This window comes from Halobiforma lacisalsi AJ5, assembly GCF_000226975.2.
Classification (GTDB): Archaea; Halobacteriota; Halobacteria; order Halobacteriales; family Natrialbaceae; genus Natronobacterium; species Natronobacterium lacisalsi.
Genome location: NZ_CP019285.1, coordinates 2218937 through 2330153, shown reverse-complemented (window position 1 = coordinate 2330153; position 111217 = coordinate 2218937). Strand labels below are relative to the sequence as shown.

Annotated in this window: 113 protein-coding genes and 1 tRNA gene (2 of these 114 cut by a window edge); 57 read left to right on the top strand and 57 right to left on the bottom strand. The window is 65.6% G+C overall.

Going from position 1 to position 111217, the window contains the following annotated elements:
* On the top strand, window positions 1-105 hold the final stretch of the coding sequence (locus CHINAEXTREME_RS11190) for a Cdc6/Cdc18 family protein (RefSeq protein WP_007143636.1). 1248 nt of this gene lie to the left of the window's left edge; only the last 105 of its 1353 coding nucleotides appear in the window; its start codon lies off the left edge, out of view; its stop codon occupies window positions 103-105.
* A gap of 33 nt (window positions 106-138) precedes the next feature.
* Here the strand turns inward: CHINAEXTREME_RS11190 and CHINAEXTREME_RS11185 are convergent, their stop codons facing one another.
* Window positions 139-1650, bottom strand: a complete 1512-nt coding sequence (locus CHINAEXTREME_RS11185; RefSeq protein WP_007143635.1) for an RtcB family protein — start codon at window positions 1648-1650, stop codon at window positions 139-141.
* Window positions 1651-1815: 165 nt separating this feature from the next.
* Here CHINAEXTREME_RS11185 and CHINAEXTREME_RS11180 point away from each other — a divergent pair, with 165 nt between their 5' ends.
* A complete protein-coding gene (locus tag CHINAEXTREME_RS11180) occupies window positions 1816-2262 on the top strand; it encodes a hypothetical protein (protein WP_238593254.1) in 447 nt (148 codons plus the stop codon).
* A gap of 22 nt (window positions 2263-2284) precedes the next feature.
* Here CHINAEXTREME_RS11180 and CHINAEXTREME_RS11175 read toward each other — a convergent pair whose 3' ends face one another.
* Entirely contained in the window at window positions 2285-3412 is a 1128-nt protein-coding gene (locus CHINAEXTREME_RS11175) for a DoxX family protein (RefSeq protein WP_007143633.1), read from the bottom strand.
* Between the two features lie 104 nt (window positions 3413-3516).
* Window positions 3517-3993, bottom strand: a complete 477-nt coding sequence (locus CHINAEXTREME_RS11170) for an archease (RefSeq protein ID WP_007143632.1) — start codon at window positions 3991-3993, stop codon at window positions 3517-3519.
* Window positions 3994-4234: 241 nt separating this feature from the next.
* On the opposite strand from CHINAEXTREME_RS11170, the gene CHINAEXTREME_RS11165 reads away from it, so the two are divergent.
* Window positions 4235-4711, top strand: a complete 477-nt coding sequence (locus CHINAEXTREME_RS11165; RefSeq protein WP_007143631.1) for a GNAT family N-acetyltransferase — start codon at window positions 4235-4237, stop codon at window positions 4709-4711.
* Window positions 4712-4763: 52 nt separating this feature from the next.
* Here CHINAEXTREME_RS11165 and CHINAEXTREME_RS11160 read toward each other — a convergent pair whose 3' ends face one another.
* Window positions 4764-5321 carry an ArsR/SmtB family transcription factor gene (locus CHINAEXTREME_RS11160; RefSeq protein ID WP_007143630.1) on the bottom strand — a complete coding sequence of 186 codons (558 nt, stop codon included), beginning with the start codon at window positions 5319-5321 and terminating at the stop codon, window positions 4764-4766.
* 151 nt (window positions 5322-5472) lie between these two features.
* On the opposite strand from CHINAEXTREME_RS11160, the gene CHINAEXTREME_RS11155 reads away from it, so the two are divergent.
* From CHINAEXTREME_RS11155 to CHINAEXTREME_RS11145, 3 genes are read left to right on the top strand one after another with little or no spacing between them, the layout of a single operon-like run.
* The gene (locus tag CHINAEXTREME_RS11155; protein WP_007143629.1) at window positions 5473-5688 is read left to right on the top strand and encodes a heavy-metal-associated domain-containing protein; all 216 of its coding nucleotides are present in this window, start codon (window positions 5473-5475) and stop codon (window positions 5686-5688) included.
* On the top strand, window positions 5685-7625 hold the full coding sequence (locus tag CHINAEXTREME_RS11150; protein ID WP_007143628.1) for a heavy metal translocating P-type ATPase: 1941 nt from the start codon (window positions 5685-5687) through the stop codon (window positions 7623-7625). The genes CHINAEXTREME_RS11155 and CHINAEXTREME_RS11150 overlap by 4 nt, the downstream gene beginning before the upstream one ends.
* A gap of 2 nt (window positions 7626-7627) precedes the next feature.
* Window positions 7628-8326: a hypothetical protein gene (locus tag CHINAEXTREME_RS11145; protein ID WP_007143627.1), complete on the top strand. Its 699-nt coding sequence runs from the start codon at window positions 7628-7630 to the stop codon at window positions 8324-8326.
* A 39-nt stretch (window positions 8327-8365) separates the two neighbouring features.
* Here CHINAEXTREME_RS11145 and CHINAEXTREME_RS11140 read toward each other — a convergent pair whose 3' ends face one another.
* The 3 genes from CHINAEXTREME_RS11140 to CHINAEXTREME_RS11130 form a co-directional block, all read right to left on the bottom strand.
* Window positions 8366-8548, bottom strand: coding sequence for a DUF7836 family putative zinc-binding protein (locus CHINAEXTREME_RS11140; protein ID WP_007143626.1), 183 nt, complete (start codon window positions 8546-8548; stop codon window positions 8366-8368).
* 405 nt (window positions 8549-8953) lie between these two features.
* The gene (locus CHINAEXTREME_RS11135) at window positions 8954-10306 is read right to left on the bottom strand and encodes an LLM class flavin-dependent oxidoreductase (RefSeq protein ID WP_007143625.1); all 1353 of its coding nucleotides are present in this window, start codon (window positions 10304-10306) and stop codon (window positions 8954-8956) included.
* Between the two features lie 107 nt (window positions 10307-10413).
* Window positions 10414-11652 carry a carboxylate--amine ligase gene (locus tag CHINAEXTREME_RS11130; protein ID WP_007143624.1) on the bottom strand — a complete coding sequence of 413 codons (1239 nt, stop codon included), beginning with the start codon at window positions 11650-11652 and terminating at the stop codon, window positions 10414-10416.
* A 156-nt stretch (window positions 11653-11808) separates the two neighbouring features.
* Here CHINAEXTREME_RS11130 and priS point away from each other — a divergent pair, with 156 nt between their 5' ends.
* From priS to CHINAEXTREME_RS11110, 4 genes are all read left to right on the top strand, one after another.
* A complete protein-coding gene (gene priS / locus CHINAEXTREME_RS11125; RefSeq protein WP_007143623.1) occupies window positions 11809-12984 on the top strand; it encodes a DNA primase small subunit PriS in 1176 nt (391 codons plus the stop codon).
* A complete protein-coding gene (locus CHINAEXTREME_RS11120) occupies window positions 12981-14003 on the top strand; it encodes a DNA replication complex subunit Gins51 (RefSeq protein WP_007143622.1) in 1023 nt (340 codons plus the stop codon). The genes priS and CHINAEXTREME_RS11120 overlap by 4 nt, the downstream gene beginning before the upstream one ends.
* A gap of 51 nt (window positions 14004-14054) precedes the next feature.
* Window positions 14055-14633 (top strand): thioredoxin-dependent thiol peroxidase, encoded by a 579-nt coding sequence (gene bcp, locus CHINAEXTREME_RS11115; protein WP_007143621.1) that lies wholly within the window; start codon window positions 14055-14057, stop codon window positions 14631-14633.
* Between the two features lie 124 nt (window positions 14634-14757).
* Entirely contained in the window at window positions 14758-15204 is a 447-nt protein-coding gene (locus CHINAEXTREME_RS11110) for a pyridoxamine 5'-phosphate oxidase family protein (RefSeq protein WP_007143620.1), read from the top strand.
* A gap of 179 nt (window positions 15205-15383) precedes the next feature.
* On the opposite strand, the gene CHINAEXTREME_RS11105 is transcribed toward CHINAEXTREME_RS11110, so the two are convergent.
* Together CHINAEXTREME_RS11105 and CHINAEXTREME_RS11100 are read right to left on the bottom strand one after the other, a co-directional pair.
* Window positions 15384-17651, bottom strand: coding sequence for a CDC48 family AAA ATPase (locus CHINAEXTREME_RS11105; RefSeq protein WP_007143619.1), 2268 nt, complete (start codon window positions 17649-17651; stop codon window positions 15384-15386).
* A complete protein-coding gene (locus tag CHINAEXTREME_RS11100) occupies window positions 17648-17896 on the bottom strand; it encodes a DUF7127 family protein (RefSeq protein WP_007143618.1) in 249 nt (82 codons plus the stop codon). Before CHINAEXTREME_RS11100 ends, CHINAEXTREME_RS11105 begins: the two co-directional genes overlap by 4 nt.
* Before the next feature lie 224 nt (window positions 17897-18120).
* Between CHINAEXTREME_RS11100 and CHINAEXTREME_RS11095 the strand changes: the two genes are divergently transcribed.
* The 4 genes from CHINAEXTREME_RS11095 (at window position 18121) to hmgB (ending at window position 23665) form a co-directional block, all read left to right on the top strand.
* Window positions 18121-18963 carry a TatD family hydrolase gene (locus CHINAEXTREME_RS11095; protein WP_007143617.1) on the top strand — a complete coding sequence of 281 codons (843 nt, stop codon included), beginning with the start codon at window positions 18121-18123 and terminating at the stop codon, window positions 18961-18963.
* Between the two features lie 258 nt (window positions 18964-19221).
* Window positions 19222-19803, top strand: coding sequence for a DUF2150 family protein (locus tag CHINAEXTREME_RS11090; protein WP_007143616.1), 582 nt, complete (start codon window positions 19222-19224; stop codon window positions 19801-19803).
* 105 nt (window positions 19804-19908) lie between these two features.
* Window positions 19909-22176, top strand: a complete 2268-nt coding sequence (locus tag CHINAEXTREME_RS11085) for a COG1361 family protein (RefSeq protein WP_238593253.1) — start codon at window positions 19909-19911, stop codon at window positions 22174-22176.
* A 151-nt stretch (window positions 22177-22327) separates the two neighbouring features.
* Window positions 22328-23665 (top strand): hydroxymethylglutaryl-CoA synthase, encoded by a 1338-nt coding sequence (hmgB, locus tag CHINAEXTREME_RS11080; RefSeq protein ID WP_007143614.1) that lies wholly within the window; start codon window positions 22328-22330, stop codon window positions 23663-23665.
* A gap of 240 nt (window positions 23666-23905) precedes the next feature.
* Here the strand turns inward: hmgB and CHINAEXTREME_RS11075 are convergent, their stop codons facing one another.
* Window positions 23906-24955: an RNA-guided endonuclease TnpB family protein gene (locus CHINAEXTREME_RS11075; protein WP_007143613.1), complete on the bottom strand. Its 1050-nt coding sequence runs from the start codon at window positions 24953-24955 to the stop codon at window positions 23906-23908.
* Window positions 24956-25425: 470 nt separating this feature from the next.
* Here CHINAEXTREME_RS11075 and CHINAEXTREME_RS11065 point away from each other — a divergent pair, with 470 nt between their 5' ends.
* The 5 genes from CHINAEXTREME_RS11065 (at window position 25426) to gcvPB (ending at window position 33225) form a co-directional block, all read left to right on the top strand.
* Complete coding sequence (locus CHINAEXTREME_RS11065) at window positions 25426-26286, top strand: sulfite exporter TauE/SafE family protein (protein WP_007143612.1); 861 nt, start codon at window positions 25426-25428, stop codon at window positions 26284-26286.
* Between the two features lie 16 nt (window positions 26287-26302).
* Window positions 26303-28831 carry a heavy metal translocating P-type ATPase gene (locus CHINAEXTREME_RS11060; protein ID WP_007143611.1) on the top strand — a complete coding sequence of 843 codons (2529 nt, stop codon included), beginning with the start codon at window positions 26303-26305 and terminating at the stop codon, window positions 28829-28831.
* A gap of 90 nt (window positions 28832-28921) precedes the next feature.
* Window positions 28922-30121, top strand: coding sequence for an AI-2E family transporter (locus CHINAEXTREME_RS11055; RefSeq protein WP_007143610.1), 1200 nt, complete (start codon window positions 28922-28924; stop codon window positions 30119-30121).
* A 297-nt stretch (window positions 30122-30418) separates the two neighbouring features.
* Complete coding sequence (gcvPA, locus tag CHINAEXTREME_RS11045) at window positions 30419-31762, top strand: aminomethyl-transferring glycine dehydrogenase subunit GcvPA (RefSeq protein WP_029601567.1); 1344 nt, start codon at window positions 30419-30421, stop codon at window positions 31760-31762.
* The gene (gcvPB, locus tag CHINAEXTREME_RS11040; protein ID WP_007143608.1) at window positions 31759-33225 is read left to right on the top strand and encodes an aminomethyl-transferring glycine dehydrogenase subunit GcvPB; all 1467 of its coding nucleotides are present in this window, start codon (window positions 31759-31761) and stop codon (window positions 33223-33225) included. Before gcvPA ends, gcvPB begins: the two co-directional genes overlap by 4 nt.
* Before the next feature lie 72 nt (window positions 33226-33297).
* Here gcvPB and CHINAEXTREME_RS11035 read toward each other — a convergent pair whose 3' ends face one another.
* Window positions 33298-35217 (bottom strand): inositol monophosphatase family protein, encoded by a 1920-nt coding sequence (locus tag CHINAEXTREME_RS11035; protein WP_007143607.1) that lies wholly within the window; start codon window positions 35215-35217, stop codon window positions 33298-33300.
* 182 nt (window positions 35218-35399) lie between these two features.
* The gene (locus CHINAEXTREME_RS21465; RefSeq protein WP_029601566.1) at window positions 35400-35579 is read right to left on the bottom strand and encodes a DUF7838 family putative zinc beta-ribbon protein; all 180 of its coding nucleotides are present in this window, start codon (window positions 35577-35579) and stop codon (window positions 35400-35402) included.
* Between the two features lie 131 nt (window positions 35580-35710).
* Between CHINAEXTREME_RS21465 and CHINAEXTREME_RS11030 the strand changes: the two genes are divergently transcribed.
* From CHINAEXTREME_RS11030 to CHINAEXTREME_RS11005, 6 genes are all read left to right on the top strand, one after another.
* Window positions 35711-36244, top strand: a complete 534-nt coding sequence (locus tag CHINAEXTREME_RS11030) for a cob(I)yrinic acid a,c-diamide adenosyltransferase (RefSeq protein ID WP_007143605.1) — start codon at window positions 35711-35713, stop codon at window positions 36242-36244.
* A 119-nt stretch (window positions 36245-36363) separates the two neighbouring features.
* A tRNA-Val gene (locus tag CHINAEXTREME_RS11025) sits at window positions 36364-36438 on the top strand.
* A gap of 627 nt (window positions 36439-37065) precedes the next feature.
* Window positions 37066-38493 carry a sodium-dependent transporter gene (locus CHINAEXTREME_RS11020; protein WP_007143604.1) on the top strand — a complete coding sequence of 476 codons (1428 nt, stop codon included), beginning with the start codon at window positions 37066-37068 and terminating at the stop codon, window positions 38491-38493.
* Between the two features lie 502 nt (window positions 38494-38995).
* A complete protein-coding gene (locus CHINAEXTREME_RS11015; protein ID WP_007143603.1) occupies window positions 38996-39265 on the top strand; it encodes a hypothetical protein in 270 nt (89 codons plus the stop codon).
* Window positions 39265-40767, top strand: a complete 1503-nt coding sequence (locus CHINAEXTREME_RS11010; protein WP_007143602.1) for an MATE family efflux transporter — start codon at window positions 39265-39267, stop codon at window positions 40765-40767. Before CHINAEXTREME_RS11015 ends, CHINAEXTREME_RS11010 begins: the two co-directional genes overlap by 1 nt.
* A gap of 90 nt (window positions 40768-40857) precedes the next feature.
* On the top strand, window positions 40858-41895 hold the full coding sequence (locus tag CHINAEXTREME_RS11005) for a Gfo/Idh/MocA family protein (RefSeq protein WP_007143601.1): 1038 nt from the start codon (window positions 40858-40860) through the stop codon (window positions 41893-41895).
* Window positions 41896-41990: 95 nt separating this feature from the next.
* Here the strand turns inward: CHINAEXTREME_RS11005 and CHINAEXTREME_RS11000 are convergent, their stop codons facing one another.
* The 4 genes from CHINAEXTREME_RS11000 to CHINAEXTREME_RS10985 all read right to left on the bottom strand — a co-directional run bounded on the left by CHINAEXTREME_RS11000 (window position 41991) and on the right by CHINAEXTREME_RS10985 (window position 45710).
* Window positions 41991-43565 carry a globin-coupled sensor protein gene (locus CHINAEXTREME_RS11000; RefSeq protein ID WP_007143600.1) on the bottom strand — a complete coding sequence of 525 codons (1575 nt, stop codon included), beginning with the start codon at window positions 43563-43565 and terminating at the stop codon, window positions 41991-41993.
* A gap of 54 nt (window positions 43566-43619) precedes the next feature.
* On the bottom strand, window positions 43620-44048 hold the full coding sequence (locus tag CHINAEXTREME_RS10995; protein ID WP_007143599.1) for a bacteriohemerythrin: 429 nt from the start codon (window positions 44046-44048) through the stop codon (window positions 43620-43622).
* A gap of 164 nt (window positions 44049-44212) precedes the next feature.
* Window positions 44213-45184 (bottom strand): radical SAM protein, encoded by a 972-nt coding sequence (locus CHINAEXTREME_RS10990; protein ID WP_007143598.1) that lies wholly within the window; start codon window positions 45182-45184, stop codon window positions 44213-44215.
* 124 nt (window positions 45185-45308) lie between these two features.
* Complete coding sequence (locus CHINAEXTREME_RS10985) at window positions 45309-45710, bottom strand: hypothetical protein (protein WP_007143597.1); 402 nt, start codon at window positions 45708-45710, stop codon at window positions 45309-45311.
* A 115-nt stretch (window positions 45711-45825) separates the two neighbouring features.
* Between CHINAEXTREME_RS10985 and CHINAEXTREME_RS10980 the strand changes: the two genes are divergently transcribed.
* Both CHINAEXTREME_RS10980 and CHINAEXTREME_RS10975 read left to right on the top strand, forming a co-directional pair.
* On the top strand, window positions 45826-46887 hold the full coding sequence (locus CHINAEXTREME_RS10980) for a zinc-dependent alcohol dehydrogenase family protein (protein ID WP_007143596.1): 1062 nt from the start codon (window positions 45826-45828) through the stop codon (window positions 46885-46887).
* 756 nt (window positions 46888-47643) lie between these two features.
* Window positions 47644-47859: a hypothetical protein gene (locus CHINAEXTREME_RS10975; protein WP_007143595.1), complete on the top strand. Its 216-nt coding sequence runs from the start codon at window positions 47644-47646 to the stop codon at window positions 47857-47859.
* 150 nt (window positions 47860-48009) lie between these two features.
* On the opposite strand, the gene gvpM is transcribed toward CHINAEXTREME_RS10975, so the two are convergent.
* From gvpM to CHINAEXTREME_RS10935, 8 genes are all read right to left on the bottom strand, one after another.
* Window positions 48010-48354, bottom strand: a complete 345-nt coding sequence (gvpM, locus tag CHINAEXTREME_RS10970) for a gas vesicle protein GvpM (protein ID WP_007143594.1) — start codon at window positions 48352-48354, stop codon at window positions 48010-48012.
* Window positions 48351-49337 carry a gas vesicle protein GvpL gene (gene gvpL, locus CHINAEXTREME_RS10965; protein ID WP_007143593.1) on the bottom strand — a complete coding sequence of 329 codons (987 nt, stop codon included), beginning with the start codon at window positions 49335-49337 and terminating at the stop codon, window positions 48351-48353. Before gvpL ends, gvpM begins: the two co-directional genes overlap by 4 nt.
* Entirely contained in the window at window positions 49334-49699 is a 366-nt protein-coding gene (locus CHINAEXTREME_RS10960; protein ID WP_007143592.1) for a gas vesicle protein K, read from the bottom strand. The genes gvpL and CHINAEXTREME_RS10960 overlap by 4 nt, the downstream gene beginning before the upstream one ends.
* Before the next feature lies 1 nt (window position 49700).
* The gene (gene gvpJ / locus CHINAEXTREME_RS10955; protein ID WP_007143591.1) at window positions 49701-50330 is read right to left on the bottom strand and encodes a gas vesicle protein GvpJ; all 630 of its coding nucleotides are present in this window, start codon (window positions 50328-50330) and stop codon (window positions 49701-49703) included.
* A gap of 74 nt (window positions 50331-50404) precedes the next feature.
* Complete coding sequence (locus CHINAEXTREME_RS10950; protein WP_007143590.1) at window positions 50405-51442, bottom strand: hypothetical protein; 1038 nt, start codon at window positions 51440-51442, stop codon at window positions 50405-50407.
* The gene (locus tag CHINAEXTREME_RS10945; RefSeq protein WP_007143589.1) at window positions 51435-52181 is read right to left on the bottom strand and encodes a hypothetical protein; all 747 of its coding nucleotides are present in this window, start codon (window positions 52179-52181) and stop codon (window positions 51435-51437) included. Before CHINAEXTREME_RS10945 ends, CHINAEXTREME_RS10950 begins: the two co-directional genes overlap by 8 nt.
* A gap of 110 nt (window positions 52182-52291) precedes the next feature.
* Complete coding sequence (gene gvpF / locus CHINAEXTREME_RS10940) at window positions 52292-52546, bottom strand: gas vesicle protein GvpF (protein ID WP_007143588.1); 255 nt, start codon at window positions 52544-52546, stop codon at window positions 52292-52294.
* Window positions 52547-52554: 8 nt separating this feature from the next.
* Window positions 52555-53211, bottom strand: coding sequence for a GvpL/GvpF family gas vesicle protein (locus CHINAEXTREME_RS10935; protein WP_007143587.1), 657 nt, complete (start codon window positions 53209-53211; stop codon window positions 52555-52557).
* A 352-nt stretch (window positions 53212-53563) separates the two neighbouring features.
* Here CHINAEXTREME_RS10935 and gvpA point away from each other — a divergent pair, with 352 nt between their 5' ends.
* The 5 genes from gvpA to CHINAEXTREME_RS10910 all read left to right on the top strand — a co-directional run bounded on the left by gvpA (window position 53564) and on the right by CHINAEXTREME_RS10910 (window position 56749).
* Window positions 53564-53851 (top strand): gas vesicle protein GvpA, encoded by a 288-nt coding sequence (gene gvpA / locus CHINAEXTREME_RS10930; RefSeq protein WP_007143586.1) that lies wholly within the window; start codon window positions 53564-53566, stop codon window positions 53849-53851.
* A gap of 5 nt (window positions 53852-53856) precedes the next feature.
* Complete coding sequence (gene gvpN / locus CHINAEXTREME_RS10925) at window positions 53857-54930, top strand: gas vesicle protein GvpN (protein ID WP_007143585.1); 1074 nt, start codon at window positions 53857-53859, stop codon at window positions 54928-54930.
* 100 nt (window positions 54931-55030) lie between these two features.
* Window positions 55031-55594, top strand: a complete 564-nt coding sequence (gene gvpO, locus CHINAEXTREME_RS10920) for a gas vesicle protein GvpO, halophile-type (protein WP_007143584.1) — start codon at window positions 55031-55033, stop codon at window positions 55592-55594.
* A gap of 155 nt (window positions 55595-55749) precedes the next feature.
* Entirely contained in the window at window positions 55750-56346 is a 597-nt protein-coding gene (locus CHINAEXTREME_RS10915) for a hypothetical protein (RefSeq protein WP_010546625.1), read from the top strand.
* Window positions 56347-56416: 70 nt separating this feature from the next.
* Window positions 56417-56749 (top strand): CHY zinc finger protein, encoded by a 333-nt coding sequence (locus tag CHINAEXTREME_RS10910; RefSeq protein WP_029601565.1) that lies wholly within the window; start codon window positions 56417-56419, stop codon window positions 56747-56749.
* A 243-nt stretch (window positions 56750-56992) separates the two neighbouring features.
* Here the strand turns inward: CHINAEXTREME_RS10910 and CHINAEXTREME_RS10905 are convergent, their stop codons facing one another.
* The gene (locus CHINAEXTREME_RS10905) at window positions 56993-58321 is read right to left on the bottom strand and encodes an outer membrane protein assembly factor BamB family protein (RefSeq protein ID WP_238593252.1); all 1329 of its coding nucleotides are present in this window, start codon (window positions 58319-58321) and stop codon (window positions 56993-56995) included.
* A 257-nt stretch (window positions 58322-58578) separates the two neighbouring features.
* Window positions 58579-59544, bottom strand: coding sequence for an alpha/beta hydrolase (locus CHINAEXTREME_RS10900; RefSeq protein ID WP_007143580.1), 966 nt, complete (start codon window positions 59542-59544; stop codon window positions 58579-58581).
* A 138-nt stretch (window positions 59545-59682) separates the two neighbouring features.
* Here CHINAEXTREME_RS10900 and kynU point away from each other — a divergent pair, with 138 nt between their 5' ends.
* Together kynU and mutS are read left to right on the top strand one after the other, a co-directional pair.
* On the top strand, window positions 59683-60990 hold the full coding sequence (gene kynU, locus CHINAEXTREME_RS10895; RefSeq protein ID WP_007143579.1) for a kynureninase: 1308 nt from the start codon (window positions 59683-59685) through the stop codon (window positions 60988-60990).
* 135 nt (window positions 60991-61125) lie between these two features.
* Complete coding sequence (gene mutS, locus CHINAEXTREME_RS10890; RefSeq protein ID WP_007143578.1) at window positions 61126-64020, top strand: DNA mismatch repair protein MutS; 2895 nt, start codon at window positions 61126-61128, stop codon at window positions 64018-64020.
* Between the two features lie 57 nt (window positions 64021-64077).
* On the opposite strand, the gene CHINAEXTREME_RS10885 is transcribed toward mutS, so the two are convergent.
* Window positions 64078-64323 (bottom strand): hypothetical protein, encoded by a 246-nt coding sequence (locus tag CHINAEXTREME_RS10885; protein ID WP_076738726.1) that lies wholly within the window; start codon window positions 64321-64323, stop codon window positions 64078-64080.
* A gap of 97 nt (window positions 64324-64420) precedes the next feature.
* A complete protein-coding gene (gene nucS, locus CHINAEXTREME_RS10880) occupies window positions 64421-65245 on the bottom strand; it encodes an endonuclease NucS (protein ID WP_007143577.1) in 825 nt (274 codons plus the stop codon).
* Between the two features lie 122 nt (window positions 65246-65367).
* Here nucS and CHINAEXTREME_RS10875 point away from each other — a divergent pair, with 122 nt between their 5' ends.
* Window positions 65368-65976 carry a hypothetical protein gene (locus tag CHINAEXTREME_RS10875; protein ID WP_010546624.1) on the top strand — a complete coding sequence of 203 codons (609 nt, stop codon included), beginning with the start codon at window positions 65368-65370 and terminating at the stop codon, window positions 65974-65976.
* 26 nt (window positions 65977-66002) lie between these two features.
* Here the strand turns inward: CHINAEXTREME_RS10875 and CHINAEXTREME_RS10870 are convergent, their stop codons facing one another.
* The gene (locus CHINAEXTREME_RS10870) at window positions 66003-66485 is read right to left on the bottom strand and encodes a hypothetical protein (protein ID WP_010546623.1); all 483 of its coding nucleotides are present in this window, start codon (window positions 66483-66485) and stop codon (window positions 66003-66005) included.
* A 344-nt stretch (window positions 66486-66829) separates the two neighbouring features.
* On the opposite strand from CHINAEXTREME_RS10870, the gene CHINAEXTREME_RS10865 reads away from it, so the two are divergent.
* Window positions 66830-68764 carry a beta-CASP ribonuclease aCPSF1 gene (locus CHINAEXTREME_RS10865; RefSeq protein ID WP_007143574.1) on the top strand — a complete coding sequence of 645 codons (1935 nt, stop codon included), beginning with the start codon at window positions 66830-66832 and terminating at the stop codon, window positions 68762-68764.
* 210 nt (window positions 68765-68974) lie between these two features.
* On the opposite strand, the gene CHINAEXTREME_RS10860 is transcribed toward CHINAEXTREME_RS10865, so the two are convergent.
* The 10 genes from CHINAEXTREME_RS10860 to CHINAEXTREME_RS10820 all read right to left on the bottom strand — a co-directional run bounded on the left by CHINAEXTREME_RS10860 (window position 68975) and on the right by CHINAEXTREME_RS10820 (window position 77242).
* The gene (locus CHINAEXTREME_RS10860; RefSeq protein WP_007143573.1) at window positions 68975-69790 is read right to left on the bottom strand and encodes an ABC transporter permease; all 816 of its coding nucleotides are present in this window, start codon (window positions 69788-69790) and stop codon (window positions 68975-68977) included.
* Entirely contained in the window at window positions 69783-70715 is a 933-nt protein-coding gene (locus CHINAEXTREME_RS10855; RefSeq protein ID WP_010546622.1) for an ABC transporter permease, read from the bottom strand. Before CHINAEXTREME_RS10855 ends, CHINAEXTREME_RS10860 begins: the two co-directional genes overlap by 8 nt.
* 4 nt (window positions 70716-70719) lie before the next feature.
* Window positions 70720-71871: an ABC transporter ATP-binding protein gene (locus tag CHINAEXTREME_RS10850; protein ID WP_007143571.1), complete on the bottom strand. Its 1152-nt coding sequence runs from the start codon at window positions 71869-71871 to the stop codon at window positions 70720-70722.
* Between the two features lie 5 nt (window positions 71872-71876).
* The gene (locus CHINAEXTREME_RS10845) at window positions 71877-73067 is read right to left on the bottom strand and encodes an ABC transporter substrate-binding protein (protein WP_076738725.1); all 1191 of its coding nucleotides are present in this window, start codon (window positions 73065-73067) and stop codon (window positions 71877-71879) included.
* Between the two features lie 176 nt (window positions 73068-73243).
* Complete coding sequence (locus tag CHINAEXTREME_RS10840) at window positions 73244-74050, bottom strand: endonuclease III domain-containing protein (protein ID WP_007143569.1); 807 nt, start codon at window positions 74048-74050, stop codon at window positions 73244-73246.
* A gap of 108 nt (window positions 74051-74158) precedes the next feature.
* Window positions 74159-74344, bottom strand: a complete 186-nt coding sequence (locus CHINAEXTREME_RS10835; protein WP_010546620.1) for a hypothetical protein — start codon at window positions 74342-74344, stop codon at window positions 74159-74161.
* Window positions 74345-74436: 92 nt separating this feature from the next.
* Entirely contained in the window at window positions 74437-74850 is a 414-nt protein-coding gene (locus tag CHINAEXTREME_RS10830; protein WP_007143567.1) for a DUF371 domain-containing protein, read from the bottom strand.
* Between the two features lie 95 nt (window positions 74851-74945).
* Complete coding sequence (locus CHINAEXTREME_RS10825) at window positions 74946-76289, bottom strand: alkaline phosphatase family protein (protein WP_007143566.1); 1344 nt, start codon at window positions 76287-76289, stop codon at window positions 74946-74948.
* Window positions 76290-76424: 135 nt separating this feature from the next.
* Entirely contained in the window at window positions 76425-76562 is a 138-nt protein-coding gene (locus CHINAEXTREME_RS21855; protein ID WP_007143565.1) for a hypothetical protein, read from the bottom strand.
* Window positions 76563-76708: 146 nt separating this feature from the next.
* Entirely contained in the window at window positions 76709-77242 is a 534-nt protein-coding gene (locus CHINAEXTREME_RS10820) for an inorganic diphosphatase (RefSeq protein WP_007143564.1), read from the bottom strand.
* 194 nt (window positions 77243-77436) lie between these two features.
* Here CHINAEXTREME_RS10820 and CHINAEXTREME_RS10815 point away from each other — a divergent pair, with 194 nt between their 5' ends.
* Window positions 77437-77796, top strand: coding sequence for a PadR family transcriptional regulator (locus tag CHINAEXTREME_RS10815; RefSeq protein ID WP_007143563.1), 360 nt, complete (start codon window positions 77437-77439; stop codon window positions 77794-77796).
* Between the two features lie 10 nt (window positions 77797-77806).
* Here the strand turns inward: CHINAEXTREME_RS10815 and CHINAEXTREME_RS10810 are convergent, their stop codons facing one another.
* Together CHINAEXTREME_RS10810 and rnhA are read right to left on the bottom strand one after the other, a co-directional pair.
* Window positions 77807-78445, bottom strand: coding sequence for a DUF7108 family protein (locus tag CHINAEXTREME_RS10810; protein WP_007143562.1), 639 nt, complete (start codon window positions 78443-78445; stop codon window positions 77807-77809).
* A gap of 62 nt (window positions 78446-78507) precedes the next feature.
* On the bottom strand, window positions 78508-79098 hold the full coding sequence (rnhA, locus tag CHINAEXTREME_RS10805) for a ribonuclease HI (protein WP_007143561.1): 591 nt from the start codon (window positions 79096-79098) through the stop codon (window positions 78508-78510).
* Window positions 79099-79260: 162 nt separating this feature from the next.
* Between rnhA and CHINAEXTREME_RS10800 the strand changes: the two genes are divergently transcribed.
* A complete protein-coding gene (locus CHINAEXTREME_RS10800; protein ID WP_007143560.1) occupies window positions 79261-80223 on the top strand; it encodes a transcription initiation factor IIB in 963 nt (320 codons plus the stop codon).
* 108 nt (window positions 80224-80331) lie between these two features.
* On the opposite strand, the gene CHINAEXTREME_RS10795 is transcribed toward CHINAEXTREME_RS10800, so the two are convergent.
* Window positions 80332-80934 carry a DUF4399 domain-containing protein gene (locus CHINAEXTREME_RS10795; RefSeq protein WP_238593251.1) on the bottom strand — a complete coding sequence of 201 codons (603 nt, stop codon included), beginning with the start codon at window positions 80932-80934 and terminating at the stop codon, window positions 80332-80334.
* Window positions 80935-81121: 187 nt separating this feature from the next.
* Window positions 81122-81778 (bottom strand): transcriptional regulator GfcR, encoded by a 657-nt coding sequence (gene gfcR, locus CHINAEXTREME_RS10790; RefSeq protein WP_007143558.1) that lies wholly within the window; start codon window positions 81776-81778, stop codon window positions 81122-81124.
* Between the two features lie 135 nt (window positions 81779-81913).
* Here gfcR and CHINAEXTREME_RS10785 point away from each other — a divergent pair, with 135 nt between their 5' ends.
* From CHINAEXTREME_RS10785 to CHINAEXTREME_RS10775, 3 genes are all read left to right on the top strand, one after another.
* Window positions 81914-83200 carry an HAD family hydrolase gene (locus CHINAEXTREME_RS10785; RefSeq protein WP_007143557.1) on the top strand — a complete coding sequence of 429 codons (1287 nt, stop codon included), beginning with the start codon at window positions 81914-81916 and terminating at the stop codon, window positions 83198-83200.
* Window positions 83201-83556: 356 nt separating this feature from the next.
* The gene (locus CHINAEXTREME_RS10780) at window positions 83557-84240 is read left to right on the top strand and encodes a helix-turn-helix domain-containing protein (RefSeq protein ID WP_007143556.1); all 684 of its coding nucleotides are present in this window, start codon (window positions 83557-83559) and stop codon (window positions 84238-84240) included.
* Window positions 84241-84460: 220 nt separating this feature from the next.
* The gene (locus CHINAEXTREME_RS10775) at window positions 84461-84994 is read left to right on the top strand and encodes an HAD family hydrolase (protein ID WP_007143555.1); all 534 of its coding nucleotides are present in this window, start codon (window positions 84461-84463) and stop codon (window positions 84992-84994) included.
* Window positions 84995-85003: 9 nt separating this feature from the next.
* Here CHINAEXTREME_RS10775 and CHINAEXTREME_RS10770 read toward each other — a convergent pair whose 3' ends face one another.
* Window positions 85004-85237, bottom strand: a complete 234-nt coding sequence (locus tag CHINAEXTREME_RS10770; RefSeq protein ID WP_007143554.1) for a DUF5822 domain-containing protein — start codon at window positions 85235-85237, stop codon at window positions 85004-85006.
* A 112-nt stretch (window positions 85238-85349) separates the two neighbouring features.
* Here CHINAEXTREME_RS10770 and panB point away from each other — a divergent pair, with 112 nt between their 5' ends.
* Window positions 85350-86162, top strand: a complete 813-nt coding sequence (panB, locus tag CHINAEXTREME_RS10765) for a 3-methyl-2-oxobutanoate hydroxymethyltransferase (RefSeq protein WP_007143553.1) — start codon at window positions 85350-85352, stop codon at window positions 86160-86162.
* Here panB and CHINAEXTREME_RS10760 read toward each other — a convergent pair.
* Together CHINAEXTREME_RS10760 and CHINAEXTREME_RS10755 are read right to left on the bottom strand one after the other, a co-directional pair.
* Window positions 86159-86941: an alpha/beta fold hydrolase gene (locus CHINAEXTREME_RS10760; protein ID WP_007143552.1), complete on the bottom strand. Its 783-nt coding sequence runs from the start codon at window positions 86939-86941 to the stop codon at window positions 86159-86161. The genes panB and CHINAEXTREME_RS10760 overlap by 4 nt on opposite strands.
* A gap of 87 nt (window positions 86942-87028) precedes the next feature.
* The gene (locus tag CHINAEXTREME_RS10755; protein WP_007143551.1) at window positions 87029-87514 is read right to left on the bottom strand and encodes an NYN domain-containing protein; all 486 of its coding nucleotides are present in this window, start codon (window positions 87512-87514) and stop codon (window positions 87029-87031) included.
* Between the two features lie 252 nt (window positions 87515-87766).
* On the opposite strand from CHINAEXTREME_RS10755, the gene CHINAEXTREME_RS10750 reads away from it, so the two are divergent.
* From CHINAEXTREME_RS10750 to CHINAEXTREME_RS10730, 5 genes are all read left to right on the top strand, one after another.
* Window positions 87767-89728 (top strand): S8 family serine peptidase, encoded by a 1962-nt coding sequence (locus CHINAEXTREME_RS10750; protein WP_007143550.1) that lies wholly within the window; start codon window positions 87767-87769, stop codon window positions 89726-89728.
* Between the two features lie 270 nt (window positions 89729-89998).
* Complete coding sequence (locus CHINAEXTREME_RS10745; RefSeq protein ID WP_007143549.1) at window positions 89999-91585, top strand: S8 family peptidase; 1587 nt, start codon at window positions 89999-90001, stop codon at window positions 91583-91585.
* Between the two features lie 175 nt (window positions 91586-91760).
* Window positions 91761-92858 (top strand): glycine cleavage system aminomethyltransferase GcvT, encoded by a 1098-nt coding sequence (gene gcvT, locus CHINAEXTREME_RS10740; RefSeq protein WP_007143548.1) that lies wholly within the window; start codon window positions 91761-91763, stop codon window positions 92856-92858.
* Between the two features lie 5 nt (window positions 92859-92863).
* The gene (gene gcvH / locus CHINAEXTREME_RS10735) at window positions 92864-93247 is read left to right on the top strand and encodes a glycine cleavage system protein GcvH (protein WP_007143547.1); all 384 of its coding nucleotides are present in this window, start codon (window positions 92864-92866) and stop codon (window positions 93245-93247) included.
* Window positions 93248-93294: 47 nt separating this feature from the next.
* Window positions 93295-94413 carry an E3 ubiquitin ligase family protein gene (locus tag CHINAEXTREME_RS10730; protein ID WP_238593250.1) on the top strand — a complete coding sequence of 373 codons (1119 nt, stop codon included), beginning with the start codon at window positions 93295-93297 and terminating at the stop codon, window positions 94411-94413.
* 6 nt (window positions 94414-94419) lie between these two features.
* On the opposite strand, the gene CHINAEXTREME_RS10725 is transcribed toward CHINAEXTREME_RS10730, so the two are convergent.
* From CHINAEXTREME_RS10725 to CHINAEXTREME_RS10715, 3 genes are all read right to left on the bottom strand, one after another.
* Window positions 94420-94731, bottom strand: a complete 312-nt coding sequence (locus CHINAEXTREME_RS10725; protein WP_007143545.1) for a hypothetical protein — start codon at window positions 94729-94731, stop codon at window positions 94420-94422.
* Window positions 94732-94824: 93 nt separating this feature from the next.
* On the bottom strand, window positions 94825-95535 hold the full coding sequence (locus CHINAEXTREME_RS10720; RefSeq protein WP_007143544.1) for a helix-turn-helix domain-containing protein: 711 nt from the start codon (window positions 95533-95535) through the stop codon (window positions 94825-94827).
* Window positions 95536-95780: 245 nt separating this feature from the next.
* Window positions 95781-95981 (bottom strand): DUF7835 family putative zinc beta-ribbon protein, encoded by a 201-nt coding sequence (locus CHINAEXTREME_RS10715; protein ID WP_076738724.1) that lies wholly within the window; start codon window positions 95979-95981, stop codon window positions 95781-95783.
* Between the two features lie 211 nt (window positions 95982-96192).
* Here CHINAEXTREME_RS10715 and CHINAEXTREME_RS10710 point away from each other — a divergent pair, with 211 nt between their 5' ends.
* Together CHINAEXTREME_RS10710 and CHINAEXTREME_RS10705 are read left to right on the top strand one after the other, a co-directional pair.
* A complete protein-coding gene (locus CHINAEXTREME_RS10710) occupies window positions 96193-96543 on the top strand; it encodes an ArsR/SmtB family transcription factor (protein WP_007143543.1) in 351 nt (116 codons plus the stop codon).
* A gap of 58 nt (window positions 96544-96601) precedes the next feature.
* Window positions 96602-96874, top strand: a complete 273-nt coding sequence (locus tag CHINAEXTREME_RS10705) for a DUF7521 family protein (protein ID WP_007143542.1) — start codon at window positions 96602-96604, stop codon at window positions 96872-96874.
* Between the two features lie 54 nt (window positions 96875-96928).
* Here CHINAEXTREME_RS10705 and CHINAEXTREME_RS10700 read toward each other — a convergent pair whose 3' ends face one another.
* Entirely contained in the window at window positions 96929-98029 is a 1101-nt protein-coding gene (locus tag CHINAEXTREME_RS10700; protein WP_007143541.1) for a M48 family metalloprotease, read from the bottom strand.
* Between the two features lie 323 nt (window positions 98030-98352).
* Here CHINAEXTREME_RS10700 and CHINAEXTREME_RS10695 point away from each other — a divergent pair, with 323 nt between their 5' ends.
* From CHINAEXTREME_RS10695 to CHINAEXTREME_RS10685, 3 genes are read left to right on the top strand one after another with little or no spacing between them, the layout of a single operon-like run.
* On the top strand, window positions 98353-98583 hold the full coding sequence (locus CHINAEXTREME_RS10695) for an AbrB/MazE/SpoVT family DNA-binding domain-containing protein (protein ID WP_007143540.1): 231 nt from the start codon (window positions 98353-98355) through the stop codon (window positions 98581-98583).
* Window positions 98584-98964, top strand: coding sequence for a type II toxin-antitoxin system VapC family toxin (locus CHINAEXTREME_RS10690; RefSeq protein ID WP_007143539.1), 381 nt, complete (start codon window positions 98584-98586; stop codon window positions 98962-98964).
* Between the two features lie 43 nt (window positions 98965-99007).
* Window positions 99008-100528 carry a replication factor C large subunit gene (locus tag CHINAEXTREME_RS10685; RefSeq protein ID WP_007143538.1) on the top strand — a complete coding sequence of 507 codons (1521 nt, stop codon included), beginning with the start codon at window positions 99008-99010 and terminating at the stop codon, window positions 100526-100528.
* Between the two features lie 101 nt (window positions 100529-100629).
* On the opposite strand, the gene tnpA is transcribed toward CHINAEXTREME_RS10685, so the two are convergent.
* The gene (gene tnpA / locus CHINAEXTREME_RS10680) at window positions 100630-101037 is read right to left on the bottom strand and encodes an IS200/IS605 family transposase (RefSeq protein ID WP_044961696.1); all 408 of its coding nucleotides are present in this window, start codon (window positions 101035-101037) and stop codon (window positions 100630-100632) included.
* A 44-nt stretch (window positions 101038-101081) separates the two neighbouring features.
* Here tnpA and CHINAEXTREME_RS10675 point away from each other — a divergent pair, with 44 nt between their 5' ends.
* Together CHINAEXTREME_RS10675 and CHINAEXTREME_RS10670 are read left to right on the top strand one after the other, a co-directional pair.
* The gene (locus tag CHINAEXTREME_RS10675; protein ID WP_007143536.1) at window positions 101082-102386 is read left to right on the top strand and encodes an RNA-guided endonuclease InsQ/TnpB family protein; all 1305 of its coding nucleotides are present in this window, start codon (window positions 101082-101084) and stop codon (window positions 102384-102386) included.
* A gap of 120 nt (window positions 102387-102506) precedes the next feature.
* Window positions 102507-102719 carry a hypothetical protein gene (locus CHINAEXTREME_RS10670; RefSeq protein ID WP_007143535.1) on the top strand — a complete coding sequence of 71 codons (213 nt, stop codon included), beginning with the start codon at window positions 102507-102509 and terminating at the stop codon, window positions 102717-102719.
* A 58-nt stretch (window positions 102720-102777) separates the two neighbouring features.
* Here CHINAEXTREME_RS10670 and CHINAEXTREME_RS10665 read toward each other — a convergent pair whose 3' ends face one another.
* Together CHINAEXTREME_RS10665 and CHINAEXTREME_RS21460 are read right to left on the bottom strand one after the other, a co-directional pair.
* Window positions 102778-104004 carry an aminotransferase class I/II-fold pyridoxal phosphate-dependent enzyme gene (locus tag CHINAEXTREME_RS10665; RefSeq protein WP_049918421.1) on the bottom strand — a complete coding sequence of 409 codons (1227 nt, stop codon included), beginning with the start codon at window positions 104002-104004 and terminating at the stop codon, window positions 102778-102780.
* Between the two features lie 196 nt (window positions 104005-104200).
* Window positions 104201-105016 carry a hypothetical protein gene (locus tag CHINAEXTREME_RS21460; protein ID WP_152423913.1) on the bottom strand — a complete coding sequence of 272 codons (816 nt, stop codon included), beginning with the start codon at window positions 105014-105016 and terminating at the stop codon, window positions 104201-104203.
* A 467-nt stretch (window positions 105017-105483) separates the two neighbouring features.
* Between CHINAEXTREME_RS21460 and CHINAEXTREME_RS10655 the strand changes: the two genes are divergently transcribed.
* The gene (locus CHINAEXTREME_RS10655) at window positions 105484-106479 is read left to right on the top strand and encodes a hypothetical protein (protein ID WP_007143533.1); all 996 of its coding nucleotides are present in this window, start codon (window positions 105484-105486) and stop codon (window positions 106477-106479) included.
* A gap of 295 nt (window positions 106480-106774) precedes the next feature.
* On the opposite strand, the gene CHINAEXTREME_RS10650 is transcribed toward CHINAEXTREME_RS10655, so the two are convergent.
* The 3 genes from CHINAEXTREME_RS10650 to sucC form a co-directional block, all read right to left on the bottom strand.
* Window positions 106775-107224, bottom strand: coding sequence for a universal stress protein (locus CHINAEXTREME_RS10650; RefSeq protein ID WP_007143531.1), 450 nt, complete (start codon window positions 107222-107224; stop codon window positions 106775-106777).
* Between the two features lie 186 nt (window positions 107225-107410).
* Complete coding sequence (gene sucD / locus CHINAEXTREME_RS10645) at window positions 107411-108283, bottom strand: succinate--CoA ligase subunit alpha (RefSeq protein WP_007143530.1); 873 nt, start codon at window positions 108281-108283, stop codon at window positions 107411-107413.
* The gene (sucC, locus tag CHINAEXTREME_RS10640; protein ID WP_007143529.1) at window positions 108280-109431 is read right to left on the bottom strand and encodes an ADP-forming succinate--CoA ligase subunit beta; all 1152 of its coding nucleotides are present in this window, start codon (window positions 109429-109431) and stop codon (window positions 108280-108282) included. The genes sucD and sucC overlap by 4 nt, the downstream gene beginning before the upstream one ends.
* A gap of 300 nt (window positions 109432-109731) precedes the next feature.
* On the opposite strand from sucC, the gene CHINAEXTREME_RS10635 reads away from it, so the two are divergent.
* Window positions 109732-110604: a UbiA family prenyltransferase gene (locus CHINAEXTREME_RS10635; RefSeq protein ID WP_007143528.1), complete on the top strand. Its 873-nt coding sequence runs from the start codon at window positions 109732-109734 to the stop codon at window positions 110602-110604.
* Between the two features lie 9 nt (window positions 110605-110613).
* Here CHINAEXTREME_RS10635 and CHINAEXTREME_RS10630 read toward each other — a convergent pair whose 3' ends face one another.
* Window positions 110614-110841, bottom strand: a complete 228-nt coding sequence (locus CHINAEXTREME_RS10630) for a DUF5795 family protein (protein WP_007143527.1) — start codon at window positions 110839-110841, stop codon at window positions 110614-110616.
* Window positions 110842-111016: 175 nt separating this feature from the next.
* On the opposite strand from CHINAEXTREME_RS10630, the gene CHINAEXTREME_RS10625 reads away from it, so the two are divergent.
* On the top strand, window positions 111017-111217 hold the 5' portion of the coding sequence (locus tag CHINAEXTREME_RS10625; protein ID WP_007143526.1) for a hypothetical protein. Its footprint extends 117 nt past the window's final position; the window shows 201 of its 318 coding nt (coding positions 1-201); the start codon lies at window positions 111017-111019; its stop codon lies off the right edge, out of view.

Below are 111217 nucleotides of genomic sequence, written 5' to 3'. Positions count from 1 at the left end.
CCGGTCGAGGCCGTCCTCGAGACGCTCGAGGAAGACGAGACGTTCGACGAACTCGACGCCTCGACGGCACGCACGATCGCACGCCAGTCGCTTCGTGACTCGTGAGCCGATCGTTCGGCGACGACTCACGTCACCACATCAGCCTTTGATGTTACAGACCGGGAACGTCCGTGCGACCTTGTCCCCGATGCCCAGCGCGTCCGAGACGCGCACGACCTCGTCGACGTCCTTGTAGACGCCCGGAGCCTCCTCGGCGACCGTCGCGCCCGACTGGGCCTTGACGTAGATCTGCTCCTGTTGCTCGAGTTCGTCCTGGACGTCGCCGCCCCAGTACTCGTTTTTCGCCTGGGTGCGGCTCATCAGTCGGCCCGCGCCGTGGGCGGTCGAGCCGAACGTGAGGTCCATCGAGTTCTCGCCGCCCCGCAGGACGTAGCTGCCCGCGCCCATGCTGCCGGGAATGATGACCGGCTGGCCGACGTCGCGGTACGCTTTCGGCACCTCGGGGTGGCCCGCGGGGAACGCTCGAGTCGCGCCCTTGCGGTGGACGTAGAGTTCGCGTTCCTCGTGCTCGACGGCGTCGCCGTCTCGCACCGGTCGGCCCTCCGGCCCGACCCCGACGGCGTGGGTTTCTTTCTTCGCGATGTTGTGAGCAACGTCGTACAGCAGGTGCATGTCCATCTCCTCCCACGAGCGGTCGAAGACCCGCTCGAACACCTGCCGCGTACGGTGCATGATCAGCTGGCGGTTGACCCACGCGAAGTTGATCGCGGCGTTCATCGCCTTGTAGTAGTCCTCCGCGAGTTGCGAGCCCGCGGGTGCCGCGGCCAGTTCCTTGTCCGGCAGTTGGTTCAACAGCCCCTGGTGTTGCTGTTCGATCTTCCGCAGGTAGTCGTTACAGGTCTGGTGACCCAGCCCGCGCGAGCCACAGTGGATGAGGACGACGATCTGGTCCTCCTCGAGGCCGTAGGCGTCGCCGACTGCGTCGTCGAAGACGTCGGTCACGCGCTGGACCTCGAGGAAGTGGTTGCCCGAACCAAGCGAGCCGATCTGGTTCTTCCCGCGGTCTTTGGCTTTCTGGGAGATCTTCGAGGCGTCGGCCTCGGTGCGGACCCCCTCGTCCTCGCAGTGCAGCAGGTCCTCCTCGACCGCGTGGCCGTTCTCGAGGGCCCAGTCGACCCCGCGCTCCAGGATTTCCTCGACGGTGTCGACGCCGGCCTTGACGATGCCGCCGCCGCCCAGCCCCGATGGAACGTTGGCGAACAGCGAGTCGACGAGTTCCTCCTCGCGACCCTGGAGGTCGTCGTAGGTGAGGTTCGTCCGCATCATCCGGACACCGCAGTTGATGTCGTAGCCGACCGCTCCCGGTGAAATACAGCCGTTTTCGGCGTCGAGTGCGCCGACCCCGCCGACGGGGAAGCCGTAGCCCTGGTGGCCGTCGGGCATACAGATCGCGTGGTTGGTGATCCCCGGCAGGTGGGTCGTGTTCTTGATCTGTTCGAGGGTCTTGTCCTCCTTGATCTCCTCGAGGAGGGCTTCGCTCGCGAGCACCCGCGCGGGGGTCCGCATGTCTCCCTCCTGGGGGACCTCCCAGACGTACTCACGCACTTTCTCGAGCGTGATGCCGTCGGCGTCGAACGTGGTATCAGTCATACGTGAGACTCCGACCGCGACGATGAAAGATGTTCGTCTCTTCAGTCGAGGAACGGAGACCGGGAAACGGGATCCGAAGACAGTGAAACCGGAGGTTGTGGTTGTGCTACCGGTAGACGTTAGAAAAGGTCTCGAGTATCGTGGGCTATGCACCCCGAAAAGCGCGTGTACCGCAGACGTTTCCTCGCCGGCACCGCCGCGCTCGGAGCTGTCGGGACCGCGGGCTGTCTCTCCGGATCCGACCTTCCCGTCGTCGGCTCGAGCGTCGACACCGAGTTCGAGCGGACCGACGCCGAACTCGCTGCCCACGAACCGCCCGAGGTGACCGTCGACGGCAACACCGTCGCCGTCCGGGGAACGATCGAATTCGGCTCGAGCGAGTGTGGAACCGTCGACCTGGCTTACACCGAGTACGAGTACTCCCAGGAACGGCTGGATCTGCTCGTCGTCGCGGCCGACGATTCGGGGGTCCGGACGGGTTGTTCGGACGACCTCGTCGAGGCCGGGTACCGTCTCGAAGCGACCGTGAACGAGGGGGTCCGCCGCGTCTCGGCGACGGAACACCACGTCTTCGGCGAGACGTACTCGACGACGGTCGAGGGGGTGGACTGATCACCCGGTCGGCCGGTCGGGCTCAGTCCGAACCGATCTCCGCCGCTGCTTCGGACAGTCGTTCTTCGTCGGTCGTGACGCGCTCGAGTCGCCCGTCGAGGGCGTACGGGCCGGCGCCGGTGATCAGCAGGGTCGAGGCCATCCCGAACAGCCCGACGTGTGCGAGGACCGGATCGTCGGGGAGCGCGAACAGCGTGAGGCTGAACATCGCGATGGCGGTCGCGGCCGTCGCACGGGTGAAGAACCCGGCGAGCAGCGCGAGGCCGAGCGCCATCTCGGCCAGTCCGGCCCCGAGTACCCACAGTTCCGGCGCGACGGGGAGGGCCGTAGTGAGGTCATAGCGATCGACCACCGCGAGCGCGAGCCCCGGACGGAGGAGCTTCTGGGTCAGGCCGAGGTAGATGAACGACACCCCCAGACCCGCCCGGACGACCGTCGGCAGGAACCGTTCGTAGTCCGCCACCCACTCCTGAAAGCGCCTGGAGACGTCGTGGACCGGGTCGAACCGGCGGTAGACGGTCCCCGGCGAGCCCGCGACCCGCTGGAGGACGTGGTCGCCGCTGGGGCGGCCGCTCCCGATCAGTGCGATGGCGGCGAGTCCGCCGGCGTACTCGAGTTGCAACAGTAACTCGGGCCGAACGGCGACGCCGACGAGGTAGGTGGCGAGCGCGACGAGGGCGACGACCCGGGTCGCGAGCCCGAAAAGCAGGAAGAACCCGAGCGCGACCTGAAGGAGCCGCAACTCGACGTCTACGGCAGGGCTGATGAAGTAGCCGCTGAACCCGGCCCCGATAAACGGGATGCCAAAGGAGATCCGCAACAGCCAGGGGACGAATCCGTTGTACTCCCCCATCGCGTGCCGAAAGGCCGCGATGTCCCGCTGGACGGGCTGGACGAGCAGGTATCCCACGACTGCGCCCAGGGCGAGGGCCCCACCGGCAAGCAGCGGTCCGACGACGAACGGATCGGTGAGCGCCTCGATCAGGAACTCGATGACGCCGGTCTCGCGCTCCCCGTCCACGACGTACTCCTCGTGGGCGCGTGCACGGGGAACCGCGGTGATCGCGAGGACGACGAGCGCGACGGCGGTCGCCGCCGGGCGTCCGGCCGCGACCCACCCGTCCCCGTCGGTGCTGGATTCAGGAGCCACCGTCGTGTGCGGGCTACGAGGACGGCCGGCAAATAAGCACGGCCGGCGTTACGCGGACACAGAGCGCAGGCCGCGTGCCCGACAGTCACGGCGCTTGGCGGGGGTCAGACGTCGAAAACGACGTACGCCTCCCACCCGTCGTCGGTTCGCTCGAGTCGCATCTCCGAGTAGGTCACGGCCTTCACCTCGCGGGCGTCGATTTCGGAGAGAGGAACGCCGCGAGTGGTCGCCTCGAGAGTCCAGGACTCGTGCTCGCCGTCCCTGTTCCCGTCTCCGTCTCCGTCCTCGTCCCCGTCTCCTTCTCCGTTTCCGCCCCTCTCGATCGACTCGACCCGGTGGTCGACCGGCAGCGCCGCACGGACGTCCCGGCGGTAAATCAACTCGTCCAGATAGTCGAACAGCAGCGCTTCGCGGCTCTCGGCCGTCACCGACACCCGGAACCGCTCGCCGGTCCCTTCGGGTACCTCGTCCGTCGACGCGGCCGCGAGGCCGTCGGCGACGGCGGCAAAAACTTCTTCCAGCGTCCCGCCGGTAGCCGCGACGGCGACGTCCGCCGTATGGTCTCGCAGTTCGAAGGCCATCCGTCGGCAGTACGTCGGCCCGGGTGGTATGCCCGTCGCTTTCGCGCAGTCGCGGGTCACGGGGTCGGGACCGTCGCGGCCTCGAGCGAGGATCGCATGGATGGGATGCCGACCGCCGTCGGGGGGTCGTTGCCGACAGGCGACGATGGACGGAAATCGATGGAAGCCGACGCTCCGGGACCGTCACTCCGCGGAACCGGTGCCGGAGGAATTATATTGGCGACGATGTAAGGGTGTGGTAGTGAGCGTCAACATCGACAGCCGCGTCGTCGCCCCGGGGAGCGACGACTACGTCGACGAGGCCTGGCGGCTCAAAGAGGAGATCAGCCGCCAGGAGGGCGTCCTCAAACAGCGCCACGATTTCTTTACTGACGCCTATCGCCGCTCGAAGGTCCACTGCTACGTCCGCGACGAGGAACTCATCGGATTCGCCGCCGTCCGCCGCGACGGCTACATTCTCTTTCTCGCGGTCGCCCCTGAGTGTCGAGGCGAAGGGATCGGCAAACGACTGGTCGCCCGCGTCGCCGACGACCACGATTCGATCACCTGCCACGCCCGGACGAGCAACGAGAACGCCCTCCAGTTCTACGAACACCTCGGGTTCGAGATCAATCGACGGATCGACGACTACTACGAGGACGGCGGCGACGCCTACTACCTGAAACTCGGCAGCGACGTCGGGATCGCCGACAAGATTTCCGAACTGATGCGCCGATAGCGGTCGCCGCGTCCCGTCACTGGCTGACTGATCCGCAACGGCCAGCGGGGCGTCAGTTGCGATCCTCGAGTTCGCCGGACTCGTCGTGATCCTGAACGACGCCATCGACGAACCCGCGCCGCAGGATCGTCAACAGCAGGTACGTCTCGTATTTCTGGCTCCGGCAGTGTTCGCAGGGGGCCATCTCGTCGGCGATCGACTCGATCGTCTCCCGATGCTCGTCCTCGAGATTCGCGACGATCTCCGAGATGTCGGGCGCGATCTCGGCAGCCATCGCCGCGACGTCCTCGCGGCGGTCGTCGGGAACGGCATAGGAGAGCACGATCGTGTTCGCGCGGTAGTACTTCGTCGTGCCGCCGCCACGTTCCTCGAGGCGGGCGACCTCGACGAGACCTGCATCTCGAAGTTCGTTGACGTGATGGCGGATCGTGTTTCGCGTGCGGTCGTAGCCCCGCTGCTCGAGCGCGGCCTCGAGGTCGGTGACGCTGCGTTCGGCGTCAGCGAGCATGTCGAGGATCATCGCCCGGACGGGTTCGTCGACGGCGTCCGAGACGTTCGTGTCCCGGACGACGACGTCCTCGACCGTCACGTCCGACGTGAATTCGGCCATTTGTCGACCGTTGGTGGTCGACCCGTATAAGTCGTTCAACCGAGTCGGCCGCCTAGACGACTCGTTTCACCGGTCGGAACGATCGTCTCTGTGCTAAAACAAATCATTTGAGTGATACTTTTGTGGTCGGGGCGTCTACGCTTACTCGAGCATGACCGAAACCATCGAATACCGAGTCACGGATTTCGATTGCCCGACGTGTGCGAGCAATCTCGAGCGAGCGCTGAAACGCGCCGAGGGTGTCGAGGACGCGGAAGTCCACTACACGACTGGCCGCGTCGAACTGGGGTACGACGACGGAGTCACCGGTCCCGAGTCGTTCGAGCGGACGATCTCGAACCAGGGGTACACGGCCCGCCCACGGTGAACACAGTGAACGTCGAACGTTTCCTCCGGAAACACCGACAGCCGGCCGTCGTCGTCGCGAGCGGACTGCTGTTCGCCGTCGGTTGGGTCGTCGGCTACTTCCACGACCTCCCACGGGCGAGCGCGGCGCTGATGATTCTCGCGGCCGCCGTCGGCGGCTACGACGTCGCGAAGAAGGCCTACTACACGCTGCGGTCGCGGACCGTCGGCATCAGCACCCTCGTGACGCTGGCCGCGATCGGCGCGATCGTCATCGGGGAGTACTGGGAGGCCGCCGCCGTCGTCTTCCTGTTCGCGCTGGGGAACTACCTCGAGGCCCGGACGATGGGCAAGACCCGTTCGGCGCTGGAGGAATTGCTCGAGATGACGCCGGACACGGCCCTCGTCCGGCGTGACGGCGAAACGGTCGAGGTCCCGGCTCGAGCGGTCGAGGAGGGCGAGACGGTCGTCGTCAAGCCCGGCGCGAAGGTCCCCGTCGACGGCGAGGTCGTCGACGGCGAAAGTGCGATCGACCAGGCCCCCGTCACGGGGGAGAGCGCGCCCGTCCACAAGGCGACCGGCGACGAGGTCTACGCCGGGACGATCAACCAGGAGGGCGCGCTCGAGGTCGTCGCGACCGGCACTGGCCGGGACACTACCCTCGAGCGGATCATCCGCCGGGTCGAGGAGGCCCAGGAGGCCCAGGCCCCGACAGAGACGATCATCGAGCGGTTCGCGGCGTACTACACGCCCGCGATCGTCGTCCTGGCGGCTGGGGCCTACGCCGTCACCGGGGACGCCGTCATGGCGTTGACCCTGCTGGTCATCGGCTGTCCTGGCGCGCTGGTGATCGGGCCGCCGGTGAGCATCGTCAGCGCGATCGGTTCCGCGGCCCGCTCCGGCGTGCTCATGAAAGGCGGCGAGCACCTCGAGACCGCGGGGAAGATCGACCTCGTCGCGTTCGACAAGACCGGGACGCTGACGAGAGGCGAGCCGACCGTCACCCACGTCGACGGCTTCGGCCTCGACGAGGTGTCGGTCCTCCGGTATGCGGCGATCGCCGAGAAGAAGAGCGAACACCACCTCGCGGACGCGATCCTCGAGGCGGCGCGCGAGGGCGTCCCCGGGGATACCGACGCCGACACTGGCCTCGCGGCCGACGGCGGCACGGCCCTCGAGCACCCCTCGAGCGCGGCCGATGGGCCGACGATCCCGGATCCCGACGAGTTCGACGTCGTCGCGGGGAAAGGGGTCGTCGCCCGCCACGGCGACCGGCGGATCGTCGTCGGCAACCGTGCCCTCCTCGACGACCGCGGGATCGAGGTTCCGGATCCCGTCCGGAATCGGGTCCGCGACCGCGAGGAGGACGGCGAGACGGCGGTCCACGTCGCTCTCGACGGCGAGGTCGTCGGCGTCGTTTCGCTCGGGGACGAACTCCGACCCGCCGCGGCCGAGGTCGTTCGGGCGCTGCAGGACGCCGGCGTCCGCACGGTGATGCTGACCGGCGACAACGAGCGTACCGCGCGCTCGGTCGCCGAACGGCTCGAGATCGACGACTACCGCGCCGAGTTGCTCCCCGAGGAGAAGCAGGCGGCGATCCAGTCGTTCCGCGAGGACGGTCACGTCGTCGCGATGGTCGGCGACGGCATCAACGACGCACCGTCGCTGGCGACCGCCGACGTCGGCATCGCGATGGGGGCCGCCGGCACCGACACCGCGATCGAGACCGCCGACATGGCGCTGATGGCCGACGACCTGGAACGGATCCCCTACGCCGTGACCCTCAGCAAGGCGACCCGGTGGAACATCGGCGAGAACGTCGCGATCGCCGTCGGGACGGTCGTCCTACTGCTCTCGGGGGTCTTCGCCGGCTACGTCCACATGGCAAGCGGGATGCTCGTCCACATCGGGAGCGTCCTGCTCGTCATCCTGAACGGAATGCGACTGCTACGATACTGAACATGGAATCCGAACCGACAGACACCGACCGGACGAATCGGGAACGAACGAACTGGAACGTCGACTACGACGTCGACCCGATCCGGCTGCGCGACCCCGCCGCCGAGGCGCTGGCCGTCCTCGAGCCGGGCGACCCCTTCGTGATCACCTACGAGGACATCGTGACGGCCGCGGGCCACTCGTGTCCCACGACCGCCGGCGCGTACCGCATCTCGAAAGCGGGACTCGAGGCGCTCTACCCGGACCCCGACTCGCTGCCGGTCCGGGGCGACGTCGAGGTGCTCGCCGGCGGCCCGCGGGACGACCCGGCCTACGGGGTGACCGCCCGGCTGGTCTCCTACGTGACCGGCGCGGCGGGCGAGGACGGCTTCGGCGGCCTGGCCGGCGGCCACGGCGACCGGCGGAACACGCTCGAGTACGGCGCGATCGGCACGGACGGAATCAGCTTCGAGTTCACGCGGACGGACGTCGCGAGCGACGGTGCGGACGGGGACCCGGAAACGAACGGGCCCCCCGAAACCGCACGCGTCACCTACCACGTCGAGTCGATTCCCGAGGGCGGCCCGGCGATCGGCGACCTCCCGAAACTGATCGACGACACCGCGAGCCCCGAGGAACGGGACGCCTTCGCCGCCGACTGGCACGGGCGGGTTCGCGAGGTCCTCGAGGGCGAGCGCTACGTCTCAGTCGACCGGCTGTGACGACCGGTCAAAAAAGGTCCCGGAACCCCAACTCCGACGCTACGCGTGGAAGTTCTCGTGGATCTCGAGCCCTTCCGGCGTTTTGACGAACTCCGATACGGGCCGTTCGTCGTCGCAGTGTTCACACGTGAACTCGTTGCCCGGCGCCGGCAGATCGGCCGGGTCGTCTTCCCACTGTTCGCGACAGGACGGACACTCGAGGTCGATCCAGGGAGTGCTCATGATTGTAGGGATGGAGATGGACGCCGCTCGGAGACGGGTAGCCGACCCACTCGGCCGCGGGGTCGTCGACCCCGACCTCAAGGCGGTCACGCTCCGCCGGCACCGTCTCGACGCAGTCGGTCGGACGGCCGATGTGCGAGGCCGGGTCCGACGGCGACAGCTCCGGATTGATCCGCTTCATCGCCGGGACGGCGTCCTCGACGGGGTCGCGTCCGCTCGAATCATCGGCGACCACCGGTCGGAGCTACGGCCGCACCCGTTGAGAAAGTTACGCCCCATCCCGTTATCGTCGTGCGGTTTCGTCGCCGGAACCGCACGGAAACCACCGTCGAATGACGGTGCGATCTCGCCGAGACTCGAGTCGGCGCCGGTGGGGGCGAGGGAATGGCGACCCGCCGGACAGTGCTACGCATCCCCTCCAGGATGCCCCTCGGGGAGTCCGCGTCGTCCGAACAGGTTCTCCCGGAGCGTCTCGCCCTCGTACGACTCGCGGATCAGCCCGCGCTCGCGCAGGACCGGAACGACGTACTCCACGAAGTCCGCCAGACTTCCGGGGCGGGTGACCTCCTTGAGGTTGAAGCCGTCGACGCCGATCTCGTCGCGCCAGGACTCGAGTTCGTCGGCTACCGTCTCGGGGCCGCCGACGATCACCGGGGAGGTCGTGCCGAGCCCGGCGAACTGCGCGACCTCCGCGACGGTCCACTCGCGGTCGGGGTCGTTCTTCGTGAAGGCGTTGATCGTCCCCCGGATCGCGTCGGTCTCGATGTGTTCGACCACCTGGTCGGGCTCGAGTTCCGAGAGGTCCATGTCGATGAAGCCCGACAGCAGCGAGAGGGTCCCCTCGACGCTGATGTGTTCCGTGTAGGTCTCGTGTTTCTCCCGGGCGACCTCGTCGGTTTCGCCCGTGATCACGACGATTCCCGGGAAGAACTTCAGCGAGTCGGGGTCGCGGCCGTGGGACGCGACGCGCTCGCGCATGTCCTCGATGTAGTCGCGGGTCGCCGCCTTCGTCGGCTGGGAGACGAACACGCCCTCGGCGTTCGTTGCCGCGAACTCGCGGCCGCGGTCCGACGAACCCGCCTGGTAGATGACCGGCGTCCGCTGGGGCGAGGGCTCGCAGCCGTGCGGGCCGGGGATCGAGAAGTAGTCGCCCTCGTAGTCGATCGCGTGGACCTTTTCGGGGTCGGTGTAGGTCCCAGAGTCGGCGTCGCGGACGACCGCATCGTCCTCCCAGGAGTCCTCCCAGAGGCGGTAGCAGACGTCCATGAACTCGTCGGCGCGGTCGTAGCGCTCGTCGTGGTCCATCCGGTCGCCCAGCCCCAGGTTCTCGGCCGCGCTCTCGAGGTAGGAGGTGACGACGTTGAACGCGATCCGGCCGTCGGTGACGTGGTCGAGCGTCGAGAGTTCGCGGGCGAGCTGGTAGGGGTGGACGTAGCTCGTCGAGCGCGTGATCGCGAACCCGATGTCGTCGGTCACCTCGGCCATCGCAGGGACGAGCGCCTGCGGGGCGTTCGAGGGCGTCTGGATCGCCCGCCGGATCGCGGGGTCGCGGTCGTCGTCGTAGACGTCGTAGATCCCCCGCACGTCGGCGAAGAAGATCGCGTCGAAGCCGGCCCGTTCGGCGGTTCGGGCGACATCGGTCCAGTACTCGCGGTCGGTGTACCGGTGGGACTGATCCCCCGGAATCGTCCAAGTCCCCGGCGAGACGTGCTCGACGGAGTTCATCGTAAAGAGGTTGAAGCGTAAGGGGTCGCTCATCGTCCGACGGTCCGTCGCTCGAGAAAAAAGGGATCCGACACCGGAGAAATTCGGGTGGGATCGACGACGCGCGGGTTACCTCGAGACCACCCTGCTCGAGACCGCCGTCAGCAGGAACAGTAGTAGTCCGGCCCGCCGAACTTCGTCTCGAGTACCTGCAGCGCAGGCCCCGGATCGGACGGCCGGTAGACGCCCGTCGTTAGCCCGCGGTCCGACTCGAACTCGCCCGATAGCAAGGCGGTCCATTCGTCGTTCGAGAGCACGTCAGGGAACGACGGCGACTCCGCGAGCAGTGAGAGGTAGTCGGGGAGGTAGAGCCAGCGGGCGTCGGCGGATTCGCCCGCCTCGTACTCGAGATCCGCGTCGACGGCGTCCGTGTAGGCGGCGTACGGCAGGTTCGCGCCCGCCTCGACGGGCATCGAGATCCACTTCCAGGGACGGGTGTTCACGTCGAGCAGGACGTAGTCCTCGCGGTCGCGGTCGTAGACGAACTCGGCCTCGCTGATCCCGTAGTAGCCGCTCTCCTCGAGCACCGAGCGGGCACGAGCCTCGAGTTCGGGGTCGTCGACCGCGTCGACGACGCAGGAGGTGCCGTACCCCTGCGGGTAGCGGACCCGGGCGTTGCCGACGACGCTGGTGACGTCGCCGTCCGGCGAGACGTAGGAGGCGAAGGATCGGTCCTCGCCCGTCTCGACGGGGACCTTCTCCTGTGCCATGACGCGGACGCCGGCATCGTCCGCCTCCGCGACGACGTCGTGGAACTCCTCGCGGTCCGCGACTTCGACGACGTTCGTCCCGAGCAGTTCCTCGAACTCCCGCTTGCGCGCGGGCTTGACGACCAGCGGGAAGCCGAGCCGGTCCGCCGCCTGGTCGGGGTCGACGTCGGAGAGGCGGTACGTCTCGGGGAAGGGAACGTCGAGTTCCTCGGCGGTCGCGTACAGCGACTCCTTGTCGAGCACGTCGGCGATCACGTCCCGTTCGGCGAAGGGAAGCCGGACGCCTTCGGGTTCCGTCTCCGCGAACGCGTGGACCCACTCGTCCATGCAGGGGAAGGCGACGGGCTCGTGATCCAGTACCTCGGCGACCGACTCGACGTCCTCTCGGAAGCCCTCGGGATCGTCCAGCGGGAAGGTTACCTCCCCGGCCGCGACGATGGCCTCGGAGGGCGGCGCGACGCCGTCCCCGACGCGGTCGAGCGCGATGACGGGAACGTCGCGGGCGGCGAGCGCCCGCGCAACGCTTACCCCCGTGATGTGGGCGTTGGCGACGATCGCCGGCGGCCGGTCGAACGAGTGGTTCGCGAGCGTCTCGCGGAGCTCCGCGAGCGACGTGAACTGGCGGGTCATGGTCGACCCAGCCGTTCCGATGGGCTAAACCCTGCGATACCGGCGGCACTGACCGCCGTCACTGACGGTCCGACATCCGCGATCCGTTCCCACTCCCCACCCGGACCGCGACTTTCGGCAGGATTATACTCCCCCATCCACGACTACCCGAGGCGCATGGAGGAGCGAACGAGGGCCTATCTTCGCGGGCGGTTCCGGGATCACTACCGACGAACGGAGATCACGCCACCGCCGGCGGCCAACGAACGCGAGTGGGGGTACATTCCCTGGACCGAAGGACCCGATACCACCATGGTTCGCCATCGTTCGCTCCTCGAGTTGGGGAACCTCTCCGAGTTTCTCGTCCGGAAGCGGCCACGCCACGTCTACTTCTCGGCCGGCCGCTTTCGCGACCCCGGCGCGGGGTCGATGAACGAGAAGGACTGGCAGTCCGCCGACCTCGTCTTCGACCTGGACGCCGACCACCTCCCGACCGTCACGCTGGGCGAGGACTCCTACGCCGAGATGCTCTCGAAGTGTAAGGACGCTCTCTTCCGGCTACTGGACTTCCTCGAGGACGACTTCGCCTTCGAGGACACCGAGATCGTCTTCTCCGGCGGCCGGGGGTACCACGTCCACGTCCGCGACGAGAACGTCCTGGACCTGGAACGGGAACACCGCCGCGAGATCGTCGACTACGTACGGGGCATCGGCCTCGAGTTCGAGGAACTGATCGAGACCGAGACCGTCGCCGGCCTCGGTCGGAAGACGCCGACCGAACGCCGGACCCTGCGGGTCGAAGGCGGCTGGGGACGGCGCATCCACCGCCACTTCATGGAGTTCGTCGACGAGTTGCTCGCGATGGAGGAATCGGCCGCCCTCGAGCGCCTCCAGGAGTTCGACGGCATCGGCGAGGGGAAAGCGAAGGCGACGCTGAACGCCGCCCGGAACAACCGCGAGGGGCTCGAGGCGGGCAACGTCACGGTCCATACCGCCGTCGCCCAGTTGGCCGAGCGGTTCGCCGAGACGGCCGTCGAACGGGACAACGCACCGATCGACGAACCCGTCACCACGGACACCAACCGCCTCATCCGGCTGCCCGGCAGCCTCCACGGCGGCAGCGGGCTCGAGACGGTCCGCCTCGAGCGCGACGAACTCGAGGACTTCGACCCGCTCGTCGACGCCGTCCCCGACACGTTCCGCGGACAGGAGATCGCGGTCGACGTCACCGACGGCGGCGAGGTCGAACTCGGAGGAGATAGCTTTACAATCTCGGACGGCGATCAGTCACTTCCGGAGTACGTTGCGGTCTTCCTGATGACCCGCGGCAGGGCAGAAAAGGAGAAAGAATGAACTTGGACGAACTGCGCTCGGTCCAGAGCAAGGAGCGCCAGAAGGACAGCCTCCAGAACCTCCGCCCCTCGTTCTACCAGGAGGTCGGCGAGTACATCGCCGACCTCGAGGAGGAGCGAGACCGCGCGGCCGAGCGCGCCGAGGATCCGTTCTCCTCGCCCGAAGTGAGCCGCCTCACCGACGAGATCGAGACCGCCAAGGACGTCGTCGAGGCCATCTACGAGCGCCGAATGGGGAAACTCGTCAAGCAGGCCAGCCTCGCCGCGGCCGGCATGGCGGCCGACGACGAGGGCCTCACCGCGGAGGAGGCCGACCTCTTCGACGATCTGGTCGACCGTATCGAATCGAACAAATCGCGTGTGCTCGACGTGCTCGAGGGGGAAGCCGAAGCGGACCCACAGCCGGAGCCGGAGCCGTCGACCGGCGACCGATCGGACTCGAGCGCCGGTCCAACCGGCGTCGAACCGGGCACGGCCCCCGAACGGGATCTCGATTCCGATCCCCCGACCGAGGTCCCGCCCGACGCCGCGCCCGAACCCGGTCTCGAATCGGAGTCCGAGCGCGCGGACGGGGCGGACGACGCGCCGCCGGTCCCTCCACAGGAACCGCCGGCCGAATCCGAACCCGAGGCTGGAACCGGGACCGGGACCGGGGCAGACCGGCCGGACGAGCCCTCGAGTGGCGTCACGGCTGCGGACGTCATGGGCGGGGACGGGCCGCCGATCGACGACGGTCCCGATTCCACCGCCGACCCGGAGCCGCCGGAAACCGGCGGTCCGAGAGGAGCGACCGATCCCGCCGACTCCGACGGCGAGAACGGGGACGCGACGGGCGACCGCGATACCGCCACCCGCTCGGACGACGTCGACCGCGTCACCGTCAGGATCACCCAGGACGTCGGCTCGATCCTCGGCGTCGACGACCGCGAGTACACGCTCTCGACGGACGACGTCGTCACGCTCCCCGAGCAGAACGCGACGCCGCTGGTCGACCGCGACGCCGCCGAACCGCTCGAGTGAGCACATAGACGGGGTAGAGACGGGGACAGAGGAGCGGAAGGAGGCCTGGTTTTGATCGCGAGCGTCGAACAGGGGAAGGCGAACCGGGAGACGAGGGTGGGCGAAGAACGGACGGGAACGAAACGCAACGCATACAACGACCGTCGCGAACGCATCCCCATGCTCGACGTCGGCGATACCGCACCAGCGTTCGAACTACAGAACCAGCACGGCGAGACGGTCCAGCGATCCGATTTCGACGGCCAGCGCCTCGTCCTCTACTTCTATCCGCGTGCGAACACCGACGGCTGTACGACGGAGGCCCGCGAGTTCGAGGACGCGCTCGAGGCCTTCGAAGAGCGCGATACCGCGGTCGTCGGGATCAGTGACGACCCCGTCTCGGACCTCGAGACGTTCGCCGACGACCACGACCTCACCTTCGACCTGCTCTCGGACGAAAACGGCGAGGTCGCGACGCTGTACGAGTCCTACGGCGAAAAGCGGATGTTCGGCAATACGTTCGACGGCGTCTTCCGCAACACCTACGTCGTCGATCCCGACGGCCGAATCGAGGCGGTCTACGAGGGCGTCTCGCCCGACGGTCACGCCGAAGCAGTGCTGGACGACTTTCCGGCGTTCGCCGAGCCCTGACTCCGATCCTACCCCTACCCCTGCCCCTGATCCGTCGCTTTCGGGGACACGATCGTTCGCGATCGTGCATACCCGGCTCTACGCTGACGGATCGTTATTTCTCCCTGGGCGGTGCCGTTCCCTCATGGACGACGTCGAATACGTGTACACGACGGGTGTTCCCGAGGACGAACTCGAGGAGCTACTGGACGAGCAGGGTCACGGGACGCTGGCGCTTGCGGACGGCAACGATGCGTACGCGGTCCCGTTGAACTACCACTACGACGGTTCGCGGTTCGTCATTCGGATGAGCGACGAGCCGGGAAGTACGAAAGTCGAGTACGCCGAAACGACCGACACCGCGACGTTCGTCGTCTACGAGTTCGACGAGGAGACGACGTCCTCCTGGAGCGTCGTGATTCGGGGACGGATCGATTGCCTCCCGCAGGAGGAACAGGACGAGTACACCGACACACGGCTCAACGAACTGTTCCCGCCGTTCCGACTCTTCGACGAAGCCGTTCCCGAGGTCGAGATGGTGCTGTACGAACTCGAGCCGATCGAAATCACGGGACGACGGACGGTCGAGTGAGACGGACCGTCGTCCGTCAGGCACGAGCAACCGCGACTGCCCCCGATTGCATCATCGGACTCGGGACGACGGACCGCACGGGGGACTCCCGACCGAGTCGAACTACTGAAAGGCAAACCCTGGAACCGAAACGAAAGGAAGCAGAGCGGAGCCGAGCGGAGCGGAGCCGACGACGGACGTTACTGGAACGTCCGGCCGAGCTGATCCTCTTCCTGGGCCGGTTCGGCCGTATCGAACTCCTCTTCGATCTCCTCGTAGCGCTCGCGCGTCTCGGGGGTCACGCTCGGGTTGACCTCCTCGAGGGCGTGCTCGAAGTGTTCCTTGCTGATACGGACGTTTCCGACGGTGTCGGCCATCTCCTCGGGGTCGACCGAGTTGATGAACTCGCGGCTGGCGGCCATCGATGCCTCGCGACAGACCGCTTCGATGTCGGCGCCGACGTAGCCCTCGGTCTCCGCGGCCAGCCAGTCGAGGTCGACCGCATCCGCGAGCGGCTTGTCCCGGGTGTGGACCTCGAAGATCTTCTTCCGGCCCTCCTCGTCGGGGACGGGGACGTGGACGTGGCGATCCAGCCGGCCCGGACGCAGGAGCGCGCTGTCGATCAGGTCCGGCCGGTTCGTCGTCGCGATGACGACGACGTCCTCGAGTTCCTCGAGGCCGTCCAGCTCGGTCAGGAGTTGCGAGACGACCCGTTCACCGACGCCGGAGTCGGCCTGGCGCTGGCCGCGTTCGCCCGCGATGGAGTCGATCTCGTCGAAGAAGATCACGGTCGGGGCGTTCGAGCGGGCCTTCTCGAAGACCTCGCGGACGCCCTTCTCGGATTCCCCGACGTACTTGTTCAGCAGTTCGGGGCCTTTGATCGAGATGAAGTTAGACTCCGCCTCGTTGGCGACCGCCTTCGCGAGCAGGGTCTTCCCCGTCCCGGGGGGTCCGTACATGAGGACGCCCTTGGCGGCCTCCATGTCCATCTGCTCGAAGACCTCGGGGTAGTCGAGCGGCCACTGGATCGTCTCGCGGAGTCGCTCTTTGGTGTCCTCGAGGCCGCCGACGTCGTTCCAGGTGATGTCGGGAACCTCGACGAAGACTTCGCGCATCGCGGATGGCTGGATGCCCTTGAGCGCCTCCTTGAAGTCGTCCTCGGTGACCTGCAGGGACTCGAGGACGTCGGCGTCGATCTCCTCGCTCTCGAGGTCGAGGTCCGGACGAATGCGCCGGAGGGCGTTCATCGCCCCCTCGCGAGCGAGACTCTCGAGGTCGGCGCCGACGAACCCGTGGGTGTTCGCGGCGTAGTGCTCGAGGTCGACGTCCTCCTCCAGGGGCATCCCGCGGGTGTGGACCTGCAGGATCTCCTTGCGGCCTTCCTTGTCCGGAACGCCGATCTCGATCTCGCGGTCGAACCGACCGCCCCTGCGGAGCGCGGGATCGATGTCGTCGATGCGGTTCGTCGCGGCGATAACCGTGACGCGGCCGCGTTCCTCGAGGCCGTCCATCAGCGAGAGCAGTTGCGCGACCACGCGACGTTCGACGTCGCCGCCGGCTTCCTCACGCTTGGCGGCGATGGAGTCGAGTTCGTCGATGAAGATGATCGCGGGGGCGTTCTCCTCGGCCTCTTCGAAGACCTCGCGGAGTTGCTCCTCGCTCTCGCCGTAGTACTTCGACATGATCTCCGGGCCGGAGATCGTCTCGAAGTGGGCGTCGATCTCGTTGGCGACGGCCTTGGCCATGAGCGTCTTCCCGGTGCCCGGCGGGCCGTGCAGGAGGACGCCCTTTGGCGGCTCGATGCCGAGCTGCTGGAACAGCTCGGGGTGGCGCATCGGCAACTCGATCATCTCGCGGACCTGGTCGAGTTCGTCGTCCAGGCCGCCGATGTCCTCGTAGGTGACTTCCGGGACGCCCTCCGGCGACGCGCCCGCGCCGCCGGCGCTGACCTGCTCGGCCGGCGTCTCGGAGATCTCGATGCTCGTCGAGTCCGTGATGACCACGGTGCCGGACGGCGAGGTACTCGCGATCTTCAGCGGCACCGACTGGCCGGAGCTGGCCATCGGGCCGAACGACAGCGAGAACGGGACCGTCTGGCCCTCCGTGACGGCCTGGCCCGAGAGCTTGTCACGGACGAGCGGGCCGATGTCCCCGCGGATACGGAGGTTCTGGGGGAGCGCAACCGTGACCGACTTCGCGGGTTTGACGTCCGCCGGTTCGACGGTGACGCTGTCGTCGATGCCGACGTCGGCCTCCTGGCGGAGACGGCCGTCGATGCGGACGATCCCGCGGCCCTCGTCTTCGGGATACCCCGGCCAAACGCGGGCGACGGCCTGGCCGTCGCCTCCCCCGTCGATCACGACGTAGTCGCCGTTCTCGAGATCGAGCTCGCGCATCGAGACGCGGTCGATCGCGGCCAGTCCGCGGCCTGCGTCCTTCTGTTTCAGTGGTTTAACGGTAAGTTTCATAGCTCGCCCTCCAGTTCGACAGTGAGCACGCCGTTTTTGATAAACGTATGCGCGTCGTCTGCACCGTCGGGAAGCTCGAATTCGTACTGCTCTTCCTCGACGACGACGATGACGGTGTCGTCGACGAGATCGATCGCCGCATCCCCGAATTCGGGGCCGAAGTCGACGGCGAAGACCACGCCGTCGTCGTACTCGTACCGGCGGGCCGGTTGCCCGTCACTCCCGGTGAATTGTTCGAGATTCATGTTGATACTAACTCAACGTAAGTACTTCTAATATATAAATCTTGTTCCAACAAACCCCCGTACGGCGAAGGGGTATCGGAATAGTCCGCTGTTCGTAGTTCACATCGCCTGTTGGGCTACCCTGCCGTCCGTCGATCCAGGCGATCCGAACGTCGAAGCACCTCGGCGTGTGGCGTCGACGGCGAAACGGTGGCTTTTCGGCTCGCCGCCTCCCACCGACGGACATGATCGACGAGACCCCGGTCCTGGACAACCACCTCCACCTCGATCCGGACAACCACCGCGGGATCGACGCCGTCGAGGACTTCGCCCGGCTCGGCGGGACTCACCTGCTCGTGGTCAACAAACCGTCCTGGCACCTCGGCGTGGAGGCCGACGCGGGCGAGGACTTCCGACCGGTCTTCGAGCGGACGATCGATATCGTCGAGGAGGCCTCGGAGGTCCTCGAGGGACGAGCCTGGCCCGTCCTCGGCGTGCACCCGGGGCTGATCTCGCGGCTGGTCGACGAGCGTGGGTACAGCCCGGACGAGGCCCGCGAGATCATGCACGCCGGGATCGACGTCGCGGCGGAGTACGTCGCCGACGGCGAGGCACTGGCGCTGAAGTCCGGCCGGCCTCACTACGACGTCGACGACGCCGTCTGGGAAGCGTCCAACGCCGTCATGCGCCACGCGTTCGAACACGGTGGCGACCTGGGCTGTGCGGTACAACTGCATACGGAGGCCAGCGAGGACCTCACCGAGGTCGCCGAGTGGGCGGAGGAGGCCGGGATGGAGCGCCAACGGGTCGTCAAACACTACGCCGCCGGCCGACTCGAGGGCCCGACCCCGAGCGTCATGAGCGACAAGGAGCGCCTCGAGCGGGCGGCCGAGCGCAGCGAGCCGTTCCTGATGGAGACCGACTACGTGGACGATCCCGACCGACCGGGGGCCGTCCTGGGCCCGAAGACCGTTCCTCGACGGGTCCGGTGGCTGCTCGAGGAGGGACACGACGCGGCCGTCCGGAACGCCCACGTCGAGACGCCCGCACGCGTCTATGGGATCGATACCGAGGCGACGCTCGAGTAGTCCACGGAGACGTCTGCTGGGTGTTTTTCGTTGCCGACTCGGTCGGAACTGGCCTGGAGTCGTTCGCGAGTCGACTGCGAAGGGACAACTGACCGGCACCGAAGCGGCACCGAAGCGGCACCGAAGCGGCACCGAAGCGGCACCGAAGCAACGACGAATCGGGAATCGCACGACGGCGAATCCATTGTGAACCGTGATAGTCACCGCGAGCGCCCGATGTAGAGAAAGGCATTTCAAGCGGCCGGTGTAGGTGTCTGTATGAGCAATCCCCCGACCGAGTTCTACTCGGAGGAACGCTGGCAGAACTGGATCGACCGCATCAAAGACGAAGACATCGATCCGGAGGACGAAGACTCGGCCCGACTCCTGCTGAACCTGCAGGACGACACCGCGATCGCGATCGCGAAGATCGTCGCCGCGTACGACGACGGGGAACTCGATCAGGAGGAAGCGCTCGAGGAGATCGACGACGTCCGCGAGATCGTCCTCGACGAGATCGACATCGAGGACGAGGAGAAGCTCATTCTCGTCGACGGCGTCCAGACGAGTCTCGTCTGCGTCTTCTTCGCCGCCGAGGAGTACGTCGCGAACGGCCCCGCCGACGAGGGCACGGTCGGGGAATACCTGAGCGCCGCCGCCGACGCTGAGGCGGAAGAGGATCTCGACGCCGCGCTCGGCTTCGCCGCGCAGGCAGGGACGCTCATCATCGACGGCGAGGAACTCGACATGGAGATGGCCGAAGACCTCGAGTACGGCCTCGTCACGGAGTGGATCAACGGGCTGGACTCGCTCCAGAGCGCGATGAGCGATCCGGAAGTGGTCGAAGAAGAAGACGAATAACGGCCTGTTTCTCTCGGATTCGGCGGTTTCGATCGGTGTCGATTCTCCTTCCCGTCGAACTCGAGCCAACAAGCGTTTACGTAGTTACGACTATCTTCTCGCATGATGCGTCGGGGGGACGACCGGGCCGTCACGGTCCAGATTGGGGCAGTACTACTGCTCGCGATCCTCATGACCGCGCTCGCGATGTATCAGTTGAACGTCGTTCCCGCGGAAAACCAGCAGGTAGAGTACGATCACAACCAGCAGATCCAAAACGAGTTACAGGAACTGCGAAACGGGCTTGTCAACACCGCCGAACGCGAGAACGGGTTTCACTCGAGCGCGGTGACACTGGGGACGCGGTATCCGACTCGCACGTTCACGATGAACCCGTCGAATCCGAGTGGGACACTCGGGACTTCAAAGACCGGATCGATCAGTTTTGAGAACATTGGGGACGACGATATCGTAGGCTCGTACGACGGAAACCCAGGCGACCTGATCGACGAAGATCACGAGACGAGGACGATTCTGTACGAACCGAGCTATAACGAGTACACTCAACCGCCCGTGACGCGGATCGAGCATGGGTTCGCCTTCAACGAATTCGATGGCACCGGTGTCGGCCTCACGTCCCAACCCGTCGTCGACGGCACTGACCTGACTATCATACAGGTCGACGGTGATCTGTCTACATCCTCGAGCAGTGCCGTCAGCGTAGACGTAAGACTGGAGAGTGGGCCGACCGATCCGATAATGATCGAGTCAAACGGTGATGAGGAGATCGAGATTCCGACGCAAACGCCGGATGCGTGGAACAAGAGCATCGACGAGTCGAACGTGACGATTGGTGACTACTCGGAGGAGAGGGGGACTTTGAGCATCGAACTTGATGAAGACGAGAAGTACGAACTCCGGATGGCGTGTGTCGTCGTCGACGGTACCGGTGACCGCTGTGGTGATTTTGATATCACGAAAGAGACGGGAGAAACACCAGGAGATGGGAACGGGACGGTGCTTCCCGGTCCCAGAGTAACCGAACTCGAACTTGATCCCGATTCGGTAACCCAAGGAGATAATGTCGAAATCGACGCAGCGTTTTCGAACCTGGGAACGACCCACGAGCAGCGCGGTGGTACACCTATCGTCGACGCTGAGTGGATAATCGAAAAAGACGATCCGGAGTTAGGTGATGGCGAAGATCTGGAACCGGCAACGGGTAACGAGTTCAGCGAACGAGTGGAAGAAGCGGAGGGAACGATTGAAACCGAAAATCTTGACCCGGGTGAGTACAATGTAAGCGTCCGCGCCCAGGACACACGCGGTGTCTGGACAAACGAAAGTGCTGACGGACTGATGAAAACCTTCACCGTTGAAGAAGACGACGGTGATGATGATCCAGCCAGATTTCAGGTTGAGATAACTGATACCAACAGCCCAATAAATAGCGGTGAGACTTTCGAGGTGGATGCTACCGTTTCGAACGTCGGGGACGAAGACGGAACGCAGGATATCGTCCTCGAAATCGATGGTGAACAGGAAGACGTTGCTGAAGATATTGAAATTGACGCGAATAATGAAGAGGATCTCACGCTCCAGTGGCAGACAGAATCGGGTGACGCTGGCGAAAATATCGACGCTGTCGTCTCGAGCGACGACGATTCCGAAGTTCTGGATATAACCATAGAAGACGATGTCGGTGATCCATCCTTCGGGGTAACGGATATAGAACCTGCTGACGATGTTCAAGAGTTTACTTTCACTGCCAACAATCTTGGTAACGCTGACACAGTAACTATTGATATCTCAGATGCCGAAAATGGGGTTGAATATGGCGATGAGCTCGAGATATACGAGTTAGAGGAGCAAGATATTGATACTCTTGAATACCAAGATGGGTCGATTACATTTACACCACAAGGGAATCCGAACGAAGACACATTGACGATTGCAATTAGTATCGAAGAGAGAATCGAATTCGACTCGTATACCGTCGGATACATAGACGAAACAGGCAGAGCGGCGAGTGACTCGTTCGATGTTATTGAGTCGGATGTCCCCGATTTCGCAACGCTTGAGGCAACGGCGAACGATAATTGGTTCTTTGTCACCTTTACCAATTCCGTCGAATTCAACTACGAGATTGCGGAATTGGAGACGTTCGAAGAAGTCGAATTCGTCGTCTCTGATGGGGACGGAACTGAGGTGGACTCAGTCACGAGCGACGACACGACCGGTGAGGTTAGCGCGGAGTTCGATCCACAGACCGATCCCGTCACGGCTGAGGCGACGATCCGCTCTACAGCCGGAAATCGATGCCTCGAGACCGATATCGATATCGGTGAAACCGTCACATTAGACGACTGGGAGGAACTCGAGCAGTGCGACTGACGGGACAGTACCACGGCAGGAATTGATACTCTCCACACCACGCCTTTCCGAAAAACTCTCATGGATTAGCGTAGCGACCGGTACCAGAGGTACGACAACCGTCGAAACTTCGAACGACAATACCATATATCTCCTCCAACATAATTCAGGTATGACCGCAGTCGGTATCGACGCCATCGAGATCTGGACCGGGAATCTCAAACTCGACCTGCCCGGCACGTTCGCCCCGCAGAAGGGCGAAGACCCCGAAAAGTACACGAAAGGTCTCGGCCTCCACGCCAGTTCCTTCCCCGATAGCTACGAGGACATCGTCACGATGGGCGCGAACGCCGCCCACCGGCTGATGGAACGGAAGGGCCTCGAGCCCGACGATATCGGCCGCATCGACGTCGCGACCGAGAGCGCCTTCGACAACTCGAAGCCGGTTTCGACGTACGTCGCTGGCTGCCTCGAGCAGGTCTTCGAGGGTGACTTCCATCACGCGAACAAGGGCGAGCGGAAGTTCGCCTGTATCGCGGGGACCCAGAGCTTGGACGACGCGTACAACTGGATCAAGGCCGGCCGGAACCGGGGCCGCGGTGCCCTGGTGATCGCCACCGACACGGCCCTGTACGCCCGCGGCGACGCGGGCGAGGCGACCCAGGGTGCCGGAGCCGTCGCGATGTACATCGACGAGGATCCGGACCTGGTCGAGCTCTCCGCCGAGCAGGGGTACGGCTCCGCCGACGAGACCGACTTCCTCAAGCCCAACCAGCAGTTCCCCTCGGTGGACGGCAAGCGTTCGGTGCAGGTGTACCTCGCACGCATGCGCGAGGCGCTCGAGGACTACGAACAGGTTGCGGGCGACGTCCACCCGGACGACTTCGCGTACGCGCCGTTCCACACGCCGTTCCCCGGAATGGTCCGGAAGGCCGCGTTGCTCGCCTATCGACACGTCATCCGTGACACGAGCATCGAGGACGAACTCGCCGACGAGATCGGTCGCCAACCCCGTCCCGAGGCGTTCGACGACGACGAGGCGTACCACGACGCACTGCGGGACTACATGGACTCGCTCAAGGAGACCGACCGCTACCAGGAGTGGTACGACGCCACGATCGATCCGACGCTGTCGATCTCCCGGAACGTCGGGAACTGGTACACCGGCTCCGTCCACGTCGCCCGCATCAGCGCCCTCAAGCAGGCACTCGAGGACGGCCGTGACATGACCGGCGAGACGCTGCTGGTCGGCTCCTACGGGAGCGGCGCGCAGGCGGAGATCCACGCGGAGACGGTCCAGAGCGGCTGGGAAGACGAGATCGAGGCCCTGAACGTCGACGAACAGCTCGAGGAACGGTACGACCTCGAGTGGGCGGATTACGAGGAGATCCACGACGCCCACAACCACGACGTCGACTCCGACGTCGAGGAGTTCACGACGCCCGAGTCGGAGTTCGTCTTCGACGGCTGGGGTCGAATGGGCGAACGGAAGTATCGATACGTCGATTGACATCCTCCCGCGCCTAAAGACGCGGGAATCCACGAAGTGGATATTCAGGTTGCGCGTTTCCTTGGGGTTCAAGTACGCTTTCGCGTGACCCGTCAACGGTCGCCGTCCAGTTGTGACCAAGGACGTGCTTTGCAGCGCGTACAGCCCTGTCAATGGGGCCTTCCTCCCTGTCAACTACAGGCGTCAAAGACGGCTGGCTGTTCAACCAGCGAGGTAGCACGGTTCGCCTCACCCGAAGTGTTAGGCCGTGCATGGTTCACCCTCCCGTTGTGCGATATTCTCCGAAGCGTTCAGGTCGGCGTGGCGTCCTCGGCCGCACTCCGAACACGAAAAGTGGTCGCCATCACGGGTTCCCATCGAACCACACGCCGAACACTGCCGACTGGTATGGTACGCATCGACCTTTTCGACGCGGATACCAGCACGTTCAGCCTTGTACGTGATGAATTGTTGGAGTTGATGGAAGTGCCACGTGTGAACACCTGACCACGGATTATTCTCACGGATACCTTCGAGGTCTTCCATCCGAATGACGGGGTTCTCGAACTGTTCCGCGAATGTGATGAGGCGACGGGAGAGTTTGTGGTTCAAGTCCTTGATTCGACGCTGTTCTTTGTCACCCACACGGTTACGTGCGCGAAGCGCACCCGCTTCCGAAAGCGAATCACGTAGGGAACGATATTTGCGTCGAACGTACTTCGCCTCACCACCAGACACCAACATCGACTCGTCTTCACCGTAGGCAGTCACAGCGAGGATGTGCCGTTCGCCAATATCGACACCGATGGGCGTCTCGCCCGACGTCTCGGCGTCGTATTTAATGTTGAACGTACAGTACCAGTCGTCACTACGGCGGTACACCTGTAGCCGTGTCTTCTTTGCATCATCTTCAACCAGTCGGCCTACAGGGTCGGCAATGTCATCATACACTTCGATAGGCGTGTACCACCATTGAGAGACGCACGGGAAGCCGACGACGACCGTGCCGTTCTCGGTCGTGTCAAGTTCCCAGTTCTGGTTGTTGACGGCGAATGGCTGACTCTCTCGGTAGCGAACCTCTCCGTCCTTGTTGTGGTCGGATTTCGCCTCTCGGATGGCTTGGTTCTGGATGGCCGAATAGAGATCGTTGTCGATGCTGGCCGTGGTCACGGACTTGCCGAAGTCGCCGTTTTCCCATCCGTTGATGCAGAACTGCTTGGTATCACGGTAGAGTCGAGAGGCGCGTTGCCACTCTTTCCGCCGTGAGAGGGATGGGTTGTGGAACTTCGTGGTGACAGTCACCGTGACCATTACAAATGTAATTGGTGAGATTTCTTAAATGTCTGTTGGAATATCTGACTGTGCTATCGTCGGTGGGTTGCGTCACTAAGTGACGGCGCGTATCCACGGCCTAAAGGCCGTGGCATTGCGCCTGTTCAACCTGTAACGGAGCTCGCGGTTCGGTCGTCCTGTTCGGTGTTTCTCCCGTTTTTCTCTCTCTCTCTCGAGACTCTCGTTCGGTGTCTCCCCTCGAAGCCGTGACTGGGGGTCCGGAGCTCTCGAACCCCCCGATCCCGGACTCGAGCGATGCGAAACCCATTACCCCTTCCGGTGGAAAGGGCAACTGATAACGACCGAGACCGAGACCGAGATCGAGATCGGAACCGGAACCGAGACCGGGTACGGAGCCGACCGGAGTCGGAACCGGTATCGAAATCGGACGGATTCAGATTCAGAATCCGAACGGACTCGGAGCCAGACCCTCTCGAGGTCGATCACGCATGGACCCACTCACCTTCCTCGGCATCGACGTGGCGCTGTTTTTCGTCATCGGGCTACTGGCCGGCGCACACTGTATCGGCATGTGTGGCCCGCTCGTGACCGTGTATGCAAGCCACATGGACGGCGGGTCGGCGCGGGCCGACGGTGCCGGTCGAGGGACGGGGGCCGGGGCGGCCTCGAACCGCGGCCGGGCCGGCCACCTCACGACTTACGAGGTCCGACAGCACGCCCTGTTCAACCTCGGCCGGACCGCGAGTTACACGCTGCTTGGCGCGCTCTTCGGAACGCTCGGGAGCCTCGTCTACCTGACGACGGCCGAACTCACCTCGATCGTCGACCTCGCGCGGGGCGCCATTGGCCTCGTCGTCGGTGCGTTCGTGATCGCGACCGGCGTCTACTACCTGCTGGGTCGGACGACCGGCGGCATCCAGGTACCTGGCCTCGAGCGCGTGACCGGCTGGCTCACGGCTCGCGTCGAACGGCTCGCGAACGGACCCGGGATCGTCGGCCTGGGGGCGATGCACGGGCTGCTCCCCTGTCCGGTGCTGTACCCCGCGTTCCTCTATGCCTTTGCGACCGGCTCGACGGTCGGTGGCGCGCTCGCGCTGGCCGCGCTGGGGCTCGGGACGGTGCCGGCGGTGTTCGCCTACGGGACCGTCATCGACGCGGTCGACGTCGCACACCGCCGGCGCGTCCACCGACTGCTCGGCGTGGCGTTCGTCGCCCTCGGCTACGTCCTGTTCGCTCACGGACTGATGGCGCTGGGCATCCACGTTCCGCACCCACAACTGCCGTTCTACGACGGAATCGAGGCGGCCGGGACCGGACTCGAGGGGGCGGGCGGCCACGACGGACACTGACCGAAACTCACCGAAGATGACCGACGAATCGACCGACGCGGCCGGCGGCTGTACGCTCTGTGACCTCCCGGTAGAGGGGAGCGGCCCGGTCACGGACGGCGAGGGCAACGCCTTCTGCTGTGTCGGCTGTCGCGACGTCTACGACGCGCTCGGCGACGTCGACGACGTCAGCGCCGCGGACGTTCGCCGGCGGCGTGATACGGAGACGGAGAACGAGACAGACGAACCGTCGAGCGAGGAGCCGGACGTCCCTGACGACCACGAGGCGACCTACCTCGAGGTCGACGGGATGTACTGTGCGACCTGCGAGGCGTTCATCGAGTCCGTCGCCGCCGAAACCGAGGGTGTCAGCGACGCGAACTCGAGTTACGTCACGGAGACGGTTCGGATCGACCACGACCCCGAAACCGTTTCGGTCGACGAGATTCGAGAGATCATCAGCGGCCTGGGCTACAGCGCCTACGACCGCGAGGACGCGTTCAGCCGCCGCCGGGCCGACGACTGGGAGGCGGCCCGGATCGGGGTCGGCGTCCTGATGGGGATGATGGTGATGCTCCAGTATCTCGTCATCATCTATCCGACCTACTTCGGCGGCCTGTTCTACGACGAACGGACGACGACGTTCTTCGAGGAGACGCTCGCGAGCGGCCTCGCGACGCCCTTCTACGTCGTCATCGCCGCGCTGACGACGGTCGTCCTCCTGGTTACCGGCGGGCCGATCCTCCAGGGGGCGTACGTCGCCGTCCGGACGCGGACGCCGAACATGGACCTGCTGGTAGCGATCGCAGCCGTCAGCGCCTACCTCTACAGCACGCTTTCTATCGTCGTGGGCGGCCCACACATCTACTACGACGTGACCGTCGCCATCGTCGTCATCGTCTCGGTCGGCGGCTACTACGAGTCGACGATCAAACGCGAGGCCACCGAACGGCTCTCGGACCTGACGACCGTCCAGGTCGACGAGGCCCGCCGGGTTCGCGACGACGGTGAGCACGAGTCCGTCGCCCTCGAGGCCCTCTCGGCCGGCGACCGGGTGCTCGTCCGGGCCGGCGAGCGGATCCCGGTCGACGGGGAGGTCGCCGACGGCGAAGCCGCGGTCGACGAGGCGGTCGTCACCGGGGAGTCGCTGCCCGTCACCAAGGCGACCGGCGACGAGGTCGTCGGCGGGTCGATGGTCTCCGACGGCGCGCTAACGATCCGCGTCGGGGAGAACGCCACGAGTACGCTCGACCGGATCACCGAACTCGTCTGGGATCTCCAGAGCGGTACCAGCGGCATCCAGAAACTCGCGGACAAACTCGCGACGATCTTCGTCCCGGTCGTGCTCGCCCTCGCGGCCGTCGTCACCGCGCTCTACCTCGTCAGCGGGGCGGGGATCGCCGAGTCGTTGCTGATCGGACTCACCGTCCTGATCGTCTCCTGTCCGTGCGCGCTCGGGCTCGCGACGCCGCTCGCCGTCGCTGCCGGCATCCGCGACGCCCTGCGGAACTCGATCGTCGTCTTCGACGACAGCGTCTTCGAACGGATCCGCGACGCCGATACCGTCGTCTTCGACAAGACCGGCACGCTGACCACCGGCGAGATGACCGTCGTCGACGCCGACTGCGACGACGACCTGCTCGAGCGGGCGGCCCTGCTCGAGGATCGATCCGCGCACCCGGTGGGGACGGCGATCGCGGCGGCGCGCCCGGTCGCGGACGGCGGCACCGTCGAGGCGAACGCGGCGGCCGAGGGGGGAGAGGACGGGGTGGCCGCGGACCCGGATCCCGACCCGGACCCGGACCGGGAACGGGAACTGGAACGGGACCGCGTCGACTCCTTCGAGAGCCACCGTAACGGCGTCTCGGGCGTCGTCGACGGCCAGGCGGTCGTCGTCGGCCACCCCGACCTGTTCCGGGACCGGGGCTGGGACGTGCCCGACGCCGTCGCGGATCGGATCGACGACGCACGCGAGACCGGGCGAGTGCCGGTCGCGGTCGGCCAGGATGGCCGCGCCGAGGGCGTGATCGTCGTCGGCGACGACCTCCGCGAGGAGTGGAGCGAGACGGTGTCGGCCATCTCCGACGACGGCGTCGAGGTCGTCGTCCTCACGGGCGACGACCCGCGGGCGGCCGACCGCTTCCGGGAGTACGACGCCGTCGACCGCGTCTTCGCGGGCGTCCCGCCGGAGGGAAAAGCCGAAACCGTCGAGCGGCTCAAGGGGCGGGGACCGACGGTTATGGTCGGCGACGGCACCAACGACGCTCCCGCGCTCGCGGCCGCCGACCTGGGAATCGCGCTGGGCGGCGGCACCGCGATGGCCGCCGACGCCGCCGACGTCGCGCTGGTCGACGACGACCTCACCTCGGTCGAGACCGTCTTCGACCTCGCACGGGCGACCGACCGCCGCGTGAAAGGCAACATCGCCTGGGCGTTCTGTTACAACGCCGTTGCGATCCCGCTTGCCGTGACCGGGCTTCTCAACCCGCTTTTCGCCGCGCTCGCGATGGGTGCGAGCAGCCTGCTGGTCGTCACGAACTCCTCGAGGACGCTGCTCGAGGACTGACGTCGACGTGCGGACGGGCGTGAGACGAGGGCGGCAACCGCACGCGGAGAACCACCGGGACTCATTGTACCCAATGTCGTACCCCAACCCATGGGAGAGAGTTCCGCGGGTCCCACGCGGGCGCTCGAGCGGCCCGCCCTCGCGGCCGTCGCCGCCGTCGCCGTCCTCCTCGCGGCGCTGGTCGTGTTGCCGTACGTCCAGTACGTCCTGCTGGGGATCGTGCTCGCGTACGTGCTCGCGCCGGCCCAGCGGCAACTCGATCGGTATCTCCGACCGCTGTACGCCGCGATCGTCCTCGTCGGCGTCGCGATCCTCGCGATTCTATTGCCGACCGCGTACGTGCTTGCCATCGCTTTCCGCGAGGCGCTCGAGGTGGTGTCGGCCGTCCAGAACGGCAGTCTCGACGTCGAAGCGATCGAGGCGCAACTCGAGGCGACGGGGTACACGATCGATCTCGTCGAGATGTACGGCACCTATCAGGAGCCGATCGCGACCGGGCTCCAGGGGCTGGCCACGAGCGGCCTCGAGATCGTCGGCGGCCTGCCGAGCATCCTGATCGGGGTCACGGTAACGCTGTTCGTCCTGTTCGCACTGTTACGGGATGGCGGCCGATTGATCGCGTGGCTGCGGGGGGTTCTGCCGATCGAGGACCGCCTTCAGCGGGAGTTGCTGGCGGAACTGGACCAGCTGATGTGGGCCTCGGTCGTCGGCAACGTGGCCGTAGCGGCGATTCAGGCGGCCGTACTCGGAGCTGGCCTCGTGGTACTCGGAGTCCCGGCGGTTGTCTTCTTGACGGTCGCGACCTTCGTCCTCGCGCTGTTGCCGCTCGTGGGTGCGTTCGGCGTCTGGCTCCCGATCTCGGTGTACCTGGTGGCGACCGGTCAGTTGCTCGCGGCGGCGGCCCTCGTCGTCTACGGCTCGATCGTCAGCGCCTCGGACACCTACCTGCGACCGGCGCTGATCGGTCGAACGAGCGCGTTCAACTCGGCGATCGTGGTCGTCGGCATCTTCGGCGGGATCGTCGTCTTCGGCGCGGTGGGGCTGTTCGTCGGCCCCGTGATCCTCGGCGGCGCGAAGATCGCGGTCGACGTCTACGCTCGGGAGCGACGACGGGACTCCGAAACGGGAGCCGGCCGGCCGCCGATGCCCCCGGTCGGGGTCAGAGATTCCGGAACCGCCGAGAGGACGACCACTGGAACCGAAGCGGAGTCGGAAGCCGCGACGGAGACCGATCAGGAGACCGAAACCCCCACCAATCCGAACACCGACGCTCGAGGGAGCCGCGACTGACCCGTCGACTCCGGGAGCGATCCCCGAATCGTCGGCCGGAACGGGTGCGTTAATTACCCCCTGGCCGTTAGCAACGCATATCGTGTCTCGAATCGATACCCGCGTTTCGTGCGGGCGGGGACGACCGGCGGTCGGCGACGACGTCGACCCGGTAGCCGACGTCGAAGCGGAACGGACGACAGACCCCGCGCGAAAGCGAACGGCAACGGAAACGGCTTCCGTTCGCGAGCGGGCGTTCGCGGACGTTTGTGGACAGCAGGACCATCACTACGCTCACGCTCACGCTCACGCTCACCCATGACCGGATCACACTCACACGCAACGGGGAGCCCGTACGCTCCCCACACGGAGGACGAACGGGCGGCGATGCTCGAGGCCGTCGGCGTCGAGGCCGTCGAGGAACTGTTCGACATCCCGGAGGCAGTCGAGTTCGACGGCGAGTTCGGCATCGATGCACGGACCGAACGCGAGACGAGGGAACTGGTGCGTTCGCTCCTCGAGCGAAACGACGACCTCACGGAGCTGCTGGGTCGGGGCCACTACGGCTACTACGTCCCCTCGCTGGTCGACCACCTCGCGGACCGCTCGGAGTTTCTCACCTCCTACACGCAGTACCAGCCCGAGGTGTCCCAGGGGTTCCTGCAGGCGCTGTTCGAGTACCAGTCGCTTCTGGTCGAGTTGACCGGGCTCGAGATCGCCAACTGTTCGATGTACGACGCGGCGACGGCGCTCGGCGAAGCCGCGACGCTCGCCGATCGGGTCCGCTCGACCGGCGGCACGCGGGTGCTCGTCCCCGACCTCCTTCGCGAGGGGCGTCGCAGCACGCTCGAGAACTACGTCGCCGGTACGGACCTGGTCGTCGAGGAGTACCCGACCGAAGACGGCGGCGTCGACCTCGCCGCCCTCGAGGACGGCGTCGACGAGGATGTCGTCATGATCTACGCCGAGAACCCGACGGTCCGGGGGACGATCGAGGAACGGCTCGCCGAGATCGGCGACCTCGCGGACGACGCTGGGGCGCTGTTCACCCTCGGCTCGGACCCGATCGCGCTGTCGCTGCTCGAGCGGCCGGTCGACGTCGGCGCGGACGTCGTCGTCGGCGACGCGAGCGTGCTCGGCCTGCCGACGAGCTACGGGATGGGCCTCGGTCTCTTTGCCTGTCGCGAGGACTACCTCCGGCAGGTCCCCGGTCGACTCGTCGGGGCCAGCGAGGACGCGACCGACCGCCGAGCCTACACGCTGACGCTGCAGACCCGCGAACAGCACATCCGACGCGAGCGGGCAACGAGTAACATCTGTACGAACCAGGCGTGGGTCGCCCTGCGGACCGCGATGCACGCCGCAACGCTTGGCCCGAGCGGTATGGTCGACCTCGCGAAACGCGGCGTTGAACGGGCCGAGGGCCTCGCCGAGCGCGTCGACGACCTCGTCGGCATCAAAGCGCCGGTCCACGACCGCCACCACCTCCGGGAGTTCGTCGCCCGCGTCGATCAGCCAGCGAGGGCGATCGCGGCCGATCTCGAGGACCGGGGGTACGCGGTCCACGTCGTCGGCGACCACGAACTGCAGATCTGCGTCGCCGGCGCGACCGACGAGCAGATCGACGGCTTCGTCGAGGCGCTCTCGGAGGTGGTACGATGACTGATGCTGACGACAACGTACGATACGATCAGGCGCGCTACGTCGAGAACGGCCAGTACGAACCCCTGCTCTCGGAGAAGGACCTGACGCGGGTCGAGATCGACGAGGGGGACGACGGGGACGACTCCCCGCTCCCCGACGACCTCACCCGCGACTCCCTCGAGTTGCCGGAACTCTCCGAACCCGAACTGGTCCGCCACTACACGCGGCTCTCCCAGATGATCTACGGGATCGACAGCGGGCCCTACCCGCTCGGGTCGTGCACGATGAAGTACAACCCCAAGTTCACCGAGGACGTCGCGGCCGTCCCCGACGGGGCGGTCCACCCCGACCGCTCCGAGGAGTCCGTCCAGGGCACTCTCGAGCTGCTGTACCGGCTGCAGGACTATCTGGGCCGGATCGGCGGGATGGACGCGGTCACGCTCCAGCCGCCCGCGGGCGCGGCCGGCGAGTTCGTCGGGATCCGCGTCGCTGCGGCCTACCACGAGCACAACGGCGAGGGCCACCGCGACGAGGTCATCGTCCCCGAGAGCGCCCACGGGACCAACTTCGCCAGCGCCGCGCTGGGCGGCTACGAGGTCGTCTCCCTGCCCAGCGACGACGAGGGGCGGGTCGACCTCGAGGCACTCGAGGCCGCCCTCTCGGAGAACACGGCGGCCCTGATGCTGACGAACCCGAACACGCTCGGGTTGTTCGAGCGCGACATCGAGGAGATCGCGGAGATGGTCCACGACGTCGGGGGGCTGCTCTACTACGACGGGGCGAACCTGAACGCCCTGCTCGGACGCGCCCGACCCGGCGACATGGGCTTCGACGTGATGCACTACAACGTCCACAAGACGTTCGCGACCCCCCACGGCGGCGGCGGGCCCGGCGCCGGTCCCGTCGGCGTCGTCGACGAACTCGCGCCGTTCCTCCCCTCGCCGCGGGTCCGGACCGACGGCGACGCGAGCTACGAACTGTTCGAACCCGAACACACCATCGGCAAGGTCCACGGCTTCCACGGCAACTGGCTCGTCCTCGTCAAGACCTTCGCCTACATCGCCCGCCTGGGCGACGAGGGGCTGACGGACGCCAGTGCCAAGGCCGTGCTCAACGCGAACTACCTCGCGAGTCGGATCGAGTACGACGTCCCCTACGAGCCGTTCCACCACGAGTTCGTCGCCAGCGCGGGCGACCAGGACGCCGCCGACGTCGCAAAGCGGATGCTCGACTACGGCGTCCATCCACCGACGACCAAGTGGCCCGAGATCGTCCCCGAGGCGCTGATGACCGAGCCGACCGAGGTCGAGAGCAAGGACACGCTCGACCGCCTCGCGGCGGCGTTCAACGCCGTCGCCGCGGAGGAGGACGCGACGCTCGAGGACGCCCCGGAACGGACGACCGCGCGTCGGATCGACCAGACCAGCGCGGCCCGGAGTCCGCGGCTGTCCTGGCAGACGCTCTCGGACGAAGAGGAGTGACGTAGAACGTCCCGCGTCCCCAGTCCCGAGTCCCGCGTCCCGCTCGTTCTCGAAATTCGGCGCTCGCGACGATCAGTCGCCGCCGTCGGCGTTCGTCTCCGCGCCCGTCCGTCCCGCCTCGAGGTGCTCGAGCAGCGACGGGTGCAACGGCCCGTTCGAGCCCAACAGCGCCGCGCGGCCGTCGTCCTCGAGCGTGAGGTCGAACGGTTCCCCGCGCTCGTCGGTGATCGTCGCGCCGGCGGCACGGGCGATCACCAGGCCCGCGGCGACGTCCCACGGGTGGGTGTCGTGTTCCCAGGTGGCGTCGGCGCTGCCGCTCGCGAGGTAACAGAGGTTGAGCGCCGCCGATCCCAGCCGGCGCACGCCCCGTGACTCCTGGTAGAAGTGCGAGAGGAAGGAGCCGTCCGGGTCGTACCCCGAGATGAGCATGCTCTCGTCGAGGCGGTCCCGGTCGGTCGTCTCGATCCGGTCGCCGTTGCGCCGGGCCTCGCGACCCGCGATCGCGCTGAACAGTTCGTCGGTTTCGGGGACGTAGACGACGCCGACGACGGGGTCGCCGTCCTCGAGCAGTGCGATCGAGACCGAGTAGTTCGGGTTGCCGTGGGCGAAGTTGCCGGTCCCGTCGAGGGGGTCGACGACCCAGGTGTAGCCCGTAGGAGACGCCCCCGTGGCGTCGTCGATGTCGGCGGGATCCCGGTCACGGGTTGGTGGTTCGTTGCCGTCCCGCTCCCAGGAGGGCCCCTCCTCCGAGAGAATTCTGTGTTCGGGGAACTCGTTGCGGATCACGGCCGTGATGATCCGGTCGGCCTGGTGGTCGGCCTCGGTGACGACGTCCGATTTGTCGCTTTTGACGGTGATCGTCTCGACCTGGCCGTGCAGTTCGCGAAGCGGTTCGCCGGCGGCCTCCGCCGCCTCGGTCGCGATCCGCAGCGCGCGCTCGTGGACGTCGGTTTCGTCCGTCTCCGCTGACCCGTCGTCCGTGCTCGTCGCGGTCCCAACGCTGCGCTGCGAGGCGAACGACTCGTCCGGTGCGGGCCCCGATCCGGCGGCGACCTCGAGGCGTCGGTCGAGTTCGGCGTCGACTGCGCCGGCGGGGCCCGGGTCCGTATCGGAGTCGGGGTCGGGGTCGGGGTCGGGCTTTCGGATGTCCCAGCCGAGCTTCTTCGAGATCGCCGAGAAGAAGTGGTCGTCGTAGCTCGTCCGGACGACGTGAGCCAGTTGGTCGGCCCCCGTCACGAGCACCTCGCTGCCGGCCTCGAGGGTCGCGTGCGAGCGGCCCCCGTCGACCAGCAGGCTCGCCTCCCCGCGGGTGACCAGCCGCAGTTCCGTCGAGGGCGAGACGACGACCGGCCGCACCCCGAGCTGGTGGGTGTGCAACGGCACCAGCTGCAGGGTGTGGTTGTTCACCGGGTAGTGGATCGGCCCGTTCGCCGACAGCGAGATACCGGTCGATCCCGTCGGCGTCGAGACCGCCACGCCCGTCCCCTCGAACTCGCCGACGTATTCGTCGTCCGCGTAGACGTCGAGCGTGGTGATCTTCCGGTCGATGGGGTCCTCCGGCGGCACGTGTTCGAGCATGACGTCGTTGATCCCGGTCGCCTCGAGTCCGGGAGCCTCGACGGCCACCTGCTGGCGGCTGTCGACCTCGGCCCGGCCTCGGATGACCTCGTCGAGCGCTGCCTCGAGGTTCTCCGGTTCGACTCGCGAGAGGAACGCCAGCGTGCCGGTGTTGATCCCCAGTTGCGGAACGTTCCGTGGCGCGAACGTCTTGATCCCCTCGAGGAAGGTGCCGTCCCCGCCGATCGTCACCCCCAGCGTCGCCCGGTTCTCGTCGTAGACGTCGCCGATGTCCTCGCCGACGTCGACCGTCGCGAGGTCGATCCCCCGGTCGGTCGTCCAGGCCTCGAGCCTGGCGAGGGCTGCCTCGCTGTCCTCGCCCGGGCTGACGATCGCGACGATCGCATCCGTCGTCGCGAGTCTCCGTCCTTGCATCGGTTCTCGTGTCGCCGTAGGAACGCCCGAAACAAGGGTGTTGGTATTCACCACGCCGGTCACGTCGGTCGTCGCCGTCGGCTCGAGAGGAGAAAGCTGGTCGAGGAGGGGGTGATCGGAGTCGTTGGTGGCTGGTCCGCTATCGGTTGCCGCCTATCGCCGCCCGTCGATTCACGGACGGATCAGGCGTCGGCGCTCGAGTCGACCGCCGTCCCGTTGTCGCCGATCCGGACGAAGCCGTACGAGCACTCGGGGCAATGCCACTTGATCTTCTCGCCCAGGTGCAGGGTCGTACTCGCCGCGCGGTAGAACGTGCGATCCTCCCCGCACTCGGGACAGTACTGGTCGAGTTCCATGGACATACGGGCCCGTTTCGGGCCGAGCGATTTTACGTTTTCGTCATCGAGCGCCGGCCATCGTCGCGACTCGAGTCCGACGCTCCGACGGAGCGTTCCCGACAGGGATTAAGTGAGTTCCCCCCGTCGCTCCGGACATGTCGATCTATACGGGTCGCGGCGACGACGGCGAGACGGATCTCCGGGACATGAGTCGCGTCTCGAAGACGGATCCCCGAATCGAAGCCTACGGCACGGTCGACGAACTCAACGCACTGCTCGGCACCGTTCGCCCGACCGAGTACGACGACGTCGACGAGCGGCTCCGGACGGTCCAGAACCACCTCCACGTCGTCCAGGCCGAGTTCGCCGACCCGGATCCCGACGAGGACGCCCCGGAGATCGAAGCCCACCACGTCGAGACCGTCGAGGAGTGGATCGACGACTGCGACGAGGAACTCGAGCCGCTGACCTCCTTCATCCTGCCGACGGGGAGCGAACGCGGCGCACGACTCCACCACGCGCGGGCGGTCTGTCGACGCGCCGAGCGCCGGGCGGTCGCCCTCGCCGAGAACGAGGAGATCAACGAACTTGCCGTCCAGTACCTCAACCGGCTCTCCGACGGGCTCTTTACGTTCGCCCGCCTGGTCAACCAGCGCGACGGGGAGACGGAGGAGGAGCCGACGTACTGACTCCTGATCGGGTTCGGATCGAGCCCTCGAGGGCTCGGAGGCTCGAGGGCTCGAGGTTCCCACCTGTTGCGGTCGATGAAAGGAAGCCTTAAGTCGAACGCGCGGGTACGACGGACTGCGGGTTGGTGATCTAGTCCGGTTATGATACCTCCTTCACACGGAGGAAGTCGGCAGTTCAAATCTGCCCCAACCCACTACTTCTGTCGCGAGCAAATTCACGAGCGACAGTATCGTGATGTTGGGCAGATTTGAATCAGGGAGTGGAGCGAAGCGGAACGACCGTGGTTCAAATCTGCCCCAACCCACGACTTCCATGGAGAGCAAATTCGCGAGCGACAGTATCGTGACTACCCCGCCCCACTAGTTTTGCGTCGAGCAACCCGTGAGGCGTAATTTCGTACGTCGGGCAGTTTGAACCAGGCGAGTCGCGACTCGCGCAGCGACCGCAGGGTGCGAGCAAGGTCGTTTCGGCGGGGTTCAAATTCCCCCACTACTCACACGAACTCCGCGTCCAGTATCGTTCCCTGCCGTAGACAGGCGCGTCGAGTGTAACGCCTGTTCCCGACGTCTCGAGGACGCCGCCAACCGAGTCGGATCAGGCCAGACAGACACATAATAATACTGAAATTAATGGGTAGATCACGGATCTCGAGATGCTCAAGCGCAGTTTGCTGGGGCCTAATACGCCCTTCGAGAACATATGAAACGAACTCCATAGTGTCAATATATCTTTACTATCTCCCTGCATCCACCCAACTGCGAGTGCGCTGAGCCACTGAGTAACAATTCTTATGCGCGCCGAGTTGGTTCGCTGAGACAGAATGGTACGCGAGAGTTGGGCGAGTCGCGCCGGATTTATTCTGGCCGCGGTCGGAAGCGCGATCGGGTTGGGAAACCTCTGGCGGTTCCCATGGATGACCGCGGAGAACGGCGGAAGTGCCTTTCTGCTACTGTATCTGCTTACCGTCCTCGTCGTTGGGGTGCCGGGGTTACTGGCTGCGTTCGTGATCGGTCGACGGTCGAATCGGAACCCGGTCGGAGCGTTCAAATCCCTCTCCGGATCGCGTTTCTGGACGGCGTTGGGCGGGCTCTGTGTCGTCACGTCGATCATGCTACTGTCGTTCTACAGCGTCGTCGGCGGGTGGATTCTCCGCTACTTCCTCGAGAGTGCGACGGGTGCCTATTTCGCGGCTCCCGAGACCCATTTCGCGACGATCAGCTACGGTGTCGAAGCGTTCGGATACCAACTCGCCGTCCTCGCGGCCACGTCTCTGATCGTCGGCGCGGGGATCAGGCGCGGCATCGAGGCGACGACGAAAGTGATGATGCCCGGCATCGTCGTGTTGCTCGTCGGACTCGCGATCTGGGCGGCCGGACAGCCCGACGCTGCGCAGGGGTACGAGTTCTACCTCGGATTCGACGGGGCCTACCTCGCCGAGAACTTCCTGTCGGTGCTGGGATCGGCCGCCGGCCAGGCGCTTTTCACCCTCTCGATCGGTGGCGGGACGATGATAACCTACGCGTCCTACGTCGACGATGACCGCTCGCTGCCCCTCGACGCCTCAGTTATCGCCGTGTTCAATCTCGGCATCGGTGTTCTGGCCGGACTGGTGGTCTTCCCGTTGTTGTTCTCGTTCGCGCCAGGACCGACCGAGGGCGGCCCCGGCGCCCTGTTCGTCGGTATCGCCAGCGCGTTCGCGAACCTGCCCGGCGGACGACTCCTCGGCGCGGTCTTCTTCCTGGTCGTCTTCCTCGCAGCCCTCACGAGCCTGATCAGCATTCTCGAGATTCCGGTCTCGTTCCTGGTCGACGAGTTCGACCTCGAGCGGTCGACTGCGACCCGTGGATTGTTCGCGCTGGTCGCAGTTACCGGCGGCGTGAACGCGTTCAGCCCTGCGGTGTTTACGCTGTTTGCGGACCATCTCGTCGATCTGCTGTTGGTGCTCGGACTGACCGGGTTCATGGTGTATACGGCCTGGGTGCTCGGCCCGGCCGCGATCGAGGAGTACCTCGAAGGGTCGGGAGCGATCTCGCGTCCCCTGGTGATCCCGTGGCGGTACGCGATCGGGACCGTCTTCCCGGCGTTCCTCCTCTTTACGTTTTACGCCGACGTCACGGCCCTGGTCGGGCTCTCGGTCGGGAGAGGGCTGTTGTCGGTCGGGACGCTGCTGACAATGGTGGTGCTCGTGTCGATTGCTCGCCGTACCGTCTCCGAAACCGGACCACAACCGGGGAAGAGCCGGGACTGACTGGACCGAGTCACTCGGTTGGCTCGAATATTCATCGCGCAGTTCGTCAGGCCGTTGTCTTTCGTTCGAGGTTGCGGAGTTGCTCGAGTCGGTTCTCCGTCGGCGGGTGCGTACTGGCGAGGCGAGCCCTACTGATCGGGACGATAACGAACGCGTTCACTCCGACGGTTCCCGAAGGTCCTCCTTCGGCGTTCCGTCCATCTGACCGGAAATATTCATAACGCGAACACAAGAGTCCCGGGTGTCCCGTGATCACCGCTAGAAGTCGCTCTCGAGTGGCCTGCTCGAGAATAGCGCCGATCCGCCCGTTCTAGCGATTGGAGAAGCCACCGTGGCGAAACCGCTGTTCGAGGGCCAGTAGAGTCCCACGGGCCACGTCGCGACTCCGTTCGAGAAGATGCCGTGTGACGAAACCTACCGGAGTGGGCACGGATGAGGGTCTCGCAGGGAGTAGCCGGCTCCCTAAGGTTTTTGACTGACTAGTCAGTAAGTACCGTACTCGATGGACGACACGGAACGAGCGGTCCTCGAAGAGACCTATCGTACTCTCTGCGAATACGGCTCCGCGGACCCGACGATACAGCGGATCGCGGACGAATCGGAACTGAGCGAGGCGGCCATTCACCACTCCGACGACAGCAGGGAACGACTCGAGGAGGTACTCCTCGATTACCGCTACGAGCGCTCACCGGAACGGCAGGAGGGGGTATCGGGCGAAAGCGAACGCGATCGACTCGACGCGTTGCTCACCCCGTCAGCGGTGATCGCCTGATGGGGATCAAAGGCGCTATCGACTCCCTGTTCAGAGGGCCAGAAGCGTTGGATCTCACCTCGGGAGATATCGGCTGGCCGCTGTTTTACCTCTCGTTGCCGATCGTCGTCCAGAACCTCTTTCAGGTGCTGTACAACCTGGCCGACACCTTCTGGCTCGGGCGTCACAGCACCGAGGCGCTGTCTGCGATTACGTTCGCGTTCCCGATCGTCTTCCTGATGATCTCGCTCGCCCTGGGCGTCTCGGTCGCGGGGAGCGTCCTCGTCGCTCAGCACACCGGAGCCGGCAACGAGGAGCGTGCCGCGTACGCCGCGTCGCAGACCATGGCCTACGCGGCGGTCATCTCCATCGTTCTGGGTGTTCTGGGGTATGTCTTCGTCGACGATATCACTGCACTCCTCGGAGTGAACGAGACCGTGGCACCGCTGGTCGTCGAGTACATGCGCGTCTACGCCGTCGGCCTGTTCGCCGTCTTCGGCTTCGCAGTCTTTCTGGCGCTCATGCGCGGTTACGGCGACACCGTGACGCCGATGTACGTCATGGCCGGTTCGGTGATTCTCAATATCGTCCTCGATCCGATCCTCATCTTCGGGTTCGACGCGAATCCGCTGCTCGGCGTTCTCGGACTGGGTGGACTGGAAACCGCGGCACTCGAGGCGACGGGATTCACCGGCTGGGGGATCGGCGGCGCTGCGATCGCGACCGTGGGGTCCCGGGCGCTTGCCCTCGCCGTCGGGTTGGCGATCATGTTCCGCGGGAAACGCGGCGTCCGGATCCGCCTCTCCGAGATGGTCCCGGACCTCCTGTTCGGGCGAACGATCCTTACCATCGGACTACCGGCCTCCGTCGAAGGTGCCGCTCGATCGCTCTCTATCACCATGCTTCTCGTCGTCGTAGCGACCTTCCCGAACGCGGTCAGCGGGGCGTACGGAATCGGAACCCGAGTCTTTTCGGTGATCTTCCTGCCGGCGCTCGCCGTCTCCCAGGGGATCGAGACGATGACCGGCCAGAACATCGGGGCCGGGAAAGTCGGCCGTGCCGCCGAGACGAACCACTTCGGTGCACGCGCTATGCTCGGACTCCTCACGGTAGGTGGTGGCCTCATCGTGCTCGCTGCGGGACCGATCGCCAGCGTCTTCTCTCCCGATCCGGCAGTGGTCGATCACGCCACGACTTTCCTTCGCGTGACCGGACTCACCTTCGGGTTTATCGGCGTCATGCGCGCCTACACCGGGGGCTTCCGGGGGTCCGGTCACACGATGATCGCGGCCGCTATCTCCCTCGTGACGCTCGGGTTCGTTCGGCTTCCAGTCGCCTGGATCGCCTCGAGCACGTTCGACGTGATGGGACTCTGGATCGCCTTCCCGATCTCGAACGTCGTCGGCGGGATCGTCGCGTATCTCTGGTTCGAGCGCGGCACCTGGCGGGATGGCAACCTGACCGCGGACGATCCGTCACTCGAGGGGGTCGGATCGAACGTCGTCTCGACTAACGACGATTGAGGACGACCGACCCGAGTGCCGGAGGCCGGTTGCAGCAACATCCCGAACCGAATGCGCACCTTCTTGAGAGGAGCGGTTCACCGTCCGTGCATGCACCAGGTCGGAATCGTCGGCTGTGGCGTTATCGGCTCGCGGCTCGCGGAGGCGTTCGACGAACACGAACGGACTGCGATCCGGGCCGTCTGCGATCGGCTCCCCGAGAAGGCGGAGTCGATGGCGACGACGTACGACTGCGAGGCGGTCACCGAGGTCGAGGACCTCGTCGGGATCGACGCGGTCGACATCGTCTACGTGGGCGTCCCCCCGAAGCACCACGCGGCCGTCGTCCGCGCCGCACTCGAGGCGGAAACACACGTCATCTGCGAGAAGCCCATCGCGGAGAACGCGGCCGTCGGTCGCGAGTTGACCGAGCGTGCCCGGCAGAGCGACTGTACGACCGCGATCAACTTCCCGTTTCGCTACACGCCGGGGTTCGTCGAGATGCGCGAGCGGATCGCGGCCGGCGAGATCGGCACGCCGAAACGCGTTACTCTCCGGTTTCGCTTTCCACAGTGGCCCCGCGAGTGGCAGGACGTCGACTGGCTCGCCGGCCGCGAACAGGGCGGCCCGCTCCGGGAGGTCGGAAGCCACTTCGTGTTCGGCACCCGGGAACTGTTCGGCGACGTCGCCGACGTCACCGCGGACGTTCGGTACACGGCCCCGGAGAAGTACGAGGAGTCCATCGTCGGAACCTTCCTCGCCGGCGGCAATCTCGAGCACGCCGACGCGAGCGGGGCGGGCCGAACGGCCGTCGAAACAGCCGCCGAGACCGGCGGCGCCGTCGAACTCGAGGACAGCGTCCACGGGACGATCGACCTCCTCTGTGACTGTGCCGGCAGCGAGGAGAACAGCATCACGGTCGAAGGGACCGAGGGATCGCTGTCGCTACGGGCGTGGCGTCGACTCGTCGCTGACCCCGGCGAGGAAAACGAACGCGTGATCACCGAGGAACCGGGGGAGACGACGCTGTCGCTGGTCGACGAGTTCGTAACCGAGCTCGAGGACGGGAACGGCGACCTCGTCTCCTTCGCGGCGGCGACGCGCGTCCAGGCCGTCGTCGATGCGGTCCTCGGCGTCGATCCCACCTGAGCGGCCCGCGTTCTCTCCGTCTCACAATTCGAGGCCCCTCCCGGAGCACGAAACGCGTCCTCGAAACCCGTTGTACGGCGCTGCCGTCGCCGCGTTCACTGGGTGTCGGTCAGCTGTTTGAGATCCGAGGTGACCTTGAAGACCTTGGCCGTCTGCTGTTCGTTGGCCCGGGCTACCTCGTCGATCTCCTCGTTGATCTCGCGGATGCGTTCGGCCGCGTCGTCGAGGTTGGTAGCGATCTCCTCCGCGGCGTGTGCCTGATCGTCCGTCGCGACCGAGACCTGCGAGACGCCGTCCGCGGCCGCTTCGACGGTTTCGACGATCTCGTCCAGTTGGGCCATGGCGTCCTCGACCGCCTCGATACCCAAGTCGATGTCAGCGGCCGCCGACTCCGTATTCTCGACCGTCCGTTCGATCTCCTCTCGGACACCGTCGATCGTTTCCTCGATGCGGCCGGCCTGCGTCTGGGCCTCCTCCGCGAGGGTCTTGACTTCGTCCGCGACGACGGCGAACCCGTCGCCGGCCTCGCCGGCCCGCGCGGCCTCGATGGAGGCGTTCAGCGCGAGCAGGTTCGTCTGGTCGGCGATGTCGTTGATCACCCCCACGATGTCGTCGATCTCCCTGGTCTTGGCCTCCAGATCGTGTGCGCTGGTGCCGATGTCCTCCGCCGACGCCTGGATGTCGGCCATCAGGTCCAGCGCCGAGGTCGCCGACTCCTGGCCTGTCTTCGCCGTTTCGACCGCCTGCTCGCTCGTCCGCTCGACTTCCTTCGCCGTCGCCGCGACCTCCTCGATCGTCGCGCTCAGGTTCGACATCTCCTGACGGATCTCGTCGACGTTCCCGGCTTCCGTGTCCGTGAGTTCGCTGATCCGTTTCGAACTCTTCGAGACGTCGCTGGCGAAGTCTTTGAGTTCCGTGACGGCGTCCTGCGTTCCCGCCGCGATCTCCCGCCGACGGTCCATCTCCTCACGGAGGTCGGACTCCCGTGCGCTCACGTACGTCTCCATCGCCACCTGCATGTCGAGCATCAGCAGTTTGAGCACGGAGAGCGTCTCCTCGCTGGTGGTTTCGACCTGGGACCGGACCTCCGCGATCGTCTCGTCCTCGACGCCCGACTCCTCGAGCGTCGCCGCGATCCGGTCCGCTCGACGCTCCCGCATGACCTCGAACAGGAGTTCGAAGTAGAAGCCGTACTGCCCGACGTACTGCGCGACGGGCATCTCGAGGAGTTCGTGGAGTTTCCCGATTCGCGCCCGGTTCCGGAAGTAGTCGGTCCCGTACGTCCCCTCCGTGAGCGTCCGCACGTAGGCTTGCTGTGTCCGCTCGAGTTCGTCGATCCCTTTCGGCGACCGGTCGATGACCGACTGGGTCCGCTCGTGTTCGGTCAGGTTCCCGTAGAACCGACTCGCGATTTCGTCCGCGTTGTCGGCGAATAGCCCCTCGAGCGCCTCTACGCGCTCGGCGTCCTGCTGGTCGAAGCCGACCAGTTCCTTCCGCCAGGCGATCTCCTCGGGGTCGAGGCTAACCAGTTCCGACTCGTCGATCTCCGGGTTGAGCCCTCCCTCCCCGAAGGCTGCCCAGGGGTCGGAATCACGATCCGCCGCCGTCGCGTCGCCGTCGGAGTCGGATCCCTCGGTCCTGGACCTGGATGCTGAGTTTCTCGAATTCATGGGTTCGCTCTCTCGGGCAACTGTCTCGGACGCTCCCGGCCAGCCACCCGAACGCTAGTTATCGACTTCCTGCGCGTAGTACTCCCCATAGCTCTGATCTTGATCTTCGCCGGCGATGTGAGAATCGAGCCAGTCCCGCGCGAACTCGAGTACTTCCATCGTGATGTACTCGCCGTTCTCGTGTTTCTTGCGGAGTTCGGTCACCTTCTGTGCGAACTCGTCGTGCATCTCCTGGTGGTTGTGGAAGCAGTTCGCACAGTCCTGTGCGTAGCCGCAGTCGTTCATGAACTCCTCCTCGTCGTTGAAGTGGTACTCCGTGTACTCCTCGAGTTCCCGCAGGGTGTCTCCGAGTTTCTCCTCGGCGTGACCCTCCTCCATCGCCTGGTGTAACTCGTTGAGTATTTCGAACAGGTTCTGATGTTGCTCGTCGAACCGATCGATCTCGGTACTGTACCGCCTCTCGTCCCACTCGATGAGTGCCATGGTTCCCTCAACTACGACTCGGCGATGAAGGGTGTAAGATCACGCCCCCATTCTAACCTCCTGGATACTTCCCCTAATTTGATGTATCACGGGTTCGAAAGGCGCGGATAGAATCCCCCCGAACCCGTCGTTGAGGTCGTCGTGCGGACGATCGTACGGAGTGCTCAAAACAGGCCGAACGAGCCACCGCGCTCTAACATCGACCGATCCAGATAGAGGTTCTCGAGGCCGACCTCGCGCGCGTGGTCGACGACCTCTCGATACTCGGCCTCGGTGATCGGGCGGTCGATCTCCGCGTAGAACTCCTCCTCCGTGGCCTTGTAGTAGGGCCGGTACTGGGCCATCACGTCGACGAACGTCCCCCTCGAGATCTCCTCGGAGACGAACTCGAGCACCCGCTTCGCGCTCTCGACGTGGTTGGGCATGACCAGGTGACGGACGAGCAGTCCCTCGGTCGCGAGTCCGGTGTCGTCGACGGCGAGGTCGCCGACCTGGCGGTGCATCTCCCGCAGCGAGTCCGTAACGTTCGACCAGTAGCCGGGTGCCTTCGAGTATTTCGCCGCGGCCGCGTCGTCGCCCCACTTCACGTCGGGCATGTAGATGTCGATGACCCCCTCCAGTCGTTCGAGGATCTCGACGCGCTCGTAGCCGCCGCAGTTCCAGACGATCGGCACCTCGAGGCCCCGATCCCGGGCGATCTTGACCGCCTCGACGAGGTGTGGCGAGTGGTGGGTCGGGGAGACGAAGTTGACGTTATGACAGCCTCGCGCCTCGAGTTCCAGCGCCATTTCGGCGATCTCTTCGGCGGTCGCAGGGTCCCCTTCGGCCTCGTGGCTGGTTTCGAAGTTCTGGCAGAAGACGCACTTCATGTTGCAGTTCGCGAGGAAGATCGTCCCGCTCCCGTTGTGGCCCTTCAGGGGCTCTTCCTCGCCGAAGTGGGGGAAGTACGTCGAGACGTATGCGGTGTCGTCGACCTGGCAGGTGCCGACGTCGCCCGCCGTCCGATCGACGCGACAGTCGTACGCACAGAGATCGCAGTCCGCGTACCGGCTCCGGAGGTCCGCGATCCGTTCCCGGAACTCGTCGTCCTCGAGGTCGCGGTAGTTTGGCGTGGTCGCGGGCTTCCCGGTGCTCATATCGAGGGCTATCGCGGTCGTCGGACAAACGTGTGTCGTGAATTGTCACACGTGTCGACAGTCGCGGCCGTACACGGGTCGCCGCGTCGCGTTTCGCTCGGCGTTCCGGGTACAGCCGCCGCCGTTACTCGGCCGAGAGCCGGGCCTCGAGCACGGCGGTGTGGACGGTCCGGAGGTCCGTCTCTCGAATGATCGTTGCAGCTTCGAACCGCTCCCGGGCGGCCGCGACCGTCTCGGGTTCGGCCGCGAGATACGTCAACTCGAAGGCATCGTGGGCGAGCGACTCGGCGGCCGCGAAGTCCGCGTCGTCGTACAGCGTCGTGAAGTCGGTAACGACCGAAGCGACGAGGTCGTGGGTCGCATCGGCGCCAGGATCGCCCGCCGGAATCGCCGACGCGGACGGCTCGAAGTAGCCCTCGAGGTCGACGACGCCGGCCTTCTCGTAGAGGAAGTCCTCGAGGGCGTCCCGGACCGGCCGCGAGATGTACAGTCCGTACGGTTTGAATGGGTCCTCCCCCGTGTCCATACGGGCCCTTCTACGGGGGAGCCCACAAAGGTACGGGCGGCTGGCGGTCGACTCTCACCGGGCCGAATGGTTGGCGGTGCTAGGGTTTTGTACGTGCATAGAGAACACGACTCACATGCGCGCTGCCGTACTCGAGGACCACGGCGAACCGCTGGCGATCCGTGAGGTCGACTACCCCGAACCGGGCCCCGACCAGGTCGTCGTCGAGACCGAGGCCTGCGGCGTCTGTCGCAGCGACTGGCACGCCTGGCGGGGCGACTGGAGCTGGATCGGCGCGGCGGTCCAGGAAGGACAGATCCTCGGTCACGAGCCCGCCGGCGTCGTCGCCGAGGTCGGCGAGAACGTCGAGACGCTGCGGGCGGGCGACCGGGTCACGGTTCCGTTCCACCTGGGTGACGGGACCTGCCCCCACTGTCGTGAGGGTCGGGCGAACAACTGCGACGCGGTCGTCCCGCTCGGGCTTACCGGGAGCGCGCCCGGCGCGTTCGCGGAGGCGTTCCCCGTTCGGCGAGCCGACTTCAACTGCGTGAAACTCCCCGACGACGTCGGCTTCGCGGAGATGGCGGGGCTGGGCTGTCGGTTCATGACCGCCTATCACGGACTCGCCGATCGGGCCGACCTCCGGCCGGGCGACTGGGTCGCGGTTCACGGCTGCGGCGGCGTCGGGCTCTCGGCGATCCACGTGGCCGACGCCCTGGGCGCTCACCCGATCGCCGTCGACGTCCGCGAGGAGAAACTCGAGCGGGCCCGTGACCTCGGTGCCGTCGAGACGGTCGACGCGTCGGCGGTCGAGAATCCCGCCAGCGAGGTCACGGCGATCGCGGACGGCGGCGCGGACGTCGCTATCGACGCCCTGGGGATCGCCGAAACCTGCCGGAACTCGATCGCCAGCCTCGGGACGCGCGGCCGGCACGTCCAGATCGGGCTCACGACCGGCGAGGAGGAGGGCGAGATCGAACTCCCCGTCGACGTCATGACCATGCAGGAGATCGACTTCCGCGGTTCCTTCGGGATGCCGCTGACCCGCTACGAGGAATTGTTCGACCTGATCGAGCAAGGGACCCTCGAGCCCGACGCGATCGTCGGCGACCGGCTCTCGCTCGAGGACGTCCCGGAGACGCTCGCGGCGATGGACGACTACGGGACCGTCGGCATTCCGGTCGTGACCGACTTCTAGGAACCCGGACGGGGGCGGGAGCCCGCCCGGCATGAGAGACATGAGCGTACTCGAAGCGGGGGCGAGTCCACTTCCGAGCGATCCGGGCACGAACGCACGCAATCGGCTGGTTAGCGCGTCGTATCCGGGCCGAGCGCGTACCCGGCGGGGCATTCCATCCCCGCACGTGCCACCATGGGGGGATCACCCTTTGTTATGGATCGGGTTGGACGGTCGTAGTCTCCCCACACCGTCGACAGGATCCGAATAACCGGGCTATAGCCTGACGCTATGGCTGGTATCCGGGCGCACGACTCGGCGGCACGGTCCCGCGACGACGACGAACATCCTCGATCGGAACTGGACCGGCAACCCCCCGACCGGGTCCGCTCGTCGGTAACCCCGTGGCGGTCCCCGGACTACCGTGACACCGGTGCTCGACGGGCGCGACCGCAGCCGTTCCGGTCGCTCCCGACTCGAGGTGTCGCTCGGTGGGACGGAGACCCGGTTCGAAAGGGGTCGATACCGAGTGGATTCCCGAGATTGAAATCGATTTGGCCGTCACTTACCACGTCGCTCGAGCGACAGCGGTCCCGGTTACGTCGGGCGGTATACGCCGTTTACCGATGCTCGAGTCGATCCCGTCGTGATCGAATTCATGCCACCCAATACCACACGTTTCACGCCCGCGAGTATCGCAGTAAGACGGCCGTTGTACGTAGTCGGCCTTCCGTTACAAGCCGGATAACTACAGTGGGGCGAACCGACCGACCGGATATGATCACCTGCTCTAACTGCGAGACGCCGCAGTTCCTGCAGATAACCCAGAGCCGGGTCTACTTCGAGGACGGCGAAATGATCAACGAGATTTCGGAGTCCTACGAGTGCACGCTGTGTGGGTCGACCGGGCAGTACGTCTACGACGAAGACCACGACGAGGAACGCGTCAGCGGCGACGTCGAGTTGACCACGGAGCGGCCGAAGTACGCCTGACCGCTGGCCCCTGTGAAGGGGCGAAAGGAACCTCCGGCAGAGTCAGTATCGGGGCCGTACCCGGACTGAGACACCCGTCGATTACGGCTCGTCGCTGGTCTCGATCGGGACTCGAGACCGTCACTCGCTCTCGCTCTCCTCTCGCTCCCGTTACTCGCCGTCCCGTTCTTCGTTCTCGCGGTCGGTTCGATCGATTCGAGCGGTCGCGCCGTCCTGCCCGCCCTCACCGTCTGCGGACTCGACTGCGCTCGGTGGCGTTCGGCCGTTCGATCCGACGGCCACGTCCGAGTGACGCCGCCGGTGCTCGACGTCCCACTCCTCGAAGAACCCGTACTCGGTCATCGTCTCCATGCCCGCGATCGCCGCGGTGAGTTTGATGCCGACGAGTGGGATTTCCGCGACGGAGACGATCACGTCCGCCCGAAGGACGGCCCCATCCCTGAGCAGAACGTCGATCACGTCGACCAGCGCCTCGTCGTCCTTGCGCGGTCTCATGGGCTGGGACCGGGGTTCGTCGATCGGTTGCCGCCGTTCCGATCCTCGCCGCCGCCCAATTCCGGCGCGAACGTGTACGGCGGCCACGGTCCCGTGAACCGGACTTCGAGACCGTCGGTCGCCGCCACGTCGTCGAGGACGGAGCCGATCGCCTCCTCGGCGTCCTCGTGGGCGAGCAGGGTGAGCCGACAGAGGGTGTCCCCGTCGCCGGTTCCGGCACCCCCGTCTCCGCTTCCGCCTGTCCCCGCCCTCGCATCGCCCTCGTCCACCACCGCGTCGTCGAGCGACGCCGTCGGCGAGCGCTCGAGGGCGTGGACTTCCCGTGCTCGCTCGGCCAGCCGATCCTGCAGGTCCGCAGTCAACGATTCCCGTCGTGCCGCCCGCAGTTCCGCGAGCCGCTGGTCGAATTTCTTCTCCAGGAGAAAGGCCGTCCCTTCCTCCGAGTCGTCGATCCGGGTGTCGAGTTCCCGCAGCCGGTCGTCGTCCTCGATGAGCGCCTCGTCCGGGACGGGTTCGGTCTCGACGACCTCGACCCGGTACTCCCAGTGACCGGCCAGCTCCGACAGCGCGCGCTCGAGGGTCTCGGACTCTTCGCGGAGCCACTCGCGGACCCGCTCGTCGTCGCCTCTGAGGATCGTATCGAACTGGAACGGGATCGGCGTGCCGAACGCCGCTCCGGCCTCGTCGACGACGGTCTGGTGGCGAACGAGCCATCGCCTGACCTGTGCGAGGTCCGCGGTGTCGTAGATCCCCTCACAGGGATGGACGACCGCGCCGATACCGTCCGCGACGACGACGGAGACGGGCTCGCCGTCGACGCCGGTCGTCTCGAGCGTCGACTCGCCGGTCTCGGCTTCGGTCCGAACGATACAGTAGAGATATCGTCCCTCGTCGATCTCCGGCACCTCGTCGGCGACCGCCTCGGCCTGCTCATCGAGGGCAGTCTCGAGTTCTTCGGTCGCGTCCGGTTCGTTCCCGGTCACTCCTCGTCACCTCCGAACACCGAATAACCGGGGCCGTGGGGGCGAGCGTCGGAGTGCGTGGCGGACCTGCCGGGTCCGCGAAGTTGCTGGATCGCGTCGTCGACCAACCCGTCGAGATCCGCACGGAGATCCTCGACGCCGCCCTCGATCCCCTCGTCTCGTTTGAGCTGTTCGATTTCGGCCTCGATTCGCGCGAGCTGGCTACCGAGCCGTTCGATCTCCTCGTCCGAGAGGTCGCCCGACTCCATGCGCCGAACGGCCTCGCGCTCGAGGGCCTCGATCAGGAGTTCGACGACAGTGACGACGAGCGTGACCAGCCCCTGGCGTGCGTCCTCACCGTCGCCGACGTCTATCGTTGGCACGTTAGCTCTCCTCCGTTTCGGGTTCGGTTTCTGATTCCGCTTCCTGTTCCATCTCTGCAGCGTCCGAGTCGCCAGTCTCGCCGTCGTTCGGGCGGTCGCCCCCGTTTTCGGCTCCGCTTTCCGATCCCGATCCTGATTCGTCGTCCCCGTCGCTGATCAGGTCGAACCCGCCGCTCGTCGGTCGCTCGGGGTCGGGACGGGCACCGAGCCTGTCGGTTCCCCGATCCGGGGGTGAGAAGGGGCTGTCGTCCCGGTCGCCGCTCGCGTCCTCCGTCTCGCCGGCCTCGTCCGCGTCGGCCTGCCGTTCCTCGTCGGCGTACCGCTCGTCTGCGGTCACGTTGACCCCGCGGGTCGGATCGATCGCCGGGTTCGGTCGCTCCATCTCGGCGAGCGAGGGATCGTCGACCGCGGCCGCGACCCGCCGCATGTCCGTCCCCTCGGGGAACTCGAGGCCGTACTCCGCTGCGGTCTCGAACGAGGCGATCGCGGCCCGGAGCTGGACGCCCAGCAACTGGGTGTCGCCGATCGAGACGGCGATGTCGGCGTTGATCACGATCCCCTTGTCCAGTAGCATCTCGACGACCTCGGCGAGGTCGGTCTTCTGGCGACTCGGCTGGAAGTCGTCAACCATCGGTCTCACCTCCGAGTTCGGTCTCCGTCGCGTCGATCCCCTCGAGCCGTCGTCCGTTCCGCGTGTGTGGTGGGTCAGTCATCGTCGTCTCGCCTCCGTTTCGGGTTCCCGTTCCGATTCCGGTTCCGATCCTCCGCCTCGCGTTCCCGGTTCTGGTTTCCGTTCCGGTTCCGGTTCCGATCCTCCGCCTCGCGTTCCCGTTTCCGCTCCCGTTCCCGCTCGAATCGCCCGCCGTAGATGCGCTTCCGGCTGGGGGCCGTCGAGAGGCGCACGTCCTGCGGGACGGTCCCGTGTTTGACGCCGCTGCCGACGGCCGCGCGCTCGGTCGGCATCGTCGACGCCGCCGTCGGGTTCCGCGAACTCGCGCTCGTGTCCCGCCTGCGCATCCGCTCGCGGTTGTACTCGACCAGGCGTTCGAACTTCTCGTGTGTCTCGAGCAGCGCCGCGCGAAAGGCGTCGATCCCCTGCATCGCGGCCTGCTGGATGGCGACCTGGTAGGCCTCGGGATCCTCCATCACGTTGATGTCCCCGAGGACGTCGCGAGGGTCCGCGTCGTCCATCCAGTCCCCGTCGCCGAAGCCCTCCTCGTCGTCGGCCATGTCCGTGGCCTTGTCGGCGGCCGTGGACGCGGCGCTTTCGATCATGCCGCCGTCCCCGTCCTCGTCGTCCGCGTTGGCCAGGTCGTCGACCGCCGCCTCGAGTTCGCGTTTCTCCCGCCAGAGGTCGGTCAGGTCCGTGGCGTCCCAGGCCTCGAGGAGGTCGATCGCCTTGAACAGTTTGGCGACGTCGACCACGTCGCCCACGCCCGTTTCGTCCTCCGTGATCGCGTCCGGGATTTCGCCGGTCTCGATCGCCGCCAGCAGTTCGCCCCCGTCGACGGCCTCCGGCAACTCGCTCAGGTCGATCGTCTCGACCAGTTCCTGAATCTCGACCGCGACCGACGCGAGGGTGTCCACGTCGTCGAGGACCGCCTCGGGGGTGGCTTCTTCCATTTCCTCGAGTTCGTCGAGACGCTCGGCGCTCCCGAGGTACTCGTCGAGGTTCTCGAGGGCCCCTTCGGCCTCCTCGAGCAGGGCGGTGAACTCGTCGTCAGTGTTTGCGTCGTTACTCATTCTCTTCCTCCGTTTCCTCTTCTTTCGTTTCCGGGCCGTCGTTCGTTTCGTCGGACTCCGCGGCGGACCCGGACTCGGACTCGGACTCGATCAACACCGTCAACACGCCGTTGTTGATCGTCGCTTCCGCCCGTCGGTCCGGCCAGGGAACCTCGAGACGCTCGATCTCCCGTCCCGACACGGCGACGACGAGCGTCGAACCGTCGAAGCCGACGGTGACGTCGTCGGGATCGACACCGACGACGTCGGCCGTCACGAGCAGTTCGCCCTCGCCGTGCCGGGTGGTGACGCGGTGGTCGTCCTCGGTGTCGGGGGAAGACGACGCCGAGGGCGAGGACGAAGACGAGGACGAGGACGAGGACGATGACCGGTATCGCCGCGTTCGACGGCGATCACCCCCGTTCGGCCCCGTCCCGGATCCCGGCCCCGGACGCCGGCCGCGTGACTCGCCGTCCAGCTCCTCGAACGTACTGCGATCGAACCCCGACTCGTCGAGCAGATCCTTCCCGGAACGGATCGAGACGTCGTAATCGAGAACCGTTCGATCCGTCCGTCTGCGACCGGATATCGACCCAGACCCAGACCCAGATTCCGACCCCTCGAGGCGCTCGAGCGCGGACAGCAGGCTCGAGAGCCAGCCGCTTTCGTCCCGTGTTCGGTCCCGGTCCGCGCTCTCGTCGTGCGGTTCGGAGTCGTCGGTTGGCTCGTTTCCGTCGTCGGTGGGATCGTCCTTGGTCATTGTCGGGTGAGGGTGGTCGGGAACGGGGAGTCGTCGACGTTGATCGTTGGTCGTTGGTTGTCGGTCGCTGCAATCGTCGCGTCCGCAGCGCGGGCGGTCACGCGAGCGCGTCAGGACTTCACCTCGACACGCCCGCTCGAGAGTCGTTCGTGGACTTCCTGTGCGATCTCGATCTCGGCCTCGAGTTCCTCCTTCCGCCGGCGGTACTCTTCTTCCGAGCGCTCGCCGATCTCGTACAGCAACTGGTTCTCCTTGAGTTCGTCCTCCAGCGCCTCGAGATCGTACAGTTCGTTCAGCGCCATGGTGTGTAGCGTGTCCACGATGCCGACGATCGGCCGGAACAGGAGGTCGTCGAGGACGAACATGGGTATCGTTACCTCTGGGCCCCAATTTCGACGTCCACGAAGCTGTACGGTGCGAACGGGCCGGTGTAGCGAAACGTCAGGTCCTCGTGACCGTCGTCCGCCTCGAGTTGCGCGACCGCCTCGTCGAAGGCCTCGCGGTCCTCGCGGTCCACGAGATACGACCTGTTGAGCACGAGCCGATCGCTGAACAGGTCGTTCGGCACCGACTGGGCGGCGATCGGCTCGAGTTCGTCCTCGACGGCCGCTTCGATCGCCTCGACGTCCACGTCGGCGTCCTCCTCTCGGACGATCTTGAGGCCGAGTTCGATCCGCCCCTCGACGTCGCTCATCGCGCGCCGGAACGCGGGTCGTGCCCCGCGAAGGACGTTCTTCAGCGTCCGGTCGCTCTCGAAGGACATGCCGAACTGCATCGGCACGATCGCTCGTTCGCGGTCGTCCATGATCTCCCGGAGGACGTCGTCGTGCCGTTGGGCGTCCTCGTCGGTCTCCTCGGGATCGGTCGTGTCGATGTCCGAGACGACGGCCCCGAGTCGGCGATGGGAGATCGTATAGACCTGGTCGGCACCGGCGACGGCGTCGGTCTCGAATTCGACCGGGTCGCCGTCGACGATCCCGTAGACGTAGCGGTTGCTCGTCATCGACGAATCACGCTCCGTCGCCGGCATCGATTACGGGGTAGCGGTAGCGCGACCGTTCGACAGCCACATCGCGTCCGTGGACGTGATATTATCATGGGGGATCGGATCACCTCGAGCGAGCGGATGCAACGACCTGGCGGCGACCGACGGCGGACTCCGCCGTCGGACACCCGTCGATACGCGAACTCGAGAGTCTCGTCACGCGACGTTTGGTACCTCGACGCGTTACCGTGGTGCTTGCAGTAGCAGCCCGGGCGAGGCCGTCATACCCCCCTCGAGCGCCCACGAGCGGCTAGTTCGCCGGGATCACGGGGTTTCACCCGGCTTGCAGTCGCAGCGACAGCCGTGTTACGAGGGCGTCGTGAACGGCTTGTTGTCTATGGCACAACCACAACGAAGACCCGACTCCTCGAGTCTCGCCGAAGTCCTCGACCGCATCCTCGACAAGGGCGTCGTCATCGACGTCTGGGCGCGGGTATCCGTGGTCGGGATCGAACTGCTGACCATCGAGGCGCGCGTAGTCGTGGCCTCCGTCGACACCTTCCTGCACTACGCGGAGGAGATCGCGAAAATTGAGCAAGCCACCGCGGAGGGCGACCTCGAGGAACTCGAGGAGCTCGAGGTCGAGCCGCGGCCGGAATCGTCGCCTCAGTCGGCCACCGAGTAATCCACATGGCGGAGGACTCCTCGCGCAAGCGCAAGGTCCGGGGCCGCAAGATCAGGAGCGACCGCTCCGGAAAGGCGAGTCGGAAAGCGAAGAAAGAACTCGCGCGGAAGGCGTCGTCGACCGGGAAGCGAAACGGCGACTCGGGCGATTCTCCCCTGGAAGATCCGCGGGAGGTCGTCCCCGAGCCGTTCGTCGAGACCGACGCCGTTCGGTCGTTGCGGGGCCGCATCACGGGCTGGCTCGAGGCCGACCAGCCGGTTCATCTGATCGGCCCCACCGGCTGTGGGAAGACCGCGCTTGCGCTGTCGGCCGCCGCCGAGCGCGGCCGGCCGGTCGTCTGGCTCAACGGCGACGAGTCCGTCGACACGGCAGCGCTCGTCGGCGACCACGCGGGCGGCGAGCGCTACAAGGAGGACGACCGGTTCGTCGGCGGCGTCAGCAAGCAGACCGAGATCGTCCGCGAGCGATGGGTCGATAACCCACTCTCCGTCGCCGTCCGCGAGGGCGCGACGCTCGTCTACAACGAGTTCTCGCGCAGCGACCCCGCAGCCCACAACGTCCTGCTGTCGGTCTTCGAGGAGGGCGTCCTCGAACGGCCGGGCAAGCGCGGCGAGGACCGCACGATCGATGTCCACCCCGAGTTCCGGGCGATCGTCACCTCGAACGACGTCGAGTACGCGGGCGTCCACCGGCAACAGGACGCCCTGCTCGACCGGTTCGTCGGCGTCCGCGTCGACTACTACGACGCCGAAACCGAACGCGAGATCGTCCGGGCGCACGTCGACCTCCCCGACGAGGTCGTCGAGACCGTCGTCGAGACGACCCGCACGCTCCGGGACGACCTCGAGGTCGTCGTCGGTACGCGGGCCGCGATCACGGCGGCGAGGGGGCTTTCGGTCTTCGACGATCGGGAGACGGAAGACGGGACGACCCTCGACGACGACTTGCTGACGACGGTGTTCACCGACGTCCTCGCGCCGAAGGTGGCCGGCGAGCGCGACGGCGACGGCGACGAGGGCGACGCGAGAGCCAGGGATGTCGAGGAGCTGCGAACGAGCATCGCCGACGCGATCTCGTAACGAAACCGAGGCGAAACCGGGACGAACCACACCGAACCGCAGCGAATACACACTGCAAACTCGAGCACGAACCCACAGGAAACGAGCGGACACCGCACCCATGGCCGAAGCCGATCAACAGGAGCCGACCGACCGATGCAAGGCACTCACCGAGGACGGCGAGCAGTGCTCGCGGCCGGCCACCGAGGACGGCTTCTGTTTCCAACACGACGAGAGTGATCCAACCGTGAGCGACAGTCAAGCAATCGAGGAAGAAGAACAGGCACAACAGGAGCGAGAGGGAGACGGAGGAGACGGCGGCGAATCCGAACCCCGGAGTCGCGAACTCGGCCCCGACATGACGGCCGAGGAGAAGACCGATCCCGAATCGGTGGACGCCGACGTCGACACCGATCACGACGAGATCGAGGGCGTCCTCGCCGTTCGGCGCACCGTCGAGTCGACCGCGAGCGAACTCATCGGGCGGGAGTTCGATGCGGTCAGCGAGATCGCACCGACCGACGACGGCTGGCGCGCGGTCGTCGAGGTCGTCGAGCGCCGGTCGGTCCCCGACACGCAGGACATCATCGGCCGCTACGAGATCGAACTCGACGAGAACGCCGTCGTGCACGGGTATCGACGGCTCGATCGCTACCGGCGCGGGGATACGGCAGCGTTCGAGTGAAACAGGCGACAGCCGCTCGCGGTCGATCGCGGTCGCTCTCGTCCGTGTAGTCCCTCGTGTAAACCCTGATCCACCGATTGATCCGACGGTCAAGACGTGGCTTTCTGCTTCCTGCCTAGCTATTTCGATCCTGCATCCCGTCGGTGGAAGCAGTCATGAGCGTAACTGTAGCGATCGACGAAAATCAGGGTGTCCGGATCGTCGAAGACCACATCGAACCGGTCCCGCCGGATCGTATCGGGTTTACGATCGAGGGGAGGATGTCGATGACTGAACAGCTACTGGGTCGGTTCGAGGGCCAGACCCTCGAGCCATCCCGGATTCGGCTAGCAGTCGACGAGACGACAACGGTCGAAATCGATCTCACGGGGAAGGCGTCGCTTCGACTCTCGTCGACCGACGTTGGCATCGAATCGCCGGGCGTAGACGACCTCTCTCGAGGACTCGATGCCTGCCAGTCGTCGATAGCGGATCCGACGGAGGCGACGGACCCGAGACCGGCGATACTCGCCTTTACCGTCGACGGCTCGGTCGTGGACGTGCCCGAAGAAACACTCGAGGTCGTCTCGGTGACGGAGCCGTCGGTCGAAGCACTCACCTTTTCGGTCGACGACGCGATGAAAAGCGACGGCGGGGTCCCCGACGACGTGGTTCTCGAACTGAGCCTGCTCGGATACGGGATTTCCGTTCACCGGGACGGCACGATCTCCGTCGGGGTCCTTGGCGGTTCGGCCGGACTCGGACGCCGCTGATCGGGCGGACACTGACTCGACCGAACCCCAACTTCGAAGAACCGGCCGCTCGTCGATTCGACCGACGACCGTGTCCGAACGCACTCCCGTCCGCGGCGTCGACGTCGATCCCGACACCCGATGTGCCCACTACCATACCGACCGCGACGTCGTCGCGTTCAAGTTCGCCTGCTGCGAGACGTACTACCCCTGCTTTCGCTGTCACGAGGAGGTCGCCGACCACGAGGCGGTGCCGTGGCCTCGAGCGCGCTTCGATGAACCCTCCGTGCTCTGTGGCGTCTGCCGGAGCGAGTTCGCCGTGCCGGGGTACCTCGAGGCGGACTACCGCTGTCCGTCGTGTGACGCGGCGTTCAATCCCGGCTGTGCTGCCCACGCCGATCTGTACTTCGAGACCGACGACTGACTCGTTACCAGGGGATGGAGTACGATTTCTTCGTTCAGTCCCCGACCCGGAACTGAAACGGACGATTCGGTGACTACGTGTGCCTGTCGACCAGCAATCGTTCTATCAGGTAAAATCGAAGTTCGTGTCGTGCTGAACGTACAGCGCGTATCTTGCAGGTCCAACTGGACAGCGTTTCCGGCACACCCTCAGAGGTAGTTCGACGCTCTCACTCCGGGGAAACAGCTACCATCGGACCAGCGTTTACTGCTCTGCCAGCGCAGCCACGTATCCCGATCGTGTCCCGACGATCGCCCGCGTCCCGTCCACGGCAGGTCGCGTCAAATGCTCTGGATGTGACAACGACCACTGCTCGGTGCCGTCCGGTGCATACGCACGGAGATGCTGCATTCCCTCTTCTTTACCACCCCGGACGATGACTCCCTGCTGATTTCCAGCCACGATCCTGACTTGTCCGGGTACCGTTCGCTTCCACTCCCGATCCCCAGTCGTTCCATCGACTGCGTGGACTCCCCCATTCTTACTGGCCAAATAGACCATGTCGTCCACAACAACCGGCGGATCTCTCGTATCACTGTCGGCAGAGTACCGCCAATTCTCGCTTCCGTCGGCACGGTCGACCCCGAACAGCCAGCCACCGTACTCGGTGATGTACACCGCATCACCCGAAGCGACTGCACCAGTCGGGACAAACGGTTCGTCAACGGGTACTGAAAACCGCCACCGCTCACTTCCTTCGCTCGCACTCACCGCAACGACCGGATAATTCCCGTTCTCGTTTTCCTGTTCGGATATCAGATACAAGGCGTCGTCGAATACCCGAACGTCGTCCGTCCCCGGACGCATGTCCCGGTGCCAGCGCTCATCCCCGTCATTGACGGCGAATGCTGTCGTTCGGCGACCGCCTGCCACGGAGTAGAGAGTGTCACCGTTGATGGTAGCGTCTGTCGTGTCTCCGGTCTCGGTAGACCAGTATTGATCACCGTCGCTCGCCCGGATAGCGAATAGTTCCTCTCCCTGGATCCCGTATTCGTCGTCCGAGGTGCCGAGGTAAACAGCCCCGTCGCTACTATCCAGTAGATGGAGGTATCGGTCGTGTTCCTCCGTCGTCCACGTTTCCGAACCGTCATCGAGGCGGACGAGTTGCTGCTCGATACCGTGTGTTCCAGCGCTCCACCCGGTGACGACGAAGACGCCGTCTCGGACGATCGGAGACGACGTGACCCCCGCTGGTGCTTCATACTGCCACTGCTCGGCACCAGCATCCGCTGTGAGTGCATAGACGTTCTCGCTCCTCTCCGGCCGAACGTGTTCCTTGTTGCTTTTCGCTCTCTCGTTGGTCCCGCCACTAAGGTAGACGATACCGTCTTGAAGCGTTGGCTGGTTGCGTATCGAACCGCTCGTCTGGTATGTCCACTGGACAGCATTACCGCCGGGCGCCTCGCCGTCGTCGTCGGCAGCCGTTCCGTTATCGGGTGATTCGCCGAACGGACCAGCGTCTTCTCCGTTTAGACAGCCAGCGACCCCGGCCAGCGATACAGAAACGGTAGCCAGCAGTTCTCTGCGATTCATACGCAATCCCGTCTTCATATAAACAAGAGCCTATCGTAGACTAAAAGAACCATTTGACTGACCTGCATTGCTACTCACCGGTTGCCTCGATCGTTCCATTCGGAAGAGAACACCACGTGTGCTGACTACAGCCCCGACATTCAGCGGGCGGATTTTGACATATTTCGAATATACCGGTAGCCGCTTCGGTAACTGCCTGCCCTCCACTGACCGCGAGTTTCGTGTCCCACACTGAACGAAGGGACGTGCTCTCGATGTTACAGTAGTTCGGCGGCCGCGTCGGTCACCTCGTCCATCGCGACCGCGGAACGGTCGACGGCGTCGGTCAGGCTCAGGAACCCGTGGGCCAGCGACGGGTAATGACAGTGGCGCGTCTCGATCCCGACTGCCCGCAGCCGGTCGGCGTAGGCCACACCCTCGGACCGAAGCACGTCGTGGCCCGCGGTCGCGATTACGGCCGGCGGCGCGCCCTCGAGCGCCTCCGGATCGGCCCGCAGCGGAGCCGCACGCGGATCCGCGACGTCGGACGGGTCCGCGAGGTACTTCTCCCAGAACCACTCCATGTCGGCCCGGGAGAGCAACGACGCGTCGGCATGCTCGCGGTACGACGGCCGCTCGAAATCGCGGTCCAGGATCGGGTAACAGAGCAGTTGTACGGCCGGCGAGACCTCGAGGTCCTGGGTCTCGAGCGCGACCGCAGCCGCGAGTCCGGCACCGGCGCTGGACCCTGCGATCCCCAGGCGGTCGGGATCGATCCCGAGGGAGGCGGCCTCCTCGTGGGACCACTCGAGGGCGGCCCGGACGTCCTCGACTGCCGCGGGGAAGGGGTGTTCGGGTGCCAGCCGGTAGTCGACCGAGATCACCGCGGCACCGACCCGCGTCGCGAACTCTCGACAGAGGTCGTCGGCGGAGTCGAGCGTGCCGAGCACCCAGCCGCCGCCGTGGGCGAAGACCAGCGCCGGCAGTCGGTCGTCCGCCCCTTCGGTCGACGCGGCGGGCCAATAGATCCGCACCGGGAAGTCACCGCCGGGACCGTCGATTCGTCGCTCCCCGACCTCCGCGACGGCCGGCCCGTCGCCCGCGGAGAAGACCTCGTCCTCGAGCCGTCGCGCCTCGTCGACGGACAGGCTGTGCCACGCGGGGAGGTCGGCTACCCGACCGTTCCGGAGGGCGTCGGCGAGTTGCGGGTCCAACTCGTCGGTCGCCTCGTCGGAGTCGTCCATACCCTCCGTCAGTGGCGACCGTCAGTTAGGGGTACCGGCCTGAACGGCGATGGACCTCGCTCGAGCGGCGCGACCGAGGACGGGAACTCGAGGGCCGCCCGCCGAAACGTTTCAGTGGCCGCCGGCAAACCGTGTCCCATGGACCCCGACTCCGGTTTCGACGGAGACCGAACGCACGACGACGGCGTGGACTACGCCCGTAATCGGGACGCCGACGATCCTCTCGCCGAGTTCCGGGACCGGTTCGACGTCCCCGGCGAGATCTACCTCGACGGGAACTCGCTCGGGCCCATCTCGGACGCCGCCGAGGCGTCACTCGATCGGGCGGTCGAGGAGTGGCGGGAACTCGGCATCGAGGGCTGGACCGAGGCCGACCGTCCCTGGTTCTGGTACGGCGAGTCGCTGGGCGAGGACCTCGCGCCGCTGGTCGGCGCCGACCCCGACGAGGTGGTCGTCGCGAACTCGACGACGGTCAACATCCACACCCTCGTGGGGACGTTCCTGGAAGCCCTCGAGGATCGCCCGCCGGGGATTCTCGTCAACGAACTCGACTTCCCGACGGACCACTACGCGATCCGGGCACAGTTGCGCCAGCGCGGGTACGACCCCGACGAGCACCTCCACCTCGTCGAGAGCCGGGACGGGCGAACGATCGACGAGACCGCCGTCGTCGACGCGCTCGAGGCACACGACATCGGCATCGTGTTCATGCCGTCGGTGCTCTACCGGAGCGGTCAGTTGCTCGACGTCGAGCGGATCACCGCGGCGGCCCACGACCACGGTGCGCTCGCCGGGTTCGACCTCGCCCACTCGGTCGGCGTCGTTCCACACGACTGCTCGAGTCACGGCGTCGACTTCGCGGTCTGGTGTAGCTACAAGTACCTCAACGCGGGCCCCGGTTCGATCGCCGGCCTCTACGTCGACGAGCGCCACCACGGGAAGACCCCTGCGTTGGCGGGGTGGTGGGGCCACGAGAAGGAAACGCAGTTCGAACTCCGCGAGACGTTTACCCCCGCGGACTCGGCCGGCGGGTGGCAGATCGGCACCGTGCCGGTCCTCAGCGCCGCACCCCTCGCGGGGGCGCTCGAGATCGTTCACGAGGCCGGGATCGACGCGATCCGGGAGAAATCGCTCGCGCTGACGTCGTACCTGATCTCGCTGGTCGACGAGAACCTCACGGACCTGGGGTGTTCGGTCGCTACCCCTCGAGAACCCGAGCGGCGCGGCGGCCACGTGGCGATCACCCACCCCGAGGCGGAGCGAGTTAGCGAAGCCCTGCGAGACCGCGGTCTCGTGGTCGATTTCCGCCCGCCGAACGTGATCCGGGTCTGCCCGGCACCGCTGTACACCGGCTTCGAGGACGTCTGGGAGTTCGCAGAGGGCCTGCGGGAGATCCTCGTCGACCGCGAGTACGAGGACATCCAGGCCGACAGTACGGTGAGTTAGCCACCGTTCGTCGCCGGGTCCGGCCTGGATTAGGATCGGTCGGCCCGCGTTCCCCCACTGGCGTGAACCTCGGACGAACCGATCGCCCGGGTCGATCCAGCAAGCTATTTCCGCGTCCGAGGGTGGGGTTCCTGTATGGATCCGGCGCTTGGCCCTCCCGAGGAGATGGCCGAGAAACGCGACGAACTGACGCCGATGATGCGGCAGTACCACGACCTCTGCGAGCGGTACGACGACGCACTCGTTCTTTTCCAGGTGGGGGACTTCTACGAGACCTTCTGCGGCGCGGCCGAACGCACCGCGCGCTTGCTCGAGGTGACCCTGACCAGCCGCGAGGATTCGACCGGCGAGTACCCGATGACCGGCATCCCGATCGACAACGCCGAGTCCTACATCGAGGACCTGCTGGAAGCCGGCTACCGGGTCGCGGTCGCCGACCAGGTCGAGGAGCCGGGCGAGTCCTCGGGCGTCGTCGAGCGGGCCGTCACGCGGGTCATCACGCCGGGGACGCTCACCGAGGACGAACTGCTCTCGAGCGACGACAACAACTTCGTGGCGGCGGTCGCCCGCGGGGCGGGCGGCGACGGCCCCACGGACCGCGACGCCGACCTTGCCCTCGCCCTGCTGGACGTCTCGACGGGCGACTTCCTCGCGACGAGTTCGGCCTCGAACGAGGCGATCGCCGACGAGATCAGCCGGTTCGATCCGGCCGAGGCGGTCGTGGGGCCGGACGTGCGAACCGAGAGCGGAGACGCAGGTTCGAACGCGAACGCGAACGCCGACGCGGACGCGGACGCGGACGCGGACCTGTTCCCCAAGGACTGCATGGTCACCCCGTTCGACGAGGCGGTCTTCGACCGCGACCGGGCCGCCGAGACCGTCGCCGACTACTTCGGCAACCCCGACTCGCTGCTCGCGAGCGACCCCGAGATCCGGGCCTGCGGCGCGTTGCTCGAGTACGCCGAGTACGCCCGCGGCAGCGAACGCGACGCCGAGGCGAAGGCCGACGACGGGGGCGAGGACGACCGCCTCGAGTACCTCACCCACCTCACGCGGTACGATCCGCGGGAGTATCTGCTGCTGGACGCCGTTGCCCTCCGGAGCCTCGAACTGTTCGAACCCCGCGCGGTTCGGGGCCGGGACGAGGCGACGCTCGTGGGAGTTCTCGACGAAACCGCGAGCGCGCTCGGGGGCCGCAAGCTCCGTGACTGGCTCCGGCGGCCCCTGCTCGAGCCCGACCGGATCGAGGCCCGGCTCGACGCCGTCGAGGAGCTGAAAAGCGGAGTTCGGACCCGGGAGGAACTGCAGGAACTCCTGCGGGACGTCTACGACCTCGAGCGGCTGATCGGCCGGATCTCACGCGAGCGGGCGAACGCCCGGGACCTGCGCTCGCTGCGGGACACGCTCGCGGTCGTACCGGACATCCGGGCCGAACTCGAGGACGCGGACTGCGACCGACTCCGGCGGCTTCACGCGGCACTCGATCCGCTCGCGGACGTCCGCGGACTGATCGAGGACGCGATCGTCGCGGACCCGCCGATCGAGATCACCGAGGGTGGGATCATCGCCGAGGGGTACGACGGGGACTTAGACGACCTCCGCCGGACTGCCCGCGACGGCAAGCAGTGGATCGACGACCTGGAGGAACGGGAGCGCGAACGCACCGGGATCGACTCGCTGAAGGTCGGCTACAACTCGGTCCACGGCTACTACATCGAGGTGACGAACCCGAACCTCGATTCCGTCCCCGACGACTACCAGCGTCGACAGACGCTGAAGAACTCCGAGCGGTTCGTCACGCCGGAACTCAAGGAACGGGAAGACGAGATCGTCGGCGCCGAGGAACGGGCGGACGAACTCGAGTACGAACTGTTCCGCGACGTCCGGAGGACGGTCGCCGACGAGGTCGAGCGGGTGCAGGACCTGGCCGACGCACTCGCGACCCTCGATGCGCTCGTCTCGCTCGCGACGGTCGCCGCGCAGTACGACTACTGCCGGCCGGAGACCCTCGAGCACGAGCGGACGGAAGACGGAGGCCTCGAGATCGATATCGAGGGCGGACGGCACCCGGTCGTCGAGCGAACCCAGGAGTCGTTCGTGCCGAACGACGCGCACCTGACCGAGGACCGCCGGCTGGCGGTCATCACCGGCCCCAACATGTCGGGGAAGTCGACCTACATGCGCCAGGTCGCCCAGATCGTGCTGCTGGCCCAGGTCGGGAGCTTCGTCCCCGCGAAGTCCGCGCGGCTGACGCCCGTCGATCGGATCTTTACCCGCGTCGGGGCCAGCGACGACATCGCGGGCGGGCGCTCGACGTTCATGGTCGAGATGGACGAACTCGCAACCATTCTGCGGGAAGCCGACGAGCGCTCGCTGGTCCTGCTGGACGAGGTCGGCCGCGGCACGTCGACGGCCGACGGAATGGCCATCGCGCAGGCGATCACCGAACACCTCCACGACGCGGTCGGTGCGACGACGCTGTTCGCGACCCACCACCACCCCCTGACAGAGGTGGCCGACGTCCTCGAGGACGCCTTTACGCTGCACTTCGAGGTCGATCAGGAAGACGGTGAGGTCGTCTTCCGACACGAGGTCGCGCCCGGCGCGGCGACGGGTTCGTACGGCGTCGAGGTCGCGACGGCGGCGGGCGTCCCGGAGTCGGTCGTAGAGCGGTCGCGGGAACTGGTCGCCGAGGCGGAGACGGAGCCCGTAGACCCCGCGAAGGAAGAAGGGGAAGGGGAAGAGGAAGAGGAAGAGGAAGAGGAAGAAACTCGAGAGCTCGATCCGGAGGAGGTCGAGGGACCGGAACTCGAACCGGAACCGGAACCAGAACCGGAATCGGAACACGCCGCCGAAACCGAGACGACGCGGGCCACCGGGGCCGCGACCACAACCACGACTGCGACCGCGGACGGTGGCGACGATCCGACCGACGTGGCCGCCGAACTCCGCGCGCTCGACCTCGGCCACATGACGCCCGTCGAGGCGCTGACGGAACTGGATCGGCTGAAACGGCTGCTCGAGGAGTGACGGCCGGTTCTAGACGGGCGCGGAAACCCATCGGGGCGGCACCGACCGGCGGACCCGCTACAGCCCGCGGTCGTACCCACAGCTGGGGCAGTACATGACGTGTTTCGTCACGAGCAGGTAAGCGCGGTTGCACCGGCTACACTCACAGCCCACCGAAACGCCCCGTTCTCGAGCCAGGCCGGAGAGCGTGTTGCGCAGGAGCCGCTGGTTGTGTTCCACCGCCTCGACGCGCCGTCGGAGCGACCGGTTCGGTCGTGGCTGTCCGTCTGACTGCCGTTTTCCGGAGGGTCTGGACTGATACATCGGGCCGTATAGGAGCCGAGCGAGCAAAACGATGTAGGTCGCCGAATCGACGCGATACGACGCAGGTGCCCCGGCCCCGCAAACCCCCCTCGACCGCTCAGTCTGCCGTCGGCTCGAGCGAGACGAACTCGAGGCCGTGTTCCACGAGGAGGCGGTCGGCTCGATCGGTCACCGACGGCGCGACGAGGACGCCTCGAACGTCGGCGTCGGCGTGGAGGTCCCGCTCGAGGGCGTCGACGTACCGCCGGAGCTGGCTCACCGCGTCGGGGCCGACGCGGCGGCGCTTGAGTTCCACGACGACGGCTCGGCCGGCCGAGTCCTCGCCGTAAACGTCGACCGCGCCCGCGGGGGTGGAGCGTTCGGTTGCAAGCGGCGTGAACCCGGACTCGAGCAGCGACGGTTCCTCGAGAATGCGCTGCCGGAGATCCTCCTCGGTCCCGGAGAGCGCGAGTTCGGTCTCGTCGGAGCCGGCGAACGACGAGACCTGGAAGATGCGGCTGAACGAGACGCGAAGGCGTTCGTCGGGCGTCGAACGGTCGCTCTCGAGGACGAGTCGCGGGGTCGATCGGTCGTCGGTCACGCCATCGTCGTCCCCCGCCTCCGCTTCCGACTCGATGTACCGGACAGAGTGCTCACAGCCCGGCGGCTGCCAGTTGACCGGCTGCTGGCCCTCGTCAGTGTGGACCAGCGACGTACCGTCCGGCTTGAGCATGACGTGTCTGTCGCCGCTCTCGAGGTGGCTCGAGGCCCGCCCGTCGTAGTCGACGGTACACCGTCCAAAAACGGTCACGAGTGCCTCCCGATCGATGCCATCGGCGACCGCGTCGCGGGCGTCCGCGAGGGCGGGGTGCTCGAGGGTGTCGACTCGAGCGGGGGTCGCATCTGGGGACGAGGACGAGGATGAGGACGAAGGGGACGTCACTGGCGGACGTAGCCAGCGCGGGCATAAAAGCGTCGCGTCCGCCGAACGGGAGACGGCGTCGACCCCACTGACCGGGACGGGTGCGAGCTTTTATTCCTCCCCGACCCCGAGCCGAGAGCGTAATGGATACGCATCCGACCCGCCGTCGCCTCCTCCAACTGGGTGGTGCCGGCGCGACCGCGTCGCTCGCCGGCTGTACGCAGTTCGATCTCGGTCAGTCCGACGAGAGCGGAACCGAGACCGACACCGAATCGGCGGCGGAACTCGAGGTCGGCCGGGAACCCGACATGGACCCCGAAGACGGGATCACCGCGATCGTCCAACCCGATCAGGAGGAGTTCGAGGCCCTCGAGGCCGAGATCAGGGAGGAGATCGAGTCCGGCGAGCTCGAACAAATGGAGGCCCAGGTGGAGTTCCAGCGCCGCCAGGCCGAACTGACCGCCGCCCGCGCGGCCGAGTTCGAGTCCGAGTTCGGTAACGACGACGAGCTCTCGATCGAGGCGGGGATCGCCGAGGCGGGCGCGTTCCTGCTCGACGGCTCCGACGAGCGGCTGGTCGATACGCTCCGGAACGGCGAAGTGAACGGCCTGATCCCCGGCGAGGAGTACGCGCTCATGCTCGAGCAGCAGGCGGAGGCCCCTGCTCCTGGCGATGGGTCGGATGCCGAGGATGCCGAGGATGCAGAGGATGCCGAGGACACCGATGACGTCGAAAGCGAAGACGACTCCTGATCGCCGCCCGCCGCCCTCGCTAACGCTCACTCGAGCGCGAACGGACTCTCCCGCTCCGTCCAGTTCCAGCCCGGAATCCGTTCCTGGAACCCGGCCGCAAGCGCCGCCTCGAGGTCGTCGACGCCGGCGTTCTCCTCGGCGTCGCCGTGGACCTGCAGGTCGGCGTAGTGGAACGTCGCCTCGCCCAGCGTCCGCAGCGGCTGCGTGCCGGCGATCGTCCCCGCCAGCTCCCGGCCCAGAACCTCGTCGACGACGAACCCCGGGTAGTCCCCCTCGACGTCGAGGTCCCGGAGGATCGCGGTCATCGCGGCGACGTTGACCGCGAGGTCGCCGTCGGCGAACACGGCGTCGACCTCCTCGCGGTACTGGGCCTCCGTGACGGGGTCGACGTCGGTGTCGAAGATCTCACCCAGATCGTCGCGAACGACGTTGATAACCGGCACGACGCGGTCGGCCCGAGCGACGATCCAGTCGCGTTCGGCCGCGACACGGTCGGCTGTTAGCTTCATACCCTGCGTACGGGCTCGCGATCCCTGTCTTTTGCGAAGGCTTTTATAGCACGCAAAGAATAGGCTCGAGTAAGCGGGTTCTCCCTGGAATCTTCCCGCACGGACCAGGAACCAGGATAACCGACCTGGGAGCGTCTTCGTCACGGCATTAAAGCAATGATTCGGGAAACAAGACGTATTACGTCGCCCGTCGGCGGCATTCGAGGTTCTCGAGGCCGCCGACGCGCCCTCTCGCGGTTTCGATCTCGGGCGCACAGTCGGGCGAGACTGACGTCCTTTCTCGCACGGTTCGGCCGGACGGCCGCTCCCCGTCGGCGAGTTCACGCAAGCCACATCCGGCGATTATGAGTACCGTAGAGCAGCAACTCGACGATTTGGAAGCAGAGATCACGAGCGAGTTACCGAGCGATATCTCGGTCTCCTCGGTGAAATACGAAGGGCCAGAACTGGTCGTCTACACGCGAGATCCGAAGAAGTTCGCCCAGAAGGGGGACCTGATCCGGAAGCTCGCGAGCAAGCTCCGCAAGCGGATCACGGTTCGACCCGACCCGAGCGTTCTCTCCCGCCCCAAAGAAGCGCGCGAGGAGATCATGGAGGTCATCCCCGACGAAGCGGGCGTGACCGACCTGGACTTCCACGCCGACACCGGCGAGGTCGTCATCGAGGCGGAGAAACCCGGGATGGTGATCGGTCGCCACGGGTCGACGCTCCGTGACATCACGAAGAACGTCGGCTGGACGCCCGAAGTCGTCCGTACGCCGCCGATCGAGTCCTCGACGGTCTCGAACGTCCGGAGCTTCCTCAAGCAGGAACGCGACGACCGCCGGGACATCTTAGAGAAGGTGGGCCGCCAGATCCACCGCGAGGAGATGTCCGACGACGAGTACGTCCGCATCACGACGCTGGGCTGCTGTCGCGAGGTCGGTCGGGCCTCCTTTATCCTCTCGACGCCCGAGACGCGCATTCTCGTCGACTGCGGCGACAAGCCCGGCGCGGAGGGCGAGGTGCCCTATCTCCACGCCCCCGAAGCGCTCGGTGCCGGTCCCGAGACGATCGACGCAGTCGTCCTCACACACGCCCACCTCGACCACTCCGCGCTCATTCCGCTACTCTTCAAGTACGGGTACGACGGCCCGATTTACTGTACCGAACCCACGCGGGACCTGATGGGACTGCTGACGCTCGACTATCTCGACGTCGCCGCCAAGGAAGGACGGACGCCCCCGTACGACTCCGAGCAGGTTCGGGAGGCGATCAAACACACGATCCCGCTCGAGTACGGCGACGTCACCGACATCGCGCCGGACGTCAAGCTCACGCTGCACAACGCCGGTCACATCCTCGGCTCCGCCGTCTCGCACTTCCACATCGGGGACGGTCTCTACAACGTCGCCTTCTCCGGCGACATCCACTACGAGGACACCCGGCTGTTCAACGGCGCGGTCAACGACTTCCCGCGCGTCGAGACGCTCGTGCTCGAGTCGACCTACGGCGGTCGCAACGACTACCAGACCGACCAGGAGGACTCCGAGGAGAAACTCAAGCGGGTCATCAACGAGACCTACGACCGCGGCGGCAAGGTCCTCATTCCGGCGTTCGCGGTCGGTCGCTCCCAGGAGATCATGCTCGTCCTCGAGGAGGCGATGCGCGAGGGCGATATTCCCTCGATGCCGGTCCACTTAGACGGGATGATCTGGGAGGCAACGGCGATCCACACGACCTACCCCGAGTACCTCCGGGACGACCTCCGTGATCGCATCTTCCACGAGGACGAGAACCCCTTCCTCGCCGACGAGTTCAACCACATCGACGGCGGCGAGGAGGAGCGACAGGACGTCGCCGACGGCGAACCCTGTATCATCCTCTCGACCTCGGGTATGGTCACCGGCGGCCCGATCATGTCCTGGCTCTCTCACATCGGTCCCGACCCGGACTCGACGCTGACGTTCGTCGGCTACCAGGCCCAGGGGACCCTCGGCCGACGCATCCAGAACGGCTGGGACGAGATCCCGACCAGCGAAGTCGGCGCGATGGGCAACGGCGGCGGCCGCGGCACCCTCCAGCTGAACGTCGACGTCGAGACCGTCGACGGCTTCTCCGGCCACGCCGACCGCGCCGGCCTCGAGAACTTCGTCAAGACGATGAACCCGCGCCCGGAGAAGGTGCTCTGTGTCCACGGGGACGAACGGTCGACCCAGGACCTCTCCTCGGCGCTGTACCACGACTACAACATGCGGACGTTCGCGCCGAAGAACCTCGAGACGTTCCGCTTCCTCTGAACGCCCTCGCTCGGCCGTGGCAGGCCTCGCTCGCCCTTTTCATGTCTACCGGAGTACCTGCGCCGCTCGGTCGCGGCGCAGGCTCTCGTCGGCCACGTCGGACGGCGGGCGCTACGAACACTGTTCGGTCGTTCGAGGCTCGTCGTTCGGGGCCATCCGTGTCCGACGTCGTACAGTTCGAGGAAAGTCGGAAGCAGCGATCCGACCGGGTCAGGACAACTGTCTCGAGACCCACTCGAGGTTCGTCACGAGCGCGGCGAGCGCGATCGCGGCGATGGAGATAACGATCAGGAACGTCGAAACGACGCTGACCATCGGATCGAGCGCCTGCCGGATCTCCGTCCACGCGAGCACCGGGATCGTCTCCGTCGACGGCGTCGACAGGAACAGCGCCATCACGAACTCCTGGAGGCTGATGATAAAGGCGAGCAGGCCGCCCACGAAGATGCCGTGTTTCACGTTCGGTAGGACGACGTGGACGAACGACCGTACCGGCCCCGCGCCGAGGTCGTGGGCCGCGTCCAGTTGCTGCCAGTCGAAGCGGCTGAACACCGACCGCATCACGAAGTAGACGAGCGGCGTCGCCCACAGCGTGTGCGCCAGGACGATGCTCGTGTACGACCCCCGTAGCCCGACCTCGTTGAAGTACAGCAACAGGGTGATCCCGAGGATCACCGGCGGGATCAACAGCGGGAGCAGGACGATCGGCACCAGTACCGTGCCCACGATCCCGTCGCCGCCGTCGGCCTCGAGTTCCTGGCCGAACGCGCCGAGGACGCCCAGAAGCGTCGCCAGCAGCGCCGTGCCGACGCCGACGACGAGGCTGTTGACGAACGCGCCGATCCAGCGGGCGCTCCCGAAGAACTCGCCGTACCAGACGAGCGAGTAGCTCTCGGGCGGGAAGGCGATCCGTCCCGCCTTCGAGAACGAGGTGACGACGACCACCACCAGCGGCAACAGCAGGAACGCAAGCACCGCGCCGTAGCCGGCGCGGAACGCGACGTTCTCGAGGCGCTCCCTATGCAAGGTCGAACTCACCTCCGAAGCGGTCGAGGACGGCGAAGATGATCCCGATGCCGACGAGCATCAACACCATCGTGACGACCGAGAGCGCGGCCGCCGTGGGGTACCGCAGATCGCCCAGGATCAGTTGTTCGACGTAGATCGCGAACGTGAGGTCGTCCGAGAGCAGCCCCGGCGCGGCGTAGGCCCCGACGCTCCAGGCGAAGGAGATCACCGACGCGACGATGATTCCCGGCATCGCCTGCGGGAGCACGACCTCGACGACAGCACGGGGACGGCTCGCCCCGAGGTCGCGGGCGGCCTCGACGACGTCCCAGTCCATCGTCGCCAGGACGCTGTAGATCGCCAGGACGGCGTACGGCAGGACGATGTAGACCTGCCCGACGACCGCACCGACGGTGTTGGGGACGAACTGGATCGGCTCCGACAGCAGGCCGACCGAGAGCAACAGCTCGTTGAGCGTCCCGGTCGGCGACAGCAGCGGCGTGAACGCGTAGGTCCTGATCACGAGCGTCGTCAGCAACGGCAAGACGACCGAGAACAGCAACAGCGACTTGACGAGGCCGCTCGAGCGCCGGATCGCGTAGGCGTAAAACAGCGCGATCACGACCGTCACGATCGTCACGACGGTTCCGATCAGGAACGAGTAGCCGACGATCTCCAGGAGGAGGCCGCCCGCGAGGACGTCGCCGAACACCTCCGAGTAGGCCTCGAGCGACCACGTTCCCTCCGCGTAGACCCCCTCGCTGGAGGGTGCGGCGACGCTGATCCGCAACAGGGTCGCGAAGGGGATCACGAAGACCAGCAGTTCGAACGCGATCAGCGGGGCCATCAACAGCAGCGCGCGCCGTGAGCTCGACTCCCCGACCAGTCGCTCCTGGAGCGACGCCAGGGCTGTGGGAAGGGTCTGTGAGTTCGCTCCGGTCATCGTTCTACGGCATCACCCGGTCGCCGTCGTCGCGGAACGCGAGGACGTCGTCGCCGTCCCACTCGAGTCGGACGTCGTCACCGGCCGACAGCGCGCCCGTGCTCGCGTCGGTCCGTTCGGCGAACATCGAGGAGTCGCCGACCGAAACCGAGTACCGGACCGTCGAGCCGCGGTAGACGACGTTCTCGACGGTGCCTGTGACGGCGTTTCGCGTCCCGCCGTCGGCCGCGACTGTGGCTTCCCGGACGCCGGCATCGTCGGCGCGCTCCTCGTCGACCCCGTGGATCGAGAGGATCTCCGGGCGCAGCGAGAGCGTCAGATCGGTTCCGGTCTCGAGGTCGGGAGTTGTGCCGTCGGCGGCCGTCACGACCAGTTCCGCGTCTAGTTCGGTGTCGACGCGGACGCCGTCGGCCGTCGTCGCCGTCACGCTGGCGTCGACGAAGTTCGTGTCTCCGAGGAAGCCCTCGATGAAGCGGTTCTCGGGCCGCTCGTACACCTCGTCGGGGTCGCCGACCTGGATCAACTCGCCGTCGTTCATGACCCCGATCCGGTCGGCCAGCGTGAACGCCTCGTCCTGGTCGTGGGTGACGTGGACGAACGTCTTCTCGAGGTCCTCGTGGATCTCCCGGAGTTCGATCTGCATGTCCTCGCGGAGCCGCTTGTCGAGGTTCGACAGCGGTTCGTCGAGCAGGAGGACGTCGGGGTTGACCGCCAGCGAGCGGGCGAGCGCGACGCGTTGCTTCTGCCCGCCGCTCAGGGTGGTCGGGTCCTCGTCGGCGTGAGCGGCCATCTGGACCCGCTCGAGCATCTCGCGGGCGCGGTCGCGGCGCTCGGCTTTCGAAACGCCCTGCATCTTCAGTCCGAACGCGACGTTCTCGAGGACCGTCATGTGGGGGAACAGCGCCCAGTCCTGGAAGACGGTCGCGGTGGTGCGTTCGTAGGCCGGCAGGTCGGTGACGTCCGCGTCGCCGATCGCGATCGAGCCGTTCGTCGGCGTCTCGAGGCCGGCGATCATCCGCAGCGTGGTCGACTTCCCGCTGCCGCTGGGCCCGAGCAGACAGAGCAGTTCGCCGTCTTCGATCTCGACGGAGACGTCTTCGACGGCGGTCGTCTCCCCGTACCGCTTCTCGAGGCCGTCAAGTGTTATTTCGGACATTACTATCAGGACCCCTGCTGGATGGCGGTGAACGCCTCGGAGAGGTCGTCGTCGTGGCTCCCGATCGTCTCCCAGTCGGGGAAGGCGATGGTCTCGGCTTCCTCGGTGGTCGTCGGCATGTCCGCCTCGAGTTCCGAGGGGTAGTCGACGTTCCGGTTGCTGAAGACGAGCGGGGCGTGTTCGGCCCACGCAGACTGGACGTCGGCGTCCAGCAGGAAGTCGATGAACCCTTCGGCCTCGTCGCGCTTGTCGGTGCCACGGACGACGCTCCAGTTGTTGAGCCAGCCCGTCGTCTGTTCGGGCATCGTGTGGGTCAGCCCGTCGTAGTCGTCGATGTCGTAGGCGGTCTGGTCGTAGTACCACTGGGCGACGTCGATGACCCCGTTGTCGAACGCCTGCCAGATGTCCTCGCCGGAGCTGGCCCAGCTCGAGACGTTAAAGCCCTCGAAGGTCTCGAGGACGTCGTCGTGCATCGCGGGGTCGTGCATCTCGTCGGCACCGGGCTCGTCGTCCATCGCGATCGCGGTGGCGTACAGCGGGTACCACCAGAAGCCCGTGTCGACGCCGATGCCGGCGCTTTCCTGGACGGCGTCGGCCGCCAGCGCGCTCCAGCTATCGAACTCGAGGTCCATGTCCTCGCGGTGGATGATCGTACACGGCGCGCCGTCGACCGGGAGCCCGTACTCCGTGTCCCGCATCTCGCGGTAGAAGTCGATGATCTCGTCGTCGTTCTCGAGGTTCTCCGTCCGGATCGGTTCGAAGAGGTCGGCCTGTCGGCCGTAGTAGTAGAAGTTGCCCTCGGCGACCGTCACGTCGAAGGGTGGATCGTCGGCGGGTGCCGACCGGATGTCCGTGAGGATCTCGTCCCAGCCGCGGTGGATCTCGACGTCGACGTCGTGTTCCGCCTCGTACCGCGGGACGACGCTTTCCTCGAATCGGTCGGCATAGTTGCCGCTCCAGATGCTCACGCGAAGCGGCGCTTCGCCGCCGATCGCACCGGTACACCCCGCAAGCGCCGTCACCGATCCGGCGGCTGCCGCGGACAGCAGTCGCCGCCTGGAGGGACCGGATGCGCCGGCGTCCGGATCGGTGTCGGCATCGGCGTTACCGTCAGTATCGGGGGCAGGGTCGGTAAACTGCGCTCGCTTCGACTCCGTCGCAGCGGTCTCTGCATCCCGTGGTGGGCCTGCAGCCATCGTGCCCCGGTCCTACCCCGATACCGACATAAAACCGTTGTGAAATAGGGGAGCAAGTCCGGACACAGTATCGTCGAATCGCTACACAGTGGCGGGGTGGCAGTCGCACGACGGTGTCGTGTTCGACTCGAGAACCGGAGCAATCGTTCGAGCGTCGAGGGTGCCGTGTGAACCGGTCAATCGTCGGCCGGATCGACGACCTCGCCGGTCTCCGGATAGACGCCGACCTGATCGCAGAGATCCCCCATCGGACACGCGTCGGGGTCCTCGAGACAGGCCGGTTTGCGCGCCGTACAGTACTCTCGACCGAACTGGATCGTCGCCGTGTGGCCGAAGCCACACTTCGCCGCAGGAACCTCGTCCTCGAGCACCGCCCGCACCTCCTCGTGGTCGGCGTCGGCCGGCGCGATCCCTAGACGGCGGTAGATCCGATGGACGTGCGTATCGACGGGGAAGACGCCGGTGCGGCCGCCGGCGAACAGCAACACGCAGTCGGCCGTCTTGGGACCGACGCCGCGCACCTCGAGCAGCGTCTCGCGGACCGTCCCCGGGTTCTCGTCCTTGACGAACGCGTCGAACGCTGCGGCGGAGCCGAACTCCTCGAGCACCCACTCGGCGGTCTCGATGATGATCTCGGACTTCTGGTTGTACAGCCCCGCGGAACTGATCGTCTCCGCGAGAGCGGACTGTTCGGCTCCTGCGAGCGATTCCGCGAGATCGACGTCGGGGGCGTCGTACCGCTCGATCAACGCATCGTGTGCCGGCTGGCTCGCCTTGTCGCTCGTGTTCTGGCTCAGGATCGTCCGGACAAGGCAGGTAAAGGCGTCCCGCCCGCCGTAGGTCTTCTGCCAGTACAACTCGCCGAGGCGGTCGACGACCCGCTCGGCGCGGGTGTCGGCGGTCGCCGGGTCGAACTCGGCGACGCTCCCGCCGCCGGTCTCCCCGCCGCTGATGTTGACCGACGGTTCCTGGTCCTCGCTCATATCCGGTGGGTTGGACTCGCGAACCATTGGTTTTCCTCTTCCGTCCTCGTTCGCGACCCTCGCACCCGTAGCTGCCGGAGACTCGCGTGCCGGAGAACCCGCCCGAACTCACCGGCGACGGCGCGTCGGATCCTTGATCTTGCAGGCGAACTTCTCCTCGCACTCGGAGCAGACCGCGGACCTGTCGAACCCGTCGTTTATCGACCCGATCTTCTCCCGCGTCCTGAGCACCTTCCGATCGATCTCGACGGAGACCTTCTCGGAACAGTGCGGGCAGATCACTCTCTGTGACACACCCCAGTCTGTCCGCTATCGTTCAATTATTGTTACGGCTATGGGTTGAGGTGCTGACATGACTTCCCTCCTCGAGACCGCGCCCTGGACCGCTACTCGACGGTAAACGTTACCGTCGCCTCCGCGCCGTCGGCAAGCGCCGCAACGAGGTCGCGATCGAACCCCTCGGCGGCGAACTCGGCCTCGAGCATGATCGTCCGGTCGTCGACGTACTCGCTCGTGCGCCCGACCGCGCTGCGCTCGTTCGTAAACTCGAGGTCGGGGTCGCCCCTGCCGGAGACGGAGTCGACGTGGCCGTCGGCCTCGATCTCGACGGTGATCGTCGCGTCGGCGTCCCGACAGGCGTCGACGAACTCGGGATCGAAGTCCGCCGGGGCGCGGTCCGCCTCGATGGCGAGGATACAGTCGCCGGCCGGCGTCAGGTAGTCGTCGGTCGTCACCTCGAAGGTGCTCGCGTGTTCGGCCCGGACGTTCTCGTGGCCGCGAGCGTGGACGATCTCTTTCATGCTCGTGACCGGCGGTTCGTCGCCGGGCGGAAAACGGCCTCGAACTCGGATCGAAAGCGAATCCGAATGCGAATCGAACTCGAGGTCGTACGAGGTCAGACCAGGCTCGCGCCGTCGAAGTCACCGCGGCTGTACTCGACGTCCATCAGGTCGAGGATCGTCGGCGCGATATCGAGCAGGTCGACGTCCCCGATGGTCGCGTCGGGGTCGTCGATGAACAGGGCCGTGTCGTCGAAGCTATGCATGCCGTTCCGGGGGCCGTCGGTGAAGACCTCCGAATCGGCCTTGAACCCCGACTTGAGGTCGAACCCGGGGTTCGGGATGGCCACCAGATCCGGCGCGATGTCGTCGTGGTCGCCGCGGAACGCCGCCTCCTTCTCGACGACGCGTTCGACGACCTGGTTTCCGTCCGGCCCCTCGAGCTCGAGGATCGCCTCCTTGAGTTCGTCGCGGACGTCGTCGTACTCCTCCTCGGGGACCGACCCGCGTGGCTCGCGGCCCTCGAGGTTGATGTAGAAGCGGCCGGGGATGAACGAGTACGCCTTCGTGTCGTCGGCGATGTCCCCCAGTTCTTCGGGGTCGTCGCTCTGGAAGGAGAGCCAGCCCTCCTCCCGGAGCCACTCGTTGAAGTGCACCTCGTAGTCGAGGCTGGTAAAGCCGTGGTCGGAGGCGACGATCATCGTGACGTCGTCGGGCAGCGCCTCCCGCAGGCGTCCGACGTAGTCGTCGATCTTCTGATAGAACTCGATGAACTCGTCCTTGTACTCGCCGTCGCGCTCGTAGTCCTTGAACAGGAAGTGGTTCACGCGGTCGGTCGTCATGAAGACGCCGAAGAACAGGTCCCAGTCGTCCTGCTCGATGTAGTGTTCGAACGCCTCGAACCGGGCGTCGACCGTCGCGTGGGCATCCTCGATGAAGTCAGCCTTGTCCTCCTCGTGGCCGAGTTTCGGATCGACGTCGATCCGGTAATCGAAATCCTCGAGGTGCTCTCGGAGCTCCTCGGGGTGGGCCGCCTTCTCGAGATCGGGCGACAGGAAACCCGAGACCATCCGCTGGACGTTTCGCTGGGGCGGGAAGGTGACGGGGACGTTCATGACCGTCGCCTGTCGGCCGGCCTCCTGGACGCGGTCCCAGACGCGCGTGGCCTGGACCTCACGCCCCATCGGGACGTACGTGTCGTAGGTCCCGACTTCTCGATCCTGGAACCCGTAGACGCCGGTCTCGCCGGGGTTCATCCCGGTCGTCAGGGACGGCCAACAGGCGCTTGACTCCGGCGGCACGATACTCGAGATCTCGCCCGCCGTCCCGTCGTCCGCGAGCGCGGCGAAGTTGGGGAACAACTCCTCGTTCTCGACGAGGAGACTGTACGGCACACCATCGACTCCGATAAACGCGACGCGGGGGGCACCGTCGCCCCGCAACCGATCGAACAGACCCATGGACGCCCGTAGTTCGACCGTACACAAGAAGGTTCGTCTCGAGATATCGTTTTGAGAAGCGGGACGTCGAAGCAACCGGGTGCGTCGACCGGCCCCGAGAGGGCCCGAACAGCCGATCGACCGGTATCGTGGGGACTACTCGTCGCTGCCGAGGTCGTGTTCCTCGGGATCGAAGTTCGTAGGGACGACCGTCGGATGCGCCATACCGGCGGCAGTGTCGGCCGAGTCGTCGCCGGGCGCGTGGTCGGTCGGGGACGGATTACTGGCAGCCATGACAGTAACTAGTACGGCGGTACGCCCAATAAAATTACCCATGCTCATAACGCATGCGACCCGACGGCACGGATAACTACGGCGTATCGGGTCGGCGCAGTACGGCGCTTCCGACCCGCGGCGAAAAAACCGGGCGGGTAACGGGGTTACTCGAAGTGCTCCTCGTAGAGGTCCTGGGCGTGTTCGATCGCGTCGTAGGCGGCCTCGCGGTCCTCCCAGCCCAGCGTCTCGACTTCCTTGCCCTCCTCGAGGTTCTTGTAGGTCGCGAAGAACTCGTCGATCTCGTCGAGCGTCTGCTGGGGGATGTCCTCGAGGTCCTCGATGTGGTCGTAGCGGGGATCCTCGGTGGGGACGGCGATGACCTTGTCGTCCTGCTCGCCGTCGTCGTCCATCTTCATCAGCGCGACGGGGCGGGCCTCGATGACACAGCCGGGGAACGTCTGGTCCTCGACGAGCACGAGCACGTCGAAGGGGTCCTCGTCGTCGTAGTACGACTGCGGGATGAACCCGTAATCGCTGGGGTAGTGGACGTTGCTGTGGAGCACGCGGTCGAGCACGACGCCGGGGACGTCCTTGTCGTACTCGTACTTGTTGCGCTCGCCTTTGAGACACTCGACGACGGCGTAGATCTCTTCAGGCGGGTTCGGTCCAGTCTCGAGGTCTTCCCAGAGATTGACCATGTACCTGAAACTCCACAGTCGATCAAAAAGTACTTTCGTAATCGAGTGTCAACGTCATTTGACGGCAACCAGACAGCCGCGGACGCCCGCGCGCAGAGACTGCTCGGGCCGTTACCGCCGGCTACATCCCGTCCACCGGCAGAGATACAAAATAGTTGGCAAGTCTTAAATAGTCTGGTGACATTTGCATAAGTATGTCAGAGGCACAATCAATCACCGGCGAACAGAGCATTGCACGCGAGCTTACAGCGTTCCAGAACAACATTCTCGTCATCCTCGCCAAGGAGCCGATGTACGGCCTGGCGATCAAACGGGAACTCGAGGACTACTACGGGACCGAGGTCAACCACGGCCGCCTCTACCCCAATCTCGACGAGCTCGTCGAACTCGGCCTGGTCGAGAAAAGCGAACTCGACAAGCGAACCAACCAGTACTCGCTGACCGACGACGGCTACGAGGCCGTCCTCGACGGCGTCCGCTGGACGCTCTCGAAGGTCGTGACGGGCGAGGACCGCGCGGACGAGATCCGAGAGATCATCGACGAGAGCTACTGACGACGCTCAGCTACGGAACGGGTTCACCGGCCGTTTCGTAGAGGAGTTCGATCGACTCCGCGATCACATCCCGCTGTTTTTCGGAGGGCCACGCGTTACGGACGAAGTACTCCGACCGGAACTCCTCGAGTTCCGCCGCCGTCAGCGACTCGATCGGCTTCGCGTAGTGATTGCCGACGAAATCGGCGAGCGCCGCGGCGTTGTCACCGTGGACGTCGCCGTGGCGCTCCCTGACCTCGGCGACCAGTTCGCGGTTGTGGGCGTCGACTTCGTCCCAGTCGTCGGGGTCGCCCGCCCCCTCGAGCGGAAGTTCGACCGCCCGCGAGGTGTCCTCGACCTGATCGGTCCTGATGACGCCGTCCTCGAGCCACTCCGCGGGGTGGAGGACCAGGACGTCGTCGCCGTCGTCCTCGCGGACGCGAGCCGTAAAGTCGTGTTCGGCGAGCAAGTCGTCGCGCCGGTCGGCGTGGGCTCGGGCCTCTTTTTCGTCGGGTACCGTTCGCTCGAGGCGCGTGAGTCGTTCGGCCTCGTCGACGACCTCGGCGGGGAGTTCGCCGGTGTCGTCCTCGCCGCCGTCCGGGCCGGGCGCTTCGGGCACGTCGGCGGCGTCGCTCGCGTCGCTCGAGTCGTTGGACTCGGGATCAGTCATCGGTACGCCGTTCGTGCGCGAACGTTTTGCAGTTGCTGATCCCCGGTCGCGTTCCCGTCCCGTCAGCCGTCCAGCGCCTCGTTGGCGAGTTCGTCCGCACGGTCGTTGACCTCCCGGGGAACGTGTTCGATCGACCACTCGTCGAACGCCGAGAGCAGTTCGTGGACCGTGACGCGCTTCTCGCGCAGTTCCGGGTTGTTCGTGTCGTACTCGCCGCGGATCTGCTTGACGATCAGTTCCGAGTCGCCGCGGATCCGCACATCGTCGTAACTGTAGTCGCGTGCGGCCTCGAGGGCCGCGATCAGCGCCTCGTACTCGGCCTGGTTGTTCGTCGCCCGGCCGATCTCCTCGCTCCCCTCCGCGACGATGCCGTCGCCGGTGACGATCACCCACCCGATCGCCGCGGGGCCGGGGTTGCCCCGGCTCGCACCGTCGAAGTAGACGTGTGCTCGACCGCCGCCCTCCCGGAGCAGCGCTTCGATCTCCCGTGGATCGCTCCCCTGGACGACGACCTTGTCGTCGTAAGCGATCGCCGTCGCCGAGCCACGGCTCGCACGCCAGCGTTCGTGATCCGTGTTGCCCGGTTCGACGGTCACGTCCGCCTCCTCGAGACGGTCTCGTGCCTCGTCGACGTCACACTCGATGACCGGCATTCGTGGCCCAGATCCGGCGGTTCCGGATAAAGTCTTTCCGGTTTCGAATCGTAAACTTCGCGTCTGAGGTCCCGTAACGGCAGTTTTCGGCGATTACCCGTCAATAGGCGAAAACGCTCACCAAGGATTTATATATCCTGGTGCTACTACTATAAAAGTGCGATGACACGGTCCACCCGCCAGCGGGAGCGAACGCGTGAGACGGACGAGACCGAGGATCAAGAGGAGGTACGGGCTTGTCCGGAGTGTGACTCGGACAATCTCGTGAAAGACTCCGATCGGGGGGAGCTCATCTGTGAAGACTGTGGGCTCGTCGTCGAGGAGGAGAAGATCGATCCCGGCCCGGAGTGGCGAGCGTTTAACCACCAGGAACGTCAGGAGAAGTCCCGCGTCGGCGCGCCCACGACGCAGACGATGCACGACAAGGGGCTGACGACGACGATCGACTGGAAGGACAAAGACGCCTACGGCCGCTCTATTTCCTCGAAAAAGCGCAGTCAGATGCACCGGCTGCGCAAGTGGCAGGAACGCATCCGGACCAAAGACGCCGGCGAACGGAATCTCCAGTTCGCCCTGAGCGAGATCGACCGGATGGCCTCCGCACTCGGTGTCCCGCGATCGGTGCGCGAGGTAGCCTCGGTCATCTACCGGCGTGCGCTCAAGGAGGACCTCATCCGTGGTCGTTCGATCGAGGGGGTCGCGACCTCGGCGCTGTACGCTGCCTGCCGCAAGGAAGGCATCCCGCGAAGCCTCGAAGAAATCTCGGAAGTCTCACGCGTCGAACGCAAGGAGATCGGTCGCACGTATCGCTACATCTCGCAGGAACTCGGCCTCGAGATGCGTCCCGTCGACCCGAAAAAGTACGTCCCACGCTTCTGTTCCGAACTCGAACTGTCCGAAGAGGTCCAGACCAAGGCCAACGAGATCATCGAGAAGACGGCCGAGGAGGGCCTGCTGTCGGGCAAGTCGCCGACCGGATACGCCGCCGCCGCGATCTACGCCGCCTCGCTGCTGTGTAACGAGAAGAAGACCCAGCGCGAAGTCGCAGACGTCGCGCAGGTAACCGAAGTGACGATCCGGAACCGGTACCAAGAACAGATCGAAGCGATGGGGATCCACGGCTAACGCCGCCGCTCACCGCCTATTTTTTGACCCATAGCCGCCGGTCGTCGCGACCGGTGGGTATCGCTCCCGGGCGTCCGGGCCGCACCGGCGGCCCGCCGTCTAGCGACGTTACTCGGTGTCGTTTCCGTTCGTGTCGCCGTTCTCGTCGTCAGCTGACTCGTTCTCGCTCTCGTTCTCGCTCTCCGAATCATCCTCCTCGAGGACCTCGATTGTGCTCTCGTCGGTCAGACCGTACGCGTTGTGAATCCCGTCGCTGGCCTGCAGACAGAGGTCGTACTCGCCCGGTTCGAGGTCGAGTTCGATCTCGCTCTCGCCATCCCCGAGGTGGTGGTACCCTTCGTCCTGCGGGATGACGTACCCTGGCTCCACACAGCCCTGATCGACGATCACGTGCAGGTGTCCGGTCCCGTCCTCGGGGTCTTCCTCCTCCGCGGGCTCGAGTTCCAGTCCCTCGACCTCGGCTTCGAACGCGACGGGGTTGGTCACCTCGGCCCCGTCCTCGGGCTGGACGAACTCGACCGATCCCTCCGGGTTCTCGTGGTCGATTTCGTCGACGGTTTCGGGATCGGAGTTCGCGTCGTCGGGGTTCGATTCGTCTTCGTCCTCCATTCCGCCGCTGCCGGGACCGCTGTCGGCACAGCCGGCGACTGCAGTCAGACCGAGCGATCCGCTGACAGCCAGGTATCGTCGTCGGGTAGTGGTTCGAGTCATGTCGATGCGGCCACTGGCCTCCTCGAACCGAAAAGGCCGAACCCTGCCATCGCCGCGCGGTGACGCGGCGCTCTGGCCCCTGGGCGACCTCACGACGCGAGAGCAGAAGGAAACGCGACACGGGTCGTCCGTCGGAAACCCCACGTCAGTAGTCAGTCGTCAGTCGTCTGGCGTCAGGCGTCAGTCGTCAGTCGTCCTTGCCGACGCTGATGACCTGAAGCAGCGAGTAGACCGGCACGCCGTCGATCTCCTCGAGCCCCTGTTTGTCCGCGAGGACGACGCAGGCGAGCGGTTCGCCGCCTTCCGCGCGGATCGCTTCGACGGTTTCACGCATCGTCGTGCCGCTCGTGATGGTGTCGTCGACGACGTAACACTCGCGGTCACGGATGCCCGCGAAGTTCCGGCTGAAGGTCCCGCCGAGGTCCTCGATGTCGCCCTCCTCCCACTGGTGTTTCGCGGGAGTGTAGGTCGCCAGATCGGTCTCGAGGTCGCGGGCAACGAGGGTCGCGATCGGGCCGCCGGCCTTCTCGATACCGATCGTCAGATCGACGTCCTCGCCGTGTTTGGCGAGCAGGTCGGCCATCGCCGAGGCGACGTACTGCATCCGTTTGCTGTCCCGGCCGATGGCCGACCAGTCGACGTGGATGTCCTGCGGGCCGCCGCTTTCGGGGTCGGCCGACTGCTGTTGCTGACGGCCGTTCGACCGCGTCGTCGCGCCGCTGCGTTCGACCAGCCAGCTCGCGGTCTCGCGCGAGACGTTCAGTTCGTCAGCGATTTCACCCTTCGAAAGGCCGCGATCAGCGAGTTCGGCGGCACTCTCGATGAGGTCGTCGACGTTTTTCATGTTCGAACGGTTCGGCCGCCGTTTATATAGTCGTGTCGTCGTGCACAAATCGCGCGAGGGACGGTCACCCCGAGGGAAACACGGAATCCCGCCGCCACGGAAACGATTATTCACTCGGCACCGACTGTAGTTACCATGGAACGATACGACCTCGTCTACCGGCTCTACGACGAGTACGACACCGAGACCCTGCGGGAGTACCAGGAGTTCGTCGACGTCTTCCCCGCGGTCGACTCGCGGGCCGCCCTCGAGCACTGGCAGAGCGCGACGGAGGAACTCGAGGAGCGAAAGGACGAGATCAGAAGCGATTTCGCCGCGGGCGAGACGTTCGCGGAGGTGGCCTCGTGGGCCGACCGCGACCAGGCGTTTACCGCGCTCGACCTCGAGGCTAAGTACGGCCGCGCGGTGAACGTGCTCGTCCTGGACGTCGACGAGACGCTGCGCTCGGCCGGCGGGACGGACAACGAGATCCCCCGCGAGACGCTGCACGTGCTGACGGAGTTCCACGAGGCCGGCGTCCCGATCGTCATCTGTACCGGCCAGACCCTCGAGAACGTCAAGGGGTTCGCGATCCAGGGGCTGGGCAGCGAAATCGTTCACTCCGGGGAGCTGTCGATCGTCTACGAGGCGGGAACGGGGGTGTTCACCCCGGGCCACGGCGCGGAGACGAAGCAACTGCTCTACGAGGACCTGGACGAGGAGATCCGGACCGTCTTCGGCGACGTTCGTTCCCGCGTGCTCCCAGAAGCGCCCGAGAACCTCCGGCGAGGGTGTCACCTCCAGGGCAACGAGTTCAACGTCACGATGAAGCCCAACTACGAGACCGGGTCCTCGCAGGCACGCGAGGTCATCGACGAGGCGCTGGTCTATCTGATCGATCTGCTCGCCGACGCCGTCGGCTCCGCGATCGATGCGCTCGACGCGAGCGACGCGAACGGCGCGGACGACGATGACGACGGGGAGACGACGTCTATCCGCGACTGGACCCGCTCCTTCTACGCCGGGCAGGACCCCGAGATCCGTGCCGTCCTCGAGGGCCAGGGCGCGTACCCGGACCTCACGGAGGACCCACCTTCGGAACTCGTCTCGGTCCTCGAGCGGATCGACGTCGCTTACTACGAGGCCGACGCGGCCGAGATCGGCAGCCTCGAGCTGAACAAGGTCGTCGGCGTCGAGCGCGCGCTCGAGGTGTTAGGCGTCGACGATCCGTTCGCGCTCGTGATGGGCGACTCCAAGAGCGATCTGCGGGTGATGAAGTGGGTCGCGGAGAACGACACCGGGATCGCGGCCGCGCCGGAACACGCCTCGCAGGATACCTTGGAGCACGTCCTCGAGACGGACGAACTCGTCTTCGATCGCGGGAAAAGCGTCGACGTGTTGCGGACCGTCTACGCGCTCAACAGGCTCGCACGCCTGGAGTGAAACGATCGGGCTCGAACGTTTCCCGTCCCGACTTAAACCGCTGGAACATCAAAGCCTGCTCATCAACGGCGTCCGCGCTGTCCCTTCTACCGACGCGACCCGGTCGTGAGACCGTACTGCACGCGTCGGTGGATCCGAACCGGTATCTCCGCAATAGGGTCACTTTCGCGGTCGCGCTCGCGCTCGTGATTCGGATCGCTCCGGATCGGTACTATGATGAGACGGTTCGAGCCCCCGACCCACTACGACGGTATCGTTCGCGAACCGGAGAGCGCCGCGTCCCGTGGCGAGCGTCGGTGCCGGTATCGAAGTCGCGACGCCGACCGTGGCCACCGCGATCCGGAGGTGATCCCGCGGTGACGACGATCGCCGAACTCACCCTCCCGACCGACGGGTTCGCGCTCGCGGACACGTTCCGCGAACTGCCGGACCTCGAGGTACACGTCGAGAGCGTCGTCGCCGAAGGGCCGTGCCGGACGACCCCTCTGGTCTGGTTCTCCAACGTCGAACCCGACGCCCTCGAGCCTGCCCTCGAGCGGGATCCGTCGGTCGATCAGTACCGGCGGCTGCTCGACGAGACGGCCGACGAGGAGTGGTTCTACCGGCTCCGGTACAGTGGAGACGTCGCCTCGATCTGCCAGGCCGTCTACGGCCACGGCGGGACGGTACTCGGTGCCAGCGTCGCCGACGACCAGTGGACGCTTCGGCTGCTGTTCCCGCTCCGCGAGGAGCTATCGGACGCCGTCTCCGACATCGAGGAGCAGGGGACACGAGTCGACGTCAGGCGGATGGTCGAAGCGGGGGCCGACGAAGACCTCGAGACGACGGCCGCGCTCACCGAGCCCCAGCAAGAGGCGATCGCCGAGGCCTACCGCCAGGGCTACTACGACGTTCCCCGGGAGATTTCGCTCGAGGAACTGGCGAACGAACTCGATATCTCCCACCAGGCGCTGTCCGAGCGCCTGCGCCGGGCGAACCGGGTGCTCGCCAGCGAGCAACTCGAGGATCCGACAAACGGGATGGTGACCGACTCGCACTGACGGGCGGCGTGGCGTGGCAGGTTCCGGACCGTCGGTGGACACGTCGCGTCGGCGTCGGCGTCGGCATCGCGTTCTTTTCGGGGGTGGCCATCCACGGGCTTCGTGCCTCGAGCCGCGAGCCTCGTGCCTCGAGCCTCGTGCCTCGAGTCCCTAGTTTCCAGTCTCCCACCCCGACGTCGCGACCGAAGTCACTATTCTTCCGCCGACCGTACCGTCGACCGTGACAGAATACGAGGCCATCGTGTACGATCTGGACGGCACTCTCGTGGACCTCGCGGTCGACTGGGGCCGCGTCACCGCGGACGTCAGGGCGGTCTACGAGGACGCCGGCCTCGAGCGGCCCGGCGGCGACCTCTGGGAACTGCTCGGTGCCGCGGACGATGCGGGCGTCCGGTCCGCCGTCGAATCGACCATCGCGGCCCACGAGCGGGAGGGAGCGCGGTCGGCACCGCGGCTTCCCCGGGCGGACGAACTCCGCGACCTCGAGGCGACGGTGCCCGTCGGCGTCTGTTCGCTCAACTGCGAGCGGGCGTGTCGGATCGCGCTCGAGGAACACGGGCTGCTCGAGTCGGTCGACGCCGTCGTCGGTCGCGACACCGTCGCGACCCGGAAACCCCACCCGGAGCCGCTGCTCGAGACGGTTCGGGGGATCGGCGCGTCGCCGGACGGGACGGTGTTCGTCGGCGATTCGGAACGCGACGAGGTAACGGCCCGGCGTGCGGGGACGGCCTTCGAGTACGTCGACCGGCAGTGAGGCCGGCGGTCAGTCCCGGCGTCGCTTCGCGTAGGTGAAGACCGCGATCGAGACGACGAGCCAGACGACGGCGCCGACGCGGATCGCGAACTCGGCCCGCGTCTCCCAGGACGGGAGGTCGGCGGGGATCGACAGCAGGGCGACCGTCGGCGCGCCGACGAGGATAGTGAGTACGAAGGTGACCTGCATCACCCAGCCGTAGTCGACGCCGTCCGGGTCGGTCGTTTCGACGGGTTCCGGCACGTTCGACACTCTCGACCGATTCCTCATAAGCATCGCGGGTTATACGCTCGGCTGCCGGCGGTCGGCGAGGATAGAACGATGACATTTAATCGTCGGGTTCGAATGGCAGGGTATGCCTACCGTCCGGGACATCAAGAGGAAGGCCGGGAAGGAACCGATCACGATGTTGACGGCCTACGACGCGCCGACGGCCGGGATCGTCGACGACGCTGACGTCGACGTGATCCTCGTCGGCGACAGCGTCGGCAACGCGTCGCTGGGCTACGAGACGACCGTTCCGGTCACCGTCGACGACGTCGCGCGCCACGTCGGAGCCGTCTCGCGCGCGACCGAAGACGCCCTGGTCGTCGCGGACATGCCCTTCCTCTCGTTCGGCGTCGACGAGAAAGACAGCATCGAGAACGCGGGACGGATGCTCAAGGAGGAAGGGGCCGAGGCGATCAAACTCGAGAGCGGTCCCCACACCGTCGAACTCACCGAGAAGATGGTTCAACTGGGCATCCCGGTGATGGCCCATCTCGGCCTGACGCCCCAGCACGTCAACCAGTACGGCGGTTACCCGCGCCAGGGGACCGACGCGGAGGCGGCCGAGCGTATCATCGAACTCGCCAAAGCACACGAGGACGCGGGCGCGTTCTCGCTCGTCCTCGAGCACGTGCCGGCGAACCTCGCGGCGGAAGTGACCGACGCGATCGACATCCCGACCATCGGGATCGGGGCCGGGCCGGACTGCGACGGGCAAGTACTCGTCGTCGACGACGCCGTCGGCCTGAGCGAGTGGTCGCCCTCGTTCGCCAAACGGTTCGGCGCGGTCCGCGAGGAGATGGAGTCGGCCGTCGAGGAGTACGTCGCCGCCGTCGAGTCGGGCGAGTTCCCGGCCGAGGAACACAGCCACGAGGAGAGCGATCTCGAGGACCTCTACTAGCCGTCGAGAAACGCCGCGACAGCCTCGTTGAACGGCTCTGGTCGCTCGAGCATCGTCGACTGGGCGGCGTCGCCGATGCCGACCAGTCCGGCGTCGGGGATCTCGTCGGCGAGGAACTCATGGAACCACGGCGGCGTCAACTGGTCGTACTCGCCGTAGACGACGAGCGTCGGGACGTCGATCCCCGATAGCTGGTGACGGGCGTCGAACCGGTGACAGGTCCGGAAATCGCGGTTCGTTACCGCCTGACCGGAGTCGAGCATCACTTCCCGGGAGCGTTCCGCGGCCGCCGACTCGGGGTCGTGAAAGAGCCGGTTCCGACCGTGGAGAAACTCGACGGCACGCTCGAAGTCGGTCTCGAGCCACTCCAGCAGGTCCTCGAGGACGCCAAGCCGCGCGCCAGTCCCGTTCAGGACGACCGCTTCGGGGGTAAAGGCCCGCTCGAGGACCAGTTGTATGACGACCGCACCGCCCATCGAGTTTCCAATCAGAACGTCGGCGTCGGTCGCCTCCGCGACCGCGAGAACGTCGTCGACGTGTGCCGACAGCGTCGTGTAGCCTGGGCTGGCGTCGACGTCGCTCGAGTCGCCGTGGCCACTGAGATCGAGCGCGACCACCGGTCGACCGGTCGCGTCGGCGAGCGGCCGTTGGTTCCCCCAGAGCCGTCGGTCGCCGCCGCTACCGTGGACACAACAGATCGCCGGCCGGTCGTGTTCGCCGTTCCCCTCCCCCAGCCGTTCGTAGGCCGTCTCCCGGCCGTGGTGTGTGACCGTTTCCATACGCGTTCAACGACAGGAGCAGGTATAAAGTCTCGACCGCGTCGCAGTCGGTGTAGCAGTCGGGCCCGGGCGACCCGACTCGCGCAGTCAGTCCCCGTCGGTCCCCATCGTCACAGCCTCGTCGGCCGCGTTCCGGAGCGCGTCGGAGCGACCGTATTCGCCGGGTGCGATCGCGATCGTCTCGACGCCGACCGCGCCGGCGTGCTCGAGGACGGGCTTGAAATCCGTATCGCGGGAGGCGATCGCGAGGCGGTCGATCGTGCCGTCCCCGGACAGCGCGGTCGCGTCGACGGCGAGTTTGACGTCGACGTCGCCGCTGGTGATGATCACCTCGAAGCCACGGGCCTCCGCGGCCTGGATCAGTCCCGGTGTCGCGTGCTCGTCGAGGTAGAGTCGGATCACCCCGACCCGGCCGAGGTCGCCGACTGCCTCGCGGAGGTCGTCCAGGTCGACGTCGAACTCGTCACGGAAGACGTTCGGGCCGTCGACGAACAACCCGACCGTCGGCTCGCGGGAGCGAGAGCGTGAGCGGGAGTGATCGGACACCAGACGGGCCCGAACGCGTTCGAACATGCCCGACCGTAGTCGAGACCGCGGGATAGGTGTAGCGAAACGCCTCGAGCCGTCGACCCCGATGCACTCGGGCGAAAACCCGTTCGAAGTTCTACGGGCCGTATACCGGTACTAAACCGAGACCTTCACTCGTTCCTGCTTTATAAGATAATAGTGTTATGAATAACAAGTTAAATACGAAAATATGTGCGGATAAATCCTTCAGAGTTGACGAAGTTTTTAATAATTTCAGGAATACCTGACTGTCGTCAGATGCCACCGGACGATTCCCCCACTTCCGACCGACGATCCGTACTCAAGGCTGCCGGCGCGCTCGGGGCGTTTCTCGGCTCGAGCGGCGTCGCGGCTGCCGACGGCGACGACGAAGCCGACGCGGGAGCGACCGAACTGCTCGTCGGCGTCTCGCCGGACGTCTCCGACGTCGAGAGCGCGGTCGATTCCTCGATCGTCGACGGCCAGGTGGTTCACACCAACGAGGCGATCCACTACGCGACGATCGAGTTCCCGGAGAACACGCCCGAGGAGGCGAAGACGGCGATCGAAGACGCCCTCGCGTCCGTCGACGAGATCGAGTACGTCGAGGAGAACGCGACCATCGAGTCCTTCGCCGCGCCGAACGACCCCTACTACGGGTCCCAGCATGCCCCCCAGCAGGTCAACTGCGAGGGTGCCTGGGACGAGACGTTTGGCGATTCGGACGTGACGATCTCGATCGTCGACACGGGTACGGCCTACGACCACGAGAACCTGGCCGAAAACGTCGACGACCGGATCGGCGAGGTGTTCGTCGGCGGCGGCAGCGACCCCTATCCCAGAAGCGGGAGCGAAACCCATGGGACGATGGTCTCGGGGGCTGCCGTCGGCGCGACTGACAACGGGACCGGTCACGCAGGGGTCTCGAACTGTTCGATGCTGAGCGCCCGCGCGCTCGACGCGAGCGGCACCGGCTCGCTCGCCGATATCGCCGACGCCGTCCAGTGGTCGGCCGATCAGGGCGTCGACGTCATCAACCTCTCGCTGGGGAGCTCGAGCGACTGGCACACCCTCCGAAACGCCTGCCAGTACGCCTACGACCAGGGTTGTCTGCTCGTCGCGGCTGCGGGTAACTCCGGCGGGAGCGTCGCGTATCCGGCGGTGTACGACTCCGTGATCGCCGTCTCCGCGCTCGATTCGCACGATCGGCTGGCGTCGTTCTCCAACCGTGGATCCGAGATCGAACTCGCCGCACCCGGAACGAGCATCGTCACGACGACTCTCAACGACGGGTACACGCGCGCATCGGGGACGTCGATCGCCTCGCCGATCGTGGCCGGCGTGGCCGGTCTCGTGCTGTCCGAATATCCGGACCTGGACGTCGAGACGCTCCGGAAGCACCTCCGACAGACGGCGACCGACGTCGGCCTTTCTGCCGCCGCACAGGGGTACGGCCGCGTCGACGCCGACGCCGCAGTGAACACGGTACCGGACGGCTACGAGCCCGAGAACCCCGATTACGGTGACGACGATGACGAGGAAGACGACACCGAGGATCCCGGGATAGACGAGGTCTGGAACGACGACGAGTCGAACCACGTCGAACTCGAGGGCGAGTCCCTCGACCGGGTCGCCGAGTACCGGATCGAAGGTCGCGGCACCGCCGAACCCGGCGAGAACGCCAACACCGACCCCGACGATCCGTACCGCGACATCGCGACGACCGACGGCGAGGAGTTCGTCGTCGAGGGCTACCTCGGCGGCTACGTCGACGACTTCCACATCACCGGGGCCGTGACTGACGTCGAGACGAACGTGGACCTGACGGCGGTCGTCAACGGCCACGCGTTCGACCTGCGCGATCTCGAGGGGGTCGGCGACTGGGAGGCCGACGACGGCGAACCCCAGTGTGGAGACGAGACCGTCACGGCAAGTGCCGAGGGATCCCTCTCCGGTCGCTGGTGGGGCGGGACCGACAGCTACACCTACTCGCTGCGAACCGCCGATCCGTGCTCGGCGACGGTCGCGCTCGACGGTCCCGACGGGGCCGACTTCGACCTCTACGTTACGCTCGATGGGCGCTCCCCCTCGCGGTGGGACTACGACGAGTCGAGCGATGGCTCCGAGAGCGACGAGTCGATCACCGTCGACCTCGAGGGCGACGAGGAACTGCGGTTGCAGGTTCACGCCAACAGTGGGTCCGGTGAGTACGAGGTAACCGTCGAGGAACGAGGGCGATAACCGACCCTCCCCGTGGAGCAGCGGTCCACCCCGCTTCCGGTCCGCGGTTTTCCGATCACCACCGTTTTGACCGCCGCTTCGGCTGAGGGTCCGAAACAACGGTGTTCGAGTTCAATCAGATTACTAGTAGTAACAGCCTATCACAACTTCCAGTGAAAATGTCTGAAAGCTACTTTCCGAAGACACTCACATGATCCTATCAATATCGTATTAAATTTCTCAGCGTTTCACAACGTTTTAATATACATTCGTCGTTCGTGACACTACACCATGACAGGTGATGACAACCCAACGTTCGATCGACGATCAGTACTGAAAGCGACCGGTGCACTGGGTGCGTTCCTCGGGTTCAGCGGCGTCACCGGCGCGACCCCGGGTCGTAAACCGGGCCCGAAGAAAAACGAAATCCTCGTTGGCCTCGACGATTCGGTCTCCGATCTCCGGGGGACGGTCGAGACGAAGATCCCCAGCAACGCAAAGATCGTCCACGAGAACGAAACGCTCGGCTACGTCGCGGTCGAGTTCCCGGAAAAGGCCGCCGACCGGGCGAAAAGGAAATTCAAGGAGAACGTCCTCGAGGATCGCGACGTCGAGTACGCCGAAGACAACGCGACGGTCAAGGCGTTCTACACGCCGAACGATCCCCTCTACGGCGACCAGTACGCCCCCCAGCAGGTCAACTGTGAGGGCGCGTGGGACACCACACTGGGTGACTCCGACGTGACGATTTCGATCGTCGACCAGGGGATCCAGTACGACCACCCCAACCTCGAGGGGAGCATGGACGGCAGCGTCTCGAACTACGGGTACGACTTCGCCGACAGCGACGGCGACCCGTATCCGGTAACCCAGGACGAGAACCACGGGACGCACGTCGGCGGGATCGCTGGCGGCGGGACGGACAACGGGACCGGCCACGCCGGTATCTCGAACTGTTCGTTGCTGAGTGCCCGCGCGCTCGACGAGAGCGGCGGCGGGTCGCTGTCGGACATCGCGGACGCGATCCAGTGGTCGGCCGACCAGGGAGCCGAGGTCATCAACATGTCCCTGGGCGGTGGCGGCTACTCGAGCACGATGGACAACGCCTGCCAGTACGCCTACGACGAGGGGTCGCTGCTGGTCGCGGCGGCCGGCAACGACTACGGGAGCAGCGTCTCGTATCCCGCGGCGTACGACACCGTCGTCGCGGTCTCCTCGCTCGACGAGAACGAGAACCTCTCGAACTTCTCGAACGTCGGACCGGAGATCGAACTCGCCGCTCCGGGTAGTAACGTCCTCTCGACGGTCAACTGGGACGACTACGACGAGTTCTCCGGGACGTCGATGGCGTCACCGGTCGCGGCAGGCGTCGCGGGGCTGACCCTGTCGGCCCACACGAACCTCACGAACGAGCAACTGCGCGACCACCTGCAGAACACCGCCGTCGACGTCGGCCTCTCGTCCGACGAACAGGGGTCCGGTCGCGTGGACGCGAACAACGCGGTCAACACCGATCCGGACGACGGCGACGACGGCGATGACGGCGACGGCGGCGACGACACCGCTACGAGCACTATCACGGACTCGCTCGGCGGCTACTGGGACAGCGACTGCTGGACCTATAGCTGGGAGTTCGACGATCCGCGCCAGATCGTCATCGACCTGCAGGGGCCGAGCGATTCGACGTTCGACCTCTACGCCAACGAGCGCGACCAGTGTCCGACGACCTCCGACTACGACCACATCTCCTACACCTGGGGAAGCGACGAGGAGATCGTCATCGAGAACCCCGACACGTCGACGGACCTCCACGTTCTGGTCGACGCCTACAGCGGCAGCGGGGACTATACCCTGACGTTCACGGAGTACAGTAGCTGAACGGCTCACGACATCGACTGCGCTCGAGCACCCTTCTTTCTTCGACCCACCGGAGACCTCACCCGCCGGAGACCTCACCTGCCGGAGGCGGACGATTCCGTCCCGCAGCACGACTGTCCGAGGGCGATTCGGCCGACGGAAAGACATTACTATCCCCGGAATGTCAGCCTCAAGTATGCCGCTTCAGACGCCGCCGTTACGTGGGATCCACGACGAGCGCGGAGCGAAGTTCACGGAGTTTGGCGGCTGGGACATGCCGGTCGAGTTCGACTCGATCCAGACGGAACACGACGCCGTCCGCGAGGACGCCGGCATCTTCGACGTCTCTCACATGGGTCAGATTCACGTCAGCGGCCCTGACGCAACGACCCTGATGCAGCGGCTCACGACCAACGACGTGAGTCGACTCGACGTCGGCGACTCCCAGTACGCAGCCATCACCGACGAGGACGGAATCATCATCGACGACACCGTCGTCTATCGACTCCCGGACGAGGACGGGGAGCCGACCTACCTCTTCGTTCCCAACGCGGGCACCGACGAGGAGACCCACGAACGCTGGATCAGCTATCGGAACGACCTCGACCTCGAGGCGACCGTCGACAACCGGACCGACGAGTACGCGATGTTCGCGGTCCAGGGGCCGTCGGCCCCCGATCTGGTCGAGGCGGAGACCGACGAGTCGGTCACCGATCTCTCCCGGTTCGAAGCCCAGTACGCGACGATCGACGGCATCGACTGCTGGACGGCTCGCACCGGCTACACCGGCGAGGACGGGTTCGAACTGATCGTTCCCTGGTCCGAGGCCGAGCACATCTGGTCGCTGTTCGACTGCCAGCCCTGCGGGCTCGGCGCCCGGGATACGCTCCGGATCGAGGCCGGTCTCCTGCTTGCCGGACAGGACTTCGATCACGAGGACGACCCGCGGAACCCCTACGAGGCCGGCATCGGCTTCACCGTCGACCTCGAGACAGAGTTCGTCGGCCGCGACGCCCTCGCGGAGATCGAGGAAGAGGGCGTCGAGGAGAAACTGGTCGGCTTCCAGTTGATCGATCGTGGCGTCCCCCGGCACGGTTACGACGTGACGAACACCGAGAGCCGCGTGATCGGCACGGTCACGAGCGGCACGATGAGCCCGACGCTGGAACAGGCGATCGGCTTCGCGTACGTTCCAGTCGAGTACTCGGATCCTGGAACGACCCTGCAGGTCGTCGTCCGCGGCCGGTCGAAAAAGGCAAGAGTTGAAACCACACCCTTCATCGATACTGCATAAGCACAATGAGCTTCGACGTACCCGACGACAGGCGGTACCTGGAATCGCACGAGTGGGCCGAAGAAACCGACGGCATCGTCCGCGTCGGTATCTCCGACTTCGCACAGGACGAACTCGGCGACGTAGTCTTCGTCGAACTCCCCGACGAGGGCGACGACCTCGGTCAGGAAGAAGAGTTCGGCGTCATCGAATCGATCAAGGCGGTGTCGGACCTCTACGCGCCGGTCGGCGGCGAAGTCGTCTCGATCAACGAGGAACTGTTCGACGCGCCCGAACTCGTCAACGAGGACCCGTTCGGCGACGGCTGGATGCTCGAGATCGAGGCCGACGACACGGACGAACTCGAGACCTTGCTGTCCGCCGACGAGTACGAGGACCAGATCGCCTGATCGGGCCGCCGGGCTCGGGCTCCCGTTTACGCCTCCACTTCTTTTCGATGGTAGTTGTAGTTGCATCGACGGCGTCGTCGTTCACTCTCGCAACAGCAACACCAACACCAACAGCAACAGCGGCCGCCACCGACGCGATCACCGGCCTCGATCTCGCCGTGCTGGCGCTTTTGGCACACGTCTGGCTGCTCGTCGTCGGACTGGCCGTCTGGAACGACGACGCCCGGACGGGCCTCGACTGGCTCGACCGGCGGGTCGACCTCGACCCCCGCCTCTACGCGGTCGCGATGGGAGTCGCGACCCTGCTGACGTGGCTCCCTTTCGCTCTCGGGCGATATCCCGTCGGCCCCGGGAACCCGTTCGGACGGAGTCGAATCGTGCTGGGGGTCATCGTCGCCGGCGGGCTCCTCGTCGGGACCGGCTGTTACCTCCTCGCGGGCGCGGCGACCAACGCCCGGTCGTATCTCGCCGTCCGACGGAGCCGGCCGATCGAAGCGGCCGGCGTCGAAGCCGAGTCGGGGCTGATCCGCGTCGACGGGGAAGTCACTCCGATCGAAGGGACTCTCGAGGCCCCGGTGAGCGGGACCGAGGCGGTCCAGTACCGGCTGGACGCGACTCGAGTCGCCGAGGACGAGCGGCTGCCGACGGAGTCGCCGACGGTTGGGGCCGGCCGGGGAACGGAGCCCGGCTTCGCGGGCCTCGGATCGCTGCTCGTCGACCACACCGAGCGCGTCGACGAACGTCGGGTCCCCTTCGCCGTGCGCGACGAGACCGGGCGCATCGCGGTCGATCCCGAAGGAGCAACGGTCCGCCTCGAGCGGTCGGCATCCGTCCCCGTCCCGGCCGATGCGGCCCCGCCGGAGCCGCTCGCGACCCGGCTCCTCGAGACCGACGGCGAGGACCCCGAGGCCGACGCCGCCGTCTACCACGAGTCGGTACTCGAGCCGGGTGACGAGGTGACGGTGGTCGGCGTCGCACGCGACGGGCCCACGATAACGGACGCCCCGTCGATGCCGGAGTTCGTCGTCGTACCGGGGAATGACCGCGCCGTGGACCGTCACTTCCGGCGGACGATAGCCGGCTGTGCCTTCGGAGCCACGGTGACGGGTGCGACCGGACTGTGGCTCCTGCTCGGGCTGGCTGGGCACGGATGGTGGCTGTTCTGAGACGGGTTATCGGCGGTCGGCGTCGGAGGTCGACCGCGACCTCGATTCTGCCTCGGCCCCCGACCCGGAACCCCCGTCGCCGTCACCATCGGTGCTCGGTCCCGACGCTCCTCGAGCGGACGTCGCTTCGGATTCGGCCTCCGTGGACGATCGGTTAGAATGCACCAACACTCCTCCCGCGAAGGCCACGGCGACGGCCGCCCAGAGCAACCAGAGCTTCGAGTCGTCGATCGCATAGACAACGCCCAGCGAGCCCATGTACGCGATGGTCAAAAGAAGCGTGCGCCGCTCGCTCGTCCGCAGTTTCGAGGGGCTCATCGCCGATCACCCACAATCGTTGGCTCCATCGTCGCTCTCATCGTTGGCGATCCCGTGCCCGTCCCATGCCCGAGTTTGTCCGGCGACCCGCCGCTACTCGATCGTGACCAGTCGATCCAGCACGTCCTCGAGCGGCGCGTCGGTCACGGCAAGCGCGTAGCCGTCGATGCGCGCCAGGTCGGCCGCGTGATCCCACAGGTCGTCCTCGTCGATCCCGTGTAACACCACCGCGTTGGGGGTCGGGTTGACGACTCGCAGGGCAACCAGCGGCGACTCCCCGCGAGTCACGCCCGTGAAGACGAGCACACGGTTCGTACTCTGTCCGTAGAGGCGGAAGAACTCCTCGCTGGACAGTCGTGTGATCGCCTCGATGCTGTCGATGACGGTGTGGCCGCTGACGCGATCCGTGTTACCGGCCGTGACCTCCGTCGCCCCGATGTCCTCGTACAGCGACTCGAGGGGGATCGACGTCGCGTACTCCCGCAGGTCGTGAACGACGTCGCTGTCGAACCCCGCGGAGAGAACCCGACCGTACTGTCGGATGCGGTCCCCGCCGCGGCGCTCGTCGATGGCGAGTAGTCCCTCGACGAGACGACCGACGACGCCGATCCCCGGGCTCTCGCGTCGCCCGCTCTCGTAGTCGGAGATGACCGACGAGGAGACGTCCAGCTCCCCGGCCAGGTCGGTCTGGGAAACGTCGAAGTCGGTTCGCCACTTTCGCAAAGTCGCGCCGGGGTCGTCGCTCAGCGTGATCTCCCCGGCGATCTTCTCCGCGAGTTCTCGTTTCGGCCCGCGTCCGCCCATAGTCGTGTCGGTTGCGCGGTCGACTCAAGTAGCTACCGGAGACGCTTCGAGAACTCGGATCGAAAACACGCACGGACGGTCCCGGTATCGCTCCCGTCGTCTCGCCACCTCCCCGCCCGGTCGTCGCCTCGCCGCGATCGTCCGATACGGATCCCTGTCCCGATAGATCGGCGCACCCGCCGCCCTAGTCGCGGTCGCGCCGGAACTGACGGACAGTAAACCGTCCGAGTGGATGGGGGTTCCGATCAGGCGTTGTTCATCCGCTGACTCTCCCTGTTGCCACACCGCTGACATTCCCGAACACGGTATGGTTCACGAGAGTACTGTGCGTTGTCGCCGCTGCCACCTTCGGTTACGAGCTGGACCGAGACCTCGTGCAACGTGTCTGTACCACACACTTCACACGGTTCGGTCATCCCATTTGATACGCCATCAGTCGTTGCCATATCTCGATATCACACCCTTGCATGATATATCGTGGTCAGCGGCTTCGGGACAGGAAAAGCGGTATATATAGGCTTTCTCACGAGCTGAAAACACCCGACTTGATTCTTCTCCGATAGTGTCATAGTATAAATACTATTGCGAGCTGACTGACATGTAAACGCCCTGGACGACTCGGAAAGTTTTTGCTGTGAATGTTTCTAATAACGAGACATGGATGATGAGTCCTCCATCGAAGAAATACTCGATACGATCGGGGACGAACACGCACGCACCGTTCTCGCGTCGATTAGCCGAGAACCCGGCTCGGCAAAAGAACTCGCGGAGCGGCTCGATCTCTCCCAGCCGACGATCTACCGTCGTCTCGACCTGCTCGAGGAGAACGACCTGATCAAGGATCGAACTCTCGTGGCCGACGACGGGAACCACTACAAGGAGTACACCTGTAACTTCAACAGCACGGTCATCTCCCTCGAAGACGACGAGTACGACGTCCGTATCTTCCGCGAGGAGAACCTGCCGGATCGATTCAGCAGACTCTGGGACGACCTGGGCGTGCAATAACGATGGTGGGAAACGATTCCGCCCTCTCCCGACGGGTCCGCCGGGCCGGTGAGCGCCGATGGAGGTAGTCATCGAAGCCCTCCTGATGATGATGCAGATGACGGTGTTCGCCCTGGCGCTCGGGCTGACCCTCATCAGTTTCCAGTCCTATCGTAAACAGCCCTCGAAGCGCCTCGAATCGGCGTTCATCGGGTTCGCGTTCCTCAGTATGGGCGTCGGACTCACGACGATCATCTCGCAACTCCCGTCTCCCTCGACCGTGTTTTACATCGTGGAGACGGTCCCGTTCATCGTCGGGTTCGGCATGCTCTATCTCTCGCTGTATCGCTGACGCACGTCGTTCGTTTCGGTTCGTCCTGCCCTTTCGTCTCGAGGTGTTCGTCGATCAGTCGTCACCGGACGCCACGGCAGCCCGGAGTCGCTCGATCCGTACGGCAAGCGGCGGGGTCGTTCCGAACCAGGTGCGTTTCGGTGACGTCTCGAGATCGAACCCCGACTCGTCGGCGGCCCGCTCGAACGCGTCGGCCAGCGTTCCCGGTCCGACCCGCTCGGCAGCACGTGCGTCCGCGCGCAATCGGAGCCGTCGGGAGACGGCGAACCCGACGAACCCCAGTACTGCCGTCGCTCCGATTCCGGCGGGCAGTTGCAGTTCGCCGGTCAGACCCGCCAACAGTGGCACGGCAGCACACACGAGGACGATCGCGGAGACGAACCGCTCGCAGTGGGCTGCCTGCTCCCGCCGAGCCGCGACGACTCCGGTCAGAGCCTCGTCTTCGAGTCCCGACAGCGCACCTTCACCGACGAAGAGCGTTCGGCCGCCGGGCGCTCCGAGTAGTTCGACGCCAGCGTACCGATCGCCGGCCTCGACGACGCGTACGCGTCGTGGCTCGAGGCTCACCGCCTCGAGGATCCCCTCGAGCCGATCCTGCTCGGGGCCGGTCGGCGGTCGCGTCCCGATCGTTAACTCTCGGAGGAAGGGACTACCGGCCCAGAAGCCAGCGAAAAACAAAAGCAGTACTCCGGCAACTGCGAGCGCCCCGGCTTCGATCGCCGGCTCGAGCAGGGAGGCGAAAAGCAGAGTAACCATAAACAGCCCGGACACGTACCGGAAATAGTGGTTTCGGGCGCAAGACGGATCGTCCATCCCCGGCAGGTCGTACCGGCGTGCAATCCCGGCGACCGTTCCCGCCGCGACACACCCCGCGGCGACGCCGCCGGCGACGGCAGCGAGGACCACGGTGCCGACGCCGTCGCCGCGGAGTAGGTCCCCCACGGTCGCGCCGGCATCGACGACGATCCAGACGGCGATTCCCACGACCGCCGACGGGCCGATCGCCACGACGTTCGCTCCGCGAACGGCCCGTTCGTCGCTCCAGTTGCGAGCCAGACGGCCGTAACCGTAGCCGAGACCGACGCCGAGAACCGAGGCAGTCCCGACGCCGAACGCAAGGAGGAGCCACAGGAAAGACGTGCTCAGGGGGGACATATGCCCAGAGGTTTCAGTCAAATACAATATCCTTTCGGTCGAGCGCCCGATGAATCGCGTGGGCCCACGACCCCCACGAGCACGCGACGGTGCGGTCGGCGAGCGCGAGGAACGACGCTCTGCAACCACTAAACGCGGCTCGCACCAACCACGTGCCAGTGAGCGACTGAACCGAGAAGACGAGAAAATTCGCTGTAGATTCGATGTACTGAGTGTGGCAACTGGTACGCGAACGGGTGGCCGGACTCGATAGCTACTCCCGCTGATGGGTATATCGATGAATTCGGGGAACGTTTTTATTTTCGCCCACCGAACATCGGGGTATGGCAGACGTAGCGCTGGACGACCGCGGTCGTCTCACGCTCCCGAAGGAGATCCGGGAGCGATACGGGGACCGATATCACGTCGTTCAGCTTCCCGGCGGGGTCAAATTGGTTCCAGTCGCCGACGACCCGCTCGAGGCACTCAGGGACGAATTCGCTGACGTCGAGAAGTCGGCCGATGAACTTCGTGAAGACGCTCGTGACGCGGCGCTCGACGAGGCCGGACGATAGATGTATGCGGAAACCGATTTTCTCCTCGCGCTGATCAAGGACGAAGACTGGCTCGGCGAGGCCGCCGAGTCAGTGTACCGAGAACACCGCGACGAGTTGTGGACGTCGCAGTTCACGCTCATCGAACTCCTGCTGGTCGCCTATCGTGAGGAACGCGATACCGAACGCGTCGTTTCGAACGCCGCCAGTCTCGTCGAGATACGCGGTGACGTCGAGACGGTCGTTACGGCGGCGACGTACGTGGAAGACCACGGGTTTACGCCGTTTGACGCACTTCACCTCGTCGAATCGAACGGAGAGACCATCGTCTCGAGCGATGGCACATACGAGGACGTTACGTCTCGTGTCGACCTGAAGTCGGTCGGCGAGCGCGAGGAATGACGCTCCGCAACCACTAAACGCGGCTCGCACCAACCACGTGCCAATGAGCGACTGGACCGAGAAGTACCGCCCGACGACCCTGTCGGAGGTACGCGGAAACAACAAGGCCCGCGACCAACTGAAGGAGTGGGCCGAGACGTGGGACGAGCACCGGGACGCGGTGATCGTCCACGGCAGCCCCGGCGTCGGGAAGACCTCTGCCGCCCACGCGCTGGCCAACGACATGGGCTGGCCGGTCATGGAGCTAAACGCCAGCGACAACCGCCAGGCCGACGTTATCGAGCGCATCGCCGGCGAAGCCTCGAAGAGCGGCACCCTCACGGGCGGCGGTGCGGGCCGCCGACTCGTCGTCCTGGACGAGGCCGACAACTTCCACGGGAACGCCGACTACGGCGGCTCGAGGGAAGTCACGCGGGTCGTCAAGAACGCGAACCAGCCGATCGTCCTCGTGGCCAACGAGTTCTACGACATGAGCCAGTCGCTGCGAAACGCCTGCGAGACGATCGAGTTTCGCGACGTCTCGAAGCGGTCGATCGTTCCGGTCCTTCGGGACATCTGCCGGCGCGAGGGCGTCGAGTTCGAGGAGGAAGCCTTAGAGAAGATCGCCGAATCGACCAGCGGCGACCTGCGCTCGGCGGTCAACGACCTCCAGGCGGTCGCCGAGGAGGCCGAGCGACTGACCGTCGAGGACGTCGTCACGAGCGAGCGCGACACGACCGAAGGCATCTTCGACTTCCTCGATACGCTGATCAAGGAAGAGGACGCCCAGGGGGCGTTGCAGGCCTCCTACGACGTCGACGAGACACCCGACGAGATGTTGAACTGGATCGAGGACAACGTGCCCAAAGACTACGAGGGGGCCGAACTCGCGGACGCCTACGAGTTCCTCTCGAACGCCGACCGATGGCTCGGCCGCGTTCGCGCCACCCAGGACTACTCGTTCTGGCGGTACGCGAGCGACAACATGACCGCGGGCGTCGCCGCCTCCCGCCGGGAACCCAAGGGGGGCTGGACCCGCTACGGGCCACCGAGTTACTGGCGCAAACTCGGCAGCAGCAAGGGCAAGCGCAACACCCGTGACGCCATCGCCGAACGGATCGCCGAGCGCGAGGGAACGAGCGTCGCGACGGCCCGCCGCGAGATCCTGCCGTTCCTCTCGGCCATGACCCACCACTGCAAGAACCGCGATCTGACGGTCCGGATGACCGCGGTCTACGAACTCGACGAGAAGGACGTCTCGTTCGTTACCGGGAGTGGAAAAGACACCAACAAGGTCCAGTCGATCGTCGAAGACGCGGAGGAGATGCGAACCGAAGCGACCGTCGAGCACTCCGGCAGCGCCTTCTTCGGCAGGGGCGAAAGCGAGGACGGCGACGAACCCGACGACACCGACGAGACGCAAACGAAACCGGAACCCGACGACTCGAGCGGCCAGGTAACGCTCGGCGACTCGAGCGACGAGAGCGACGCCGAGACGGAAACCGGATCGGCGTCCGACTCCCCGGACGCTGCCACGAGTGCAGAACAGGACGAGGATCAGTCGGGGCTAAACGACTTCCTCTAAACAAAAAGCAGCGCGAGTTCCCCGCCCTTCCGAAAACCGCAGGTTTTCGGCTTTCGCAAATCTTCGATTTGCGTCAACACCGGGGTCGGGGGTGAAGCGCGTCACTCCGGCGCGTGTTCCGTCTCCTCAATATACCGTTCAACTACTTCTTCCGAGACTGCCCCCGTCGTCCCCACGTAGTACCCAACCTTCCAGAACCCACCTCCCCAGAAATACGACTCCCGAATCTCGGGAGACCGCTCCAGTAAGTGCTTTCCAGAGTACGACTTGAACTGCCGAGCGATGTCTGTCGAACTGTGCTTCGGGTCAGTTTGCACGAACAGGTGAACGTGGTCATCCGCGATCTCCAGCGCCAGAATCTCGTGTCCAAAGTGATCGGCAGTCTCACCAAACAACTCCCGCACGTCGTCCTCCACTACATCGAGAACAGGGTGGCGATATTTCGGGCACCAGACGAAGTGATACTTGCAGGAACTAACCGAATGTGCGTGACTGCGGTACTTCTCCATCCCTAATCCCCACATTTATGATTGGTTAGAATGATTGTCAAAGTATGGGTGAAGAAGCCACGAAGACGATTCAGACGCGCCTTCACGTAGCGTCTGGTGAACGGTCGTGGCTTCGCGACGCCCGCCTCGCTTCACGTGAGATTTTCAACCAAACCATCCGCCTCAAACAACGTGGGTACACCCGGACCGAGATACAAAAAGAAGTTGACCGCGATGACTTCTTGCGAAACAACAAGTGTGCGGTCGTCGGCAAGGCTCTCCAGACGTGGGACTCCTACCAGGCACTCAAAGACTGGTGGGAGAACCAAGACGACCCTGATGGCGGGAAGCCGACGCCACCGAGTACGGGCAAATCTGGCGCGTACCCACTCGTGATGGCTCACACGGAAGGCTATCGCCTCACCGTAGACGACGACACCAATCGTGTCCAGTTCCGCATCAGTCCGAAACCCTACAAGAAGGTGAAGGGCCATCTACGCGGTGAACCGGACGCGATAGACGATCTACGGGACGCTATCACGTCGGACGAGGTAGATGTGGGGCAGGCAGAACTCCTGTACCGCGATGGCGTGTACTACCTACATGTCACGGTCACACGCGAGTTCGACGTGCCCGAACCCAACACCAGCGACACGCTCGTCGGCGTGGACATCAACGAGCGAAACGTCGCGCTCACTGCCCTCGACCGCGAGACGATGCAGACGAAGGGCACGCTCGTCCTCGACTACGGACGAGTCAAACAAGAACGCCAACGCTACCACACCATCACGAAACGCTGTCAGGAACACGGCAAGGCAAGCATCCACTGGAAACTCGGTGACAAAGAAGAACGATTCACCGAATGGGTACTGCATCGGCTTTCCCGTGCTGTCGTGGAGTTCGCGGAGCAGTTCTCGAACCCGGTCATCGTGTTCGAGGACATGAGCGGTATCCGCGACGAAATCAAGTGCGGGACGTATATGAACCGCCGACTGCACAAACTCCCGTTCCACAAGTTCGAGACGTTCGTCTCGTACAAGGCGACGTGGCGGGAGATTCCCACGGACACGGTGAATGCCTACTATAACTCGAAGACGTGTTCGTGTTGTGGTGAGCGTGGTGATCGGAAGGGACGGCGGTTCCGGTGTCCGAACGACGAGTGTGACGTGGTGCAAGATCACGCTGACCGAAATGCGTCGGTGAACATCGCGTGGCGCGAGAAGGCGAAACTCGACGACAACGAATCGAATTACCGGACTCACAAAACCCAACCGCAGGTGAGATTGGTGCGTCTGTCCGGGTCGGGGCGTGTAAGCCGCCCAACCTCATCCCGCTCGCTTGCCGAGCAGGGAGTGCTAGCGCACGGCTGAGGGAATTACAAAAGCCTCGGGCCACCGTGCCCGAGGTTGTTTACGGCGAGCTGTCAGTATTACTACCACCGGTAGTCTTACGTCGGTCACCGTCGTCACTACGCCACGGTGAATGGCGAGATGACCGATCAGCAGCGATGCCCGCTCTGTCCGAACCGGTACGATCAGCGAACGGATCTCCGAGTGCACCTCGAGGTCGAGCACCGGAAATCCGAGATCGTATCGTGGCTGCTCGACCGCGAGTCCCAGGAAGCGGGGAAGGTGCCGTCCCGCGAGGGCGGGGCCGACGAGTCCGCCGTGCTCGAGCGGGATCGAGCGGCGACGTCCGCTTGACTTCTTTCCAGCGCCGAACTGGGGACCGCTCGAGAACCGACCGGGACCACGGACCCGGCTACAGAACCCCGACTTCCTCGCCGGCCGCCTGAATCGCCTCCAGACAGGCGACCACGTCGTCCGGCTCGTGGGTCGCCATCGGCGTGATCCGGAGCCGCCACTGATCGTCCGGAACGCGGATCGGCTCGACCGCCGGAACGACGACGTCCCGTTCCCGAACGCCGTCGGCGACCGCGACCGCGTCCGAGCGGTCTCCGACCGGGACGGTGAGGATCTGCGAGTCCCCGAGCGCCTCGAGGCCCAGCGTCTCGAGGCCATCCCGCAGGTGGGCGACGTTTTCCCAGATCCGTTCGCGAACGCTTCCATAGCGTGCGCGGTGAAGTGCCTCGCTCGCAGCCGCGGCCGCCGTCGGCGCGAGTCCGTACGCGGCGGCGAACGATCGGCAGTCTCGCACCAGACACTCGATCAGGGCGTCGCTCCCGGCGACGTACCCGCCCTGGCTGGCCAGCGCGGTCGAGAGCGACCCCAACTGGACGTGAATTCGATCCTCGAGGCCCTCAGCCTGAACGACCCCGCCGCCGCCGGCGTAGAGGCCGGTGGCGTGAGTCTTGTCGACCGCGATCCAGGCACCGAACTCGTCGGCGAGGTCACAGATCGCCGACAGCGGTGCGACGGTGCCGTCGACGCCGAAGACGGTGCTGGTGACGATCAGCCACGAGTCCTCGACGGCCCCGTCCGCGTCGTCCGAACCGGCTGCTCGCGCCCGCTGCTCGAGTGCTGCCTCCAGACTCCCGGGATCGCAGTGGTCGTAGGTCACCCGCTCCGCGCCCGCGAGCCGGCAGCCGTCGACGAGGCTCGCGTGGATCGCTTCGTCGGCGAAGACGACGTCCGGCTCGAGGGCCGTGATCGTTCCGACCGTGGCGGCATACCGCGAGGAGAACGCGAGCACACGGTCGGTCCCCTCCGTCTCCGCGAGTTGTCGCTCGAGGTCGTGGTGGAGTAACGTGTCCCCGGTTCGGAGGCGGCTCGCGCCGGCCCCGGTGCCGACGGCCGCAGCAGCCTGTCGCACCGCGTTCTGGACCCGCTGGTCGTCCGTCAGCCCCAGATAGTTGTTCGATCCGAACACGAGCGTCTCCTCGGACTCGAGTACCGGAAGATCACCGCCGGCCGGTGGGGCGAAGTAGCCGCGTTCCGCCACCCGGTCTGCAGGTGACAGTGCCCGCCTGTGCTCGTCGCCCTCGAGAGACGCTAGCCGACCCTCGAGGTCGAACCCGCGGTCTTCCATTCGCGTGAACCGAGTCCGCGGGTTGGTTTTACTCTCACGGTTCCGCTCGAGGGTGAGTGTCCGGCACATACCCCTCGTGACGACCGTCGGTTCCGCTGGATCAGTAGAACCGGACGGTGATTAACGTCCGCGGCTCGAGACGGAAAAGTCGGAACGATCGGTGGATCCAGGGTTCGAGAGCGACTCGGATCTTTGTTTATTTTTTGTGCTTTTCGTCCTTTCGGTCTTGTTGACCGAATGGGCCTGCCGGTTCGGATTGGCTCCAGGCGAAGGCATCACCACTGGTAGCGTCGCTCACTGTCTCCGAGTTTTGGACGTTCGTGTTCGACTGGTTGAGATCGACGTTTGTACGAGCATCGCCGGATTCGATGGTTTGGTCGCCGACGTCTACGTCAACGTCGACTAAGTCGTCTTCAGCCTGCGGACCGTCCGGTGGTTCGGGTTCTGGCGGTTCCGGCGGTTCTGGCGGTTCTGGCGGTTCCGGCGGTTCTTCTCCGACGGGAATTACGCAGAATGTGACATTACTGATAGCTGGCGCACCACTGCCACCCTCGTTAAACCGAAACGTCCCGCTAAACCGGTCGGTCCCTGTCGGGAACGTCTCCCGCGTTGTGTTTCCACCAAACACACAGATATAAATTATCTGCCAGGATGTAGAATCGGTTACGCTGTACGAGAATTCGATTGGTTCACACTGGTCCCCGTTCTTGAAGTCAGTGGGTGAGACAGTGACCAAGGGATTGTCTTCCGAATCTAAAACGAAATTACACTGAGAGCTCCAATCGTATTTTACCCTCACGGCGTTTTCGTCGACCGCTTCACAGCTCTGACATGCCCCAGGGGGCTGCGCCGAGACTGCCCCTGTACCGATAGTGCCGACGACACCTGCTACCCCGATGCCTTTCAGTATCTTCCTGCGATTTATTGTCGACTCACCGGACGCATCGTTTCCATCTGGGCCGTTTTCTGTCATAGTCGTGGTTCCGTTGAGTTCCGTCTCTCGTTCGGCCACCTCACCTCCCAGCTCCCTACCTTCTCCGACGGAACACGCTCGAGATGGTGTCTCCGGGCCAAGATGAAGCCGAGTGGTTGTTCGTCACGTATGTTCGATATTACGATGGATTATGGGGGTCGTACGATCACGGCCGATCGACTCGAGATACCAGGCCGGAACCACGCTCCCTGAATCTGCAGAGGGATCGGATCAACACCATCTATCCGGCACCGGAGGTCTGGAAACCGGGCCACAGTTGACTTCGGAGTATCAGAAGACGGTCTTGATCCTTCTCCGTCCGGTGCCGTCCACGATTATTTGTACAGTGAAGCGTTCGGCGTCATATTTGGACGAGTGTCCACACTAAATCGGCGGTGCTGACGAAAACGGCCGACACGCTAATATGTATCTACTCTCGCACACCGGCCGTGCAAAAATTCCAAAAATTAAATAGCTGTGAAAATGTATTTCAACGAAATCGACCTATGACCGACGGCACAATCGAGGACGACGCGGGGAAGCCCGGTGGCGTGGGCGGTGGTGGGATCGAGTTCGCCTCGAGCGCCGACGAACTGTTCGGCGGGATCGCGGACGAGTCTCTCGGCGATCCGTCGATCGACGATCGTTCCGGGGACGGAACGGACGAGGGCGGGGACGATGACGATGCCGACGCCGAAGCCGACGCCGGCGATGGAATCGAAGACCGGACTGCGGCGTCCGTCTTCGGAGAACTCAAGGATACGGTCGGGAACGACGCCGATACCGACGGGTTGCTGGACGGCGAGACCCCGGACGACATCATCGCGAGCGCCGACGAACCGGAGCCGGAGCCAGGGTCGGAGACCGAGGCGGACGAGGACATCCTCGCGGACGAGGGGGAACTCGAGGACCTCCTGTTGACGGGCCGAACCGAGGGCCAGGAGTTCCTCTGGGTCGACCCCCCGGGCGAGGGTGACGACGAGACCGACGGCGAGTCGGCGGTGAAACTCGACTGGGAGGCAAACGTCGAGACGGCGACGGATACGGAAGCCGAACCGACGCCGGTCGAAAGCGACGGCGACAGCGACAGCGACGGCGACGGCAACGGAAGCGCCGACGGAACCGCCGATCGCGACGAGGGGACGGCAGCGAATGAACCATCCTCGAGCGACTCCGATCTCGAGGACACCGCCGAGGAGAGGGCGGAGCCGCTCGAGGACGCCGGAGACGAAACCGCGAGCGCGGAACCGGAGGAGAGTGAAGGAGAGAACGAAAGCGAGAGCGCCGTGACCGACGCAAGCGTCGAGGCTCCTGACGAATCCTCAGCGACGGACGGCGGGGGTGACGGGGAAGACGGGGACCACGCAACTGCCGCAACTGACTCCGTCCCCGGCCCTGACCCCGATTCCGATTCCGACCCCGATCCTGATCCCAATCCCGATTCCGATTCAGCCACCCCCGGGCTCTTCCGCCGATTGCTATCGAAACTCAACCCGTTCTGAGCTCCCCGGACGACGCGCTCAAGGATCGCTCGGGTGCCACCCGAGCCCCGTTCGGCGTACCGTGTACGATCCCGCACCACACTCCGGACAACCGGTCCCGCCCGTATCCGCGCCCGAACGCATCGGGCGGTCCGGGATGGTGTGGGTTGCCCCGCACTGATCGCACTCGAGATGGACGGACATCGTGGTTCGATCTCCGACGGACGGCCGGATAGGGGTACTGCCGGAATCGGCCAGGAACGTGGCGCCAGTACGACCTGTTAGAGGCCACTCGGAGCCACGGCTCGTGGCACGGTCAGGCGCTGTCGTCTTCGTCCACGTTGACCGTAACGACCGGCACCGGCGAGGACCGGACGACCCGTTCCGCGACGCTCCCGATCAACTCCCGGGAGGAACCGGTCCGCCCCGAGGTTGCCATGACCACGAGATCGACGTCGTTCTCGTCGACGTACTCGAGGATCGTTTCGTGGGGAACGCCACGGACGACTGACGTTTCGACCTCGAGGTCGGCCGTCTTCGCCCGGTCGGCGACAGCGGCGACGGCCCGGTCGCCGGCGTCGAACAGCGACCCGTAGATTTCCTCCTCGGTTTCGCTGTCTATGTTGTTGCCGAACGCCGGCGACGACTCGACGACGTACTGGGTGTGCAACGTCGCGTCGTACTGCGTCGCGAGGTCGATCGCGTGCTCGAGGGCGACTTCCGATCGCGCGGAACCGTCTGTCGGCGCGAAGATCGCGTCGTACATAGCCGTGCATTCGGATAAGCGGTTTGAAGGGCTTTCGGCCCCTTTCGCCGACCGATACCGAGGAGTCTCGAACGGACTCGAAAGGGGCAGAACGCGAGCGGAGAACGGAAAACGAGTCGAAAACCGAAACCGCGAACGGGATCGGGGATCGAAGATCGAGGATCGGGCGCTATCGGCGGCGCCGAATCAGGCCAGGAACTCTTCGATGTGGTCGGCGACTTCCTCCGGGGTGTCGCCGACGGGGACGCCCGCGTCGTTCAGCGCCGAAATCTTGCTCTCGGCGGTGCCGGTGCCGGAGCCGGAGACGATGGCGCCGGCGTGGCCCATGCGCTTGCCCGGCGGGGCCGTGCGGCCGGCGATGAACCCGGCGACGGGCGTGTCGACGTGTTCGTCGATGTACGCGGCGGCCTGTTCCTCGTCTTCGCCGCCGATCTCGCCGCACATGACGATCGCGTCGGTCTCGGGGTCGTTCTCGAACAGTTCGAGCGCGTCGATGAAGTTCGTCCCGATGATCGGGTCGCCGCCGATGCCGATGGCGGTGCTCTGGCCGAGGCCGCGCTCGGTGAGGTTGTCGACGACCTGGTAAGTCAGCGTCCCCGAGCGGGAGACCAGACCGACGTTCCCCTCGGCGAAGATGTTACCGGGGAGGATGCCCAGTTTCGCCTCGCCGGGCGTGATGAGACCGGGACAGTTCGGACCGACGAGTCGTGTGTCGGTCTCGGAGAGGCGCTTGTTGACCTTGGCCATGTCCTGGGTCGGGATGCCCTCCGTGATCGCGACGGCCAGATCGAGGTCCGTATCCAGCGCCTCGAAGATGGCGTCGCCCGCGAACGCCGGCGGGACGAAGATGACCGACGTGTCGGCGTTCTCCTCCTCGACGGCCTCGTGGACCGTATCGTAGACGGGGACGCCGGCGGCCTCCTGGCCGCCCTTGCCGGGAACCGCGCCGGCCACGACGTTGGTCCCGTACTCCATCATCTGTTCGGCGTGGAACTTGCCCTCCCCGCCGGTGATACCCTGTACCACGACGCGCGTGTCGTCGTCGACTAGAACGCTCATTGTTCGTTCACCTCCGCGGCGTACTCGACGGTACGCTGGACCGCGTCCTCGAGGGTCTGTTCGACCGTCACGAGGTCCTCGTTCAGAATTTCCATACCTTCCTCCCAGTTGGTGCCCGCCAGTCGGACGACGACGGGCTTGGGAATCTCGTCGAACTGCTCGAGCGCCTCGTTGATACCGCGGGCGACCTCGTCGCCGCGGGTGATGCCGCCGAAGATGTTGAAGACGACGGCGTCGACGTTCTCGTCCGAGAAGACCATATCGAGGGCGTTGGTGATGCGTTCGGCCTTCGCGCCGCCGCCGACGTCCAGGAAGTTGGCGGGTTCGCCGCCGTAGTGGTCGACGAGGTCCAGCGTCGTCATGACGAGGCCCGCGCCGTTACCGATGATGCCGACGTTACCCGAGAGACGGACGTAGTCGAAGTCGTACTCGTCTGCCTTCCGCTCGAGTTCGTCACCGCCCGCGGCTTCCTCTTCCATCTCCTCGAGGTCGGGGTGTCGGAAGAGTGCGTCCTCGTCGACGTTCATCACGGCGTCGGCCGCGATGACCTCGTCGTCGTCGGTGATCATCAGCGGGTTGATCTCGACGTCGGAACCGTCCTTGCTCTCCCAGAGGTCGTACAGCGTCTTCAGGATGCTCGAGACGTCGCGGGCGACCGCCTTGTCGACGCCCGCATCGTAGACGGCCTTGCGGGCCTGGTAGGGGTGCATGCCGAAGGAGGGGTCGATGTGTTCGCGCGCGATCGCGTCGGGGTCCTCCTCGGCGACTTCCTCGATGTTGACCCCGCCTTTGGTCGAGACCATCGCGACGGGCTTGCCCTCGCCGCGGTCCATCGTGATCCCGACGTAGAGTTCGTTCGTGAAGTCGACGGCCTCCTCGACGAGGACCTGATCCACGTGGTAGCCCTTGAGGTCCATCCCCAGAATCGAATCCGCTGCCTCGCGGGCTTCCTCGCTGTTCTCGACGAGTTTGATCCCGCCGGCCTTGCCGCGGCCACCGACGTGTACCTGCGCCTTGACTGCGACTGGATACCCGATCTCGTCGGCCGCGTCAACGACCCCGTCGACGTCGGAGGCGAGTTGTGATGCCGGCGTCGGGATGCCGGCGTCGGCGAAGACCTCCTTCGCCTGATATTCGTGTAGTCTCATATCCATTCGAACGGCCGTTCCGGCCTTGCTTAAATCCTGCCAGTTCCGCTCGGGACGGAGTAGCACCCGGGCCTCGGGAGAGACATCTCGGCGAACGATCTACCGTCTACCGTTCCCGCGACCGAAGCGTTTGACTCGAGCGAGTCCCTAGCACGTCACACGGACGGACCGTCGACCGCCGCGGCGCACGTTCGACGCCACTCACGGGACGACGATTTCGGAGGACCGCGGTTCCACACGTCGATCGGCCACAGTCCGCGCCAGCCACGCCGACCACGCTACACGCCAGGACAACGACCGGTGACCCATCCGACTGTCACGCACCGAACGCGGCGGTTGATCGCCTCCCTCGAGCGCGCACTCCGCGGACTCGTCCACAGTAACCTCTTCATCTCGCTGGCGACGATGAGCGTCGTCGTTACGACGGTCGTCCTCGCCCACCTCCCGCTCGAGCCGTTGCCGCTGTTTATCGTCTTCGCGGCGACGCTGTTCGTCTACACCGTCAACCGGTTCACCGATCTCGAGGAGGACGAGGAGAACGTTCCCGACCGGGCGTCGTTTACCAAACGCTACGGCCGGTACCTGCTCGTACTCGGCATCGGGCTGTACGTCGCCGCCATCGCCGTCGCAGTGGTCCTGGGGCTGCCGGGAGCCGTCTACCTCCTCCTGCCGCTTGCCGTCGCGCTCCTGTACTCCGTCGGCGGAATCAAGCAGGTCTTCCTGGTGAAGAACCTCTTCGTCGGCTTCGCCTGGGGCGTGATCCCCCTCGGGGTCGGCTACTACTACGGCCAGCTCTGGACCCTCGAGATCCTCGTGATCACGGGATACGTGACCGCGATGATCACCGTCGCCGCGGTGATCTTCGACGTCAAGGACATCGAGGGTGACCGCGAAGAAGGGATCGCGACGGTGCCCAACCGCCTCGGGACCGCGGCGACCAGACGGTACACGCAGCTCGCCAACGTCGTGATCGCGGCCGCCGTCGTCGCCATCGTCGTCGGCACGTCGCTGTCGCTCGAGTTCCTCGCTCTCCTCGCGATGAACGGCTACGTCGCCGGCTACATCCCCTTCGCCCACCCGGACCGGACCGTGCTGTACTACGGGTTCATCGTCGACGGCGAACACGTGTTCCTGGCCGTCGTCGTCGTCGGACTCGAGTGGCTCGTCTGGTGACCGCCGCAGTCAGTCCCGGTCGGTCTCGCTCCAGTCGCAGTCCTGGCACTTCCAGCCGGTGACGAACTCGGTGACGGAGGGCATGTAGCCGACTTTCAGGACGTCGCCGCCGCAGTCGGGACAATCCCTGTCGGCTTCCTGGATCGATTCGGCCTCCATGACAGAGTCTCCCTCGACGAGTTCCGCGAGTTTTTCGGCCGTAACCATACGTCCCTGAACGACGCGATTTTGGCTCACGTTCGCGCTCCGTGCGCGATCACCCTAAGCGTTTCCGGGCCAAGCCGCCGTACCGTCGTCCGACCGCGCGACCACGCCCTCCACCGCCTCTGGAACCGGATCGAACGGGGCAACGGAGAAGCGGCCTGTAGCTGCGGGCCCAACGGTATAGGGCGCCCGAAGCCAAGACCGGACCATGGAAACGCGATGGGCGACCGTCGACGGCGTCCGGGTACGCCTCCCCGAGAACGTGACGGCCGATCAGTTACGAGACGCCCTCTACAAACCCGAGGACGCCGTCCTGGTCGGCGTGACGGGCGACCTCGTAACAGTCGTTCACGAGGAGGAGCGGCCGCTGTCGGAGCTGATCGCCGGTTGTGCCGATACCTACTACTTC

Coding starts and splice junctions, on each gene's coding strand:
- CHINAEXTREME_RS21465 (WP_029601566.1), bottom strand. CDS start 35,579: ATGTCCATGGAACTCGACCAGTACTGTCCCGAGTGCGGGGAGGATCGC.
- hmgB (WP_007143614.1), top strand. CDS start 22,328: ATGACCGCAGTCGGTATCGACGCCATCGAGATCTGGACCGGGAATCTC.
- CHINAEXTREME_RS11010 (WP_007143602.1), top strand. CDS start 39,265: ATGGGGATCAAAGGCGCTATCGACTCCCTGTTCAGAGGGCCAGAAGCG.
- CHINAEXTREME_RS11055 (WP_007143610.1), top strand. CDS start 28,922: ATGGGAGAGAGTTCCGCGGGTCCCACGCGGGCGCTCGAGCGGCCCGCC.
- CHINAEXTREME_RS21855 (WP_007143565.1), bottom strand. CDS start 76,562: ATGGCTGCCAGTAATCCGTCCCCGACCGACCACGCGCCCGGCGACGAC.
- CHINAEXTREME_RS10870 (WP_010546623.1), bottom strand. CDS start 66,485: ATGAAGCTAACAGCCGACCGTGTCGCGGCCGAACGCGACTGGATCGTC.
- CHINAEXTREME_RS11065 (WP_007143612.1), top strand. CDS start 25,426: ATGGACCCACTCACCTTCCTCGGCATCGACGTGGCGCTGTTTTTCGTC.
- CHINAEXTREME_RS11100 (WP_007143618.1), bottom strand. CDS start 17,896: ATGAATCTCGAACAATTCACCGGGAGTGACGGGCAACCGGCCCGCCGG.
- CHINAEXTREME_RS10670 (WP_007143535.1), top strand. CDS start 102,507: ATGACCGATCAGCAGCGATGCCCGCTCTGTCCGAACCGGTACGATCAG.
- CHINAEXTREME_RS10785 (WP_007143557.1), top strand. CDS start 81,914: ATGGAACGATACGACCTCGTCTACCGGCTCTACGACGAGTACGACACC.
- CHINAEXTREME_RS10875 (WP_010546624.1), top strand. CDS start 65,368: ATGGATACGCATCCGACCCGCCGTCGCCTCCTCCAACTGGGTGGTGCC.
- CHINAEXTREME_RS10675 (WP_007143536.1), top strand. CDS start 101,082: ATGGGTGAAGAAGCCACGAAGACGATTCAGACGCGCCTTCACGTAGCG.
- CHINAEXTREME_RS11030 (WP_007143605.1), top strand. CDS start 35,711: ATGTCGATCTATACGGGTCGCGGCGACGACGGCGAGACGGATCTCCGG.
- CHINAEXTREME_RS10855 (WP_010546622.1), bottom strand. CDS start 70,715: ATGACCGGAGCGAACTCACAGACCCTTCCCACAGCCCTGGCGTCGCTC.
- CHINAEXTREME_RS11170 (WP_007143632.1), bottom strand. CDS start 3,993: ATGGCCTTCGAACTGCGAGACCATACGGCGGACGTCGCCGTCGCGGCT.
- panB (WP_007143553.1), top strand. CDS start 85,350: ATGCCTACCGTCCGGGACATCAAGAGGAAGGCCGGGAAGGAACCGATC.
- CHINAEXTREME_RS10985 (WP_007143597.1), bottom strand. CDS start 45,710: ATGGACACGGGGGAGGACCCATTCAAACCGTACGGACTGTACATCTCG.
- CHINAEXTREME_RS10815 (WP_007143563.1), top strand. CDS start 77,437: ATGTCAGAGGCACAATCAATCACCGGCGAACAGAGCATTGCACGCGAG.
- CHINAEXTREME_RS10810 (WP_007143562.1), bottom strand. CDS start 78,445: ATGACTGATCCCGAGTCCAACGACTCGAGCGACGCGAGCGACGCCGCC.
- sucC (WP_007143529.1), bottom strand. CDS start 109,431: ATGAGACTACACGAATATCAGGCGAAGGAGGTCTTCGCCGACGCCGGC.
- CHINAEXTREME_RS11095 (WP_007143617.1), top strand. CDS start 18,121: ATGATCGACGAGACCCCGGTCCTGGACAACCACCTCCACCTCGATCCG.
- CHINAEXTREME_RS10990 (WP_007143598.1), bottom strand. CDS start 45,184: ATGAGCACCGGGAAGCCCGCGACCACGCCAAACTACCGCGACCTCGAG.
- CHINAEXTREME_RS10885 (WP_076738726.1), bottom strand. CDS start 64,323: ATGTATCAGTCCAGACCCTCCGGAAAACGGCAGTCAGACGGACAGCCA.
- CHINAEXTREME_RS11160 (WP_007143630.1), bottom strand. CDS start 5,321: ATGGCCGAATTCACGTCGGACGTGACGGTCGAGGACGTCGTCGTCCGG.
- CHINAEXTREME_RS10980 (WP_007143596.1), top strand. CDS start 45,826: ATGCGCGCTGCCGTACTCGAGGACCACGGCGAACCGCTGGCGATCCGT.
- CHINAEXTREME_RS10725 (WP_007143545.1), bottom strand. CDS start 94,731: ATGAGCCCCTCGAAACTGCGGACGAGCGAGCGGCGCACGCTTCTTTTG.
- CHINAEXTREME_RS10820 (WP_007143564.1), bottom strand. CDS start 77,242: ATGGTCAATCTCTGGGAAGACCTCGAGACTGGACCGAACCCGCCTGAA.
- CHINAEXTREME_RS11015 (WP_007143603.1), top strand. CDS start 38,996: ATGGACGACACGGAACGAGCGGTCCTCGAAGAGACCTATCGTACTCTC.
- CHINAEXTREME_RS11140 (WP_007143626.1), bottom strand. CDS start 8,548: ATGAGCACTCCCTGGATCGACCTCGAGTGTCCGTCCTGTCGCGAACAG.
- CHINAEXTREME_RS10850 (WP_007143571.1), bottom strand. CDS start 71,871: ATGTCCGAAATAACACTTGACGGCCTCGAGAAGCGGTACGGGGAGACG.
- CHINAEXTREME_RS11090 (WP_007143616.1), top strand. CDS start 19,222: ATGAGCAATCCCCCGACCGAGTTCTACTCGGAGGAACGCTGGCAGAAC.
- CHINAEXTREME_RS11105 (WP_007143619.1), bottom strand. CDS start 17,651: ATGAAACTTACCGTTAAACCACTGAAACAGAAGGACGCAGGCCGCGGA.
- CHINAEXTREME_RS11060 (WP_007143611.1), top strand. CDS start 26,303: ATGACCGACGAATCGACCGACGCGGCCGGCGGCTGTACGCTCTGTGAC.
- CHINAEXTREME_RS10900 (WP_007143580.1), bottom strand. CDS start 59,544: ATGGACGACTCCGACGAGGCGACCGACGAGTTGGACCCGCAACTCGCC.
- CHINAEXTREME_RS11145 (WP_007143627.1), top strand. CDS start 7,628: ATGGAATCCGAACCGACAGACACCGACCGGACGAATCGGGAACGAACG.
- CHINAEXTREME_RS10935 (WP_007143587.1), bottom strand. CDS start 53,211: ATGCCGGCGACGGAGCGTGATTCGTCGATGACGAGCAACCGCTACGTC.
- CHINAEXTREME_RS10830 (WP_007143567.1), bottom strand. CDS start 74,850: ATGAAAGAGATCGTCCACGCTCGCGGCCACGAGAACGTCCGGGCCGAA.
- CHINAEXTREME_RS10865 (WP_007143574.1), top strand. CDS start 66,830: ATGAGTACCGTAGAGCAGCAACTCGACGATTTGGAAGCAGAGATCACG.
- CHINAEXTREME_RS10685 (WP_007143538.1), top strand. CDS start 99,008: ATGAGCGACTGGACCGAGAAGTACCGCCCGACGACCCTGTCGGAGGTA.
- CHINAEXTREME_RS11035 (WP_007143607.1), bottom strand. CDS start 35,217: ATGCAAGGACGGAGACTCGCGACGACGGATGCGATCGTCGCGATCGTC.
- CHINAEXTREME_RS11120 (WP_007143622.1), top strand. CDS start 12,981: ATGAACTTGGACGAACTGCGCTCGGTCCAGAGCAAGGAGCGCCAGAAG.
- CHINAEXTREME_RS11020 (WP_007143604.1), top strand. CDS start 37,066: ATGGTACGCGAGAGTTGGGCGAGTCGCGCCGGATTTATTCTGGCCGCG.
- CHINAEXTREME_RS10915 (WP_010546625.1), top strand. CDS start 55,750: ATGAGCGTAACTGTAGCGATCGACGAAAATCAGGGTGTCCGGATCGTC.
- gcvPB (WP_007143608.1), top strand. CDS start 31,759: ATGACTGATGCTGACGACAACGTACGATACGATCAGGCGCGCTACGTC.
- CHINAEXTREME_RS11135 (WP_007143625.1), bottom strand. CDS start 10,306: ATGAGCGACCCCTTACGCTTCAACCTCTTTACGATGAACTCCGTCGAG.
- CHINAEXTREME_RS10695 (WP_007143540.1), top strand. CDS start 98,353: ATGGCAGACGTAGCGCTGGACGACCGCGGTCGTCTCACGCTCCCGAAG.
- CHINAEXTREME_RS10710 (WP_007143543.1), top strand. CDS start 96,193: ATGGATGATGAGTCCTCCATCGAAGAAATACTCGATACGATCGGGGAC.
- CHINAEXTREME_RS10825 (WP_007143566.1), bottom strand. CDS start 76,289: ATGGGTCTGTTCGATCGGTTGCGGGGCGACGGTGCCCCCCGCGTCGCG.
- gvpF (WP_007143588.1), bottom strand. CDS start 52,546: ATGTTCGTCCTCGACGACCTCCTGTTCCGGCCGATCGTCGGCATCGTG.
- CHINAEXTREME_RS10755 (WP_007143551.1), bottom strand. CDS start 87,514: ATGTTCGAACGCGTTCGGGCCCGTCTGGTGTCCGATCACTCCCGCTCA.
- gcvH (WP_007143547.1), top strand. CDS start 92,864: ATGAGCTTCGACGTACCCGACGACAGGCGGTACCTGGAATCGCACGAG.
- priS (WP_007143623.1), top strand. CDS start 11,809: ATGGAGGAGCGAACGAGGGCCTATCTTCGCGGGCGGTTCCGGGATCAC.
- tnpA (WP_044961696.1), bottom strand. CDS start 101,037: ATGGAGAAGTACCGCAGTCACGCACATTCGGTTAGTTCCTGCAAGTAT.
- CHINAEXTREME_RS10945 (WP_007143589.1), bottom strand. CDS start 52,181: ATGACCAAGGACGATCCCACCGACGACGGAAACGAGCCAACCGACGAC.
- gvpA (WP_007143586.1), top strand. CDS start 53,564: ATGGCACAACCACAACGAAGACCCGACTCCTCGAGTCTCGCCGAAGTC.
- CHINAEXTREME_RS10975 (WP_007143595.1), top strand. CDS start 47,644: ATGATCACCTGCTCTAACTGCGAGACGCCGCAGTTCCTGCAGATAACC.
- CHINAEXTREME_RS10665 (WP_049918421.1), bottom strand. CDS start 104,004: ATGGAAGACCGCGGGTTCGACCTCGAGGGTCGGCTAGCGTCTCTCGAG.
- CHINAEXTREME_RS11130 (WP_007143624.1), bottom strand. CDS start 11,652: ATGACCCGCCAGTTCACGTCGCTCGCGGAGCTCCGCGAGACGCTCGCG.
- CHINAEXTREME_RS10950 (WP_007143590.1), bottom strand. CDS start 51,442: ATGAGTAACGACGCAAACACTGACGACGAGTTCACCGCCCTGCTCGAG.
- CHINAEXTREME_RS10705 (WP_007143542.1), top strand. CDS start 96,602: ATGGAGGTAGTCATCGAAGCCCTCCTGATGATGATGCAGATGACGGTG.
- CHINAEXTREME_RS10715 (WP_076738724.1), bottom strand. CDS start 95,981: ATGGCAACGACTGATGGCGTATCAAATGGGATGACCGAACCGTGTGAA.
- kynU (WP_007143579.1), top strand. CDS start 59,683: ATGGACCCCGACTCCGGTTTCGACGGAGACCGAACGCACGACGACGGC.
- CHINAEXTREME_RS11005 (WP_007143601.1), top strand. CDS start 40,858: ATGCACCAGGTCGGAATCGTCGGCTGTGGCGTTATCGGCTCGCGGCTC.
- gcvT (WP_007143548.1), top strand. CDS start 91,761: ATGCCGCTTCAGACGCCGCCGTTACGTGGGATCCACGACGAGCGCGGA.
- gvpJ (WP_007143591.1), bottom strand. CDS start 50,330: ATGGTTGACGACTTCCAGCCGAGTCGCCAGAAGACCGACCTCGCCGAG.
- CHINAEXTREME_RS10905 (WP_238593252.1), bottom strand. CDS start 58,321: ATGAATCGCAGAGAACTGCTGGCTACCGTTTCTGTATCGCTGGCCGGG.
- gvpO (WP_007143584.1), top strand. CDS start 55,031: ATGGCCGAAGCCGATCAACAGGAGCCGACCGACCGATGCAAGGCACTC.
- CHINAEXTREME_RS10800 (WP_007143560.1), top strand. CDS start 79,261: ATGACACGGTCCACCCGCCAGCGGGAGCGAACGCGTGAGACGGACGAG.
- gfcR (WP_007143558.1), bottom strand. CDS start 81,778: ATGAAAAACGTCGACGACCTCATCGAGAGTGCCGCCGAACTCGCTGAT.
- gvpN (WP_007143585.1), top strand. CDS start 53,857: ATGGCGGAGGACTCCTCGCGCAAGCGCAAGGTCCGGGGCCGCAAGATC.
- CHINAEXTREME_RS10750 (WP_007143550.1), top strand. CDS start 87,767: ATGCCACCGGACGATTCCCCCACTTCCGACCGACGATCCGTACTCAAG.
- gvpM (WP_007143594.1), bottom strand. CDS start 48,354: ATGAGACCGCGCAAGGACGACGAGGCGCTGGTCGACGTGATCGACGTT.
- rnhA (WP_007143561.1), bottom strand. CDS start 79,098: ATGCCGGTCATCGAGTGTGACGTCGACGAGGCACGAGACCGTCTCGAG.
- CHINAEXTREME_RS10795 (WP_238593251.1), bottom strand. CDS start 80,934: ATGACTCGAACCACTACCCGACGACGATACCTGGCTGTCAGCGGATCG.
- CHINAEXTREME_RS10745 (WP_007143549.1), top strand. CDS start 89,999: ATGACAGGTGATGACAACCCAACGTTCGATCGACGATCAGTACTGAAA.
- CHINAEXTREME_RS11185 (WP_007143635.1), bottom strand. CDS start 1,650: ATGACTGATACCACGTTCGACGCCGACGGCATCACGCTCGAGAAAGTG.
- mutS (WP_007143578.1), top strand. CDS start 61,126: ATGGATCCGGCGCTTGGCCCTCCCGAGGAGATGGCCGAGAAACGCGAC.
- CHINAEXTREME_RS11000 (WP_007143600.1), bottom strand. CDS start 43,565: ATGAATTCGAGAAACTCAGCATCCAGGTCCAGGACCGAGGGATCCGAC.
- sucD (WP_007143530.1), bottom strand. CDS start 108,283: ATGAGCGTTCTAGTCGACGACGACACGCGCGTCGTGGTACAGGGTATC.
- CHINAEXTREME_RS10845 (WP_076738725.1), bottom strand. CDS start 73,067: ATGGCTGCAGGCCCACCACGGGATGCAGAGACCGCTGCGACGGAGTCG.
- CHINAEXTREME_RS11155 (WP_007143629.1), top strand. CDS start 5,473: ATGACCGAAACCATCGAATACCGAGTCACGGATTTCGATTGCCCGACG.
- CHINAEXTREME_RS10760 (WP_007143552.1), bottom strand. CDS start 86,941: ATGGAAACGGTCACACACCACGGCCGGGAGACGGCCTACGAACGGCTG.
- CHINAEXTREME_RS10840 (WP_007143569.1), bottom strand. CDS start 74,050: ATGAGCGAGGACCAGGAACCGTCGGTCAACATCAGCGGCGGGGAGACC.
- CHINAEXTREME_RS10650 (WP_007143531.1), bottom strand. CDS start 107,224: ATGTACGACGCGATCTTCGCGCCGACAGACGGTTCCGCGCGATCGGAA.
- CHINAEXTREME_RS11075 (WP_007143613.1), bottom strand. CDS start 24,955: ATGGTCACGGTGACTGTCACCACGAAGTTCCACAACCCATCCCTCTCA.
- CHINAEXTREME_RS10700 (WP_007143541.1), bottom strand. CDS start 98,029: ATGTCCCCCCTGAGCACGTCTTTCCTGTGGCTCCTCCTTGCGTTCGGC.
- CHINAEXTREME_RS10995 (WP_007143599.1), bottom strand. CDS start 44,048: ATGGCACTCATCGAGTGGGACGAGAGGCGGTACAGTACCGAGATCGAT.
- CHINAEXTREME_RS11085 (WP_238593253.1), top strand. CDS start 19,909: ATGCGTCGGGGGGACGACCGGGCCGTCACGGTCCAGATTGGGGCAGTA.
- gcvPA (WP_029601567.1), top strand. CDS start 30,419: ATGACCGGATCACACTCACACGCAACGGGGAGCCCGTACGCTCCCCAC.
- CHINAEXTREME_RS11110 (WP_007143620.1), top strand. CDS start 14,758: ATGGACGACGTCGAATACGTGTACACGACGGGTGTTCCCGAGGACGAA.
- CHINAEXTREME_RS10690 (WP_007143539.1), top strand. CDS start 98,584: ATGTATGCGGAAACCGATTTTCTCCTCGCGCTGATCAAGGACGAAGAC.
- CHINAEXTREME_RS10720 (WP_007143544.1), bottom strand. CDS start 95,535: ATGGGCGGACGCGGGCCGAAACGAGAACTCGCGGAGAAGATCGCCGGG.
- CHINAEXTREME_RS10655 (WP_007143533.1), top strand. CDS start 105,484: ATGACCGACGGCACAATCGAGGACGACGCGGGGAAGCCCGGTGGCGTG.
- CHINAEXTREME_RS10730 (WP_238593250.1), top strand. CDS start 93,295: ATGGTAGTTGTAGTTGCATCGACGGCGTCGTCGTTCACTCTCGCAACA.